The sequence below is a fragment of the Paenarthrobacter ilicis genome, from assembly GCF_016907545.1.
Taxonomy (GTDB): domain Bacteria; phylum Actinomycetota; class Actinomycetes; order Actinomycetales; family Micrococcaceae; genus Arthrobacter; species Arthrobacter ilicis.
In genome coordinates this window covers 3,667,267-3,780,154 of the sequence record NZ_JAFBCD010000001.1, presented here as the reverse complement: position 1 = coordinate 3,780,154, position 112,888 = coordinate 3,667,267, and the positions used below count along the sequence as shown (strand labels likewise).

At 63.0% G+C, this 112,888-nt stretch carries 110 protein-coding genes, 2 pseudogenes and 1 riboswitch (2 of these 113 running past the window's edge); of the genes and pseudogenes, 53 read left to right on the top strand and 59 right to left on the bottom strand.

The window, feature by feature from the left end; genetic code table 11:
• From JOE60_RS17295 to JOE60_RS17285, 3 genes are all read right to left on the bottom strand, one after another.
• Positions 1-149, bottom strand: the 5' end (the start) of a protein-coding gene (locus JOE60_RS17295; RefSeq protein ID WP_167268505.1) for a class II glutamine amidotransferase. Its footprint begins 721 nt before the window's first position; 149 of the gene's 870 nt are visible here — the first part of the coding sequence; the start codon lies at positions 147-149; the stop codon falls past the left edge of the window.
• Positions 150-240: 91 nt separating this feature from the next.
• The gene (gad, locus tag JOE60_RS17290; protein WP_167268507.1) at positions 241-1,641 is read right to left on the bottom strand and encodes a glutamate decarboxylase; all 1,401 of its coding nucleotides are present in this window, start codon (positions 1,639-1,641) and stop codon (positions 241-243) included.
• Positions 1,642-2,200: 559 nt separating this feature from the next.
• A complete protein-coding gene (locus JOE60_RS17285; protein ID WP_167268511.1) occupies positions 2,201-4,060 on the bottom strand; it encodes a glycoside hydrolase family 15 protein in 1,860 nt (619 codons plus the stop codon).
• A 144-nt stretch (positions 4,061-4,204) separates the two neighbouring features.
• On the opposite strand from JOE60_RS17285, the gene JOE60_RS17280 reads away from it, so the two are divergent.
• The 3 genes from JOE60_RS17280 (at position 4,205) to JOE60_RS17270 (ending at position 5,779) form a co-directional block, all read left to right on the top strand.
• Positions 4,205-5,104: an SDR family oxidoreductase gene (locus tag JOE60_RS17280; RefSeq protein WP_167268513.1), complete on the top strand. Its 900-nt coding sequence runs from the start codon at positions 4,205-4,207 to the stop codon at positions 5,102-5,104.
• 105 nt (positions 5,105-5,209) lie between these two features.
• Positions 5,210-5,440 (top strand): DUF6458 family protein, encoded by a 231-nt coding sequence (locus tag JOE60_RS17275; protein ID WP_167268515.1) that lies wholly within the window; start codon positions 5,210-5,212, stop codon positions 5,438-5,440.
• Positions 5,441-5,494: 54 nt separating this feature from the next.
• Positions 5,495-5,779 carry a hypothetical protein gene (locus JOE60_RS17270; RefSeq protein WP_167268517.1) on the top strand — a complete coding sequence of 95 codons (285 nt, stop codon included), beginning with the start codon at positions 5,495-5,497 and terminating at the stop codon, positions 5,777-5,779.
• A 24-nt stretch (positions 5,780-5,803) separates the two neighbouring features.
• On the opposite strand, the gene JOE60_RS17265 is transcribed toward JOE60_RS17270, so the two are convergent.
• A complete protein-coding gene (locus JOE60_RS17265) occupies positions 5,804-6,397 on the bottom strand; it encodes a histidine phosphatase family protein (protein ID WP_167268520.1) in 594 nt (197 codons plus the stop codon).
• Between the two features lie 276 nt (positions 6,398-6,673).
• Between JOE60_RS17265 and JOE60_RS17260 the strand changes: the two genes are divergently transcribed.
• On the top strand, positions 6,674-8,140 hold the full coding sequence (locus JOE60_RS17260) for a serine/threonine-protein kinase (protein ID WP_338112590.1): 1,467 nt from the start codon (positions 6,674-6,676) through the stop codon (positions 8,138-8,140).
• Here JOE60_RS17260 and JOE60_RS17255 read toward each other — a convergent pair whose 3' ends face one another.
• From JOE60_RS17255 to JOE60_RS17210, 10 genes are all read right to left on the bottom strand, one after another.
• Positions 8,141-9,370 (bottom strand): GAF domain-containing sensor histidine kinase, encoded by a 1,230-nt coding sequence (locus JOE60_RS17255; RefSeq protein WP_167268522.1) that lies wholly within the window; start codon positions 9,368-9,370, stop codon positions 8,141-8,143.
• A 101-nt stretch (positions 9,371-9,471) separates the two neighbouring features.
• A complete protein-coding gene (locus JOE60_RS17250) occupies positions 9,472-9,846 on the bottom strand; it encodes a hypothetical protein (RefSeq protein WP_167268524.1) in 375 nt (124 codons plus the stop codon).
• Entirely contained in the window at positions 9,843-10,451 is a 609-nt protein-coding gene (locus JOE60_RS17245; protein ID WP_239528899.1) for an Asp23/Gls24 family envelope stress response protein, read from the bottom strand. Before JOE60_RS17245 ends, JOE60_RS17250 begins: the two co-directional genes overlap by 4 nt.
• Positions 10,442-11,026, bottom strand: coding sequence for an RNA polymerase sigma factor (locus JOE60_RS17240; protein WP_167268526.1), 585 nt, complete (start codon positions 11,024-11,026; stop codon positions 10,442-10,444). The genes JOE60_RS17245 and JOE60_RS17240 overlap by 10 nt, the downstream gene beginning before the upstream one ends.
• A 128-nt stretch (positions 11,027-11,154) precedes the next feature.
• Positions 11,155-11,385: a CsbD family protein gene (locus JOE60_RS17235; protein ID WP_167268528.1), complete on the bottom strand. Its 231-nt coding sequence runs from the start codon at positions 11,383-11,385 to the stop codon at positions 11,155-11,157.
• Between the two features lie 76 nt (positions 11,386-11,461).
• On the bottom strand, positions 11,462-12,067 hold the full coding sequence (locus JOE60_RS17230; protein ID WP_167268530.1) for a hypothetical protein: 606 nt from the start codon (positions 12,065-12,067) through the stop codon (positions 11,462-11,464).
• Positions 12,064-12,645 (bottom strand): Asp23/Gls24 family envelope stress response protein, encoded by a 582-nt coding sequence (locus JOE60_RS17225; protein ID WP_167268532.1) that lies wholly within the window; start codon positions 12,643-12,645, stop codon positions 12,064-12,066. The genes JOE60_RS17230 and JOE60_RS17225 overlap by 4 nt, the downstream gene beginning before the upstream one ends.
• Positions 12,642-12,992, bottom strand: coding sequence for a hypothetical protein (locus JOE60_RS17220; RefSeq protein ID WP_167268534.1), 351 nt, complete (start codon positions 12,990-12,992; stop codon positions 12,642-12,644). Before JOE60_RS17220 ends, JOE60_RS17225 begins: the two co-directional genes overlap by 4 nt.
• Entirely contained in the window at positions 12,989-13,180 is a 192-nt protein-coding gene (locus JOE60_RS17215) for a DUF2273 domain-containing protein (RefSeq protein ID WP_167268537.1), read from the bottom strand. The genes JOE60_RS17220 and JOE60_RS17215 overlap by 4 nt, the downstream gene beginning before the upstream one ends.
• Positions 13,177-13,665, bottom strand: coding sequence for an Asp23/Gls24 family envelope stress response protein (locus tag JOE60_RS17210; protein ID WP_167268539.1), 489 nt, complete (start codon positions 13,663-13,665; stop codon positions 13,177-13,179). The genes JOE60_RS17215 and JOE60_RS17210 overlap by 4 nt, the downstream gene beginning before the upstream one ends.
• Before the next feature lie 201 nt (positions 13,666-13,866).
• Here JOE60_RS17210 and JOE60_RS17205 point away from each other — a divergent pair, with 201 nt between their 5' ends.
• From JOE60_RS17205 to JOE60_RS17185, 5 genes are all read left to right on the top strand, one after another.
• On the top strand, positions 13,867-14,151 hold the full coding sequence (locus JOE60_RS17205) for a hypothetical protein (protein WP_167268541.1): 285 nt from the start codon (positions 13,867-13,869) through the stop codon (positions 14,149-14,151).
• Positions 14,152-14,378: 227 nt separating this feature from the next.
• Positions 14,379-14,582 (top strand): hypothetical protein, encoded by a 204-nt coding sequence (locus tag JOE60_RS17200; protein WP_167268543.1) that lies wholly within the window; start codon positions 14,379-14,381, stop codon positions 14,580-14,582.
• Between the two features lie 110 nt (positions 14,583-14,692).
• On the top strand, positions 14,693-15,499 hold the full coding sequence (locus JOE60_RS17195) for a DUF1206 domain-containing protein (RefSeq protein WP_204814958.1): 807 nt from the start codon (positions 14,693-14,695) through the stop codon (positions 15,497-15,499).
• Between the two features lie 54 nt (positions 15,500-15,553).
• Positions 15,554-16,963, top strand: a complete 1,410-nt coding sequence (gene mtr, locus JOE60_RS17190) for a mycothione reductase (protein ID WP_167268546.1) — start codon at positions 15,554-15,556, stop codon at positions 16,961-16,963.
• Positions 16,964-17,063: 100 nt separating this feature from the next.
• Complete coding sequence (locus JOE60_RS17185; protein WP_167268548.1) at positions 17,064-17,765, top strand: EAL domain-containing protein; 702 nt, start codon at positions 17,064-17,066, stop codon at positions 17,763-17,765.
• A gap of 42 nt (positions 17,766-17,807) precedes the next feature.
• Here the strand turns inward: JOE60_RS17185 and JOE60_RS17180 are convergent, their stop codons facing one another.
• Both JOE60_RS17180 and JOE60_RS17175 read right to left on the bottom strand, forming a co-directional pair.
• Positions 17,808-18,068: a hypothetical protein gene (locus tag JOE60_RS17180; RefSeq protein ID WP_167268550.1), complete on the bottom strand. Its 261-nt coding sequence runs from the start codon at positions 18,066-18,068 to the stop codon at positions 17,808-17,810.
• Positions 18,061-18,330: a GlsB/YeaQ/YmgE family stress response membrane protein gene (locus JOE60_RS17175; RefSeq protein WP_167268552.1), complete on the bottom strand. Its 270-nt coding sequence runs from the start codon at positions 18,328-18,330 to the stop codon at positions 18,061-18,063. Before JOE60_RS17175 ends, JOE60_RS17180 begins: the two co-directional genes overlap by 8 nt.
• 408 nt (positions 18,331-18,738) lie before the next feature.
• Here JOE60_RS17175 and JOE60_RS17170 point away from each other — a divergent pair, with 408 nt between their 5' ends.
• Positions 18,739-19,176 carry a hypothetical protein gene (locus JOE60_RS17170; RefSeq protein WP_167268554.1) on the top strand — a complete coding sequence of 146 codons (438 nt, stop codon included), beginning with the start codon at positions 18,739-18,741 and terminating at the stop codon, positions 19,174-19,176.
• A gap of 28 nt (positions 19,177-19,204) precedes the next feature.
• Here JOE60_RS17170 and JOE60_RS17165 read toward each other — a convergent pair whose 3' ends face one another.
• Positions 19,205-19,900, bottom strand: coding sequence for an alpha/beta fold hydrolase (locus JOE60_RS17165; RefSeq protein ID WP_167268556.1), 696 nt, complete (start codon positions 19,898-19,900; stop codon positions 19,205-19,207).
• Positions 19,901-20,046: 146 nt separating this feature from the next.
• Between JOE60_RS17165 and JOE60_RS17160 the strand changes: the two genes are divergently transcribed.
• From JOE60_RS17160 to JOE60_RS17135, 6 genes are all read left to right on the top strand, one after another.
• Entirely contained in the window at positions 20,047-21,570 is a 1,524-nt protein-coding gene (locus JOE60_RS17160) for a fumarylacetoacetate hydrolase family protein (RefSeq protein ID WP_167268558.1), read from the top strand.
• Entirely contained in the window at positions 21,563-22,243 is a 681-nt protein-coding gene (locus tag JOE60_RS17155; RefSeq protein WP_167268560.1) for a GntR family transcriptional regulator, read from the top strand. The genes JOE60_RS17160 and JOE60_RS17155 overlap by 8 nt, the downstream gene beginning before the upstream one ends.
• An 85-nt stretch (positions 22,244-22,328) precedes the next feature.
• Complete coding sequence (gene hpaE / locus JOE60_RS17150) at positions 22,329-23,840, top strand: 5-carboxymethyl-2-hydroxymuconate semialdehyde dehydrogenase (RefSeq protein WP_167268561.1); 1,512 nt, start codon at positions 22,329-22,331, stop codon at positions 23,838-23,840.
• A 25-nt stretch (positions 23,841-23,865) separates the two neighbouring features.
• Positions 23,866-24,963, top strand: a complete 1,098-nt coding sequence (gene hpaD / locus JOE60_RS17145; protein ID WP_167268563.1) for a 3,4-dihydroxyphenylacetate 2,3-dioxygenase — start codon at positions 23,866-23,868, stop codon at positions 24,961-24,963.
• Between the two features lies 1 nt (position 24,964).
• The gene (gene hpaH, locus JOE60_RS17140; protein WP_167268565.1) at positions 24,965-25,750 is read left to right on the top strand and encodes a 2-oxo-hept-4-ene-1,7-dioate hydratase; all 786 of its coding nucleotides are present in this window, start codon (positions 24,965-24,967) and stop codon (positions 25,748-25,750) included.
• Entirely contained in the window at positions 25,735-26,538 is an 804-nt protein-coding gene (locus JOE60_RS17135) for an aldolase/citrate lyase family protein (RefSeq protein ID WP_167268566.1), read from the top strand. The genes hpaH and JOE60_RS17135 overlap by 16 nt, the downstream gene beginning before the upstream one ends.
• A 6-nt stretch (positions 26,539-26,544) precedes the next feature.
• On the opposite strand, the gene JOE60_RS17130 is transcribed toward JOE60_RS17135, so the two are convergent.
• Positions 26,545-26,904 (bottom strand): nuclear transport factor 2 family protein, encoded by a 360-nt coding sequence (locus JOE60_RS17130; RefSeq protein WP_167268568.1) that lies wholly within the window; start codon positions 26,902-26,904, stop codon positions 26,545-26,547.
• Entirely contained in the window at positions 26,901-27,509 is a 609-nt protein-coding gene (locus JOE60_RS17125) for a hypothetical protein (RefSeq protein ID WP_239528898.1), read from the bottom strand. The genes JOE60_RS17130 and JOE60_RS17125 overlap by 4 nt, the downstream gene beginning before the upstream one ends.
• Positions 27,510-27,779: 270 nt before the next feature.
• Here JOE60_RS17125 and JOE60_RS17120 point away from each other — a divergent pair, with 270 nt between their 5' ends.
• Positions 27,780-28,988, top strand: coding sequence for an aspartate transaminase (locus tag JOE60_RS17120; protein WP_167268570.1), 1,209 nt, complete (start codon positions 27,780-27,782; stop codon positions 28,986-28,988).
• Between the two features lie 25 nt (positions 28,989-29,013).
• Complete coding sequence (locus tag JOE60_RS17115; protein ID WP_167268572.1) at positions 29,014-29,688, top strand: 4-carboxy-4-hydroxy-2-oxoadipate aldolase/oxaloacetate decarboxylase; 675 nt, start codon at positions 29,014-29,016, stop codon at positions 29,686-29,688.
• 155 nt (positions 29,689-29,843) lie between these two features.
• Here JOE60_RS17115 and JOE60_RS17110 read toward each other — a convergent pair whose 3' ends face one another.
• The gene (locus JOE60_RS17110) at positions 29,844-30,065 is read right to left on the bottom strand and encodes a hypothetical protein (protein WP_167268574.1); all 222 of its coding nucleotides are present in this window, start codon (positions 30,063-30,065) and stop codon (positions 29,844-29,846) included.
• Between the two features lie 126 nt (positions 30,066-30,191).
• Entirely contained in the window at positions 30,192-31,136 is a 945-nt protein-coding gene (locus tag JOE60_RS17105; RefSeq protein WP_167268576.1) for a LysR substrate-binding domain-containing protein, read from the bottom strand.
• A 286-nt stretch (positions 31,137-31,422) separates the two neighbouring features.
• Here JOE60_RS17105 and JOE60_RS17100 point away from each other — a divergent pair, with 286 nt between their 5' ends.
• The 5 genes from JOE60_RS17100 to JOE60_RS17080 all read left to right on the top strand — a co-directional run bounded on the left by JOE60_RS17100 (position 31,423) and on the right by JOE60_RS17080 (position 36,200).
• Positions 31,423-32,211 (top strand): 5-oxoprolinase subunit PxpA, encoded by a 789-nt coding sequence (locus tag JOE60_RS17100; protein WP_204814956.1) that lies wholly within the window; start codon positions 31,423-31,425, stop codon positions 32,209-32,211.
• Position 32,212: 1 nt separating this feature from the next.
• Positions 32,213-32,977, top strand: coding sequence for a carboxyltransferase domain-containing protein (locus tag JOE60_RS17095; protein WP_167268578.1), 765 nt, complete (start codon positions 32,213-32,215; stop codon positions 32,975-32,977).
• Complete coding sequence (locus JOE60_RS17090; RefSeq protein ID WP_167268580.1) at positions 32,974-33,987, top strand: 5-oxoprolinase subunit C family protein; 1,014 nt, start codon at positions 32,974-32,976, stop codon at positions 33,985-33,987. Before JOE60_RS17095 ends, JOE60_RS17090 begins: the two co-directional genes overlap by 4 nt.
• A 56-nt stretch (positions 33,988-34,043) precedes the next feature.
• Entirely contained in the window at positions 34,044-35,384 is a 1,341-nt protein-coding gene (locus JOE60_RS17085) for an MFS transporter (protein WP_167268582.1), read from the top strand.
• 66 nt (positions 35,385-35,450) lie between these two features.
• Positions 35,451-36,200 carry an SDR family oxidoreductase gene (locus tag JOE60_RS17080; protein WP_167268584.1) on the top strand — a complete coding sequence of 250 codons (750 nt, stop codon included), beginning with the start codon at positions 35,451-35,453 and terminating at the stop codon, positions 36,198-36,200.
• 115 nt (positions 36,201-36,315) lie between these two features.
• Here JOE60_RS17080 and JOE60_RS17075 read toward each other — a convergent pair whose 3' ends face one another.
• The 4 genes from JOE60_RS17075 to purB form a co-directional block, all read right to left on the bottom strand.
• Positions 36,316-36,750, bottom strand: a complete 435-nt coding sequence (locus JOE60_RS17075; protein ID WP_167268586.1) for an acyl-CoA thioesterase — start codon at positions 36,748-36,750, stop codon at positions 36,316-36,318.
• A 72-nt stretch (positions 36,751-36,822) separates the two neighbouring features.
• Complete coding sequence (locus tag JOE60_RS17070; RefSeq protein ID WP_167268588.1) at positions 36,823-37,326, bottom strand: GNAT family N-acetyltransferase; 504 nt, start codon at positions 37,324-37,326, stop codon at positions 36,823-36,825.
• Between the two features lie 146 nt (positions 37,327-37,472).
• Entirely contained in the window at positions 37,473-38,129 is a 657-nt protein-coding gene (locus tag JOE60_RS17065; RefSeq protein ID WP_167268590.1) for a histidine phosphatase family protein, read from the bottom strand.
• A 106-nt stretch (positions 38,130-38,235) separates the two neighbouring features.
• Positions 38,236-39,657 (bottom strand): adenylosuccinate lyase, encoded by a 1,422-nt coding sequence (gene purB, locus JOE60_RS17060; RefSeq protein WP_167268592.1) that lies wholly within the window; start codon positions 39,655-39,657, stop codon positions 38,236-38,238.
• Positions 39,658-39,839: 182 nt separating this feature from the next.
• On the opposite strand from purB, the gene JOE60_RS17055 reads away from it, so the two are divergent.
• Both JOE60_RS17055 and JOE60_RS17050 read left to right on the top strand, forming a co-directional pair.
• Complete coding sequence (locus JOE60_RS17055; protein WP_239528897.1) at positions 39,840-40,136, top strand: hypothetical protein; 297 nt, start codon at positions 39,840-39,842, stop codon at positions 40,134-40,136.
• Positions 40,136-41,488 (top strand): alpha/beta hydrolase family protein, encoded by a 1,353-nt coding sequence (locus JOE60_RS17050; RefSeq protein ID WP_167268596.1) that lies wholly within the window; start codon positions 40,136-40,138, stop codon positions 41,486-41,488. The genes JOE60_RS17055 and JOE60_RS17050 overlap by 1 nt, the downstream gene beginning before the upstream one ends.
• Positions 41,489-41,521: 33 nt before the next feature.
• Here the strand turns inward: JOE60_RS17050 and JOE60_RS17045 are convergent, their stop codons facing one another.
• Entirely contained in the window at positions 41,522-41,950 is a 429-nt protein-coding gene (locus tag JOE60_RS17045; RefSeq protein ID WP_167268598.1) for a phage holin family protein, read from the bottom strand.
• Between the two features lie 71 nt (positions 41,951-42,021).
• Here JOE60_RS17045 and JOE60_RS17040 point away from each other — a divergent pair, with 71 nt between their 5' ends.
• The 5 genes from JOE60_RS17040 to JOE60_RS17020 all read left to right on the top strand — a co-directional run bounded on the left by JOE60_RS17040 (position 42,022) and on the right by JOE60_RS17020 (position 47,785).
• Positions 42,022-43,140: a histidinol-phosphate transaminase gene (locus JOE60_RS17040; RefSeq protein ID WP_167268600.1), complete on the top strand. Its 1,119-nt coding sequence runs from the start codon at positions 42,022-42,024 to the stop codon at positions 43,138-43,140.
• A 150-nt stretch (positions 43,141-43,290) separates the two neighbouring features.
• Positions 43,291-44,484 carry a pyruvate dehydrogenase (acetyl-transferring) E1 component subunit alpha gene (gene pdhA / locus JOE60_RS17035; protein WP_167268602.1) on the top strand — a complete coding sequence of 398 codons (1,194 nt, stop codon included), beginning with the start codon at positions 43,291-43,293 and terminating at the stop codon, positions 44,482-44,484.
• Positions 44,484-45,464, top strand: a complete 981-nt coding sequence (locus tag JOE60_RS17030; protein ID WP_167268604.1) for an alpha-ketoacid dehydrogenase subunit beta — start codon at positions 44,484-44,486, stop codon at positions 45,462-45,464. Before pdhA ends, JOE60_RS17030 begins: the two co-directional genes overlap by 1 nt.
• 52 nt (positions 45,465-45,516) lie before the next feature.
• The gene (locus tag JOE60_RS17025; RefSeq protein ID WP_167268606.1) at positions 45,517-47,076 is read left to right on the top strand and encodes a 2-oxo acid dehydrogenase subunit E2; all 1,560 of its coding nucleotides are present in this window, start codon (positions 45,517-45,519) and stop codon (positions 47,074-47,076) included.
• Between the two features lie 112 nt (positions 47,077-47,188).
• Positions 47,189-47,785, top strand: a complete 597-nt coding sequence (locus tag JOE60_RS17020) for a phosphatase PAP2 family protein (protein WP_204815021.1) — start codon at positions 47,189-47,191, stop codon at positions 47,783-47,785.
• A gap of 42 nt (positions 47,786-47,827) precedes the next feature.
• Here the strand turns inward: JOE60_RS17020 and JOE60_RS17015 are convergent, their stop codons facing one another.
• The 3 genes from JOE60_RS17015 to JOE60_RS17005 all read right to left on the bottom strand — a co-directional run bounded on the left by JOE60_RS17015 (position 47,828) and on the right by JOE60_RS17005 (position 50,046).
• Positions 47,828-48,139, bottom strand: a complete 312-nt coding sequence (locus JOE60_RS17015) for a hypothetical protein (protein WP_167268859.1) — start codon at positions 48,137-48,139, stop codon at positions 47,828-47,830.
• A gap of 174 nt (positions 48,140-48,313) precedes the next feature.
• Positions 48,314-48,742: a universal stress protein gene (locus JOE60_RS17010; protein ID WP_167268608.1), complete on the bottom strand. Its 429-nt coding sequence runs from the start codon at positions 48,740-48,742 to the stop codon at positions 48,314-48,316.
• Positions 48,739-50,046: an aminotransferase class I/II-fold pyridoxal phosphate-dependent enzyme gene (locus JOE60_RS17005; RefSeq protein ID WP_167268610.1), complete on the bottom strand. Its 1,308-nt coding sequence runs from the start codon at positions 50,044-50,046 to the stop codon at positions 48,739-48,741. The genes JOE60_RS17010 and JOE60_RS17005 overlap by 4 nt, the downstream gene beginning before the upstream one ends.
• Positions 50,047-50,158: 112 nt before the next feature.
• On the opposite strand from JOE60_RS17005, the gene JOE60_RS17000 reads away from it, so the two are divergent.
• From JOE60_RS17000 to JOE60_RS16990, 3 genes are all read left to right on the top strand, one after another.
• Positions 50,159-51,007 (top strand): isocitrate lyase/PEP mutase family protein, encoded by an 849-nt coding sequence (locus tag JOE60_RS17000; RefSeq protein WP_167268612.1) that lies wholly within the window; start codon positions 50,159-50,161, stop codon positions 51,005-51,007.
• Between the two features lie 84 nt (positions 51,008-51,091).
• Positions 51,092-52,123, top strand: a complete 1,032-nt coding sequence (locus JOE60_RS16995; RefSeq protein ID WP_167268615.1) for a hypothetical protein — start codon at positions 51,092-51,094, stop codon at positions 52,121-52,123.
• Positions 52,104-52,643 carry a hypothetical protein gene (locus tag JOE60_RS16990; protein ID WP_167268616.1) on the top strand — a complete coding sequence of 180 codons (540 nt, stop codon included), beginning with the start codon at positions 52,104-52,106 and terminating at the stop codon, positions 52,641-52,643. Before JOE60_RS16995 ends, JOE60_RS16990 begins: the two co-directional genes overlap by 20 nt.
• Before the next feature lie 179 nt (positions 52,644-52,822).
• Here the strand turns inward: JOE60_RS16990 and JOE60_RS16985 are convergent, their stop codons facing one another.
• Positions 52,823-53,296 carry a DUF1990 family protein gene (locus JOE60_RS16985; protein ID WP_167268618.1) on the bottom strand — a complete coding sequence of 158 codons (474 nt, stop codon included), beginning with the start codon at positions 53,294-53,296 and terminating at the stop codon, positions 52,823-52,825.
• Positions 53,297-53,445: 149 nt separating this feature from the next.
• Positions 53,446-54,012, bottom strand: a complete 567-nt coding sequence (locus tag JOE60_RS16980; protein ID WP_167268620.1) for an NAD(P)H-dependent oxidoreductase — start codon at positions 54,010-54,012, stop codon at positions 53,446-53,448.
• A 96-nt stretch (positions 54,013-54,108) separates the two neighbouring features.
• On the opposite strand from JOE60_RS16980, the gene JOE60_RS16975 reads away from it, so the two are divergent.
• The 6 genes and pseudogenes from JOE60_RS16975 (at position 54,109) to JOE60_RS16950 (ending at position 62,245) form a co-directional block, all read left to right on the top strand.
• Positions 54,109-54,714, top strand: a complete 606-nt coding sequence (locus JOE60_RS16975) for a TetR/AcrR family transcriptional regulator (protein ID WP_204814955.1) — start codon at positions 54,109-54,111, stop codon at positions 54,712-54,714.
• 330 nt (positions 54,715-55,044) lie between these two features.
• A complete protein-coding gene (locus JOE60_RS16970; protein ID WP_167268622.1) occupies positions 55,045-56,028 on the top strand; it encodes an ABC transporter permease in 984 nt (327 codons plus the stop codon).
• Entirely contained in the window at positions 56,028-56,990 is a 963-nt protein-coding gene (locus JOE60_RS16965; RefSeq protein ID WP_167268624.1) for an ABC transporter permease, read from the top strand. The genes JOE60_RS16970 and JOE60_RS16965 overlap by 1 nt, the downstream gene beginning before the upstream one ends.
• Positions 56,987-59,161 carry a dipeptide ABC transporter ATP-binding protein gene (locus tag JOE60_RS16960; protein ID WP_167268626.1) on the top strand — a complete coding sequence of 725 codons (2,175 nt, stop codon included), beginning with the start codon at positions 56,987-56,989 and terminating at the stop codon, positions 59,159-59,161. Before JOE60_RS16965 ends, JOE60_RS16960 begins: the two co-directional genes overlap by 4 nt.
• Positions 59,162-59,236: 75 nt before the next feature.
• Complete coding sequence (locus JOE60_RS16955) at positions 59,237-60,964, top strand: ABC transporter family substrate-binding protein (protein ID WP_167268628.1); 1,728 nt, start codon at positions 59,237-59,239, stop codon at positions 60,962-60,964.
• Positions 60,965-61,198: 234 nt separating this feature from the next.
• Positions 61,199-62,245: pseudogene (locus tag JOE60_RS16950) on the top strand (Gfo/Idh/MocA family protein).
• On the opposite strand, the gene JOE60_RS16945 reads toward JOE60_RS16950, so the two are convergent.
• The 3 genes from JOE60_RS16945 to ald form a co-directional block, all read right to left on the bottom strand.
• Positions 62,211-62,708, bottom strand: coding sequence for a hypothetical protein (locus JOE60_RS16945; protein ID WP_167268630.1), 498 nt, complete (start codon positions 62,706-62,708; stop codon positions 62,211-62,213). The pseudogene JOE60_RS16950 and the gene JOE60_RS16945 sit on opposite strands and share 35 nt — an antisense overlap.
• A 33-nt stretch (positions 62,709-62,741) precedes the next feature.
• Positions 62,742-63,854, bottom strand: a complete 1,113-nt coding sequence (locus tag JOE60_RS16940; protein ID WP_167268633.1) for a hypothetical protein — start codon at positions 63,852-63,854, stop codon at positions 62,742-62,744.
• 284 nt (positions 63,855-64,138) lie between these two features.
• A complete protein-coding gene (ald, locus tag JOE60_RS16935; RefSeq protein ID WP_167268635.1) occupies positions 64,139-65,257 on the bottom strand; it encodes an alanine dehydrogenase in 1,119 nt (372 codons plus the stop codon).
• Between the two features lie 210 nt (positions 65,258-65,467).
• Here ald and JOE60_RS16930 point away from each other — a divergent pair, with 210 nt between their 5' ends.
• On the top strand, positions 65,468-66,682 hold the full coding sequence (locus JOE60_RS16930; protein ID WP_167268637.1) for a PucR family transcriptional regulator: 1,215 nt from the start codon (positions 65,468-65,470) through the stop codon (positions 66,680-66,682).
• A 171-nt stretch (positions 66,683-66,853) separates the two neighbouring features.
• Here the strand turns inward: JOE60_RS16930 and JOE60_RS16925 are convergent, their stop codons facing one another.
• Complete coding sequence (locus tag JOE60_RS16925; protein ID WP_167268639.1) at positions 66,854-67,981, bottom strand: hypothetical protein; 1,128 nt, start codon at positions 67,979-67,981, stop codon at positions 66,854-66,856.
• A gap of 14 nt (positions 67,982-67,995) precedes the next feature.
• Positions 67,996-68,142, bottom strand: a riboswitch (cyclic di-AMP (ydaO/yuaA leader).
• A gap of 228 nt (positions 68,143-68,370) precedes the next feature.
• On the opposite strand from JOE60_RS16925, the gene JOE60_RS16920 reads away from it, so the two are divergent.
• Positions 68,371-69,441, top strand: coding sequence for an ATP-dependent DNA ligase (locus tag JOE60_RS16920; RefSeq protein ID WP_167268641.1), 1,071 nt, complete (start codon positions 68,371-68,373; stop codon positions 69,439-69,441).
• Positions 69,442-69,539: 98 nt separating this feature from the next.
• Here the strand turns inward: JOE60_RS16920 and JOE60_RS16915 are convergent, their stop codons facing one another.
• The 4 genes from JOE60_RS16915 to ptsP all read right to left on the bottom strand — a co-directional run bounded on the left by JOE60_RS16915 (position 69,540) and on the right by ptsP (position 72,926).
• Positions 69,540-69,803 (bottom strand): DUF6480 family protein, encoded by a 264-nt coding sequence (locus JOE60_RS16915; RefSeq protein ID WP_167268643.1) that lies wholly within the window; start codon positions 69,801-69,803, stop codon positions 69,540-69,542.
• 106 nt (positions 69,804-69,909) lie between these two features.
• Positions 69,910-70,695, bottom strand: a complete 786-nt coding sequence (locus tag JOE60_RS16910; protein WP_167268645.1) for an alpha/beta fold hydrolase — start codon at positions 70,693-70,695, stop codon at positions 69,910-69,912.
• The gene (locus JOE60_RS16905) at positions 70,692-71,111 is read right to left on the bottom strand and encodes a helix-turn-helix domain-containing protein (RefSeq protein WP_167268648.1); all 420 of its coding nucleotides are present in this window, start codon (positions 71,109-71,111) and stop codon (positions 70,692-70,694) included. The genes JOE60_RS16910 and JOE60_RS16905 overlap by 4 nt, the downstream gene beginning before the upstream one ends.
• A 114-nt stretch (positions 71,112-71,225) precedes the next feature.
• Positions 71,226-72,926, bottom strand: coding sequence for a phosphoenolpyruvate--protein phosphotransferase (ptsP, locus tag JOE60_RS16900; RefSeq protein WP_167268650.1), 1,701 nt, complete (start codon positions 72,924-72,926; stop codon positions 71,226-71,228).
• Positions 72,927-73,042: 116 nt separating this feature from the next.
• Between ptsP and JOE60_RS16895 the strand changes: the two genes are divergently transcribed.
• The 4 genes from JOE60_RS16895 to JOE60_RS16880 all read left to right on the top strand — a co-directional run bounded on the left by JOE60_RS16895 (position 73,043) and on the right by JOE60_RS16880 (position 81,276).
• Positions 73,043-73,765, top strand: a complete 723-nt coding sequence (locus JOE60_RS16895; RefSeq protein WP_167268652.1) for a TetR/AcrR family transcriptional regulator — start codon at positions 73,043-73,045, stop codon at positions 73,763-73,765.
• Between the two features lie 66 nt (positions 73,766-73,831).
• Positions 73,832-75,850, top strand: a complete 2,019-nt coding sequence (locus tag JOE60_RS16890) for a PTS mannitol transporter subunit IICBA (protein ID WP_167268654.1) — start codon at positions 73,832-73,834, stop codon at positions 75,848-75,850.
• Positions 75,850-76,998, top strand: coding sequence for a mannitol-1-phosphate 5-dehydrogenase (locus tag JOE60_RS16885; RefSeq protein WP_167268656.1), 1,149 nt, complete (start codon positions 75,850-75,852; stop codon positions 76,996-76,998). The genes JOE60_RS16890 and JOE60_RS16885 overlap by 1 nt, the downstream gene beginning before the upstream one ends.
• Before the next feature lie 237 nt (positions 76,999-77,235).
• A complete protein-coding gene (locus JOE60_RS16880; protein WP_167268659.1) occupies positions 77,236-81,276 on the top strand; it encodes a DUF7507 domain-containing protein in 4,041 nt (1,346 codons plus the stop codon).
• Between the two features lie 121 nt (positions 81,277-81,397).
• Here the strand turns inward: JOE60_RS16880 and cycA are convergent, their stop codons facing one another.
• The 5 genes and pseudogenes from cycA to JOE60_RS16855 all read right to left on the bottom strand — a co-directional run bounded on the left by cycA (position 81,398) and on the right by JOE60_RS16855 (position 85,250).
• Entirely contained in the window at positions 81,398-82,858 is a 1,461-nt protein-coding gene (gene cycA, locus JOE60_RS16875) for a D-serine/D-alanine/glycine transporter (protein WP_167268662.1), read from the bottom strand.
• A gap of 159 nt (positions 82,859-83,017) precedes the next feature.
• Positions 83,018-83,778 (bottom strand): annotated as a pseudogene (locus JOE60_RS16870) (ABC transporter permease).
• Positions 83,775-84,557: an ABC transporter ATP-binding protein gene (locus JOE60_RS16865; protein WP_204814954.1), complete on the bottom strand. Its 783-nt coding sequence runs from the start codon at positions 84,555-84,557 to the stop codon at positions 83,775-83,777. Before JOE60_RS16865 ends, JOE60_RS16870 begins: the two are co-directional and overlap by 4 nt.
• Positions 84,554-84,919, bottom strand: coding sequence for a DUF1048 domain-containing protein (locus JOE60_RS16860; protein WP_167268664.1), 366 nt, complete (start codon positions 84,917-84,919; stop codon positions 84,554-84,556). Before JOE60_RS16860 ends, JOE60_RS16865 begins: the two co-directional genes overlap by 4 nt.
• Before the next feature lies 1 nt (position 84,920).
• Complete coding sequence (locus JOE60_RS16855; protein ID WP_167268667.1) at positions 84,921-85,250, bottom strand: PadR family transcriptional regulator; 330 nt, start codon at positions 85,248-85,250, stop codon at positions 84,921-84,923.
• A gap of 104 nt (positions 85,251-85,354) precedes the next feature.
• On the opposite strand from JOE60_RS16855, the gene JOE60_RS16850 reads away from it, so the two are divergent.
• The 3 genes from JOE60_RS16850 to JOE60_RS16840 are packed head-to-tail and all read left to right on the top strand — an operon-like array spanning position 85,355 to position 87,644.
• A complete protein-coding gene (locus JOE60_RS16850; protein WP_167268670.1) occupies positions 85,355-85,861 on the top strand; it encodes a GNAT family N-acetyltransferase in 507 nt (168 codons plus the stop codon).
• Between the two features lie 52 nt (positions 85,862-85,913).
• A complete protein-coding gene (locus JOE60_RS16845) occupies positions 85,914-86,357 on the top strand; it encodes a MarR family winged helix-turn-helix transcriptional regulator (RefSeq protein ID WP_167268673.1) in 444 nt (147 codons plus the stop codon).
• A gap of 60 nt (positions 86,358-86,417) precedes the next feature.
• Positions 86,418-87,644, top strand: coding sequence for an MFS transporter (locus tag JOE60_RS16840; RefSeq protein WP_167268675.1), 1,227 nt, complete (start codon positions 86,418-86,420; stop codon positions 87,642-87,644).
• Between the two features lie 91 nt (positions 87,645-87,735).
• On the opposite strand, the gene JOE60_RS16835 is transcribed toward JOE60_RS16840, so the two are convergent.
• The 3 genes from JOE60_RS16835 to rraA form a co-directional block, all read right to left on the bottom strand.
• Complete coding sequence (locus JOE60_RS16835) at positions 87,736-89,208, bottom strand: sugar porter family MFS transporter (protein ID WP_167268677.1); 1,473 nt, start codon at positions 89,206-89,208, stop codon at positions 87,736-87,738.
• A gap of 199 nt (positions 89,209-89,407) precedes the next feature.
• Positions 89,408-91,060 carry an MDR family MFS transporter gene (locus JOE60_RS16830; RefSeq protein ID WP_167268680.1) on the bottom strand — a complete coding sequence of 551 codons (1,653 nt, stop codon included), beginning with the start codon at positions 91,058-91,060 and terminating at the stop codon, positions 89,408-89,410.
• A gap of 131 nt (positions 91,061-91,191) precedes the next feature.
• Positions 91,192-91,668: a ribonuclease E activity regulator RraA gene (gene rraA / locus JOE60_RS16825; RefSeq protein WP_167268683.1), complete on the bottom strand. Its 477-nt coding sequence runs from the start codon at positions 91,666-91,668 to the stop codon at positions 91,192-91,194.
• A gap of 154 nt (positions 91,669-91,822) precedes the next feature.
• Between rraA and JOE60_RS16820 the strand changes: the two genes are divergently transcribed.
• Positions 91,823-93,127 (top strand): MFS transporter, encoded by a 1,305-nt coding sequence (locus JOE60_RS16820; protein WP_167268686.1) that lies wholly within the window; start codon positions 91,823-91,825, stop codon positions 93,125-93,127.
• A gap of 2 nt (positions 93,128-93,129) precedes the next feature.
• Here JOE60_RS16820 and JOE60_RS16815 read toward each other — a convergent pair whose 3' ends face one another.
• The 5 genes from JOE60_RS16815 to JOE60_RS16795 all read right to left on the bottom strand — a co-directional run bounded on the left by JOE60_RS16815 (position 93,130) and on the right by JOE60_RS16795 (position 100,812).
• Entirely contained in the window at positions 93,130-94,977 is a 1,848-nt protein-coding gene (locus tag JOE60_RS16815; RefSeq protein ID WP_167268689.1) for an FG-GAP repeat domain-containing protein, read from the bottom strand.
• A 50-nt stretch (positions 94,978-95,027) separates the two neighbouring features.
• Positions 95,028-96,194: an FG-GAP-like repeat-containing protein gene (locus tag JOE60_RS16810; RefSeq protein ID WP_239528896.1), complete on the bottom strand. Its 1,167-nt coding sequence runs from the start codon at positions 96,192-96,194 to the stop codon at positions 95,028-95,030.
• A 371-nt stretch (positions 96,195-96,565) separates the two neighbouring features.
• Positions 96,566-98,425 carry an FG-GAP-like repeat-containing protein gene (locus tag JOE60_RS16805; protein ID WP_167268691.1) on the bottom strand — a complete coding sequence of 620 codons (1,860 nt, stop codon included), beginning with the start codon at positions 98,423-98,425 and terminating at the stop codon, positions 96,566-96,568.
• A gap of 63 nt (positions 98,426-98,488) precedes the next feature.
• The gene (locus JOE60_RS16800; protein WP_167268694.1) at positions 98,489-99,637 is read right to left on the bottom strand and encodes an FG-GAP repeat domain-containing protein; all 1,149 of its coding nucleotides are present in this window, start codon (positions 99,635-99,637) and stop codon (positions 98,489-98,491) included.
• Between the two features lie 50 nt (positions 99,638-99,687).
• Complete coding sequence (locus JOE60_RS16795) at positions 99,688-100,812, bottom strand: FG-GAP repeat domain-containing protein (protein WP_167268696.1); 1,125 nt, start codon at positions 100,810-100,812, stop codon at positions 99,688-99,690.
• A gap of 200 nt (positions 100,813-101,012) precedes the next feature.
• Between JOE60_RS16795 and JOE60_RS16790 the strand changes: the two genes are divergently transcribed.
• The 3 genes from JOE60_RS16790 (at position 101,013) to JOE60_RS16780 (ending at position 103,701) form a co-directional block, all read left to right on the top strand.
• Complete coding sequence (locus JOE60_RS16790) at positions 101,013-101,621, top strand: TetR/AcrR family transcriptional regulator (RefSeq protein WP_167268699.1); 609 nt, start codon at positions 101,013-101,015, stop codon at positions 101,619-101,621.
• Positions 101,622-101,907: 286 nt separating this feature from the next.
• Positions 101,908-103,098, top strand: a complete 1,191-nt coding sequence (locus JOE60_RS16785) for an NAD(P)-dependent malic enzyme (RefSeq protein WP_167268702.1) — start codon at positions 101,908-101,910, stop codon at positions 103,096-103,098.
• A gap of 93 nt (positions 103,099-103,191) precedes the next feature.
• Positions 103,192-103,701, top strand: coding sequence for a DUF456 domain-containing protein (locus JOE60_RS16780; RefSeq protein WP_167268705.1), 510 nt, complete (start codon positions 103,192-103,194; stop codon positions 103,699-103,701).
• Positions 103,702-103,798: 97 nt separating this feature from the next.
• Here JOE60_RS16780 and purU read toward each other — a convergent pair whose 3' ends face one another.
• Genes purU through glyA form a run of 7 tightly spaced genes read right to left on the bottom strand, consistent with a single transcriptional unit; the run spans position 103,799 to position 112,703 of the window.
• Complete coding sequence (gene purU, locus JOE60_RS16775; protein ID WP_167268708.1) at positions 103,799-104,698, bottom strand: formyltetrahydrofolate deformylase; 900 nt, start codon at positions 104,696-104,698, stop codon at positions 103,799-103,801.
• Positions 104,699-104,700: 2 nt separating this feature from the next.
• Complete coding sequence (locus JOE60_RS16770) at positions 104,701-106,092, bottom strand: L-serine ammonia-lyase (protein ID WP_167268710.1); 1,392 nt, start codon at positions 106,090-106,092, stop codon at positions 104,701-104,703.
• Entirely contained in the window at positions 106,092-106,730 is a 639-nt protein-coding gene (locus JOE60_RS16765; RefSeq protein WP_167268713.1) for a sarcosine oxidase subunit gamma, read from the bottom strand. Before JOE60_RS16765 ends, JOE60_RS16770 begins: the two co-directional genes overlap by 1 nt.
• Entirely contained in the window at positions 106,723-109,668 is a 2,946-nt protein-coding gene (locus JOE60_RS16760; protein ID WP_167268715.1) for a 2Fe-2S iron-sulfur cluster-binding protein, read from the bottom strand. Before JOE60_RS16760 ends, JOE60_RS16765 begins: the two co-directional genes overlap by 8 nt.
• A 2-nt stretch (positions 109,669-109,670) precedes the next feature.
• Positions 109,671-110,087 (bottom strand): sarcosine oxidase subunit delta, encoded by a 417-nt coding sequence (locus JOE60_RS16755; protein ID WP_167268718.1) that lies wholly within the window; start codon positions 110,085-110,087, stop codon positions 109,671-109,673.
• Between the two features lie 16 nt (positions 110,088-110,103).
• Entirely contained in the window at positions 110,104-111,324 is a 1,221-nt protein-coding gene (locus JOE60_RS16750) for a sarcosine oxidase subunit beta family protein (protein ID WP_167268721.1), read from the bottom strand.
• A complete protein-coding gene (glyA, locus tag JOE60_RS16745; RefSeq protein ID WP_204814953.1) occupies positions 111,321-112,703 on the bottom strand; it encodes a serine hydroxymethyltransferase in 1,383 nt (460 codons plus the stop codon). Before glyA ends, JOE60_RS16750 begins: the two co-directional genes overlap by 4 nt.
• Positions 112,704-112,854: 151 nt before the next feature.
• On the opposite strand from glyA, the gene JOE60_RS16740 reads away from it, so the two are divergent.
• Positions 112,855-112,888: the 5' end (the start) of a GntR family transcriptional regulator gene (locus JOE60_RS16740; RefSeq protein ID WP_167268724.1), read on the top strand. The gene runs 638 nt beyond the window's last position; the window shows 34 of its 672 coding nt (coding positions 1-34); its start codon is at positions 112,855-112,857; its stop codon lies beyond the right edge, outside the window.

The following is a 112,888-nucleotide window of genomic DNA, read 5'->3' as shown; positions in this document are numbered from 1 at the left end:
CTGGGTGACCCGTCGGCGTCGAACGTTCCTATGCCGGCTCCGTCCGGCTCCCGCCTGCTTTGCTCGGAAAGGCTGTCCGGGGCGTCCAGGAGCCAGAAGGTGGCGCGGACGGGTACGGAACCGGCGTGCAACCCAAAGAGCCTGCACATGGTCAGCGGATCTTCATGGGGATCAGGGTCCTCCGGCGGGTCACGGGATGACGGCGGGTCAAGGAATTAACGACGAAAGCCAAGGAAAGCATCAGTGGTGGAAGCCCTCTGCCTGCTTGGTTGCGGGCATGGGAGCCGTGAGGCTGTCCAGATAGTCCACTTCCTTTTTGAGGTCCCCCAGGAAACTCGCCGCCAGGTCCTTGGTGAAACCGTTGCGGACCACAATCCGCTGCACCGTGACCTCCTGCAACCCGTCCGGCAGCGGATAGGCGGGTACCAGCCAGCCATTCATCCGCAGGCGTTCGGAAAGATGGTGCAGGTTCCAGTTTTCGGTGTGGCCCGGCGTGAGCTGCCAGGCGAAGACCGGGATATCGGAGCCGTCGCTCCACAGGGTGAAGGCATCCATCTGGCCGATTTCGTGGGACAGGTACAGCGCAACGTCCCGGCATGCGGCCTGGACCGCCCGGTAGCCGGCAAAGCCAAGCCGGAGGAAGAGGTAATACTGCAGCAGGACCTGCGCACCGGGCCGGGAAAAGTTCAGGGCGAACGTGGGCATGTCACCGCCGAGGTAGCTGACGTGGAAGATCAGATCCTCGGGAAGTGCCGCAGCGTCCCGCCACACCACCCATCCCAGTCCGGGGTACACCAGGCCGTATTTGTGGCCCGATGTGTTGATGGAAGCCACCCTGGGAAGGCGGAAGTCCCAGACGGTCTGTGGCTGCAGGAACGGCGCCACCATGGCCCCGGAAGCACCATCAACGTGGATGGGGATGTCCAGGCCGCGCCGGTCCTGAATGACATCGAGGGCGGCCGAGATGCGCTCCACCGGCTCGTAGGCGCCCGTGTAGGTGACCCCCATGATCGCCACCACCCCAATGGTGTTTTCGTCCACGTACTGGTCAAGGTCATGCCCATCCAGCACAGGGTGTTCAGTGGACACCGGGACGTACCGTGGCTCTATGTCCCAGTAATTGCAGAACTTTTCCCAGCACACCTGCACGGCTGAACTCAGTATCAGGTTTGGTTTATCCGCCCTCAATCCGGCCGCCCGACGAGCGTGCTGCCACCGGCGTTTCAGCGCCAGCCCGCCCAGCATGCACGCTTCCGAGGATCCGATGGTGGAGGTTCCGATGCTCTTTTCAGGGTCCGGGGCGTTCCACAGATCGGCCAGCATCCGCCAGCACCGTGTTTCAATCAGCGCAGTTTGCGGGTATTCGTCCTTGTCGATCATGTTCTTGTCGAACGTTTCGGCGTAGAGCTTGGACGCCTCGGGCTCCATCCAGGTACCCACAAACGTGGCGAGATTCAGGCGGGAGTTTCCGTCCAGCATCGCCTCGTCATGGACAACCTGATAGGCGGTGGAGGGAAGCGCCTCGCCCTCCGGGATGGTGAAGCGGGGGAAGATGCTCGATTCTCCGGGCCTGCAGAAAAGCGGATTAAGTTCGACGGCGGTATCCGGCTGATGGTGCGAGGTTCGGTGGGATCTGCTCATGCGGGCTCCTGGGACTCGTCTGCTGGATTGGTCCGTGGGCGCGTGCGCACTGCCACCAGCAATGCGCGCTGCCACCAGCACTAACCGCCAGGACCAAAACCTGTCTGCCGATCACGCTACCCGTGACGGACTCCTGGCCCAAGACTCCTGGGCGGCCACAAGGAGAATCTTTCGCCAAGCCCTTGCCACGCGAGCAATAAGCATGCTTATGATCATGGTGTTCCGTGGCCAGGCAGGTCGACTCCGGGTCCCCGCCGGCGTTCGGAAACCATGCCCGGTGATGAAGCCCGATTGGGACTCGGTGAACGCCCGACGGCGGGAGGGCGCCGTCGGGCGCTTGCCAACCTGCTGCCGCTACCGCAGCAGCAATAGCGATGGGACGATTTGAGCATGGGCGAACAAGAGCACGAGGAGCCCGACGCGCCGTCAAGTGCAGCGTTGGAAGACCGGGGGGACCCCACAACCCAGCAAATGAGGACAGTGGGGCAGCGGCGGCGTGAAGCCGAACGCAAGCTGGACCTGCATCTGGAAGAAGCCAGCCACAAAGGCCATCCGCAAGCTACCGAAGGCGGGGATCGTTCTGGAACATAGAGCCGCCTGCTTGTCCGGGATGCTTCGGCCGTCCCAAGAGGGTATCGCTGCTGTGGGCTTGCCCGTGGTGGAGTTGCATGGCGCTGTGGATCAGCGGGAAGTGGCTGAAGGCCTGCGGCGTGTTTCCCAACTGCCGGCCAACCGTTGGATCCCATTCCTCACTCAGCAGGCCCACATCGTTGCGCAAGGTGAGCAACCGTTCGAAGAGATCGGTGGATTCCTCTGCGCGGCCGATTCCCAACAACGCATCCACCAGCCAGAACGAACAGGCAAGGAAAACGCCTTCATCGCCCGGCAGCCCGTCGTGTCCTGATTCCGTCCGGTACCGGAGCACAAATCCGTCCTCGGTGAGGTCCCTCTGGATGGCTTCGACCATTCCCTCAACCCGGGGATGACGGTGCGGAAGGAAGCCCACCCGCGGTATGAGCAGCAGGCTGGCGTCCAGTTCCTTGCTGCCATAGGCCTGCACAAAGGTGTTGCGTTCCTGGTCGAACCCCTTGGTCATCACGTCGGCGTGGATTTCGCTGCGCAGCGCGGCCCACCTGTCGTGCGGGCCGGGCAATCCGGAGGAGCGGACGCCCTTGACCATGCGGTCCGCTGCCACCCAGGCCATGACCTTGGAGTGGGTGAAATGCTGCCGGGGACCCCGCATTTCCCATAGCCCGTTGTCCGGCTTGTCCCAGGCACCTTCCAAGTACTCCATGAGGGCAATCTGGATGTCCCAGGAGTTGTCCACGGTTCCGGCAGGTGAAGCCGCACGGGTCAGGGAGAGTCCGTCCAGGACCTCGCCCCAGACGTCCAACTGCAATTGCGGAGCGGCGGCGTTGCCTGTGCGGACCGGCGCCGAGCCTTCGTAACCGGAGAGCCAGGGGATGTCCGTTTCCGGAAGCCGCCTCGCTCCATCCACGCTGTAGACGATCTGCAGCTCGGAGGGATCGCCGGCGATGGCACGCAGCAGCCATTCACGCCAGGCGGACGCTTCCTCGGTGTAACCGGCGGCCAGCAAGGACTGCAATGTCAGGGTGGCGTCCCGGAGCCAGCAATAGCGGTAGTCCCAGTTGCGGGGACCCCCGATTTGTTCAGGCAGCGACGTGGTGGCGGCGGCAACGATGCCTCCGGTGGGTGCGTAGGTCAGGGCCTTGAGTGTGATCAGGGAGCGCTCCACGGGCTCCTTGTATTTGCCGGCCATCTCACTGCGGCCGATCCATTCCAGCCAGAAGGACGCGGTGGTGCCCAGGGCGCGGAAGGGGTCGATCCTCCGCGGCTCGCGCTCGTGGCTGGGTGCCCACCGGAGCACGAACGGCACCCGTTCTCCAGCGCGGACCGTGAAGTTGCTGTATGTCCGTTTGTCGCGGCCCTCCAGCGTCACCGGCGTGGTGAGGTAGGCCGAGTCCGGACCCGCTACCGCGCTGATTCCGTGCGGTCCGTGCCGCACCCACGGCACCACGCGTCCGTAGTCGAACCGCAACACCAGTTCCATCTGCATGGCAACCTCGCCGCTGACGCCTTCCACGATCCTCACCAGGTCAACGGCGTCATCCCGGACCGGCATAAAGTCGATCACCCGGACGGATCCACCGTCCACCTCCCACTCGGTCTCAAGGATGAGCGTGTCTTCCTTGTACCGGCGGCGGGTGGACATCCCGCCGTCGGGAGTTCCTGCCGGCGAGATGAGCCAGCGTCCTGCGTCGGGCGAATCGAGCAGCGCTGCAAAGCAGGCAGGTGAATCAAAGCGCGGAAGGCACATCCAGTCAATGGACCCATCGCGGCCCACCAAAGCAGCAGTATTCAGGTCCCCGATGAGCGCGTAGTCCTCGATTTTGGCCATGCGTCCGATCCTAACCCTGCTCCAGTGGAAGCAGCCGGGAGCGCGCGGGCTGTTCACGCGGGCAGGTGTTTCTGCACCTGGACCCTGGTCCCGGCGGTGGGCCCGTGCTACCACTGAGGGTAGGAACAATCCCCGGGAGTAGCCATGGCTTCAGATCTGCCCGTCCTTGTTGTTGGTGCCACTGGTTTTCTGGGCGGCCAAGTGGTTGATGAGCTTCTCAAACGCGGGAAAAAGGTCCGGGCTTTGGTGCGCGCCGGGTCCGCCGCGGACAAGCTCCGGGCCAAGGGCGTGGAAATCTCGCGGGGTGACCTGCTGGACGCCGGATCGCTGATTGCTGCCATGGCCGGGGTCTCAGCCGTGGTGTCCTCGGCGGCCGGCTACACGCGGAATGACAAGAACGCGAAAGCCATAGACACCTTTGGGTACAGCAACCTGGCCGTCGCCGCCCGGTATGCGGAGGTTCCCCGTGTTGTCCTGGTCAGCATCGTCACCAGCGACCAGACGCCGCAGATCCCGCACTTTTGGAACAAGTTCCTTGCCGAGGACGCCCTGGCACAACAGGGCGTCCCGTTCGTGGCGCTGCGGCCCGGAGCTTTCTTTGACCAGATGGCCACCATGGGAGGAAGCAACCCGTTCGCCAAAGGACGTTTAACGTGGCTGGGGTCCAAGGAGGTGCCGCTCACGTTCGTCTTGGCCAGCGATCTGGCCGGGTACCTTGCGGCTGCCGTGGATGCGGACGTGGCTGATGGGGAAAGGATCGACGTCGGCTGGTCCCGTCCCGTCAGCATTGCCGAAGTGGCCACGTTGATGGAATCCCATGCCGGTAAGCCCATCAAAGTCGTGGCCGTGCCGGAAAACCTCCTCATAGGACTGGGCAAAGTCACGTCCAAGGTGGTTCCCCTGGTCAGCGACATGGCCAGCATGGTGGCGTGGTGGGACACCGGCAAGTACGTCGGCGACACCACAAGGCAGGGTGAGGTCTTCGGACCCGTTCCGACGCCGGAGGAAGCTGTTGCGCGCTTGGCGGCCCGTTTCAACCGGTGAACCCGCCTGGCGGATGTCTGGCGAAGAATGCAGTAGATAAGTATCCTTACGTTACATATGCGGCCGGCACCCCTCCGCCGGCCGGACAACGCTGAGGAGCACGTCATGAGAATTGGTTCTTCCATTGCCCTGATCGCCATTGGCGCCATTCTGGCTTTCGCACTCGCCCCCGGACTCATTCCCTTCCTTGACCAGGTTTTGGTTGGCTACATTCTGATGGTGGTGGGCGTCATCGGCCTGATCATCTCCATAGCCATGTCCAGCCGCACCCGGCGCACCGTGGTGGAGCGGCGCACCGCGCCCGCCACCATCGTTGAGCACCGCCCGGAGGTCTAAAGCGCGTCGTCCAGCACGGCGAAACGCTGCGGCGCGACGGCGTAGGCTGATCCCATGGAGACAACTTTCGACATTGAGCCGGTCAACCAGAACGAGTATTTGGTGCGCTGGGCCTCCGAGGGTCAAACGGGTGAATCCTTGGTCCACACCAACCCCGACTTCCTTGCGGAGGCCGGCCTGGATGGATCTGATGAGCAGAAGATCGTTGAGGAAACCACGGCCTACATGGCGGAGCACCAGCCGGTGATTGATTTCCCCCAGACGGTTGATCTGGAAGAAATTGCTGCGGCGTATGGCGACTATGCCGAGAAGCTCAAGTCGCGCCTGGAAGCCCGCTAAGACTCAGCTGCGGAGCGGCGTTCCTTAGCTGCGGACGTCGGCAGTCAAACGCTCTCCGTTGAAGTACTCCAGTTCCCAGCCCTCGGAGACGTGATGGTGGGCCAGATTCAAGGCTGCGTTGTGGACGTGATCCAGGGTGCGTCCAATGGCCCTGTTCAGGGTGAGGCGGATCAGCGTTCCGTGCGCCACCACCAGAACCCGCTTGCCGGCGAATTCCTTGGCCAGATCCTCCAATGCGCCGATCCCACGGCCGGCTGCGGCGTCGTCACTTTCGCCGCCCTGGAAGCCGCCCGGAATCCGCAGTGCTTCAAGCTCGGGGCCGGCCTGCAATCCCTCTGCCGGGCCAAAGCTTCTTTCCGTGAGGTCCGGGACCAGCCGCGTTACCGTCATCCCCAGGCCTTCGGCGATGATTTCTGCTGTTTCAGCGGCGCGGCCCAGGGGCGAGGACACGATTGCGTCCCACGGCTGTCCGGAAAGGACGGCCACGGCATCACGTGCCTGGCCGCGGCCGACGTCGTTCAGGGGGATGTCCGTTGACCCTTGCAGCCGGCGCTCCGCATTCCAGTCGGTCTGGCCGTGACGGATGAGGGCAAACGTTGTGAGGGTCATGCCTTCCATTGTGCCCTGCAAGGAGGCCGGCCGCAGTTGGTCAGGTCACGTAGCAGTGCTGTTTATGAATCCACGCATTGCCTTTACCGCTAGTTAATAAGTATCCTGATTACTGATCTGGTGAACCGGATGATGCTGTTTGGGCTGGGTGCTGCCCTGGCCTGACGTTTGCTGAAGCAGCCGGCAACGTGGCCGCCGTGAAAGTTTGAACAACGGTATTACGTGGTGTCGGCAGACCGTCGTTGGTGTGCGCGGCCAGGTAGGGCCTGAAGGGCGTGACAATTCGTGGGCAACAAAGAACAGGCAGTGGACTCTCCTGTCCCCGATTCCATTGACGACACCTTGGACGGCCGGTACCAGTTGGGGCCGCTCCTTGGCAGGGGCGCCATGTCCACTGTGTACCGGGCAACCGATCTCTTGTTGGGCCGCGACGTCGCCATCAAGATTTTCCTTCCCGGCTCCGGCGACGACTCTTTCCGGGAGCGGCAAAAGACAGAGATGCGGCTGCTTGCCGCCTTTGACCACCCGGGACTGGTGGCCGCCTTCGACGCCGGAGTTGATACCCGCAACAACGAAGAGCGCGCCTACCTGGTGATGGAACTTGCCGAAGGCCGGGATCTGCGTGCGGTGCTGGGCGAAGGGCCCCTGACGATTCCGGAGGCGGTCCGGGTAGGCCTACAGATCGCCGGCGCCCTGTCCCAGGTTCACGGCCACGGCGTTATTCACCGGGATATCAAGCCGGCCAACATCCTGGTATCCGACGACGACGGCCTGGCCCGGATGGTGAAGCTGGCGGACTTTGGCGTGGCGTTGGTGATGAACGACAACCGGCTGACTGCCACGGGCTTTACCGTGGGCACAGCCCAATACCTGAGCCCGGAACAAGCACAGGGCCTTGCCCTGACTCCTGCCAGCGATATCTATTCACTGGGCTTGGTCCTGTTGGAAAGCCTCACAGGTGTGGCCGAGTACCCCGGAACCCCGGTGGAAACAGCTTCGGCCCGTCTGCACCGTGCGCCCACCATCCCCGCCGAATTGCCGGCGCCGCTGCGTGCATTGCTCGAAGCGATGACGGTCATGGACCCCTCGAAGCGTCCATCCGCAGCAGATGTGGAAGTCGCCTTGGCCCAGGACGACATCCAGGCCGGGCGCCGGACGGCGATCCTGCCCCCAGTGCCGACCCGCCAACCTGGCCGGTCGGCTGCGGAACGCAAGGTTTCGGCGGGAACCCGGAAGCAGGCCATGGTGGCCAGCGCCGAAAAGGGGCGCACCCGGCGTCGTGCTGTGTGGAGTGTTGCCGCAGCAGCGGTGACTGTGCCCCTTGCGTTGCTGATCGTCACCCAAGGTTTGAAGCCCGCCGGGACCACCGCTGATGACTCTGTCCCGGTGGAATCCGGAATTTCGCAGGCGGATCCGCAGCCCTCCTCTCCGCTGCCGTCCGTACCGACAGACAGTGAACCAGCCAACGGTGCAGCGGGAGACGGTGCAGCGGGAGACAGCGTGACGGGGAACGGCGTGCAGGACCCGGACGCTGGCCCCGTGGACGCCGTTAATCTCCAACAACCCGCCCAACAACCCGCACAGCAAGTGCCAGCCCAGCAGGATCCGGCAGTTCAGCAGCCAGTCCCGGGAGCCGGCCAGGGAAATGCCGGCCAGGGGAACAGCGGGAATATGGGAAATCCCGGGGCCAAAGGTAACGGCAAGAACCAAAAACCGGAGAACCCCAAGGAAAAGGGCTCCGGAAAGCCCTAGTCAGTGTCCGGACGGAAAACTGACGGACACTGTGGTTCCGCCTCCGGGAGTTTCTGTCAGGCTGAGCTCGCCTCCGTGCGCCTTGGCAATGTTGCTGCAGGTTGCCAAACCGAGCCCCGATCCGGGGCCGTCGCCGTCACGCCGCAAACGCACCAGCGGCTCCAGGACTTTGGCCCGGTCCTCCGGGGCAATGCCCTTGCCGTTGTCCGCCACGTAGACGGTGGCGCCGTGATAGTTGGACACACCACTGATCCGGATCCGCGGGTGGCGATCAGGGCTGCTGTAGTTCAGGGCGTTGGACAGAAGGTTCTGGAGCAGCGTCCGGAGTTGTCCACGGTCTGCCCGGAGGGCAAGGTCCTCCACGTCCACAATGTGCCGGTCTTCCAAGCCCAAGTCCCGGACTACTTCCTCGGTGACATCCCTGAGGGAGACTGTGGCCGGCTGGATACCGCCACCAATGCGTGAGTAGCTCAGGACGTCTTCCAGCATGCCCAGCATGCGCCGCCCGCTGGCGGCAATCCTTTCCAGGTAGTTGGCTGCGATGCTGTCCGTGGGAACATCCGGATCATCTTCCACCAGTTCCACGTAACCGAGGATGGTGGTCAGGGGGATCCGCAGGTCGTGGCTGACCCGTCCCGCGAAGCCGGCCAGTTTGGCGTTGCTGTTCTGCAGTTCCGCATACGCGCGGTCCAACTGCGCCGTGCGGTGCTGGAGTTCCAGCAGTTCAACCACTTGTTTGGCCAAGACCTCCAGTATGCCCACTTGTTCCGGGCTCAGCTCATTGGTTTTGTCCGAAAAAACGCAGAGGGTTCCCGGGACGAATCCTGATTCCGTCTGAAGGGGAACGGAGGCGTAGAAGCGGACTTTCCCTATTTCCCCGGTAACAAAAGGGTTGTCGGCAAAGCGGGGGTCCTTTGATGCGTCGGCAACCACCGTGCGCTCACGGGAGAGGAAAACTTTGGCGCACATGGAATCCTCGCGGGAGCACACGCCGGGCTCAACTCCCCACGCGCCAATTTGATGCTGGTATTCGGCGCTGATGATGTTCACCACGCCATAGGGAGCGCCGCACAGTTCGGTGGCCAGCCGCACCAGGTTCTGCAGGGCGCTCATCACGGCGGCGTTGGGAAGCAAGGTGGACTCCACCCGGGGATCCAGGCCGTACTCCAGCAATTCAAGATCGCGGCTCACGTCGTCGGTGAAGGACAACGCCCCCCGAACTTCAGTCATTAGATTCAAACCCCCAGGTCATTTCCGCGTTCCTGCCGATACTACCGGCCACGCGCCCCTTTCCAGCTGCTTCGCCCTGGCACTTTCCTGGCGGACGTCAATTACTGGCCCATCTGGACCACGGAAACGTCGACGGCGGCGCGGCGGGGCAAGAGGTGCCTGCGGACAGCGGCGGCTACTTCGCGGGCAACGGCGGGCGCCGGATGCGGAGCCGACACGCCGATCCGTGCCTTCACGGAGAGGGCGCCCTTGGACTCGGTGACACCGATCAGGGGGACGGCGTCACCGGTCACAGCGGACATGGCGGCGCCGGCTATCGACTGCCAGAGCGGCTGGGACGGATAAACGGCGCTGACTCCCGCCACAGCGTTCACCACTGCCAGCAGTTCCTCGGCCAGGCCTGGTGCAGGAATCGAGGCTACTGCCGGAGGGCGGGTGGCAGCGTTGGTATCTGCCGCTTCCAAGGGCTCGGTCATGGCTGCTCCTCCAGGTCGGATTGTGGTGGGTCGACGCGTTCCAGGATGTCGGTGACGCTGATATTGATGGCGTCGATGGTCAGTTCTGTGTGAATGGACAGTGCTTCCTCCAGCTGATCCCGCAACTCCGCGGCCCGTGTCACCAAAGGATTGCCGTAGACCACCGCAATTTCCACCTCAACGGTGATGGGTGCTCCGGGCACAGTGACGTCACCGTGGAGCCGGCATTTACCGGCGGCGGTTCCGGGCAGGGAATCAGCCACGGAGCGGATCAGGGCCGAAACGGAGCCTTCGGTCTCCCACAAAGTGTCTTCCGGGTGTTCTGCCTCAAGGGGGATGCTGCGCCCGGCCCTTAGCTCCAGCTTCAGGTTGTCCAGTATGGACTGCATCCAATCGTCGGTGCCGGATCCCGCCTCAGCTACGTCGGCTGAGACGAGGTCGCTGCCCAACGCGGACAGTTTGCGCAAGGATGCCAGGCCGGCCTGGCATTCAGGGCAACTGTCCAGGTGGCGGGGATCATCAATCTCTCCCGTGTCCAGGTAGGCACTCAACTCTGCCAGGCTGTGGCCGCATTCAAGGGTGTCGCCGGGGGTGTTCATCGCCATTCCTCCATCCTGCGTGCAAGGGTGATCCGTGCGCGGGCAAGCCGTCCACGGACACTGTCCGGGCTGATGTTCAACATCTGCGCGATCTCGTCGTAGCTCTGGTCATTGAATTCCTTCAGTACCCAACAACGCCGTTGTTCCTCAGGGAGCTCAGCAAGGGCTGCTTTGAGGGCCTCGACCCGGGAACTGTTCACAGCGCTGCACTCCGGGTCCTGGGGGCGGGGCCCCCTATCGTGGTCCATCTGGTTCTCAGCATCGTCAAGGTCAACGTGGTTGCGGCGCTTGCGCAGGTGGTCAATGCTTCGGCTGCCCACAATCCGCATCAACCAGCCCTTCACCGCCGCCGGATCCCGGAGGGTATCCAGTTGCTTCCATGCCTGTACCAAGGACTCCTGCACAACGTCGTCAGCATCAGCCAGGGAACCGGTCAACCGCCGGGCGGTGGCCCGCATCAGCGGACCGTGGCGCCTGGCCAACGCTTCAAAGGCGGCGGTATCGCCATCCACGGCGCGGCCGGCCAGCAGGGCGTCGGGCACCAGTTCAAGCTGGTACCGGGCTGCTGGTGATCCAGTCACGTTAGTCCTGCCTTCCTGTGTGCGGGGTTAGGGGTGATCCTCCGTGGGCGTCAACCGGGGAGGGGAACAAGGCCGGGACGGCCCCGCCGGCCATGTGCATGGTCAGCGAAACCGTCCCGGGGGAGAAGCTACTTCTTGCTGAAGCCCTCTTTGATCTTCTGGGCAGCTTCCTTGATGTTCTCGGTGATGTCCGCAGCAGCGTCCTTCACCTTCTCGCCGGCCTGCTGGACCTTGGCCTGCGCCTGGTCCTGCTGACCTTCACGCTCAAGGGTGGAATCGCCGGTGAGCTTGCCGGCGCCTTCCTTGGCGGCGCCCAGGTGCTCTGTAGCTGCGTTGTTGATCTTGTCGTTGATTCCCATGGTGTTCCCTTTCTGGTGTGATGCGCAGTCACCGGGGGTGATGCGTTCTTTCAGGTGAAAAGCTGTTGTTGCCGGGTCAGTTGGCACGGCGGGAACCGGACACCTTGGCACGGGCGCCACTGGTGATTCGCACCAGCACTGGCATTGGATGGCCCAACCATGCATCGATTTCCTTGACCAGCTGCTCAGCGGTGTCCGCCAATTCCCGGGGGGAGGTTCCTTGGCGGGCTTCCATGCGGAGCTTCAGTGCTGTTCCGCGCCGGGTTTCCCAGGCCGAAACGGAGGATGCCAAGACATCGCGGTTACCGCTCAGGGCCTCCTGGACGGCGGAGGAGATCAGTCCCACATCCACTACCGTCCGCCCGTCGGAGCCCTCGGACTTCTCTGCTGCCCGCGGGGTGCGGCCTCCGCCTTGTGCTGCGAGCCAGGCGGCGCCCAGCACGGCTCCGATGAGGAGGATCACGACGCCGGCTACCAGCCACCAGCTCCGTACCGGCTCCGGCAAGGGAGCGGTGGTGGCCAGGGTGCGGACCTGCTCTGTGACGTTCTTTCCGATGTCCGCCCACGTGGTGGCCACTCCCGGGATGGTTCCGGCCGCGATCAGTGCGGCTCCGGCTCCCAGCAGTACTATTCCCAGAAGGGCCAACAGGAGGCGGTTCAAAGCCCGGTTGGTCTGCCTCATTGTCCTACCACCCCTTCGTTCAATACCCGGACGTTCGGGGTGACCTGACGGTCCAGCGCGTAGGTGGCCAGTTCGTCGTCGAGCACCTTTTTGACCGAGTCAAGGTCCATGGTGACGCCCGACGTCGGACGCACCTGGACGCGTACGGATCGGTTGCCAACGGTGGTTGTCACCTGGCCGGGGGCCAGGCCCGCAGCCAGCCGCGACTTGCTCGAAACTGCTGCGGCGATCACTTCGTCGTCCACTACCGTGGCCGTGCGCTCGCTGGCGAGCGCACGCCGTGACCTGCGTCCCCTGCCCACGGCCAATCCGATGACCAGGAGTCCCACAATGCCAAGCCCCGCTCCTGTGGCAACCATGCCCGCGGGAAGGGTGGTGGCCGGAAGGTCCACCAGCCACTTCAGCATCTGGGCGGGGCTGGCCAACAGGGGCTGGTCCTTGAGCAACCAGAGGATGTACTCCAGTGCCAGCCAAAGGAAGGTGACGATCAGGATGCTTGCCGCTATTACCGAGGCCAGCGCCCGCGAGGAGTGGGTTTCCCTGCGGACCATGCGCCGGAGGATCCGGTCCTGGCTCATTGCACTCTCCCTTCCTTTGGCTGTTGTGTCTTGGCTCCCAGGAGCCTGATGTCCACGCGTCCCAGTTCCATGCCCGTCAGTTCCCGACCGCGGGCCACGAGTTCCGTCCGCACTGCCTGTGCTTTCTCGAAGACCGTGGCCCGCGGGGAGTTCCCTGCGGAACTGCCCGTTGCCTGCAGCAGTGGCATGGCCAGCTTCACGGAGATGCTGACGCCGAGTTTTCCGGAGTCGTCATCCAGGTCGGCTTTGACGCTGTTCACGTCCACGCGGTAAGCGCGGGCCGCGATCGCTTCCACTGTCTTCTGCAGGGCTGTCCGGGCGATCCGGGTGTGGCCTGCCCTGGTCATGTGGAGGAGCGCTTGCCCCGGAGGGCGTCCAGCACCCCGCGAAGGTCAAGCTTTCCCTCGGCGGACCGGCCCAGGACCGCTCCGATGCCCATGAAGAGTGCTGTCAGCAGCATTCCCCAGAATCCGAATGCCAGCCCAACGATGGCCAGGACCGCGCCTATTGCCAGGCCGGATACTGTGGGGCTCATGCGACCCTCGGCTCACGGTCGGCGTCATCGTCGTCATTGTCCTCGGACGGAACGTGGATGTCGGTGATGGTGATGTTCACTTCGGTGACTTCCATGCCCACCAGGTCTTCGATGGCGTTGTAGACGGCGTCACGTGCGGCGTCGGCGACTTCCTGGAGGGGGTGCGGGTACTCGACCACCAAGGTCACGTCCACGGCAACCTGGGTCTGGCCTACTTCAACGCTCACGCCCTGTGTGAGGTCCTTCTGGCCTACCTTCTCGCGGAGGTTTCCGATGGCCCGGGCTGCGCCGCCGCCCAGGGCGTGTACGCCGGGGATCTCCTGGATGGCGATGCCTGCGATCTTGGCTACAACGCCGTCAGCAACCGTGGTTGCGCCCCGGCCGTCCTTGCCCTTGCTGAGCTCGGAACCCGTGTGCTGCTCCGGTGCGGTGGCTGCGGTGTTCTTGGCGGGTACGTCTGCGGGGGTGTGCGTCTGGTTGGTCATTGCATTCACTCCTATGCGTTGTATGGGGCGCTGTTTGCGCCTTCATGAATAAGACGGGTCCGGCACGCGAATCCTCACGCTCTTTTTTGTGTGACCTGCATCATGTTCAAAAAAGTACTTCCGAGCGACATGGAGTAGCGCATTTACCTAGACTGACATATAACTAGTCTTTCAAGGTAAAACGCAACGGAAGGGCTTCACATGACTGCGGTAATCAGCGGAGAAGTGCAGAACGGAACGATTTCCGACGTCCTGCAGGGGCACGCGGAACTGACCGTGCACACGGCGCCAGCCGTCAGGACCGGCTTCCTGGGCGAAGTGTGGACCGCCTCGGCGCGGGTGGAAAGCCTGCAGTGGGAAATGGATTCGGCCCAGGACGATCTGCTTCAGGCCCTGCGCGACGCCGCGGCGGCGGGGGCTGGGCTCCCGGATCTTTCCATCGCCTCCGGTTTGCCGTTCGCGGAACTGGAAAAACTGATCGGCTGACGACGCCGAACCCGGGATAAACCGGGAGGCGGCGGTCCAGCAGCGTGGCTACCGGCTCCTTTCCCTTCCGTTCCAACGGTGGGCTGTACCCCCAGGCTCCAGCCGCCGTCGTGATCCATAAACCTTGAGCCAATCTTGAGATGACCCGGCGTTGTTCTTGAGTACCCCGCACCATGGTTGAAGCATCAGCCATCACGGTTGAGGGAACTCCCGGAAGGACAGCTGCCATGCCTGACCAAATCACCGATTCGTCCATCAACTCCGGCGCCGCCTACACCAGGTCCGAGTCCCGTTCGGGTGCATCGGACGGCATGCTGGCTGTTGGCGACGTGGCCGGCCAAGCACGGGCCGTGGTCACAGTGCGTGAACAATACAATCCCTTGGGTGCTGGACTCCGGAGTATCTGGCCGCAGTCAGTAGTAGGTTTCTAGGCCCTTCCTCCAGAACCAGGGCGGTGGGCGCCGCCTCGTGGTTTTGAAGTGCTTCCGGTGGCACCATGGTGTGCAGTCCGTTACCAAGGAGGCGTGTCATCAAAGAGGAGATGAAAAAGGCTGCTGACGTGGCCGAGGAGGCTTCGAACTCGCATGCCTTTGCAATGGTGGCCCGGGCCGGCTTTGCCGTCAGCGGGTTGCTGCATCTGTTGATCGGTGTGATCGCACTTCAACTCGCGGTGGGTGGGGGCAGCGGTGAAGCCGACGTTTCCGGGGCTGTTGCCTCACTTGCCAGCCAACCTGTGGGTCCGGTTCTTCTCTGGGCCTGCTTCGCCGCTTGCGCCGTCCTGGCGCTGTGGCAACTGGGCAACGCGGTCCTTGGCTACCGGAACCAGTCCGACAACAAACTCACTAAACGGCTTTCCGCCGCCGGCCAAGCCGTTGTGTTCGCGGGATTGGCCGCCACGATCGTTTCCTTCGTGATGGGCAACGGCCAGAGCAGCCGTGAGTCCAGCACCGATGGGACAGCCGCCCTCATGAAGGCGCCATTCGGGGTGTTCCTGCTGGTGGCGGTGGGCGCCGCCATAGCCATCACCGGAGTGGTGTTTGCGGTGCGTGGATTCAGGAAAACCTTCACAAAGGATCTGCAGCTGTCCAGCGGGCAGACAGTGCGCAAGGTCCAAAGGGGAGTGGGCGTGGTGGGCTACATCGCCAAGGGCATAGCCCTGTTCCTGGTGGGCCTGCTGGTGGTGATCGCCGCGGTCCGCGCCCAACCCGAGCAGTCCACGGGACTGGACGGCAGCCTGAAGGCCCTCAAGGAACAGCCGTACGGGCCCTACTTGCTGGCAGCGGTGGCCGTGGGACTCATCGCTTACGGTGTCTTCCTGATGGTCAAGGCCAGGACACTGAAGACTTAGCAGGGTCTTCGTTTAGTAGTGTTGGAGGACCCTCCATTGGAGTTAGGACCTTCCATGCACTCTGCTTCCGGCGCCACCACCGTGGACCATCATTACGACCTCGTCATCATTGGCACAGGATCCGGCAATTCCATTCCCGGGCCCGAATTCGGGGACCAGAAGATCGCCATCATCGAGGAGGGCACCTTCGGCGGCACCTGCCTCAACGTCGGATGCATTCCCTCCAAGATGTTCGTGCTCACGGCTGATACTGCCCTTGAGACTGCGGAGTCCGGACGGTTGGGCCTTGATGCCCAGGTCAATTCCGTGGACTGGCAAGGAATGGTGGCTCGCATTTTTGACGATCGGATCGATCCGATCGCTGCTGCCGGAGAGGAATACCGGCGGGGTCCGGAAACTCCCACCATTGACGTCTATGACCAGCACGCTGTGTTTGTTGGCGAACGAACCCTGCGAACAGGCCAGGGTGACCAGCAAAAAACCATCTCGGGGGAGCGGATTGTCATCGCTGCAGGCTCGCGCCCCATGATCCCGGACGTCATCTCCGATTCGGGGGTCCGCTACTACACCAACCAGGACATCATGCGGCTGCCGGAGCTGCCCAAGTCCATGGTGATCATCGGCGGCGGTTACATCGCCATGGAAATGGCCCATGTTTTTGACGCCCTCGGCTGCGCGGTGACCATCATTGCCCGGTCCACCCTCCTGGGCTACCTGGACGAGGATCTCCACCGCAGGTTCAATGACCTGGCCGTGGAGCGGTTTGATGTCAGGGCCGGGCGGACCACCACGGGAGTTGAACAGGGCGCCGATGGCGTCACTGTCAGGCTCGACGACGGTTCCTCCGCCACGGGGGAGGTGCTGTTGGTCGCCGCCGGCCGTATTCCCAACGGGGACCGCCTGGACTTGGCGTCCGGGGGAGTAGCAATGACCGACGACGGCCGGGTTGATGTTGACCAGTACGGACGGTCCACGTCCGCCGAGGGTGTGTGGGCCTTGGGGGATGTCTCATCCCCCTACATGCTCAAGCACGTGGCCAACGCCGAGATGCGCGCGGTAAAGCACAACCTCCTCAACCCCGGCAGCCTGAAGACGATGCCCCACAGCAACGTTCCGGCCGCCACCTTCACCCATCCCCAGGTGGCCACCGTGGGAATGACGGAATCGCAAGCCCGCCAAGCGGGCCACAACGTAACTACCAAAGTGCAGAACTACGGTGACGTTGCCTATGGCTGGGCCCTTGAAGACACCACCGGGATCTGCAAACTCGTGGCTGATCGCGATACCGGCAAGCTCTTGGGAGCCCACTACCTGGGCCCGCAGGCATCAACGCTGATCCAGCAGATGATTACCGTCCTGGCCTATGACCTGGATCTCCGTGATTTCGCGGAGAAGCAGTACTGGATTCATCCGGCACTTCCCGAGGTAACCGAGAATGCGGTGCTCGGACTGGAGTTCAGCTGATCTCCAGTCGCCGCGCTGCCCTGGCCGCGCTCCATCAGGTGGCCCGGTCATGACATGTGCGGGTTGCTCGGGCCCTGAAACTCTTGACGTTGACTTCAGCATGGCGTTCCAACCGATTTATGACTCCGTTGCGGACCGCGTGTGGGGCTATGAGGCGTTGGTCCGCGGAGTGGGCGGGGAGGGAGCGCCGGAAGTTCTGGCTAAGGTAACCCCCGCGCAAAAGTACCGTTTTGATCAGCAGTGCCGCGTCAAAGCGATTGAGCTGGCATCCGCACTGTTCCCTCCGGGGGAAGACTTGATGCTCTCCATCAACTTCATGCCCAACGCGGTGTATGAACCTGCCGCTTGCCTCAAAGCCACGCTGCGGGCTGCCCAGCGATGTGGATTCCCTGCGTCTTCCATCATGTTTGAGTTCACTGAGAACGAGAAGGTGTCCGACCCCGCCCATCTCCGGGCAATAGTCACGGAGTATCGCAAGCAGGGGTTTGTCACGGCAGTGGACGATTTTGGAGCCGGCCATGCCGGGTTGGGGTTGCTGGTCGATTTCCAACCGGACCTGATCAAGCTGGACATGGAGCTCATCCGGGGCATCGACGCCAGCCGCGCTCGTCGGGCAGTAGTGGCGGGCATGATCCAGATAGGCAGGGAACTCAATATCAGGATTCTGGCGGAAGGCGTCGAAACCGAAGCCGAGTTCCTGACTCTCAAGGAGGCCGGCGTGGAACTTTTCCAAGGCTATTGGTTTGCCCGTCCGGCCTTTGAGCAACTCCCGTCAACGCAAAGAACCCGGAGACTGCCTTAGCGGTCTCCGGGTTCCTGGCTGTTACTGGTTCTGACGTGGAAATCAGGTGCGGCTTGAGCCTGAGGCTTCCTCGTCCGGTTCGGACGAGAACGGCCGGTCCGCCGGCGTATCTTCCGTGTTGTCCTCGTCCAGTTCAGCCTCTGAGGACGGGACCAGCTTCTCGGCGTAATCTCCGGCGGTGTAGTCGCCTCCGGCGTCCTCTTTCAGCGTCTCGGGAGAGGTGCCGGAATCGCCATAGTCACCCTCAACATACTGGCCTTCCAGGTCTTCGCTGTCAGCAGCGGGGGTGTGGTTATCAGCCATGGTGGGTCCTGCGGCCGGTAACCAGGCCGTAGATCAGAAGCACGATGATGGAGCCGCCGATTGCCAGCAGCCATGTGGTCAGGGAGAAGAAGTCCTGCAGGCCCGTGTTGAAGATGAGGCCGCCGATCCACCCGCCCAAAAGTGCGCCAACAACGCCCAGAAGGAGGGTTACGAGCCAGCCGCCACCCTGGCGGCCGGGAAGAATAAGTTTGGCGATTGCGCCGGCAAGAAGGCCAAGAAGAAGAAATCCCAAGAAACCCATTTTGTTCCTACTTTCTCATTGATGGAAATTCCATGAACGTCATGAGGGTGTTCAGTTCACCGGTACCTGTTCCAACGTGAAGGCACCGAAATGGGGCCCGTGAAGGCCCTATGGAATATGGGGATTGAAACGGTGGCTCAATCCCCTATGAAGTTATTGCAAACGTTCAGCGGCCATTACTGCCGTATGTCCGAGTGCGGCGGTACAGCAGCAACGCTAGCGGCTCTCCGGCCAAGTAGCAAGCAACCTGTCTAATCCGTGATCTGTCCTCTACTCTTGTAACGGCGCGGTATCGGAGGGTATGGCGCTGAGTCGACCCTGAACTTCTGCGTAGCAGGAAGTCCGCGTGACAGCGCGGGGGCTGAAGACTACTGTCAAACAATAAAACTCTGGAGAGGGGTGATTCCTGTGAAAGGGAAAGTCATGTTCGCCGCCGGCGTCGCAGTCGGTTATGTCTGGGGATCAAAGTCCTGGCCTGAGGTATACCGCAAGATTCGCGGTGGTACCCACAAGGTTCTGACGGACCCCGAGATTAAGGACAATGTCCACCAGGCCACCGAAACGGTTCAGGAAACAGTTCCTGAAATACTGGACAATCTTTTTGACGCCGGCAAGAAGCTCTTTGAAAAGGCGGAGAACCTTCTTCCGGGTCTCGGCCAATCCAAGGGTGAAACGGCCGCGGGCTCCGGGAGTCATAAGCCCGTAGTCGCCACAGTTCCCACCGGCACTCCGGACGTCGTCTCGGACCCGGGATTGGGTGACTCGACCGGTGCGGACTGGACCAGCGAGGGTGGCGCAGCGCCTGAAGGCCCGGCAACCACTACGCGTCCACCCAAGGATCGATGACTCCGGCCTACCCCATGGTCCATGCGACCTACCCCGCGGCCGCCACAATCGCCTGCCCCAATTCCCGGGGCTTGGTGAACTGCGGCCAGTGACCAGTGGGCAGGTCCACCAGGTCAACGGTGCGGATCCGGGCGAGCTCGGCAGTGAACGGGTGCCCCGCGTTCATCCACTCCTGGAGAAGCGATGACGGAAATTCGCAGGCAATAATCGTCGCGGGAACTTCGTAACGGCGCTCATTGTGCAGGTGCTGCTGGTCGAACGCCACCCCCTTGGGCTGGGGAATGGCCCGTGCGCGGAAGGCGTCGCGCAGTTCCTGTGTCAGGTCTGTCAGGTCTTCGTCCTCAAAGGCTTCCCATGGGGGCAGGGGAATGCTGTCGCCTTCCTCCGGCAGCTCATCGTTGATGACACCGCCCTCTCCAAGGGGCCCGCTGTCCACGTAGATTGCCCGCGCCACTCGGTCCGGACGGGCATCGGCGACGCCATGAATGATGGCACCCCCACCCGAGTGGCCCACCAGGATGACTGAACCCCCCAAGCTGTCCACCTTCTCAACCACGGCGTCGATGTGGGTTTGCAAACCGATGCCTGCCTTGGGGGACTCGCGTGACTCCAGGCCCGGGAGCGTCAGCGGGTGCACCGAATGGCCTGCTTCCACCAACGCGGGAGTCACCCCTTCCCAAGAGGAGGCGTCCAACCAGAATCCGGGTACGAGGATGATGTCCATGCGGGTACCCTACGGGACCCCACCGACAGGGAACAGGACGTTCCGGCAAGAAACAGGCAAACCGGGGGTTGACGGGAGCTGCCACAGTGGTGATAGTTATCGTATATGATTTCATACTTGATGCAGCTCGACGAAGAGGAGGCGCCGTGACACTGGAGTTCCGGACCCAGGAACTAAGCCAGGACATGCTGGCCCGGACGCGCAAGGTCATTGCCGTCCACATCAATTACCCCAGCCGTGCCGCGCAGCGTGGGCGTACTCCTGAGCAGCCGTCGTACTTCCTGAAGCCGGCCTCGTCTTTGGCGCTCGGCTCCGCGGATGTTACTGGAACGGTTGAGCGCCCCGCCGGTTGCGAACTGCTCGGCTATGAGGGCGAGATCGCCCTGGTGATCGGCAAGTCTGCCCGCCGGGTTGGTCTCGAGGATGCCTGGAGCCACGTCGAATGGGTTACTGCGTCCAACGACCTCGGCGTCTACGATCTCCGCTACGCAGACAAGGGCTCCAACGTCCGGTCCAAGGGCGGAGACGGTTTCACTCCGGTGGGTCCCGCGCTGATCCCGGCCGATGCCGTGGACCCCACCCGGCTGCGGATCCGCACTTGGCACAACGGGGATCTCGTACAGGACGACACCACCGAGGATCTGCTCTTCCCGTTCGCGCAGCTCGTGGCGGACCTTTCCCAGCTCCTGACGCTCGAAGAGGGCGACATCATCCTCACCGGCACCCCGGCCGGCGCCTCGGTGGCCAAGCCGGGTGACGTCGTCGAGATTGAGGTCACCGGCGGTGACTTCAGCAGTGGCCGCTTGGCCACCAAAGTAACCGAAGGTACGACGCCGTTCGCGGACTTTGGTGCCCGGCCCAAGACCGATGACACCCAGCGGGAAGAGGCGTACGGTTCGCGCGAAGCCGCCGGCCTGGAGGCTTCGGAACCGGCACCTGCCGCGAGTGTGTTGGCACCGGAGCTGAAGGCGAAGCTGGAAAGTGTTGCTACCGCCACCCTGTCCTCCCAGCTGCGTAAGCGCGGGCTGAACAACGTGAGCATCGATGGCCTGCAGGCCACCCGACCGGACCGCAAAGTGGTTGGCCTGGCCCGGACCCTGCGCTATGTGCCCAACCGCGAGGATCTCTTCAAGACCCATGGCGGCGGATTCAATGCCCAGAAGCGCGCCATCGACTCCGTGAGGGAAGGCGAAATCCTGGTCATGGAAGCCCGCGGCGAGAAGGGAACCGGCACAGTCGGCGACATCCTCGCGCTGCGTGCCCAGGTCCGGGGAGCTGCCGCGATCATTACCGACGGCGGTGTCCGCGACTACTCGGCTGTGGCTGACCTGGAGATGCCCACCTACTTCGCGAACCCGCACCCGGCAGTGCTGGGCCGCCGCCACATTCCGTGGGACACGGACATCACCATCGCGTGCGGTGGAGCCACTGTGCAGCCCGGGGACATCATTGTGGCCGACTCGGACGGCATCCTGGTGATCCCGCCGGCCATCGCCGAAGAACTCGCGGACGACTCAATCCAGCAGGAAAAGGAAGAGTCTTTCATCTTCCAGATGGTCCAAGAGGGCAACAGTGTTGATGGGCTGTATCCGATGAACAAGGAATGGCAGGCGCGCTTCCAGGAGTGGTCCGCTCGCCAGCACACCGCGGAAGGAGCCCATAGTGACTGAAACCGCCGTCGGAAGTTCGCCTTTGCAAGCCAATCCTGAAAGCAAGTCCCAGCAGGCCTACGCGGCCGTCAAGGAGCGGATCATCCAGGGCACCTACACCCCGGGATACCGGCTGGTGCTTGCCAAGATCGCGGAGGACCTGGGGTTCAGCGTGGTCCCGGTTCGGGAAGCAATCCGCCGCCTGGAGGCCGAAGGGCTGGTGAAGTTCGAGCGGAACGTCGGCGCGACGGTCTCCGGAATCGACCCCACCGAGTACCTGTACACCATGCAGACCCTCAGCATCGTGGAGGGTGCTGCCACAGCGTTGTCCGCACCCTTGATCGATCCGGCCACCATTGAACGGGCACGCGCGGTGAACATGGAAATGCGTGAATGCCTGGACCACTTTGATCCCGTCCGCTTCACAACGCTGAACCAGGATTTCCACAGCATCCTGTTTGAACATTGCCCCAACCCGCACATCCTGGACCTGGTCCACCGGGGCTGGAACCGGCTGGCGTCCCTGCGATCGTCCACGTTCCGGTTCGTCCCCGGACGCGCCCAGGAATCAGTACGGGAACATGAGGCCCTGCTGCAACTTATTGAGAGTGCGGCGGACGCCGACACCATCGAAAAAGCAGCCCGACACCACCGCGCCGCCACCCTGGACGCGTACCTCGCCACCACCACGTAAAAGCAACGCGGGGTCACTTACGGCCCATAAACCCGCCTCGAATGGGCCATAAGTGACCCCGCGTTGGAAGAAAAGGAAGACAACGATGACGACCTCAGTAGAAACCTCCAAGCACTACGTCCCCCAGGACCTGCCCACCCACATCCAGCACTTCATCAACGGTGCGTTCGTTGATTCCGTGTCAGGAAAGACCTTTGACGTGCTGGATCCTGTGTCCAATGGCAACTACGCCACCGCGGCGGCCGGCCAAAAGGAAGACATCGACCTCGCCGTCGCCGCCGCCCGTGAAGCCTTCGTCAATGGGCCGTGGCCGAAGATGAAGCCGCGCGAACGCGCCCGCGTGCTGAACAAGATCGCCGACGCCGTGGAAGCCCAGGAAGCGCGCCTCGCGGAGCTTGAGACCTTCGATACCGGCCTGCCGATCACCCAAGCCAAGGGCCAGGCGCTGCGCGCTGCCGAGAACTTCCGCTTCTTCGCGGACCTGATCGTGGCCCAGTTCGACGACGCCATGAAGGTCCCGGGCTCGCAGATCAACTACGTGAACCGCAAGCCGATCGGGGTCGCCGGCCTGATCACCCCGTGGAACACCCCGTTCATGCTGGAGTCCTGGAAGCTGGCCCCGGCGCTGGCCACCGGCAACACCGTGGTCCTGAAACCCGCCGAGTTCACGCCGCTCTCCGCCTCCCTCTGGGCTCAGATCTTCAAAGACGCCGGCCTCCCGGACGGCGTGTTCAACCTGGTCAACGGCCTGGGCGAAGAAGCCGGTGACGCGCTGGTGAAGCACCCGGACGTTCCGCTGATCTCCTTCACCGGTGAAACCACCACCGGACAGACGATCTTCCGCAACGCCGCCGAAAACCTCAAGGGCCTGTCCATGGAGCTCGGTGGCAAGTCCCCGTGCGTCGTGTTCGCCGACGCCGACCTGGACGCCGCCATCGACTCGGCGCTGTTCGGGGTGTTCTCCCTCAACGGCGAACGCTGCACCGCCGGCTCCCGCATCCTGGTTGAACGAGCCATCTACGACGAATTCTGCGAAAAGTACGCCGCCCGTGCCAAGAACATCGTGGTGGGCGATCCCCACGATCCCAAGACCCAGGTCGGTGCACTGGTCCACCCGGAGCACTACGAGAAGGTGGCGTCGTACGTGGAGATCGGCAAGTCCGAAGGCCGGCTCCTGGCCGGCGGCGGCAGGCCCGACCACCTGTCCGAAGGCAACTACATCGCACCCACGGTGTTTGCCGACGTCGCGCCTGACGCGCGGATCTTCCAGGAGGAAATCTTCGGTCCCGTTGTGGCCATCACGCCGTTCGAGAACGACGACGAAGCCCTCGCCTTGGCGAACAACACCAAGTACGGCCTGGCGGCCTACATCTGGACCCAGAACCTGACCCGGGCGCACAACTTCTCCCAGAACGTGGAGGCCGGGATGGTGTGGCTCAATAGCCACAACGTCCGCGACCTCCGCACCCCGTTCGGTGGCGTTAAAGCTTCCGGCCTGGGCCACGAGGGAGGCTACCGCTCCATCGATTTCTACACCGACCAGCAGGCCGTTCACATCACGCTCGGCTCTGTTCACACCCCTAAATTCGGCGCTTAAGTCCTTTCAACGAAGAGAGAGCATCATGAGCAACAACTTCACCGGCCCCATCCCCACCCCCACGGTTCCTGCCCCGGATATTGTCCGCTGCGCCTACCTCGAGCTGGTGGTCACCGACCTGGCCAAGTCCCGCGCGTTCTACGTGGACCTCCTGGGCCTGCACGTCACCGAGGAAGACGAGAACACCATCTACCTGCGCTCCTTTGAGGAGTTCATCCACCACAACCTGGTCCTGCGCAAGGGACCGGTTGCCGCGGCTGCCGCCTTCGCCTACCGGGTGAAGTCCCCGGCCGAAGTGGACGCCGCCGAGGCCTACTACCGTGAACTGGGCTGCCGGGTGGAGCGCCGCAAGGAAGGCTTCACCAAGGGCGTGGGCGATTCCGTCCGCGTGGAAGATCCGCTGGGTTTCCCGTACGAGTTCTTCTACGACGTAGAGCACGTGGAACGCCTCACCCAGCGCTACGATCTCTACTCCGCAGGGGAGCTGGTCCGGCTGGACCACTTCAACCAGGTCACCCCGGACGTCCCGCGCGGCCGGGCCTATCTCGAGGATCTGGGCTTCCGCGTCTCCGAAGACATCAAGGACTCCGACGGCGTCACGTACGCCGCGTGGATGCACCGCAAGCAGACCGTGCATGACACCGCCCTGACCGGCGGCAACGGGCCGCGCCTGCACCACATTGCGTTCTCCACGCACGAGAAGCACAACATCATCCAGATCTGCGACAAGATGGGCGCCCTGCGCATCTCCGACCGCATCGAACGCGGCCCCGGACGCCACGGTGTATCCAACGCGTTCTACCTCTACATCCTTGACCCGGACGGCCACCGCGTAGAGATCTACACCCAGGACTACTACACCGGTGATCCGGACAACCCCACCGTCACGTGGGACGTCCACGACAACCAGCGCCGCGACTGGTGGGGAAACCCTGTGGTCCCGTCCTGGTACACGGAAGCCTCCCTGGTCCTGGACCTCGACGGCAACCCGCAGCCCATCATCGAACGCGAAGACAAGTCCGAAATGGCCGTCACCGTGGGCGCCGATGGCTTCTCCTACACCCGCCCCGATGCCGCTTCCGGTGAAGCTGCCGAGGGCTTCAAATTGGGAGCGCAGGTCTAAAATGCTGGACGCAAAGACGATCGAAGCCATAGCCGATGAACTGGTGGAAGCGGGGCGGAACCGCAAGCCGGTGCCGCGGCTGACTGCCCGTTATCCGGAGATGACGGTGGAGGATTCCTATGCCGTGCAGCAGTTGTGGATGCGGCGGAATGAGGAAGCAGGCCGCACGTTGGTGGGGCGGAAGATCGGCTTGACGTCCAAGGCCATGCAGGCCGCCACGGGCATCACGGAACCGGATTACGGTGCCATTTTTGATGACATGGTCCTGGACACAGGGTGCTCCGTGGAGTGGGACCAGTACACGCACCCACGGGTGGAGGTGGAACTGGCGTTCGTGCTGAAAAGCGCGTTGAAAGGCCCAGGCTGCACCATTTTCGATGTCCTCAATGCCACCGACTACGTGGTTCCGGCTCTTGAGATCCTGGACTCCAGGATCGAGATGGAGGGCCGGACCATCGTGGACACCATCTCCGACAACGCTGCGATGGGCGCCATGGTGGTGGGTGGCCGCCCGGTGCGGCCGGACGCCGTCGACCTTCGCTGGGTCTCCGCGATCCTGTACAAGAACCAGACCGTCGAGGAAACCGGAGTGGCAGCCGGAGTGCTGGACCACCCGGCCAACGGGGTCCACTGGCTGGCCAACAAGATCGCCGCGCACGGTGATTCCATGAAAGCCGGGGACATCATCCTGGCGGGTTCCTTCACCCGCCCGCTGTGGGTGTACAAAGGCGATACCGTGCACGCTGACTATGGACCACTGGGAGTTGTCACATGCCACTTCAACTAAGCCCCACTTTCTACTCCGCGTTGGGTGATGCCGGAAGGCCGCTGGCAGGCATGTGGGTGTGCTCCGGCAGTCCCCTGGTAGCAGAGATCTGCGCCGGATCCGGGCTTGATTGGTTGCTGATCGACGCTGAACACAGCCCCAACGGGCTCGAATCGATCCTCTCCCAGTTGCACGCCGTCAGTGGGTACCCGGTGCAGGTCATGGTCCGCCCGCCGGTGAACGATCCTGTGGTCATCAAGCAATACCTGGACCTCGGGGTGCAGAACCTCATGGTGCCCATGGTGAACTCGGCCTCTGACGCCGCAACTGCGGTTGCCGCGGTCCAGTACCCGCCGCACGGCATCCGCGGCGTCGGTTCGGCGCTGGCCCGCTCCGCACGCTGGAACAGGGTTCCGGACTATCTCGGCTCTGCGTCAGGTACCATCAGCCTCACCGTCCAGATCGAGTCCGAAGCTGCTGTTTCGGCAGTCCAGGAGATCTTGGCCGTCGATGGCGTGGACGGCATCTTCCTGGGCCCATCCGATTTGGCCGCCTCCATGGGTTTGCTGGGACAGCAGGAACATCCGGAGGTGAGGGCCGCCGTCGAGCGTTGCCTGCAAGCCGCAGCAGCGGCCGGCAAACCGGCTGGCGTGAACGCCTTCAACGAATCGACCGCCCGCGCCTACCTCGACGCCGGTGCCTCCTTTGTCCTGGTGGGCGCCGATGTTGCGGTGCTGGCCCGGGCCTCGGAAGGGTTCGCCGCGAAGTTCATCCCCGTGTCAGAGACGGCGGAGCGTGAGAGTTACTGACAGCGGTTACTTGCGGGCCATGTACCACTCGGTGAATTCGCGTGCCCGTCCGTCTTCGGCGAAGCGGATGACCCACAAGTTGTCGTAGGTGGGTTGGCCGTTGAGGTAGGTGGTGAGCCCTTGGACAAAGGCGGTATCGCCGTCCATGCCCATGAGAGTCCACTCAAAGGTCCAGTCTCCCGGCTGGTCCACGGAATCGCCGGTCCAGTGCTCAACAATCTCCTGGTGTCCGTTCCAGGGTTTGCCGGTGTGCGGCCGATCGTTGTAGACGGCGTCCTCCGTGAAGAGTGCCTTGATGTCGCCGGGCTCATTGGACGTCCAGGCGTGCTGGTACTTGTCCATCCAGGAGTTCACGTCAGAGGTCATCTACCCGTTCTACCCTTCACGGCTTCAGGGTTCAACGGCGACTGATGGTTTGGCCGGGTGATTCCCCGTGTTGATCTGCGGATATGGTCCGGGGTCAGCCCTGTCAGCGAAGCAAGCTCAAGGTCGTCGCACACGTGGTTCCGGAGCGCAAGGACAATCAGCGCTTCCCGTTGTTCGGTGATCTGTCCCCGATGCTGTTCCGCAGCCCGGAGCTCACTGCTCTTTTTCTTCAATGCCTCAACATGTGCGCCGCGGGGGAGTCCGCTCGGGTGCAGATCGTCATAAGCCAAGGCGATGGTCCTCACGGCCCTGATGTTCAGGCCGGTGACTGTTGAAAGGGTAGTCAGGGACACTCCGTCTTCCACTGCCTGCGCGATCATGTCGTTCCGCGCCGCCGTCAACGTCCTGATGGAACTGGCCGCGTGTGAGAGGAGTTGCCGGTGGACGCCCAGCGCATGGGCGAGGTGGGCGTGTTCGGCAGTGCTCGGTGCCGCCGGACGGGCGGACGTGTTGGCGCGGTAGGTGTACCTTCCGGTCGACGAACGCCCCTGTACGGGCCGGGTCCGGGCTGGCATGTGCTCCCTTTCGACGAGGACCAAGGACACTTTTGACTCCTCGAATCTAGGCAGCGTTTACCCGCGCATGGAAATACCAAAACCGCGTGAACCCATAAGTAAAGTGCATGGATGTGGTTGGTTTACGTGACTCACTGGGCGCCAAAGTTGCGGAAATGCGCCGGAGGGAACCCGCGTCATAAGGCGCCCTTATAGATCCACGCACATTAGGTCTTATCCACGGCGCGCCCGGATCCCTAGTCTCGAAAAAAGGGGATTCGCGAATCCGCGCGTCCCGGGTTCCATCTTTCTGGAGGAGACATGTCCGACTTCCTGCCGGCGTCGAGGGTCACGCGTATCAAGTCCTCTGCGAGCGTTGCCGCTGCCGCCCGCGTCCGCGAACTCAAAGCGGACGGCATCCCGATCATCGACCTGACGGTTGGTGAGCCGGACTTCGACACTCCGGACCACATCAAAGAAGCCGCAGTCGCTGCCATCAGAGATGGAGAGACCAAGTACACCTCGGTCACGGGTACACCGGAACTTCAGGCAGCCATCCTGAACAAGATCGAGCGGGACACGGGCCTGGGCTACGGCGCAAACCAGCTCACCATCGGCGGTGGCGCTAAGCAGGTCCTTTACGTGGCGCTGATGGCGTCGCTGAATGAGGGTGACCAAGTGGTCATCCCGGCGCCTTACTGGGTGTCCTACCCGGACATGGTGCTGGCCAACGATGGCACTCCGGTGATCGTCCCCTGTGGCGAGGATGTCGGATTCAAGCTCACCCCGGAAGCTCTGCGCGCGGCCATCACGCCACAGACCAAATGGGTCATCCTCAACGCACCGTCCAACCCGACAGGCGCCGTCTACTCCCGCGGGGAACTGCAGGCACTCGGCGCTGTCCTGGCGGAAAACCCGCACGTCTTTGTCCTGACCGACGAGATTTACGATGAGGTCTACTTCGGCGAAGGTCGCGTCACCAGCCTGGTCTCGGCGGTGCCTGCGCTGAAGGACCGGATCCTCCTGGTCAACGGCGTGTCCAAGGCTTATGCCATGACCGGCTGGCGTCTGGGCTACGGAGTGGGTCCCGCTCCGCTGATCGCGGCCATGAACAAACTGCAATCGCAGACGTCGTCGTGCCCGTCGTCCATCAGCCAGGCGGCCGCCGCAGCTGCCCTCAATGGTGACCAGTCCTTCGTCCGTGACTCGGTGGAGGTGTACCGGAAACGCCGGGACGCCGCCGTCGACGGTTTGAATTCCATCAACGGGCTGTCCGTGGCCCCGGCGGACGGCGCGTTTTACGCCTACGTCAATTGCTCGGGTGTGATCGGCAAAACCGCGCCGGATGGCCGCGTTATCGCCAATGACCAGGACTTCACGCTTTACCTCCTGGACGCTGCCCGCGTGGCTGTCATCCAGGGTTCTGCCTACGGCCTGGGCCCGTACTTCCGTATTTCCTTCGCCACTTCGCTGGAAACCATCACCGCCGGAGTGGATTCCATCCGCGACGCCGTGAACAACCTCAACTAGCCCCACCCAACCCAAGGAACCAACCATGATCCACGTCAAAACCAAGTTCGAGCGCCCGGAAGCCGATGTGGTGGCGCGCCTCGCCAAGTTCTCCTCCGCCACCATCCATGAAGCCCAGGGCCGCCGCGGCGCCTTGAGTTCCAGGATCAAGCCGATCGATCGCTCCATGTCCTTCTGTGGTCCGGTTGTCACCGTTGCATGCGCGCCGCAGGACAACCTCATGCTGCAGGTGGCCATCCACTACGCGCAAGCCGGCGATGTTGTGCTGGTGGGTGCGCAGGAAATGGCTGAGGCCGGCACGTTCGGCGACGTCCTGGGCAACGCCATGAAAGCCAAGGGGATCGCGGCCATGGTGACCGATTCCGGCGTCCGTGACACCCAGGACCTGATCGAGCTGGGCCTGCCCGTTTTCTCCGGCAGCGTCAGCATCAAGGGCACCGTCAAGGAAACCCTGGGTCCCATCAACCACCCGATCGTCTTCGGTGACGAGATCATCTACCCTGGCGACATCCTCCGGGGCGATGCCGACGGCGTCGTGGTGGTCCGGCGCGAAGAGGCCGAGGAAGTGATCGACCTGTCCCAGGCGCGCGATGACCACGAGCGCGAACTCATCAAGCTCTACCACGATGGCGGCAACACCATCGAGCTCTGCGGGCTGACCGAGAAGCTGAAGGAAAAGGGGCTGCTGGTGGAGGACTGATCCACCAGGACCCCAATAGCCAGCGGACGCACGGAAGGCGCTTGACGCCGGGAAGGCGCCTTGCCAGTGGGCAAGGCGCCTTCCGTGTGTGGTCGATTTGTTGATGCACGACGGCGGGTGGCCGGCACCGGGCGTACGTCCGGCAGGTGCCGGGTTCAGTCGAGCGCGGAGTGCCCGGGGCGGGTATCCACCATGTGCCATTCGATGCTCTTGCCGGCATGGGTGGGCATCAGGCTGCCTTCGAAGATGAACAGCGGTTCGCCAATACCGCCCACAGGCCGCCAGAATCCATTGCGCGGGCAGTGGAATCCGGTCCGTGCGCTGATTGCTTCACGGGTTGGCTGCGACACCCAACCGGCTGTGCTGATCTTTTTCACCGTTATTTCCTTAGAACGCGTCCACATGAAAGCGGACTGCTTTTATCGAATTGCTGGCTGATTCGATTTTAGGAAATTACAGCGGTCTTGAATAAGACCAAAGCTGTCTGTACGGATAAGGGTTTGTTATGGATGTGCAGGAAGTTGCACGGGGTCTGTTCCGTATTTGGTGATGAGCTGTTGGTGGAGCATTTCCTTGACCACCAGGAGCACGGCCGAAGCCGCTTCGGACAGCGGTTCATGATCCGGCGTGCACAGTGCGATCTTGCTCTGGAGGCCTGGTTCCACAATCCGGAGCACCTTGAAGTCCTGGTCCGGGAAGAGGGCGTCCGCTGCCGACTTCGGCAATACGGTCCCGCCAAGGTTGGCCCGGATGAGCCGGGTCAACGACGGCACCGATTCCACCTCGCCCACCAGCCGGAGCGGCAAGTCCTGGTCTGCCAGGCCCTTTTCGATGAGCTGGCGCAGCGTGTGGTTTTTCTCGGGAAGGAACAATCCGATGGCGCTGGCTTCGGCAAGGGTGATGGTGTCCTTGCCGTGGGTGACGTCCGCGTCAGGGTGCACCACCAGGTGGAGGTCCTCCACGATCATGGTGGTGAACTGCACGCCACGGATGGCTCCAGGCTCGTAGATCAGGGCCATGTCCAAGCGGCCGTTCTTGATGGCTTCACTGAGAACCCCGCCGAATATTTCCGTCAGATGGACCACGATATCCGGGTACCTGCGGCCCACTTCGCTGATGATCTGGGGGGTCAGGCTGGAGGCCATGCTGTAAGGGGCGATCGCGATGGACACCCTGCCGGACGGCGCCGCTCCCGAGGAGGCGACATCCTGCCTGGCCTGCTCAACCAAACGCAGGATCGACTGCGCGTGCCGGTAAAGGGTATGTCCGGCCGCGGTGGGTTCCACGCCTTGCTTGCTGCGGATCAGCAGGCGCTGTTTAAGATCGTTCTCCAAAGCGGACACGGTCTGGCTGAGTGCCGGCTGGGCAATGTGGAGTGCCGCTGCTGCCTTGGTGATGCTGCCCGAATCAACGATTTGAACGAAGTAGGAGAGCTTGCGCGTATCCATGTTTGCCTTCCTGGAGGGCCACGTCCCCGGTGGCATGCCGTGGGGAAAATTCTATCCGGAGCCGCTGTGGGACCCATGCCACAGTACAGCGTGGTGCAGGTCATAACGGAGACCTATCACGGGATAGTGAATAGGTCTTTGTGCAGCATGCCCGGCCGATGCGAGACTTTTGGAAAGAACTTCAGGCAACACTTTGGTTTCCCGGAGCATCTTCCCTTAAGGGGAAATTCAATTGACTTCCTGAATTTCTTCTTCCCCAACAGTAAAGCCATGGAAAGAGAATCACGTGAATCCGATGATTGATCTTGTAGCGGATCTGGGAGAGGGATTTGGCGCCTACACCATCGGCGACGATTCCGAGCTCCTGGACATCGTGACAAGCGCCAATATCGCTTGCGGGTTCCACGCCGGCGATCCCGATATTATGGCCGCCACCGTCGCCGAATGCGTTCGCCGCGGCGTCGGCATCGGCGCCCATCCCAGCTTCCCGGACCTGCGTGGTTTCGGCCGCCGGGATATGGGCCTCACGGCAGCAGAAGTTCAGAACGATGTTCTGTACCAGCTGGGTGCGCTCAACGCTTTTGCCGCTTTCCACGGCACCAAGGTGGAACATCTTGCACCCCACGGCAGGCTTGGCAACCTGGTGGCCGTCCGGCCCGACTATGCCAAGGCTGTTGCCGAGGCGGCCGCCCGCGTGGATTCCGGCCTCACAGTGGTAGCCCAAGAGGGCGAACTGGCCACAGCGGCCCGCGAAGCAGGCCTCAACGTCGCCATCGTGGGGATTGTGGACCGCGCTTACCAGGAAGACGGCACACTGGTTCCCCGCAGCCAGCCCGGTGCCGTCCTTCACGATCCCACCGAGATCGTGGACCGGACCCTCCGTATGGTCGCCGAAGGCAAACTCCGCTGTGCGAACGGGGTGGACATCGATATCACCGTGGACACCGTCCTTCTGCACGGCGACAACCCCGGGGCGGTGGAACTCGCGCGGTTGATCCGGACGGAACTGCTCGCCGCCGGCGTCCGGATCGCACCCTTGACCCAGGTCATGGCAGCACGGGAGAAGGTGGCCTGACGTGTCGCCATCCACAGCCTCACCCACCGAGATCCACGAATCCGGCGATTCCGCGCTCCGCGTGGTGGCGATCTCCCCTGACTCCGAAGAGAACTGGGCAACCGTCCACCGCCTGGCCAGTTGGCTGGAGGACTGCGGTGCCGAAGGGCTTTACGGCGCGGTCCCCACCTACGACTCCGTCCTGGTGGAATTCGACTCCGTCCTGGTCTCTGCCCGGCAGATGCGCGCTTTCGTGAAGCTCGGCCTCACAGAGCTGGGGCGCGCAGGTGGAGCAGCCGTTGCTCCCCGATACTTCGATGTCCCCGTTGTTTACGGCGGAGAGTACGGCCCGGACCTGGAAAAGGTAGCAGCGCACCAAGGCCTCACCACGGATGAAGTGATCCGGCTCCACACCGGAAAGACCTACACCATCCGTTGCTTGGGAGCGCCGGCAGGATCACCCATGATGGACGGCCCCGCTTTCCCCAGGCCTGTACCGCGCTTGAAGGACCCCCGGTTGAGTGTCCCCGCCGGCGCAGTCTCGGTAGCGGGCCGCCAAGCTGTCATCGCGCCGGCCGCAGCCCCCGGCGGCTGGTGCGTCATCGGTCAGACCCCCTACTCGGTGTTGAACATTCGGCGCGAACCACTGGTGCCATACCGGCCCGGCGACATCCTCACGTTCAGGCAGATCCAAGCAGAAGATTTCGGCGGCTTTGCAGGCATGGAGCTTCAGCCCAGCGACCTGCCAGCCGGCCGCCGATCCAGCGATCCGGGCGCGACGCCATGAGCGGCGGGATCCTGATCCAGCAACCCGGAAATTCCGTGGTTACCGATTTGGGTAGGACACGCGGACCCCGTTACGGCCTCCCCGTCAACGGCGCCGTGGACCAATACTCGGCCCGTGCCGCCAACATCCTGGCCGGCAACCCGGATAACGATCCCTTGGTGGAAATCACGGCCCTGGACTTCCGGATGCAAGCCACCACGGACCTTCTCATCTCCGTCACGGGTGCCCCGCTCACGCTCACAGTGGGTGGCCGTGCCTGCAGCCAGTGGGAACCGGTATCCGTCCGGGCCGGAGAAACCGTCTCCCTTCGTGGCATCCACCGCGGCCTCCGCGCATACCTGGCAGTTCACGGCTCGGTGGAAGCCGAAACCCTGCTGGGCAGTGCTGCGCCGGATACGGTCGTGGGCTTCGGGTTGCAGTTGCGTGAGGGAACCATCCTGGCCACCCGCCGCAGTGTGGGCCCCATACGCCAGCCCTACTTCGATCTTCCCCTTTTCCGGCTTGGCCTTGAACGGCCCAGCATGGGGCCCGATCTGTTGGTCGATGTGACCGACGGGCCGGACGTCGCCGAGTTCGGCGAATCCGGCCAACTCCTCTTCTCCTCGGAGTACACCGTCAGCGGACGCAGCAACCACATCGGGTTGCGGCTCGGGGGTGAACTGCCGGAAAGAACCTCACACGGCGAGGTACTTTCCCGCGGGGTGCCGGTTGGCGCCGTCGAGGTTCCCTCCAGGGAAGAATTGCTGGTCCTGCACCGCGGGCGCGGCGTCACCGCCGGATATCCCGTCCTTGCAGTGGTGACCAGCACCGGACTGGATGTCCTGGCCCAAGCGCGGCCGGGGGACAACGTCCGTTTTCGGAAAACCACCGTGGCAGAAGCAACTGCCGCCTACCGGCGCTCGCGGGCCCAACTCGAAACACTCCGCGAATCCGTCACCACCGTCTTCGGACTCCTCGGCATCGGATGCCATCCCCAGTGGCAGGACCTGCCAGTTGCGGCATGCAGCTAGAAACCTGTCGTCATCCCCAGTTGGCGTTGCTACGCTCATCCCAGTAAGGAAAAGTCATGACCGCAAGCACCAACGCTGCGCCCGCGCAGCATGAGCGGCTCACGGGCCGCCAAACCCGCAAGGTTGTCACCGCAGGGTGCGTTGGCATCTTTGTGGAACTCTACGACAACGGCATTTTCGCTTTCATGGCCGGAACGCTGGCGCTGGTCTTCCTCGCCCCGGGCAACCCTGACAACGCACTGCTCTTTGTGTTCGCCGGCTACGCCGTCTCCTTCTTCGTCCGCCCGCTTGGCGCGATTGTTTGCGGTTACCTGGGAGACCGGATCGGCAGGCAAAAGCTACTGGTCTTCGTGATCATGCTGATCAGCGTGGCCACTGCCGGCATCGGCCTGCTGCCGCCCTACGCGGCAATCGGCATCGCGGCTCCCATCCTGCTGGTACTTCTCCGCTTGGTCCAAGGCTTCTCCGTGGGTGGCGAGGCTGCCGGCGCCATGACCTTCCTTGCCGAACACGCACCCGAAGGCAAGCGCGGCATCATCACCTCCTACGCCCAGATCGCCTCCTTCGCAGCACTCCTGACCGGTACTTTGGTTGCCTACTCCATGTCACCGTGGCTCACCCAGGCAGCGATCGACGGCGGTGGATTCGGCTCGTTCGCCTGGCGCATTCCGTTCCTGGTCGCCATCCCCATGGGCATCATCGGCTGGTACATCCGCAAGGCCATCAGCGATACCCCCAACTTCGAAAAGCTGAAGGAAGAGGGCGGCCTTTCCAAGAACCCGCTCAAGGAAGCCCTGGCCAGCCCGGTCCACCGCCGCGCCATGCTCCTGGCCCTGTTCATCCCGCTGATGAACGGCTCCGGCTACTACGTCCTCTTCTCCTATATGCCCACTTTCCTCAAGGGCAAGCAACTGAACTTCACCATTGGCGAGGCCCTGCTGGTGACCGCCTGCAGCCTGGTGGTCATCTGCATCGCGATCCCGTTCATGGGCTCACTGTCTGACCGCGTGGGCCGCAAGAAAGTCATCGCCGGCTCCGCGATCGGCATGGCGGTCCTGGGCATCCCGTCCTACGCGCTGATCGCTACCGGCCAGATGGGCCTCGCTATCCTGGGCGCCTGCATCATGGCGGTCATCTTCGCCGGCCACACCGCCGTCATCCACATCCTGCTCGTTGAACTGTTCCCCACCCGGGTCCGGTACTCCGCTTACGGCGTGGGCTACAACATCTCCTCGGCACTCTTCGGCGGTACGGCTCCGCTGCTCATGACCTGGTTGATCAGCAGCACCAACAACATCTACATGCCGGCGTTCTATGCGGTCATCACCGCACTGGGCACGCTCATTGCGGTCAGCACGGTCAAGGACCGTGCACACGAGCCGCTGCGGGACGCCTAGAACCTACCAACCGGGCGGGCGCCATCCATGATGGCGTCCGCTCCTTCCCCACCTTTGGAGGACCCCATGACTTTTTCCGACTACACCACAGCCCTCGTTACCGGAGCTTCCACCGGTATGGGCGCAGCGATCACCGAGCGCTTGGCCAAGCGCGGACTCACCGTCCATGCCGTTGCGCGCAACGAGGAACGCCTCGCGGAACTCGCCGACCGCACCGGAGCCATCCCGCACGTCGTTGACCTGACCGACACAGCCGCGCTGGCCGCCGTCGTCAATGATCTCACCGTGGACGTCCTGGTGAACTGCGCCGGAGTGTCCCGGCCCGGCAACATCCTGGACTCCTCAGAGGAGGACATCGATGAACTGGTGGACGTGAACCTGCGCGGCCTGCTGCAGCTCACCCGCTTGGTGCTCCCGGGCATGGTGGAACGCGATCTGGGCCATGTCATCAACATCAGCTCCATTGCCGGTGTGTACAACTTCTACGGCCACACGGTCTATCACGCCACCAAGGCGGCCGTGCACCAGATTTCCCGCCAGCTCCGCAACGACACCGTTGGCAAGCGCATCCGCGTCACGGAGATCTGCCCGGGCCGCGTGGAGACGGAGATCTTCGGCCGCAACATGGGCGGCACGCCGGAAGCCATGGAAGAAGCATGGAAGACCTACTACGAAGGCTACGAGTCACTCACCACCGATGACATCGTCAATGCCCTGGACTACGCGATTGAAACGCCACGTCACGTCAACGTTGGCATGCTGGAACTCATGCCCACGTTCCAGGTGCCCGGCGGCCTGACGTTCGATCGTCGCTGAGTCCCCCCGAATTCCGGCGGCATCACTCCCGCTGCCGGAAATACAAGCTGGCGGCCGCATCACCGCGGCCGCCAGCACCCGTTTAAGGACTTTTTAGCTCACGACGCCGGACGGGTCAGTCCTCGTCCAGCGTTTCAGTGAGGTGGTGGCTGGGAATACGGTCACGGTCGTACGTGATTTCCGTGTAGCCGTGCGGTTGGGGCCGACCATCCGTCCCCAGGTTGACGAAGACGATTTCCTCGATGGTGAGGATGGGCTGCCGCGTGATCATGTTGCGGACTTCGGCGCGCATGGTCAAGGATGTCCGGCCGAAACGCTTGGCCGTGAGCCCCATCTCGATCAGGTCACCTTGCACTGCAGAGCTCACAAAGTTGATTTCGGAAATGTACTTGGTGACGGCACGGCCGTTGCCGAGCTGGAGGATGGCGTAGATCGCTGCTTCTTCATCGATCCACTTCAGCAGGCTCCCGCCGAAGAGTGTGCCATTGGCGTTAAGGTCCTCGGGCCGCACCCATTTGCGGGTCCGGAAGGTGATGTCTGCTTTTTCCATGATTCGAGATTATCGAACTGCTGGCGTCGCCGCTTGAAGTTGCCTCCAGATGTCGCGGTGCCGGTCGCGGACCTAAGCCATGGCCGTGTGGGAGGCACTGTGGGAGTCGATCCGCTTCGAGTAGCAATACGACTCGTCAACCCCAATGTACGGGCCAAAGTTGGGCACTGCAGCGAAACCGGCGCTCTCGTAGAAACTGCGCCCGTCTGATTGCGCGGAGCCTGCCTCTGCGGCGATGACACTGAAACCGTGCGAGTGGGCCTGGGCTTCCAGGGCGGCCAGGATGGAGCTGGCAACTCCTGATCCCCGTGCGTAGGGAACCACATACAGCCGCTTGATCTCGGCCGTCTTCTCATCCAGCATCCTCAAGCCACCGCACCCCAGGGGCTGGCCGGAACATTTCTCGTAAGCAACCACAAAAACGGCAGTATCCGCCTCCGATGGCGCCGGCCCGGGTTCGTGATCCGTGGTGCCAAACTTGCCGTCAAGCTCTGCCTGCTGGGCTGCGCGGAGATCGGCGCCCACAGGGTTGGCCCATGTGACCTGCCGGATGTTCAGCCGCGGGTTGGTCTGCATCTGTGCCTCAATTCGCCGGGGTTCGCTGGAGGTTCCTATGCTTCACAAGCCTAGGGAGCTGCGGTTACCGCGTTGTTTCCTGCGCGTAAGCGTCGGGAGAAATGAGTGGCCTGCGTGGTGTCAGCCGCAGGTGGTTGGGGACGGGACTAGTAGGCCTCGCCGGTGGGATCCTCGGCGGTCGGGTCCTTGAGGGCCGGGCCACCTGCGGGCGTCTGTTCCCATTCCACAACCCGCCAGCCCGCCAGTGGATCGCCCTCGAGCGCCACAAATCCCGTGTTGGGAAGCAGATGCGATTCGGCAAAGACTTCATCGATGCCCTCTGCCCGCAGGGCCGCCCAGCAACGGATGGCAGCGCCGTGGCTGACAACAGCCGCTGTGGAGTGACCCGCTGCGGCCACCCTTTCCACCGAGGCATCAAACCTGGCGAGGAACGCGTGGCCGTCAAAGGCACCTGGCATGCTGACGCCCAAATCACCGGAAGTCCACGAGAAGACCGTTCGCATGTAGTGCATGTGCGATTCGTGGTCGGTCAGCGTTTCCAACGCCCCGGCTTCGATTTCGTGAATACCGTCAAGGACCTCAGGGGTCAAACCCTTGGCCTTGGCCAGCGGCGCGGCAGTCTGGTGGGTCCGCACCAGGGTGGAAATGTACAGGGCCCCGATATCCTCGTTGGCCAACGCCTGTGGCAGTGCCTCGGCCTGGCGCTGGCCGAGTTCAGTGAGTCCAGGTCCGGGGTAGGCAGTATCGAGCTGGCCCGCCACATTGCCGGGTGTTTGGCCGTGCCTGATCAACAAGAGCTTCATGGGTAATACTCCTCACGCCGTCGTCAGCCGAAAACGGGCCGGGGCAGGTGGCCCCGGGCCCGCTTCGCTGGCTGCATCGCGCAGTTTCTTGCGCGGTACGTTGTTCCTACTTGAGGTGGTCCTGCTTGAGGTGGTCCACGAGCTGGTCGGCGATGCCCGTGTACTTGCCCGGGGTCAACGCCAGGAGGCGCGCCTCGGCATCCTTCGAAAGCCCCAGGCCCTGCACGAATTCCTGCATCCTCGCGCCATTTACGCGCTGGCCTCGGGTCAGGTCCTTCAAACGTTCGTAGGGGTTCTCCATGCCCTCAACGCCGGCGATGGCTTCGGCCCGCATCACCATCTGGATGGCTTCGCCCAGGACTTCCCAGTTGGTCTCGAGATCGCCCGCAAGGACTTCTTCTGCTACGTCCAGGGCCTTCAAACCCTTGGCGACGTTGGAGATGGCCAACAACGAGTGCCCGAAGGCCACACCAATGTTGCGCTGCGAGGAAGAGTCGGTGAGGTCGCGCTGCCAACGGGACGTGACCAGCGTGGCGGCCAGCGTGTCCAGGAGGCCGTTGGAGATTTCCAGGTTGGCTTCGGCATTTTCGAAGCGGATCGGGTTCACCTTGTGGGGCATGGTGGATGAACCCGTGGCGCCGGCGACGGGAATCTGGCGGAAGTAACCGATGGAGATGTAGCTCCAGATATCGGTGCACACGTTGTGCAGGATGCGGTTGAAGCGGGCGATGTCCGCGTACAACTCAGCCTGCCAATCGTGGCTTTCGATCTGCGTTGTCAGCGGGTTCCAGGTCAGTCCCAGTCCCTCGACGAACGACTTGGCAACGCCTTCCCAGTCGGCGCTGGGTACTGATGCCACGTGGGCGGCGTATGTTCCTGTTGCACCGTTGATTTTGCCGAGGTACTCGGTCTTGGCGATGCGGTTGAGCTGGCGGTTCAGACGGTGGGCAATCACCGCGAGTTCCTTGCCGAGAGTGGTAGGGGTCGCGGGCTGCCCGTGGGTCCGCGACAGCATGGGAACCGAGCGGTTGGCTTCGGCCATCTCTTCGATCTGCTGTACCAAAGCCCTGGCGTTCGGAAGCCAGACAGCCTCCACTGCGCCCTTGATGCCTACGGCGTAGGAGAGGTTGTTGATGTCCTCCGAGGTGCAGCCGAAGTGCACCATGGCGGTCAGGTTCTCAATACCGATTGCCTCGAGCCGGCGGCCGATGTAGTACTCAACAGCCTTGACGTCGTGGACAGTGACAGCTTCAATCTCGGCGAGCTCATTGACTGATGCGGCGTTGAAGTCAGTGACGATCGCACGGAGCTTGGCGTTCTGTTCCGCAGAGAGCGGTCCGGCGCCGGGCAGTACGGACTGGCTCGTCAGGTGAATCAACCACTCCACTTCCACGTGAACGCGATCGCGGTTCAGGGCAGCCTCGGACAAGTAGTCAACGAGGGGCGCGACGGCGGCACGGTAACGGCCGTCAAGGGCGCCAAGGGCGAGCGGTTCGGACGCAAGGGAAACACGAGGGGATTCAGCCATGGTTCCTATTCTTTCATGCTCCACGGAGCTCACCGGGTTGGTTACGCAGCTATGTGGATGGACCCCGCCGTTATCCACATAGTCCGCCCCAGCACTTCCGGCACCTCGAGTGGTTCCGTAGCGTCGGGCCCATTGATCCGCAGAACCAATCACTGGAGTACCCGCACATGAGCGTTGGCTTGATGACTGCAGCCACCCCGCCCCTTTTCGATCCTCTTGAGTGTGCCTCCCGCAGCCATGAGGTGCAGAGACTTGCCTGGCGCATCAACGCTTGCGTTGACCAGGTTGACGGCGTCCTTGCCTCGCTGCGGCGGGCACAGCTGGAAAACTGGCTATCCCCGGCCGGACGCGCCTACCGGACGACCGTTGCCCTGCACGCCGCAGCCCTGATGCGCGCAAGGGAAACCCTGGAAGATGCTGCAGCCACCGTTCTGCGCCATTCACAGTCAGTTTCAGCCGCCGGCAAGGGGGGCCACTGATGACGGACGTGGCCGCGGTGGGAGCAGGCTCTGCTCCCACCCCAACAGAGCCGCCGCCTGACGGGTTCCTGACTATCCGGGGCGGGGTGGGAGGTATGTCCTTCCAACTCGAGGAGCTGCTCAGAGGCGCCGGCTATCTGGAGGGAATGGTTCAGCAGCTTCTTGAGGTGGAGGCAGAAACCCTTCGGATCCAGCACAGCTTGGAACCCTTCCTCCGCGACTCATTCCATACCGGTTGCCTGGCATTGGACGCTATCGCCGGCAGTAGGAACAGGCTGGCAACGGTGCGGCAAGACCTGGCGGAGGTGGGCTCTGCCGTGCGATCCAGCCACCATGACTACCTTGAGACCGAAGCCAGGAATGCCCGGCCACACGCGCCGGGGTTTGACCAATTCCGGGCTTCGGGCGCGCCTTGGCCGTTCAACCTGGGTCGTGACTTGGCCGAGGAAGCCTTCAACAGGCTGATTCCCGACTCTTTCACGTCTGCGGATGTGCTGCGTCCCATCATGGACAACGCGTTGTTGGCTGACCTGCAGCCACGCCATGTCAATGTCCTGAAAATGGAGGAGTCCAGCGTGGAGATCAACCCATCCATGGCGGAAAGCCTTCGCCGCACGGAGCAGCTTCATGCCCGCAACGACGGTGAAATCGAGGTCATTCAATTCGGGAGCGGCGGGTCATCCTCATGGATGGTGTTGATTCCCGGGACCCAGCCTGATTCCCCCTCCACCAACCCTTTCGACATCGCCGGGATCGGTGAGGCCATGGCTTACCACTCCGCGCAGGTCGCCCCGGCCATCCGCCAGGCACTGCGCGACGCCGGTGCCCGTCCAGGTCAGGAGGTGGTGGCCGTTGGGCACAGCCAAGGCGGTATCCATGCCATGAATCTTGCGCAGGACAAGGCATTCCTTGGCGAATTCAACCTCAAGTATGTTCTGACGGCAGGATCGCCGGTGGGAGACATAACGCCTGAACCCGGCATCAGCTCCCTTCATTTGGAGCACGTGCAGGATTGGGTGCCTGGAACTGATGGCCGCGTCAATCAGGACACCAAGGACCGGGTCACGGTCACCTTGACCAATGATGTTGCAACCCCCGGCGGGGCCGACCCCGGTTTGGGACCTGGACATGACCAGGAGAACTACGCCTCGGGAGCAGAGCTGGTTGCCCGCAGCAAGGACGAGTCCCTGGCGGCCTCCGCAGCGGCCTTCGCGGCTGTGGTTGGCGCTGGTGGCGCGGCGAAGGTTACCCGGTACAAATTGGAAAGGGCCCCAGTGACCGTCCACTCCGGCACCCCGGCGGACACGAGGCGCTCTGTCCGGGAAACCAAGCGTGAAGCGGCGACCCGATGATGGCAGGCGGGGTGACCCCAGTTCGTCCTGGGCTCAGCGCTTGCCGGTTCCCGGGATCAGCCCTGCTACTACAGAGACGAGGCTGATGATGATCGACGCAAGGATGGCCGTCCAGAAAAACGAGTCCAAAGTCAGGTGCACCGGCGTGAAAGTACTGAGCCATGCGGTGAGATACAGCATGGCAGCGTTGATGACAATGGAGAACAGCCCGAGGGTGAGGATGGTGACCGGGAGGGACAGCACCCTGACAAGAGGACGGACCAAGGCATTGACCACGCCAAAGATGAGGCCAATGAACAAGTACGCCAGCACCAGGCCCACGGTGTCGGCTCCCTGGGTCAAGCCGGCGCTGACTGCCGCGGATTCGGTCGCGCTGGTTGAAATCTCCATGCCTTGCAGCAGCCAGGTGGCAACCCACAAAGCGAGCCCGTTAATCAGGACACGAATGACGAATGAACGCATGAACCAATGCTTGCACACAGAAGCAGGAATAGGCCGGGCACGGGCGACCCCGGGCAAGTAGGCTTGAAACCATGACTATTACTGACAACGCACCGGAAGGCGTAACCCCCCGGCCGGTCGTGGACAGGCTCCCCAAATATGCAGCCGGTAAACCCCCGGCTGCCATTGAGGGCCTTACCAGCTATAAATTGTCGTCCAACGAGAATCCTCTGCCGCCCATTCCTGCAGTGTTGCAGGCCATTGCGGATCAGACCGACCTCAACCGTTACCCGGACCCGTTGGCCACCAAGCTCCGGGATGCACTGGCAGGATTTCTGGAGGTCCCGGCTGACGATGTTGTCACCGGTGCCGGCAGTCTTGGGGCGCTGAACCAGATTCTAGCTACCTTCGCCGGGCAGAACGACGACGGAAAGCCGGACGAGGTCATCTATGCATGGCGTTCGTTCGAGGCCTACCCCATTTCGGTGGGCCTGGCCGGGGCTGAAAGTGTCCGGATTCCCTTGTTGGAGGACGGCCGGCATGACCTCGACACCATGGCTGCCGCCGTCACTGTGCGGACCAAGGTGATCCTCCTTTGCACGCCGAACAATCCCACCGGCCCCATTTTGACCACCGAGGAAACTGAACGCTTCATCCGCTCGGTCCCATCGAATGTAGTGGTGGTCATCGACGAGGCGTATCAGGAGTTCGTGCGTCACACCGATGCCGTGGACGGCGTGAAGCTTTACAGGAAGTATCCCAACGTGGTGGTGCTGAGGACTTTCTCCAAGGCCCATGGGTTGGCCGGACTGCGGGTTGGCTACAGCGTCTCCGGACCGCTGTTGACCCAGTACCTCCGTGTCACCGCCACACCGTTCTCCGTTTCCCAAATCGCGGAGCGCGCTGCCGTCACTTCCATCGAGAATTTCGACCAGGTTGTGGAAAGGGTACAAAGCATCGTTGAGGAACGGGACCGCGTTTCTGCCGGCCTTAGGGAGTTGGGCTGGTTCATTCCTGAGGCCCAAGGTAACTTCGTATGGCTGAATCTTGGAGCCAACAGTGCCGAGTTCGCGGCGCTGGCGGCTTCGCAGGCCTTGTCAGTCCGGGCCTTCGGAAATGAGGGTGTCAGGGTGACCATCGGTGAGGTGGAAGCCAACACCCGGTTCTTGGAATTATGTGCAGGGTATACAAAGGCTCCGCAAGGTTCCTAGTGGTTAACAAATGCGCCGGCGTTACTTACTGCGGATAAAGTAAGGGACGAAAGCCAAAAGTATGCCCATTCCGGAATGTATTCCGGAATGGGCATATATCCCAGCTAATGACATTGCACGGCGCCCGGCCGTGGCAAGCAAGGAGACGGAATGGGCTCGACACAACTGCCCCCCGGAACGGAAGAAACTCTCGCGGCAACCACCGCGGAAGCAGCCGCGCCTGGCGAACCTGTGGAAATGGTTCAGTTGCTCGGCCCCGATGGAAAGCTGGGCAGCGACCCCGTCTTCTCGGATTACGCCAAACGGATAGATGCAGAGAAGCTCCGGGTTTTCTATGCGGACATGGCTCGCATTCGTCGCTTTGACCAGGAAGCCACAGCCCTTCAGCGTCAGGGAGAACTGGCACTGTGGGTTCCGTTGACTGGACAGGAAGCGGCACAGATTGGTTCGGGGCACGCCAGCGAACCCCAGGACTACATCTTCCCCACCTACCGTGAGCACGGCGTCGCACTGGTGCGCAACGTGGATCTGGCGGAACTGTTGAAGCAATTCCGTGGCGTATCCAACGGCGGTTGGGACCCCCGCGAGAACAACTTCCATCTCTATACGCTGGTGCTGGCGGCACAAACTCTTCACGCCGTTGGTTATGCCATGGGCATCCAGCGGGACCAGCAGATGCCGGCCGCCAAGGATTCGGCAGACCCGAACGCAGCTGTGATCGCCTACTTCGGCGATGGTGCCAGTTCGGAAGGCGACGTCCACGAGTCCATGGTCTTCGCTGCGTCCTATAACGCGCCCGTGGTCTTCTTCTGCCAGAACAATCACTGGGCCATCTCCGTTCCCACCGAAGTCCAGACCAAGGTGCCTCTGGCCAACCGGGCCAAGGGCTACGGCTTCCCGGGAATCCGTGTGGACGGCAATGACGTGATCGCAGTCCACGCAGTCACGGAGTGGGCACTGGAACACGCCCGCGAAGGCCGTGGCCCTGTGTTGATTGAGGCCTACACCTACCGGGTCGGGGCCCACACCACCGCTGACGACCCCACCAAGTACCGCGAATCGGCCGAAGAAGCCGCTTGGCGTGAAAAGGACCCGCTGGATCGCTTGGAGAAATATCTGCGATCCGAAGGCCTTGCGGACGACGCTTTCTTTGACCAAGTGGATGCCGACGGCGACGAATTGGCCAAGTACGTCCGCAGCACTACCCACGGGCTTGAAGTTCCGGACATCCGTGAAGCGTTTGCCAACGTGTATGCAGAGCAGCACCCGCTGATTGCGGAAGAGCTTGCCTGGTTTGAGGAATACTCGGCCGGCTTTGAAAGCGAAGAGGAGACAGCCAACTGATGGCAACAATGACCATTGCGAAGGCCATCAACGAAGGTCTCCGGGCATCACTGACCAACAACCCCAAGTCCCTGCTGATGGGCGAGGACATCGGACACTTGGGTGGTGTCTACCGCGTGACGGATGGACTCATCAAGGAGTTCGGCGACGACCGCGTCCTGGATACCCCCTTGGCTGAGTCAGGCATCGTGGGAACAGCCATTGGCCTGGCCCTGCGCGGGTACTCTCCGGTGTGTGAAATCCAGTTTGACGGGTTCGTCTTCCCCGCTTTCAACCAGATCACCACCCAGCTTGCCAAGATCCATTCGCGCAGCCTGGGCAAGCTCACTGTGCCTGTGGTTATCCGCATCCCATACGGCGGTGGTATCGGCTCGATCGAGCACCACTCCGAGTCGCCCGAAGCATTGTTCGCCCACACCGCGGGACTTCGCATCATCTCCCCGTCCAATGCCCATGATGCCTACTGGATGATCCAGAAGGCCATCGAGTGCAAGGACCCCGTGATCTTCTTTGAGCCCAAGCGCCGCTACTGGCTCAAGGGCGAGGTGGACGTGGAGAACGCCGGACTGGCAGAGGACCCCTTCAAAGCACACGTGGTCCGGGAGGGTACGGATGCCACGATTGTTGCCTACGGCCCCTTGGTGCCGGTAGCACTCGCAGCAGCCAATGCGGCCACTGAAGACGGCCGCAGCGTGGAGGTTATCGATCTGCGCTCCATCTCCCCGCTTGATTTCGACACGATTGAGGCGTCGGTTAAAAAGACCGGCCGGCTGATCGTGGCGCACGAGGCCCCGACGTTCGGAGGCATCGGAGGCGAAATCGCGGCACGCATCAGTGAGCGGGCTTTCCTGCACCTTGAAGCCCCGGTAATCCGTGTTGGCGGCTTCCACATGCCCTACCCGGTAGCCAAGGTGGAGGAGGACTACTTGCCGGATATCGACAAGATCCTCGACGCCCTGGACCGCTCCCTGGCCTACTAACCGCCCTGATCCAGCCCGGCTTGCGCCAGGTACCCGGAAACCGAGGACCACTGTGACAGTTAAAAAATTCAACCTGCCGGACGTTGGCGAAGGCCTGACCGAGGCTGAGGTAGTGGCCTGGAAGGTCAAGCCCGGAGACATCGTTGCCGTCAACGATGTCATTTGCGAGATCGAGACCGCCAAGTCACTCGTGGAGCTTCCCTCACCGTTCGCCGGGGTGGTCACCGAACTGCTCGTGGAAGAAGGCATCACGGTGGAGGTCGGTACGGCAATCATCGCGGTCTCGGAGGGCGCGGATGACGCTCCCCCTGTGACCCCCGAAGCCCCGCCTGCTTCTGCGGCCAGTGAGACATTCACGCCGGTTTACGGTCGGCTCGATACCCACGACGCCGCTGAGAACGGGCCCGCTGGCGGTCCGCTGGTGGGTTCGGGACCCAAGGCAGATGCCGTCAAGCGGCGGGCACGCAAGCGCCCCGCTGGATCAGCCGCGCCCGTGGCCGAGAACGCTGAGGGCACGGTCCAGGACACCCAAGCCCTTCTGGCCGCCAAGGCTGCTGAAACGCCGGTGGTGGAACGCTCGACGCCGGCCCCCGCCGCCGTCACCCCGGCACCCGCAGCGCCTGCACCCGCAGCGCCTGCACCCGCCGCCCCGGCACCCCAGACCGCACCATCCCGTGGCGCTGCCATCACGGGGACCATCAGTGGACTGGTCAACAAGGTGCTGGCCAAGCCGCCGGTGCGTAAGTTTGCCCGCGACATGGGCATCGACCTGGCCGACGTTGTTGCCACAGGGCAGCGCGGCGAGGTCACGCGGGAGGATCTGGTGAGCTACCAGGCCCAGCGCGACGCCGAGCTGGACCAGGCCGATTCGTTCTGGGGTGCGTCCAAGAAGCCGCAGGACCAAAGGATTGAGCGCGTTCCGGTCAAGGGTGTCCGCAAGGCCACCGCCAAAGCCATGGTGGACTCCGCTTTCTCTGCGCCCCACGTCAGCATCTTCGTGGACGTGGACGCCAGCCGCACCATGGAGTTCGTCAAGCGCCTCAAAGCATCCAGGGACTTTGAGGGCATCAAGGTTTCCCCGCTGCTCATCCTTGCCAAAGCCGTGATCTGGGCGGCCGCCAGGAACCCCAGCGTCAACGCGACGTGGGTGGATAACGCCGACGGGAACGGCAACGCCGAGATCCAGATCAAGCACTACATGAATCTGGGGATTGCCGCCGCCACACCGCGTGGGCTCATGGTCCCCAACATCAAGGACGCCCAGGATCTCTCCTTGAAGGAACTGGCATTGGCGTTGAACGAGCTTGCAACCAAGGCCAGGGCGGGCAAAACCCAGCCGGCCGAGATGCAGGGCGGGAGCCTCACGGTCACCAATATCGGTGCCTTGGGTATCGACACCGGAACACCCATCATCAACCCGGGCGAAGTAGCCATCATCGCCTTCGGCACCATCAAACAGAAGCCGTGGGTTCTGGACGGCGAAGTGATTCCCCGCTGGATCACCACTCTGGGCGGTTCTTTCGACCACCGTGTGGTTGACGGTGACCTCTCTGCGCGCTTCATGGCAGATGTTGCCGCCATCCTTGAAGAACCGGCGCTGCTGCTTGACTGATCCGGATGCAGCTGTTTCGGCTGAAGGCCCCCGGACTGGGCTTGGAAGCGCAGCCGGCAGCGGAAGCGCAGCCGGCAGCGGAAGCCAAGCCGCCCACGTGCCGCCGCAATTGGTGACGGGACGCTGGCGCAAGCTGGCGCGGGTTCTGACGGAGGTCTTCCAGCCACCGGTGGTGGTGTTTGCGTTGCTGCTGATCAGCCCGGCGAGGGAATCAGGGTTTCCGGAGTCCATCGGCTACGGGCTGCTGGGCGCGTTCTTTGTTTGCGTGCTGCCTCTTGCGTATCTGCTGCTCCAGATAAAGCTGGGCAGGATCACTGACCACCACGTCAGCGATCGCCGGCAGAGGCCCGCATTGCTGTTCATGGCCTTGGTGTCGGTGGTGGCCGGGCTGGTGGTTCTCCAGCTGGTGAACGGTCCTGTCAGCGTGTCCGTGATGATCATCGCGCTGATTGCCGGGATCGGCATTCTTGCCGTGGTGAGCGCCTTCTGGAAGATGAGCGGTCACGCTTCGGCGTTGTCCGCGGCCGTGGTCATCTCTGTGTTGATGTTTGGGCCGGCCTGGGCGCCCCTGCTGCTGCTGATACCGGCCGTAGGGTGGTCGCGCCTGGTTCTGCGTGCCCACACACTTGCCCAGGTCATTGCGGGCTCACTGTTCGGGTCTTTGGTGATCGCCGGGCTGTGGTGGCTGCTCGGGGAGTGGATGCTGTAGCGGCGCCAGTCCCTCGGCGCAGCGCGGGCAGCCAGCCTCAGGTCAGTACGAAGGGTAGTTGACCAGCAAGGCCTGAAGTTCGGTGCTGGACATGTGGTTTGCCATCTCCACGCTGATACCCATGGCAACGGCGGCCACTGTGATCATGGCGATGCAGGCCACGGACAGGAAACGCCAGTCTTTGCGGAACACGCTGCCAATCGTCTCGGGCATGTCCAGGCTGGGGGAGATCATGTTCGGCGCGCTGTCCCAGGATCCGTCGTCGAGCATGGCAATGATGCGATCGTTGGCGCGATCGAATCGCATGGTGCTGATGTTGTTGCCGTGACGGGCAAGAAGGATGTCGTGTCCCACGCGTTGGCGCGGCTGCAAAGTAAGCAAGAAAGATCCCCTGAAAAATCGAGAGTTTTGATGTGGCGCACGCCATTGGGGGCATCTCAATTTTATAACGGTGGCTGTGGCGGGGAGGCCCAAAAGACGCCAAACGCCGGGTGAGTCTCCCCACCCGGCGCCGTGACTCAGCTCGCTTTATGCCTGGTCGGTCTTAGCGATATAGACGTCGCAGGGAGCGGTGTGGGCAACAGTGTTGGCCACACTACCCAGCACACGGCCCAGTCCCTGCATGCGGCGGTTCCCCACCACAATCAAGGTGGCGTCCTGCATCTCGGCTTCCTTGACCAACGCCTCGCCCGGCTTGCCGCGCGCTGCCGAGTACGTGACTTCCAGCCGCTCGTCCTTGAGCCGTGCCGCTACGTCGCGAGCAACTTTCTCGGCCTCGGCGGCGTCGGAGACGATCCACTTGTCGGTACCGATTTCAACTACTTCAGTCCGGTTGCTGTCGAAAGCGCTGACCACCCGAAGGCTGGCACCCAAACCTATCGCCAGCTGCTGCGCGGCTTGGGCTGCCCTCATCGCTGTCTCGCTGCCGTCGACTCCTACAATCACAACTCCGGTCATTGCGCTGCTCCTTCATTGGTGGCTTTGATGGCTTCTGCCAGGACAGGGGCCAAACGGCGTACGCCTTCGGTAATCGTATCCGGGGGTACCGCGCTGAAAGCCAACCTGAGTTTGTTGGATGGGCCGTCGGTTGGAGTGAACGCGGCTCCGGGAATGAAAACCACGCCCGCATCGATGGCTTTACCCAGCAGCGGGTACGTGTCCACGCCCTCGGGGAGGGTGACCCACACAAAGAACCCACCGTCCGGGCGCGTCCAAGTGAGGCCCTGGGGCATGTACTCCGCCAAGGCCGCCAACAGGGCCGCGCAGCGTTCGGCATACAGCCCCCTATAGGTGTCGATCTGCCCCTTCCAGTCGTAGTCGCGGAGGTAGGCAGAGACGAGCATCTGGTTCAGGGGCGGCGGGCAGAGTGTTACGGCCTCGGAGGCAAGGTAGAAGCGCCGCTGCAGGTGGGCTGGAACCAAGGCCCAACCAATGCGAAGTCCCGGAGCAAAAATCTTGGAGAACGAGCCCAGGTAGATCACATCGTCCGGATTGGCAGCGCGCATGGGGTCGATGGGCTGACCGTCAAACCTCAGCAGTCCGTAGGGGTTGTCTTCAAGAACCAGAATATTCGCGTTCCGGCATATATCGACGATCCGCTGCCGGCGCTCCTGTGCCAGCGTGATGCCGGAGGGGTTGTTGAAGTTGGGGATCGTGTAGAGGAACTTGATGTTCTTGCCGTCTGCCTGGAGTGCCGCGATCCGGGCCTCCAGAAGCTCGGGCACCAGGCCGTCGTCGTCCATCTCGATTGGTTCCACCTGCACCTGGTACGCCTCGAACGTGTTCAGCGCACCCACATAGGTGGGGTTTTCCACCAGGACAACGTCGCCGGGATTGCAGAACACCTTGGTGGCGACATCCTGAGCCGACTGGGATCCGGCGGTGATGATGACGTTGTCAGGCTGGGCGTCCATGATTCCCTCGGCGGCCATGATCGCGCAGATCTGGGTGCGGAGTTCTTCCGTGCCCTGCCCGCCGCCGTACTGCAATGCCGTCATGCCGTGGTTGGCGATGATCTGCGCAGCCGTTTCTCCGAGCTTTTCCAGGGGCAGGGACTGCAGGTACGGGTTGCCTCCGGCGAGGGAGACCAGGCCGGGCTGCATGGAGATATCAAACACGTCCCGGACGGCAGACTGCTTGATGTTGGCAGCCCGCGCGGAGAACAGTTCCTCGTGCGGGTGGGCAGCCGTGGCGGCCCGCTCAATGGCGTCGATGGCTTCTGCGGGCAACGTTGCGCCGGCATCCAATGTTTCGTGGGTCACAGGGAACAGGATACTCCCGCCTGTTGCTTTGAAGGCAACATTTGTTTTCAAGGAGCCTCGAAGCTCCGTCCCGTGGGTTTACGTCGGGGGCAGGAGCGGCTGAAATGTAGCTATGACAGCGCACTCGGGGTCCTTGGCCAAAGCCGAACAGTTCCGTCAACTCCATGCCCCGGGTCCCAAGCCCCTGGTTTTGGTCAACGTGTGGGACGCCGCGTCTGCGCGCGTTGTGCAGGAAGCGGGAGCATCGGCAATAGCCACCTCCAGTTCCGCTGTCTCGTGGAGCCTCGGGTATCGCGACGGCGACCATGTGCCGTGGGGTCTTGCGATGGCTGCCCTGGGCCGCGTGGTGGCCGCAACCCCGCTTCCGGTGACGGCCGACATCGAGACAGGGTACGGACGCACTGACGATGAGCTCCAAGCCACCGTTCATGCGGTGTTGGACACTGGTGCGGTGGGGATCAATATCGAGGATTCCGGTGCAGATCCCCTCACGGATATCAAGGAGCAATCGCGCCGCATCGCCCTCATCCGCGCCGCGGCGGACGACCGCGGCATTCCGTTGTTCATCAATGCCCGCACCGACACCTATCTCTCGGGCCGTTTTCCGGACTCTGCGTATCAGGAAACGCTCACCAGGGCCGAGTCCTACCTCCTGGCGGGTGCGGACGGAGTCTTTGTCCCAGGCGTCGTGGACCTTCACGTCCTGCACCAGCTCTCCACCGGAATCAACGCACCCCTGAATGCTTTGGCGGGCCTGGGGGCGCCGTCGCCCATGGAACTGCACGACGCCGGGGTGCGGCGTGTCAGCGTGGGAGGCAATACCGCCAAGGCCGCCTACGCGAAAGTGGCCCGGGTAGCCACAGAGATTCTGGGCGATGGAAACTGGTCCGGTTTGGCAGGGACGCGCAGTCACCAGGAAATGGATGAGTTGTTCACGGAAGGACCCAAATACATCCGCTGAGGCGACGGGACGCCCGACGGCGGTCAGCGGCTTTTTTGTCTGACCCCACCGGTAGTTTTGGGTTCAGGGAGTCAGGGGAGACGGATGGCAAGGCGCAGCGTGCAGTTCTGGAGGATTGACCAGCTCAACGGCGAGGGATTGGAGCGTCCTTTCCCTGCCCGGCGGGTAGCTGAAGTACTGGACAATGCTCTGGAGGCCGGGACGGACAGGCATTTCGCCAGTGGCGATGGCACGGTGCTGCTCGCCCAGGCTGCCGCAGTGACGCCCTATCCAGTGCTGCTTCTGGACCGGGTCCGGGACACCAACCTCCCCAGTGTTGGTGATGCCTTGGGCCGGCGGAAAGCCCTGCCCTTGGCTCCGGGGGACCATCTCCTGGAGACAACCTATTTTGCCTTCCTCAAGCGCAACGTCATCGCTGTGCTGACCAGTGGCAACGGCCCCCGGGCATCGCGGCTGGGGGAGTACCTCGGAGGGATGCTGGGTCTCGAGGTGGGCCTGGTTCCCGTGGTCAGGGAGGACATTGAAGAGATCCTGAACAGGCTGGAAGTGAGCCGGTTCGAGTTCGCACTGCCTGCTGAGCGTCTGTCCGGCAAGTTACTGGAGGGCGAATGGGCCGATGTCCTGGACAGTGCTTCGCGGCTGATGACAGAGGGGACGTTCCGCATTTCCTTGGGCGTGGGCAGATCCGGCAGGGCCGAGGACAAGCAGCGGATCCGCGAACGGATACAGCGGCTGATCGAACTTTTCCGGGGCTCGGCATCCGTGGAGCACTTCGATCACGTGGTGGCGGAGGGAAAGGATTCCTTGACGGGGGACCGCGAGGTGGTGGACCTCCTGAAGGAACGCTTCGTCTCGCACATTGACGTGGACCCGGATACTTTCAACGATCCCCGGAAATCCTCTGCGGCAGCCATTGCCATCCTCAACAAACAGGCCAAGGACAACGAAGCGTTCTTTGCCAGGACTCTCCCGGACGTTGCGGGCACTGCCGATTCCGCACTGGTCCCGGACCTGGCGGACGGGGGCTTGGGGACCGTTCGCGCGGCTCTCGCGGCGGCTGATGATGGCTCCGGTGGTCCGACCGGCGGAGGGGACCATGGGCTTGTACGGCGTTGAGCTCCAGGCCACCGGTAAGCGGCGGGGGCTGTGGAGGTGGTTCCTGCTGCATCAGAGCGCCGACTACCTTCTGGCAACCGGCGTGGTGCTGCTCTGGCTGGGATGGGCCTGGCTCGCTCATCAGCCGTTGTTGCTGGAAGCGGTGGACCCGGGTGCCCGTCGGGCCCTCTTTCAAACACTGGCCACCCTGGCGGGAGCCACGGCCGGGCTCACGCTCACCAGTGTCTCCATGCTCATCAACGTGCTGGGCAAAAAGGCTGCCCCTGGCCAGCGCGAACTTCCGTTGGAGAGGCTGTCGCCGTTGCATCGACGGCAAATCGGCGAGGTCTTCCTCTTCGCGATCCCCGGGCTCGGGTTGCTGCTGGTGGCTTCCCTGGTCACTGTGGTGGCGGAAGGAAATGCGCCCACCGGGCTTTGGGTTCCCCAAGCCGTGGTCATGGTGTGCACCTTCGCCTCGGTGCTTGCCCTGCTTCGCATCGCGTGGGCACTCCGCCGGGTGCTAGCCATCGCCACGTCCTAGCGGGCAGGGCGAGACGGGCACCCCCGTGTCCGTTGCACGCCCGCAAATCCGTCGCTGGCCCGCGAATCCGTTGCGGCGCAACAACGTGCCTGCGGCGCAACAACGTGCCTGCGGCGCAACAACGTGCCTGCGGCCCAACGACGTGTCTGCTGCCCAGCAACAATGGCGTCCCGCTGCCGCTAAGCCAAGGCCTTCAAGTACCTCCGCCGCACAACCCTTTGGAACACTAACAGCACCGGGTAAAGGATGCGCCACGGCTGTTGACTGGCGGGACCGGTGAGGGAACGGATAGTGAGTCGAACATCGTTTCCGTCCCGGTGGACAATGAATGCCTCTTCCCCTGAGACCGGATGCCCTGGAAGTGTTCTGTAGGCAAAACCCACGCGAAGGGGCTCCTGGACCACTGCCACTACCTCCACGGGCTCATGCACGCGGAGTCCAAAAAACCTGGCGGTAACAAGTACTCGATCGCCGGTGCGGACGGGGCCTGGAATGTCGATGGAGAAACCGCTGGCTGTCTTGACCCCCCAGCGGAGGACTTCCGTACTGGCGCGGTCCCATGCGGCGTCTCCCCGCCCAATGCCAGCCGAAACCTCCGATCGGCGGTAGCTGCGGTCACTGATGGGCCAAGCTTCAGAGTGTGGACTGGTCATGGCTGCTTCCCCCGTTGTCGCTGGTGCCGCGCCGCCGTGATGAAAGCAGGCGTCCTGGGAAATTATGGACGTTCCTGCCCGGAAATGCCGAAAGCCCCCGCTCCGCACAAGCGGAACAGGGGCTGGCTAAAGCTCGTGCTGCAGCTGTATCAGGCTGCGGCTTCTTCGTCCTGAGCAGAGGTCAGCGGCTCGAAGATGCCCTTGATCTGCTCCACGACCTCAGCGTCATCCTTGGGGTGCAGCTCGGCGAAGCGGATCATGGAGCCGGGAACTGCCAGCTTGACGTCTTCCAGCACCTTGGCGCCGGCGATGCCTGCGGCCTTGCGGGCTTCGTCCTGGGCCCAGACTCCGCCGAACTGGCCAAAAGCGGTACCGACGACGGCGGTCGGCTTGCCGGAGAGGGCGCCGGCGCCGAACGGGCGGGACAGCCAGTCGATGGCGTTCTTCAGTGCAGCGGGCATGGTGCCGTTGTGCTCGGGGGTGACCAGGAGGATGGTGTCGGCCTCGTTGGCGGCGGCGCGGAGGGCTGCGGCTTCGGCGGGGACCTGGCCTTCAACGTCGATGTCTTCGTTGTAGAAGGGGATGCTGCCCAGGGAGTCGTGGATCTGGACGTCAACGTTTTCCGGAGCGTTCAGTTGGATGGCCTCGGCGAGCTTCTTGTTATGGGAATCAGCGCGGAGGCTGCCGACGAGGGTGAGGACGGTGCTCTTGGACATGGTGTCTCCTTTGGGGAAGTTTTCAGCGTTTGGCGCCTTCATCGATACTAAACGGACTGCGGTCCGTTTTCTATTCCCGGGGCTAGAATGTTTCTTGTGAGCTTCATCCCCCTGCGACCGGACCTGCCGCTTGGTTCGCCGCACGAGCGCAGCGACGCAGCGAGGAATCGTGAGCGGCTCCTGAGTGCTGCGCGTGAACTGGTGGATGAGTTCGGCGCCGAGGCGTTGACCATGGATGCCCTGGCCTGTAAGGCAAAGGTGGGCAAGGGCACCGTCTTCCGCAGATTCGGCAGCCGCGCCGGACTCATGATGACCCTGCTCAGCGATGCCGAATCTGACTTTCAGCGGGCCTTCATGTTTGGTCCAGCACCGCTGGGCCCGGGCGCCCCGCCCCGTGAGCGGCTCACGGCGTTCGGCGAAGGCCGGATCTACTTTGTCCTGGAAAACGGTGAGCTTCTGAAGGCCGCGGGCGCCGCCACCAGCAATAAGTTCGACGTTCCTGCCACCAAGCTCTCCCACCGCCACCTTGAACTCCTGCTGCGCGAAGCCGGCATAGCCGATCCCTGGGTCATGGCGATGTCCCTGACCTTCGCGTTGGATCCCGAGCGGATAGTTGACGACGTCCGCGTCCGGGGAATTTCGCCCACCAGGCTGACTGATTCCTGGCGTGACCTGGTCAATCGCCTGACGGCCACTTCCTAGGGGCTGCCTGCGTACCATCACGCAGATGCCCGCGCGCCATCCCGCCGCCGCCCCCGCACAAGTGCCGCAACACCGCTGATCGTGACGCAGTCTGCACATAACAATCTGGCCGCAGGCGCGAAACCGACCGTCTTGAAGCAAAACGTGAAGCAGTTATTGTGGTAGTCTCCTCTTGAATGTGACGCATGCCATACACGGTTGGTGATCACACTGAAGGGGTGCGGGGGACCCAACAACCGCTGCGCCAATTCGTAGCTGACGCCGGCCACAGCCGGGAACCGCGGAAGGACGAGCTTTGAGTTTTGCCACGATTCGGGGCAGCCACCCGACATGCTGAAATATCTGATGAAGCGGTCGGGAATCTACCTGATCATGATCTTCCTGACCACAAGTGCCGGTTACTTCCTGGCGGTCACGTCGCTCAAGCCGGCGGTCCTCGAGCAGGAGAAAATTCCGCGGCCCACCCCCGAACAAGTAGCTGCGTCGTTCCGCGGCCTGGGCCTCGACCCGGAGCTGAACCCCTGGGAACGGTACGTTCAGTGGCTCGGCGGGATCATTACCCGGTGGGACTGGGGACGCAGCCCCAACGGCGCATTCGTCAACGCCGAGTTCGCGGACCGCGTCCTGGTGTCCACCAGGCTGTTCATCGCCTCGATCATCCTTACCCTGATCATCGGCGTTGCCTTGGGTGTCTACTCCGCGGCCCGGCAATACAAGTTCCAGGACCGTGCCATCACGTCCTACAGCTACCTCGTCCACATCCTCCCGGCGCCCATCGCCTACTTCCTTGTGCAGCTCGGAGCGATCAGCATCAACGAAACCGTTGGGCAGCGCATCTTCTTCGTCACAGGAATTTCGACGCCGGGAATCGACCCCGGTTGGCCGGCGTTCGTTGACCTGGTGGCCCACTACGCCGTGCCCACCTTCGCGATGACCATCTTTGGTTGGGCCGGCTACCAGATCGCACAGCGCCAGTACCTGCTGGACAACGTCAACGCCGACTTTGTCCGCACAGCCCGCGCCAAAGGCCTCACCCGCAACCAGGCCATCCGTAAGCACGCGCTCCGCGTCTCCTTCATCCCGGTGGCCCAAAGCATTGCCTTCACCATCCCTGCGATCTTCACCGGCGGGTTCTTCGCCGAGGCCATCTTTGCCTGGCCGGGCATCGGCCTGTGGAGCATCCAGGCAATCGGACTCCAGGACGTCAACGTCGCTACGGCCACGTTGGCCTACGGTTCGGTGATCTTCGCGATCGGCGCCATCCTTGCCGACTTCGCCACCACGCTGGTCGATCCACGAGTGAGGGTCCAGTAATGACAAACATCATTGATCCCATCGCCGAAATCGACGAGTCCAGGGTGGCGGACCAGGACGTTGTCATTGGGAAGTCCCGGATCATCTTCCGCCGCTTCATGCGGAACCGGACCGCCGTCGCCGGTTTGTTCATCTTCCTGGCGCTTTTCCTGTTCTCCATCTTCGGCGGATTCCTGACCCCTTGGGACAAGGACACCCTGGATCCCTACAACATCGGCATGCCCCCGTCCCCGGATCACCTCCTGGGCACAACCCAGGCCGGCATAGACCTGATGGCGCTGATCGTTGACGGCACCCGAACCTCCATCCTCATCGGCCTGATTGTGGGCGGCGTGTCCGTTCTGATCTCAGCCGTCTATGGCTGCACCATGGCTTTCTTCGGCGGCAAAGTGGATGCCACCATGTTGTTCATCCTGGAAGCCCTGATCATGATGCCCGCCATCCTGGTGGTGGCCGTGGCAACCAGCGGCAGCGGCGGTCTCAAGGACCTTCCCAGCTGGCTTTTGCTGATCGTCGTCCTGCTGTTCTTCAGCTGGATGGGAACCGCCCGGTTGGTGCGTTCCCTGTCCATGTCGCTGATGCAACGCGATTACGTCAAGGCGGCAAAGTACATGGGTGTCCCGTCCCGCCGGATCGTGTGGCGCCACCTGGTCCCCAACATCGGCTCCCTGCTGGTGCTGGACTTCACCCGCGGCATCACCGGTGCGATCCTGGCCGAAGTGGCTTTCTCCTTCATCGGCATTGGCATCAAACTTCCGGACGTCAGCCTGGGTGTCCTGATCGGGCAGGCAACGGGGCAGGTTTCCTCGTTCCCTTGGATGTTCTGGGTGCCGCTCACCGTCATGTTCCTGCTGACCGGTTCACTGGCCATGATGAACGATGGCCTCCGTGACGCTTTCGATCCCAGCTCAAGTTCCGTGGGCCGGGCGAAGACCAAGACTGCGAAGAAGATCACCAAATGAGCACCAACACCTCCCAGAACCCCGCCGAGCGCCTCCGCGACGCAGGACTGTATGCACCAGGCGACGCCGTCCTGAGCGTGCGCGACCTCAACGTCCGCTTCAACTCGGAAAACGGTGTGGTCCATGCGGTCCGTGGCGTGGACTTCGACCTCATGCCAGGCAAGACCCTGGGCATTGTGGGCGAGTCCGGCTCGGGTAAATCGGTCACCTCCATGGCCATCATGGGGCTGCTCCCGGAGACCGCGGACATCACCGGATCCGTCCGCTACAAGGGCAAGGAACTGCTGGGGCTCAGCGATAAAGCCATGTGCAAGCACCGCGGCAGCGACATCGCCATGGTGTTCCAGGACCCGCTGTCCTCGCTGACCCCCGTGTACACGGTGGGCCACCAGATCATCGAGGCACTGACCGTTCACAACGCCTCCATGAGCAAGCAGGCCAAAGAAGCCCGCGCCGTCGACCTCCTCCGGATGGTCGGCATCCCCAGCCCGAAGGACCGGCTGAAGGCCTTCCCGCACGAATTTTCCGGCGGCATGCGCCAGCGCGTCATGATCGCCATCGCCATCGCCAACGACCCCCGGGTCCTGATTGCCGACGAACCCACCACCGCCCTGGACGTCACCATCCAGGCGCAGGTGCTGGAGGTCCTGCACAAGGCGCAGGAGGAAACCGGCGCTGCCGTCGTGATGATCACGCACGACCTCGGCGTGGTGGCCGGCATGGCGGACGACATCATGGTGATGTACGCCGGAAAGCCGGTGGAAACCGGCTCCGTTGAGGACATCTACTACAACCCGCGGATGCCCTACACACTGGGCTTGCTGGGCGCCGTGCCGCGTGTGGATTCCTCGGACAAGCAGTCCTTGGTTCCCATCGAGGGCACCCCGCCAAACCTTGCGCTGCCCGTCACCGGATGCTCCTTCGCGCCGCGCTGCCCCATGGTCAGCGACGCCTGCTTGGACGGCGAACCGGAGCTCTTCCCCGTTCCCGGCACGGCAACCGCCGGCGCAGCGGAACAGGCGCTGAAGCACAAAGCAGCCTGCATCAAAGCTGAACAGCTGTCCGGCGACGCTGATGCGCACAAGATCTTCCGCGCGCCGGAAAAGCCGGTATCAAAGTTCGACGGCGTTCCCCGCCTTGAGCGCGAAAAGGTCCTGGAGCTCAAGGACGTCAAAAAGCACTTCCCGCTGCTCAAAGGCGCGCTGATCAAGCGGCGGATCGGCACGGTCAAGGCCGTGGATGGTTTGAGCTTCGACATCCGCGAAGGCGAATGCGTCTCGATCGTTGGCGAATCAGGGTGCGGCAAGACAACCACCCTGTTGGAAATCATGGAATTCCATCCGGACCAGGTGGGCGAAGTGGTGATTGGCGGCGTCAGCAACAAGGCAGCCACCGACCACAAGACCACCATGGCCATGCGTAAAGAAATGCAGATGGTGTTCCAGGACCCCACCGGCGCATTGGATCCGCGCTTCACGGTGTACGAAGTCCTGGCCGAGCCGCTGGAAAACCTGGGCATGCCCAAGGCCGCCATCAAGAAACGCATCATGGAGCTCATGAAGCTGGTGGGCCTGCAGCCGGACCACGTGAACCGCTTCCCCAACCAGTTCTCCGGCGGCCAGCGGCAACGCATCGGCATTGCCCGTGCACTGGCGGTCAACCCCAAGCTGGTGGTCCTGGATGAGCCGGTGTCCGCGTTGGACGTCTCCGTCCAGGCCGGCGTGATCAACCTGCTGGACAAGCTCCGTGCGGAGCTGGGCCTGAGCTACCTGATGGTGGCCCACGACCTCTCAGTGGTCCGCCACATTTCGGACCGTGTGGCCGTGATGTACCTGGGCAAGATCGTGGAAACCGGGCACGTGGACGATGTCTTCGACAATCCGCGCCACCCCTACACCCGGGCCCTGCTGTCAGCCATTCCTGTTCCGGATCCCAACCTGGAGCGCACCCGCGAACGCATCATCCTGCAAGGCGACCTCCCCAGCCCGCTGGATGCGCCCAAGGGATGCAACTTCGCCACGCGTTGCCCGGTATTCGCCGCGCTTCCCGCGGCAAAGCAGGAGAAGTGCCTTAGTCTGGAGCCGCCACTGGCTTCCGAGGGGTCGCAGGACTTCGCATGCTTCTACCCGGATGGAGAGATAGATGCCGACATGCTGGTGGTGCATGCCTGACGACATATGACGCAACGAATAAATTCCGGTCTCAACTCGCAAAGATTTTTTAGTCGTAAACATGAAGGGCAAACCATGAAGAAGTACACGACGATCGGTGGCGTAGCGCTCGCAGCAACGCTCATGCTCACCGCTTGCGGCGGGGGAACGCCGTCGGGTCCGGCCTCCCAGAAGGCCGAAGAGAGCGGCGGCGACATCAGCAAGCTGATCAGCGTCAACGCCAAGGAAGCCAAGGACCTGGAGCAGGGTGGCACGGTCACTTTGGCTGTGGGCAGCATTGGTCCCGACTTCAACGGGTTCTCCAATGTGGGCAACAGCGCCGACAACTCCGCACTGATGACGCCCATCAACACCGCGTCCATCAACAGCGGCGGCATCGGCGGTTGCTGGAAGTTGGACTTCGACGGCAAGGCAGAGCCCAACAAGGACTTCTGCGAAGACGTCAAGAGCGAAGTCAAGGACGGCAAGCAGACCGTCACCATCAAGATCAACGACAAAGCGACGTGGAACGATGGGACCCCCATCGACGTCAAGACCTTCGAGAACACCTGGAAGATGCTCCGCGGTGAGGACAAGTCCATCGACATCGTAAGCGCCGGTGCTTACGCTTTTGTGGACTCCGTCAAAGCAGGGGCCAACGACAAAGAAGTCATTGTCACCACCACCCAGCCCGTCTTCCCGCTGGAGGGCCTGTTCTTCGGCCTGATCCACCCGGCCATCAACACCCCGGAAATCTTCAACACCGGATTTGCGGGCAACATGCACCCCGAATGGATGGCAGGTCCGTTCAAGGTGGAGAACTACGACACCACGGCCAAGACCGTCACCATGGTTCCCAACGACAAGTGGTGGGGCCAGAAGCCGGTTCTGGACAAGGTCATCTGGCGTCAGATGGAACCCAGCGCAACCATCGCTGCGTTCAAGAACGGTGAAATCGACGCAGCAAACGGCCGCACGCTGGGCCGCTACAAGCAGCTCGAAGGAACCACCAACTCCGAGGTCCGCCGCGGTCAGCGCCTGTTCGCTGGTGGCCTGAACCTGAACGCCAAGCGTCCGGCACTGACCGACGTGGCCGTCCGTAAGGCAATCTTCACGGCCGTGGACCGTAAAGCCATCCGCGATGTGCGCTTCAACGGCCTGAACTGGTCGGAAGAAAGCTCGGGCTCCATGATGCTCATGCCGTTCTCCGAGTACTACCAGGACAACTACCCCGTGAAGGACACTGGCGCCGAAGCTGCCAAGAAGGTCCTGACCGACGCCGGCTACACGGCCAACGACAAGGGCATCATGGCCAAGGACGGAACTCCTGTGTCCTTCAAGATCACGAACTTCGGTGATGACCCCACCTCCGCTGCCACCTCGCAGACCCTGCAGAAGCAGCTCCAAGCAGCCGGCATGGATGTTTCCATCGACCAGCGTGGTGACGCCGACTTCGGCAAGGTCATTGGTGGACGCGAGTTCGATGTGACCATCTCCGGTTACACCGTAGGCCCGGACGCCACCGACGCCGTGAAGCAGTACTACGATTCCGAAACCAACGAGAACGGCCTCGGCGATGCTGAGCTGGACGCTGAAATCAAGCGCCTCGCAACCATCTCCGATGACAAAGAGCGCAATAAGGCCGCCATGGAGGTAGAGAAGAAGCACATGGAGAAGTACTACTCCATGGGTACCGTGCTGAACGGCCCGGAGATCCAGTTTGTGCGCACCGGACTTGCCAACTACGGCCCGTCCCTGTTCAAGAGCCTGTCCAACGTTCCGGACTGGACCACCCTCGGCTGGGAAAAGGGCGCCAAGAAATAGCCCTCCCGCTGTAGTTTCCTGAAGGCCGGGAACCACCCCAACTTTTCACAAGGTTTGGGGAAGGTTCCCGGCCTTCGCCATGGTCGCTCTCTCACATCCCGCCGGGTTTAACCGGTCGCTCTCTCACATCCCGCCGGGTTTAACCGGTCGCTCTCTCACATCCCGCCGGGTTTAACCGGTCGCTCTCTCACATCCCGCCCACCGCCGCGCGGCCTGCTGATCTAACCTGAGGGCATGACTTCAACGCCGATCCGTACCGCAGTAGCAGGCTTTGGATAGTCGGGCAGCGTCTTCCACGCGCCTTTCATCCACGCCAACCCGGCCTATCAGCTCGCCATGATCGCCACCTCGGACGGGGCCCGGCAAGGTAACGCCAAGGAGCGGTACCCGGAGGCACGAATCGTCGAAACGCCACAGGACATCCTGACCCATGCCGATCAACTGGACCTGGTGGTGCTCGGGACCCCGCCAGCCACCCACTACCCGCTGGCCAAGGCCGCGCTGGAGGCGGGGCTGGACGTCGTCGTCGATAAGCCTTTCGTGACCCAGAGCGCCCAAGGGGAGGAACTGATCCAGCTGGCGGCACACCTGGGCCGGGTCCTCACCGTGTATCAGAACCGCCGCTGGGATGCGGACGCCCTCACGGTGCAGAAACTACTCGACGCCGGGACGCTGGGCACCGTGACCCGGTTCGACGTGGGCATGGAGCGCTGGGCGCCGGAGATCGCCAAAGCATGGAAGGCCGGTGCCACCGCGGAAGACGGTGGCGGCGTTCTGTTTGACCTCGGAACCCACGTCCTGGACCTGGCGTTGCACTTCTTTGGTCCCGCGGACGTGACGCACGCGGAAATCCAAGCCCGCCGTCCGCAGGAAAGAGCAGACGACGACGTCTTCCTGGTACTCAACCACCATTCCGGCGTGGTCACCCACGTCACCGTGAACCTGACCAGCCACATACACGGGCCCCGCTTCCGCGTCCTCGGGACCAAGGGCGGCTACGTGAAGTTCGGCGCTGACCCGCAGGAGCCATACCTTGCCAAGGGAGGGCTGCCCACGGACCCGGAGTACGGCGTGGAACCGTCCCACCAGCACGGCACGCTGGTGGCGGACGGACAACGCATCACGGTTCCCACCGAGCGCGGCAGCTATCAGGAGTTCTACCGGCTGCTGGCCGATAAAATCAACGACGGCGGTGCGGACTCAGCGTTGCCGTCGCCTGTGGATCCGGCTGGCCCGGTGGACGTGCTCAGGCTGATTGAGCAGGCACGGGCCCTGGCGTGATGTCAGTGCTGGCCACCACGGAGTAGATGGCTTTGAGGTCATCGTTACCCTCAAGTGGCTGGCAGCTTCCCGTCAGTTGGACAACATCCGAGGCTGTAGCCTGATTGACCACTGTGACAGCAGTGAACTGGGCCAGGCTCCCGGCTTCCGGATGTGTGTAGCGCGCTTCACGGACATGCCAGTCACGGCCGTTGATCACCACGGGCTCGGTGCCCAGCAGTACGGCGTCGGGCAGCTTGTCCAGGAATGAGTCCACGGACGCCGCGATGTCCTGGAGCTGATATCCGGGGGAGCGGCGGGACACGGAGATGACCACGTTCGCCGTGTACCGGCCCTCCACGGACGGCGCAGTCAGGGCCCCCACGGCGTCAGGGACCACCCGGCGTGTCCAGCCGTCAGGGGTGTTCAGGCTGATGGCGGGGTAGGCGGGAAATGCTGTGGACGGGAAAATCTGCTGAGACATGGGTGCCCTTCCGGTGCAGGTTGGTGGCGAAGCCTAGTTGTTCAGGAAATCGACGAAGCCAGTGACCGAATCCACGAAACCCTTGGGGCTGATGGTGATCTGGCCGCCAGCGCCAAGGCCGAGTTCCGCCGTGATCTTGGCGCCGGCTCCGAGCGTCAGTCCGTCCTCATCCATGGAAGCGGTGAAGTAGTGGCCCTCGCCAGCGCCCGCGGCCACGGTCCCGTTGAGAGTCAGGGTCTGTCCCAGGACCTCCACATACCGGCTCCCGGTCAGCTCCGCACCTGCTCCGGCACTGAACGCCGTTCCGGTCACGTCCTTGTTCTTCACGCTGACCTCGCCTTCGCCGGCGCTGGCCCAGGCTCCGCCGCGGATCTCTCCGCCTTGGCCCACACTGAACAGGCCACCGGCAAACTCGGTTTCATTGGTGGTGGTGATCTTCTGCCCGGCAAAAGCCTCGCCGCCGGCCGAAAAGAGGAAGGGGCTGCTCGCTTCGGCATGGGCGCTTGCCTCCACTCCGGTCATCGCGCGGGTAGTGGAGGTGTTGGTGACCCAGCCGTCAAAGAAATCCGACCGAACCGTGGTGGTGTTCTCAATCCCGGCAAACGCTTCGCCACTGGCGCTGGCGCTCGGGAGGCCGAAGCCGAGCGGCAAGGATCCTTCAAACTTGCCGTCAGCCCGGGCACCAATAAACGTTTCGTTGGTGATGGTGGTGTCCACCGGTCCGTTGCTGGTGGTGGCGGTCCACGTCATCTCGCCGCCGGTGGAGGCTTCACCGGATCCACCAATCGACCATCCGCCGGGGCCTTTGGTGCCATGGACTTCGCCGGTGGCCTGGCTGCCGATGGAGCCATTGCCCTCAACGGTGACAGGTCCGTAGGTGGTGGGGCCAAAGGTGAAACCGGGGGATCCTGGGGAGCCCTGCCCTTGCCCAGGCGTGGATGCTTGTTCCTGCTGGTCTGCGTTGAGCTTCAGTGCCCTGGCATTGTCCTTCAGGCACAGTGCAGCGGCGCCAAGCTTCCCGTAGAGCTGGCTGTGCCAGGTGCTGCGGAATTGATCGGCATCGTTGCCGCGCCAATAGTTGCCGTTGACCACCAAAGCGTTGAGTTGCTTCTGAAGCGCAGTGATCTTCTCTGCTTCGGAGTTCATTACTGCGGATAGCCGCCGGAGGTCCCCGACATCTGCGCCTACCAATCCCTGCCCCATTATGTACCCAGCCCCATAACGCATCCCCTGAACGTAGCGACATCAACCCCGGCCGACCGTTGTGGCCCCGGGCATTCCCTGAGCATAGTTGGCGTGGCAAGCAGCTGCCATGGGGAGATCTAGCCTGTGGATTACGCGTCAGGGCTGCCTGAACAACCGCGGCTTAAACCACGACGGCGGGGTGCGGCTTCTTGTGGAAGCCGCACCCCGCCGTCGTACGTGGTTCCTTAGGCGGAAACCAGGCTGTGCCAGTCCGTCACCAGCGGCAGGTTGTGTGCCTCGGAAACGGAGTGGTGTGCCACGTGGCCTGCGGCGATGTTGAGGCCGGCAGCCAAAGCGGGGTCGCGGTCGAAAGCGGCCTTGACGCCCAGGTTGGCAAGAGCCACGGCGTAGCGCAGGGTGACGTTGGTCAGTGCGTACGTGGACGTGTTCGGAACGGCGCCAGGCATGTTGGCAACGCAGTAGAAGATCGAGTTGTGGACCTTGTACGTGGGTTCCTGGTGTGTGGTTGCGTGGGTGTCCTCAAAGCAGCCGCCCTGATCAACAGCAATATCCACCAATACCGAGCCGGGCTTCATGCGGGCCACCAGATCATTGGTCACCAGCTTGGGAGCCTTGGCGCCCGGGATCAGGACGGACCCGATCACAAGATCTGCGTCGATAACTGACTTCTCGATCTCGTAGGCGTTGGAGGCAACGGTCTTCAGGCGGCCCTGGTAGAGGGCGTCCAGTTCGCGCAGACGGTTGATGTTGATGTCCATGATGGTGACATCGGCACCGAGGCCCAGCGCCATGGCAGCAGCGTTGGTTCCAGCGACGCCGGCACCCAGGACAACAACCTTGGCCGGACGCACGCCCGGTACTCCGCCCAGGAGGACACCCTTACCGCCGGCCGGAGCCATCAGGGAAGAAGCACCGACTACTACGGACAAGCGGCCTGCGACCTCGGACATCGGCGCCAGCAGCGGGAGTGCCCGGCCTTCCTGCACGGTTTCGTAGGCGATTGCCGTGACGCCGGAGTTGATGAGCTCGGCGGTGAGCTCTGGTTCTGCGGCGAGGTGCAGGTAGGTGAAGAGGATCAGGCCCTTGCGGAAGCGGTGGTATTCCGCAGCGATGGGCTCCTTGACCTTCATGACCATGTCCGCGCGGCCCCAGACGTCATCGGCCTCGTTGACGATTTCGGCGCCGGCGATCGAGTATTCCTCGTCGGTGATGCCCGAGCCCAGGCCTGCGCCCCGTTCCACCAGGACGGTGTGTCCGTGCGTGCGGAACTCGTGGACGCCGGCAGCCGTGATGGCTACGCGGAACTCGTTGTTCTTGATTTCTTTGGGGACGCCGATGATCATCTGCTGGCTCCATCGTTAGCGGCCTCTTTGGCCGAAAAATTTGCTGCGGGCTGTGATTCCAGAATAAAACCGGTTGTGAGGCAGGCGACATGGTTGAGCCCCCGCATTCCACGCCAAACCGCGTGGATACAGGGAACATTGAAACCGTTGCTCGACATTTGTCGAGTACTGCAGCGTCAGGTGTCGCCTGCTGTTGGTACGCTGTGGAGCATGCAGCAGGACGTGGAACAGATCGTGGAACGGGTGGCGTCCAGACTGGGCCGCGGCCTTTCCCTGGAAGACCTGGACGGCGTCCTCCTGGCCTACAGTTCCAACCAATCCCATGCAGACCGGGTCCGCGTGAATTTCCTCCTCAGCAAGCGCGTCCCCACTGATGTCAGTGCCTGGCAGCTCTCCCACGGCATCTCTACAGCCGTGCGGCCCGTGGTTGTTCCGGCCAACGAGGACCTGGGCATGCTGGGCCGGGTGTGCGTTCCGCTTCTGGTCCGCGGCTTCCGCGTGGGCTACTTATGGGTCCAGCAGGACCTTGAGGAGCAGAGCGCGACGGCGATCCTGGCCCAGTTGCCCGGTGTGCGGGATGAACTGGATCTGTTGGCAGGACTGCTCTTGGACTCCAACACCGCCGAGTCCGAGTTCCGGCGGCGCAGGGAACAGGAGTTCCTGTCGGCCTGCAGCGGGGAATCCAATGCGGTGGCCGCCGTAGCTGGGTGGAAGGAAGTCCAGGGCCGCGGCCCGTGGCAGCTGGTAACCATCCTGGACGCAGACGGTGCCGGGTCCGACGTCGACCCCATCGCGGCAACGCTCACGCACCGTTCCGCGGCACTGCAGTCAACCATCGGCGTCAATGCCGCCCTGTTCAGCGCCGGGACCGAGACGCATTCGGTGGTGCTGTTCCGGGAGTCGGGAGGCCGCGCGGACCACGCCCAAGTACTGGTGCACTACCAGCTGGAACTGGCCAAACGCGCAGGAAGATCCGTGGACCGGGTGATCCTGGGCATCAGCGAGCCCTTCCAGGTGATCCGCCAGCTCGCCGGCGCGTACCGGCAGTCCAAGGTGGCCGCCCAGGCCGCCGCCGTGGACGCGGTTCTTGGCGAGCTCGTGGACAGCAGGACGGTGGGGGTCTACCAACTGTTCGACCGGCTGGTGGCACCCGGAGGCTGGGACGACACCGGGTCGGTCCATTTCCGGACCCTGGAGGACCAGGACAAAAACGGCGAGCTGCTCCCCGTCCTGGAGCTGCTGTACGACAATGACGGCTCAGTGCAGGACGTCGCCGCCAAACTGCACCTCCACCGGAGCAGTATCTACAACCGCCTGGGACGGATCCGCCAAATCATCGGGGCAGAGCCGTTGAGCGGCGCCATCCGGCTTGAGCTGCACGCCGCGTTGAAGGCGCGCCGATGGGCTGGAAGACCCAGGATCTAGGATCCCAGGATTCCAGGATCCGGGGATTCTAGGACCGCCGGAGTCGCTGGCAGCTCCACCGGCCCCTCCGGAGCCGGAATGTTGCCGTCCGGCTGCTCCTGCAGTACCTGCCATGCCAGCCCACAGGCGCTGTGCGGGGGTCCTGGCGCCCAAAAGCGGGCAACGGCGTGCTCATCCGGTCGTCTTCTTGGCCGCCTCGAGGAGCGACTGAAGGCTGCCCTGGGGCGCAACGGGCGCGCTTTCAGTGCTCGGCTTCCCGCTGGGGCGGGGTTTGGGTGTCTGGGTGACGGTAGGGGTGGGAGTCGGTGTTGGTGTTGGTGCAACCGTGGGTGTCGGCGGCGTGGTGGGCGTTGGAGCAACCGTAGGCGCCGGCGGCGTGGTGATGGTGTCCGACGGGACGTCACCCGGAGCGGGGGCAGGCTGTGGTGGTGCCGGTGATGGCTGGGCCGGCGCCGCGGCGGCAGGGGCGGGGTTGGCGGCCGCTGCCTGCGCGGACGGTATCCAGACCGGTGCGGCCAAGGATACGTGCGGCGTGGGGACCGACGACGGCGACACCGCGGCGGGTGCCTCGGGAACCGTTGCGGGCTGGCCGGCATGGGATGACGCCGACGGGCTGGCCGCCGTGACGTACGAAGCGCGTGGGGCGGGGGCCGCGGATGACGATTGGCGGGCGTCGTCCTGGCCCGCTCCTGCTGCCTCGTGCGACGGGGTTTCCTGTCCGAAGAACGGCATGCCCAAGGCTTGACCCAAGCCACCGGCTGTCAGTGCCAGGCCCAAGGCGCCGGCCACCACTGCCATCCGCTGGCTCATGTGCTTGACCGAGGCGGCCTTCTGCAGCACTGCCTGCGGTTCTCGGCCCAGGGCCATGGCAGGTGCCGAAGCAGCCGTGGAGCCCCGACGGACGGCCCTGCGTGTTTCGTTGCGGCGCACTTCAGTCCCGGGCGTCTCGACGCGTGTGGTTTCGCGCGCCGGTGCGGCTGCACGCGCCGCGATGACGGGGATCACTGCTGTGGCGGGCTCTTCGGACGCGGGTGTTGTTGCCACTGGTGCCATGGACGTTGGTTCTGTTGCCGTGGCGTGGGCGCGCTCCCGCTCTGCAGCCCGTTCGGCGGCCCGCGCTGCTGCACGGGTGGTGGGGGCAGGGGCGGTGGGCGCAGGGGTGGTGGGGGCAGGGGCGGTGGGCGCAGCGGTGGTGGGGGTGCCCGCAGTGTCAGCGTCCGGCGTCGTGGTTGCTGCCCGACGGCGGCCGGTGGGCCTGGGGCGCTCGGCTTCAGTCCGGATACGGCGTGGCTGATCCATGGTTGGGGACATGGTGGTTGCCTCTCAACGCCTTCGAGGTTAGCTGTCGGGTTCGGACGAGGCCGTCCGGCCGCCGTAGCGGCTTCACCCCGAGGGCTTGGAATCCAAGCCCGGGAACTGTGGGTCCCCCGCCTCTGCCGCGGGTCTGGCGGATCCCGGACAGCGGCAGAGCTCGGCGTCGGTCCGGAAGCGGCCCTATGGAGATACGGGTCGCCCTACGACGGTACCTGAGCCGGAAAGTAATGTCACATTAATGTAACGGGCGGTAGGTCTCACAGTCCGTCGCAGCCGCATGACATAAGCTGCGGGGCCGGCGCTGAGTGGCAACACGGGGAAGATATCGCCGGCCAAGGCTGGCTTCGGGGGGCACCGGCAGGTAGACATTGTTTATGGACCTGCCAGTGATGCCACCAGTACCGCCCATGCTCGCCAAGTCGGTCCCGGACATCCCGGATGTAGGGCATCACGAGCCCAAATGGGACGGCTTCCGCACCATCATCTTCAAAGACGGTGATGAGATTGTCCTGGGCAGCCGCAATGAGAAGCCCATGACCCGCTACTTCCCGGAACTCGTGGAGGCCTTCACAGCGAACCTTCCGGACAGATGCGTGATCGACGGCGAGATTGTCCTGATCCAGGGCAACAGGTTGGAATTTGAGGTCTTGCAGCAGCGGATCCATCCGGCAGACAGCAGGGTGCGGATGCTGGCGGAGAAAACCCCGGCGTCCATGGTGGCTTTCGACATCCTGGCGCTGGGGGATGAAGACCTGACCGGCAGGCCATTCTCCGAGCGTCGGGCCATCCTCGAATCGGCACTGGTAAACGCCAAACCTCCCGTCTACGTGACCCCGGCGGTCTCGGAACTGGAGCAGGCCAAGGAATGGTTCATCCAACTTGAGGGCGCAGGGTTGGATGGTGTGCTGTCCAAGCCTTTGGACGGGATCTACCAGCCCAACAAGCGCGTGATGTTCAAAACCAAGCATGTGCGGACCGCGGACTGCGTGGTGGCTGGCTTCCGGTGGCACAAAACCGCCAAGGTGGTGGGCTCCATGCTGCTGGGCTTGCATGACGACTCGGGAAAGCTGCATCACGTGGGCGTGGTGGCGTCGTTCCCGATGGCCAAGCGCGAAGCCCTGGTGGCCGAGTTGGAGCCGTACCAAGTGGAGTTGGAAGACCATCCCTGGGGTGAATGGGCCAAGCAGGATGAATCCCCCGGTGGATCGAGGATGCCCGGAGGCCAAAGCCGGTGGAGCGCGGGAAAGGACTTCACGTTTGTTCCGCTGCGTCCTGAATTGGTGATCGAGGTTGGCTACGACTACATGGAAGGGGACAGGTTCCGGCACACCACCCAGTTCAAGCGGTGGCGGCCGGACCGGACCCCGAAGAGCTGCACGTACTCGCAGCTGGAGGAGCCTGCTGATTACGATCTTGCCGAGATCCTGAACCTGCCCAAAGACTGAGGCGGTGCCGGCCCGCTAAAACGTTGCCGGCCCGCTGCCACGTTGCTGCCCGGCGACGTGGCAGCGGCTCAGCAACGGAATTGCTGCCCAGCGCCCTGCTACTCTTCGTGCCCCTGGTCGCTGCTCATGCTGCCTTCGGCCGGAGGGGTCTCGCCCGGGGGTACTCCGCCTCCGGGTTCCAGGCCGGTGATGTTCCCATCCATGGGGTCCGGGTTTGCCGAGGCAGCGGGATCCTCATCCTCGTCCTGTCGCATGTCGGGGTCTTCGTGGATGCTGTCAGCGTCGGACGTAGTGTCGAATGGTCCGGTGGCTCCGCTCACTCCGAAGGCCTGGGGATCGTTTTCCGGGTCATTGCTGGTCATGGTCAAACCCTTTCGTAAGCAGACTTACTATTTAGCTTGCCCGGCCAGCCTAGCCTGCCCGAACCAAAGGCAACAAGTGGGCCAGTGGCGGGTACCGGCGTCGTGATCAGTTGTGATGCGGAGCGGCAGCGACGAAACTCCGGATGGCGTCCGCCACTGCCTTGGGCCGCATGTGCTGCGCAACGTGACCAACCCCCGAAATCTCCACCAAGCGCCCGTACGCGACGCACCTGGACAGCCGCAATGACCATTCCGGACCCGCAACCTGGTCCCTGCTGCCGCGGAGGACCAGCACGGGTGCCGTGACTCCGGCAAGCCGCTTCTCGGTGGGGTACTGCATCATCACCGGCACTTCGGTGAGGTACCAGCGGGGCCCACAGCGGAAGTAATCGGACACCACGATCCAGTTGGAGGACGCACTCTCCCTCAGCAACCCGTCCAGCGTCAGGGCCAGGGATTGCTGGAAGACGTTCTTGTGCCGCGAGTCCACCACCGGGCCCATCAGCACCAACCGCTGAACCCGTTCCGGTGCATGCAACGCGGCCTCTATGGCGAACTGGGCACCCATGGAATGGCCCACCAGAATGTAGGAGTCGATTCCCCGAGCGGCCAATGCCTCGGCGATAAACGCGCCGTAATCCTCAACCTGGAGTTGGTGGCCGGGCTTGGGCGTGCCCCCAAAACCGGGAAGATCCAGGGAAAAGGTGGGCGCACTGGCCGCCAGGCCAGCATGGAGCCGCGCCATGTACCGGTGCGAAACTCCGATGCCATGGATCAGTACATACGCGGGCCCCTCCGTGGACTCCGGATCCGCGGCAGGTGTCCCGTCCAGCCACAGGATCCGCCCGGTCAGGCCGCGGACCTCAACGTCGGCCGAGCGGAAGGAGGTCACTCGTTGCCCTGCTGGTCGGTAGCTTCCGGGGCGGCGTCCTCCTGGGCCCGCTTCTTCTTCTGCGCCGCCAGCCACTCCATGATGGCCGCCTGGCGGATCCGCCGATGCGTGCCCCGGTATTCCACCGGAATCTCGCCCCGGTCAGTCATGTTGCGCAGGAACGTGTGCGAAATTCCGGCGAGCTCGGCCGCCTGGGAGGTGGTGAGCATTTCCTCCACGCTGCTGACCGTCACCGTTTCGCCCCGGCCCAGCCGCGCCAGGAGATCGACGACGGCGTCCCTCGCCTCGTCGGGGAGGCGGTGGACAGTCCCGTCCACAAACACGGTGATGTCGTTGCTGTCCTGCAGGGAACGCGCCAGGTTCCGGGCATCATCGGCGGGTAGGCCTGCCGTGACGCGGGGAGCTATCAATGCCATGGCAGAAGCCTAGCCTGACGGCAGCGTGGCACCCATTTCGACGCTTCGCTGCGGATCAGACGACTCCTACCGTCTTATCCGCAGCAAGCCGTCGAAAGGGGCTGGCGTTGGACGTCAGAGGCCCATCTCTTCCAGCACGGGGAGCTTGGCGCGGACCCAGTCGCGTGCTTCGGTGGCGCTGGGGGCGGACAGGGCCAGCTGCGCCAGTTCCTGTGCCTGCTCCAGGCTGACGGTTTTCAGTACCGTGCCAACCGCGGCCAACGATCGCGCGGTCATGGACAGTGTGGTCACGCCCAGCCCGGTAAGGACGACGGCGAGCGCCGGATCAGCGGCCGCTTCACCACACACGCCGACGGGTTTGGCCGAGCCGCCACGGCCCGAGCCTTCCTGGACGGAACCTTCCACGGTGAGCTGGACCAGCCGGAGAACAGCAGGCTGCCACGGGGTGTTGAGCTCGGCGAGGGGGCCCAGCTGGCGGTCGGCTGCCATGGCGTACTGGGTGAGGTCATTGGTGCCCAGGGAGGCAAACCCGACTTCCTTCAGCACGGTGGCGGACGTCAGTGCTGCGGAGGGAACCTCCACCATGACGCCCGGCGTCTGGATCCCGGCGGCGGCGCAGAGCGAGGCGAAATGTGCGGCCTCGGCGGCTGTGGAGATCATGGGTGCCATGACCCACACATCGGCCTCGGAGCCGGACGCTGCGCGTGCGATTGCCTCCAACTGGCGCTCAAGGACGCCGGGAGTGGTGAAGTCGGTGCGGTAGCCGCGCACACCCAACGCGGGGTTGGGTTCGGTGGCATCGGTCAGGAAGGGGAGGGGCTTGTCCGCGCCGGCATCGAGGGTGCGAAGCACCACTTTTTTGCCCGGGAAGGCATCAAATACGGCCTTGTAGGCTGCGGCTTGCTCCTCCACGGATGGCTCGGTGTCGCGCTCCAGGAAGCAGAACTCGGTGCGGAACAGGCCAACACCCTGGGCGCCCAGGGCGGCAGCCGCCACGGCATCCTTGGCTCCACCAACGTTGGCGAGGAGCGGCACCAGGTGACCATCCGCCGTCGTGCCGTTTCCGTCGAATTCGGCCAGGGTTGCGGAGGTTTCGGCCCAGGCGCTCGCGGAGGAACGCTGTTCCTCTGAAGGTTCCAGGGTGACGGTTCCGGCGGCGCCGTCCACGTAAACCTCGGTGCCGTCGCCCACGGTGTCCACACCGTGGGCGGCAACTACGGCGGGCAGGCCAAGGGACCGGGCGATGATGGCGGTGTGGGACTGGGGGCCGCCTCCGGAGGTGACCAGGGCCAGTACCTTGGCGGGGTCAAGGGTGGCAGTGTCAGCGGGCGCCAGGTCTTCGGCCACCAGGATGAAGGGCGCATCCGCGGACGGGATGCCCGGGGCAGGCACGCCGCGCAGTGCCGCGACGATCCGCGCGCGCACGTCCAGCACGTCCGTGGCACGCTCTGCCATGTAGCCGCCGAGGTTGTGCAGCATTTCCGAAACAGAGGCGCCGGCTTCCCAGATGGCGCGTTCCGCCGAGGTGCCCGCGTTGACCAGCTTTGCGGCCGACTTGAGGAGCATGGTGTCCTTGGCCATCAGTGCTGTGGCTTCCAGAACGGCCTTGCCGTCACCGCTGGCGGATTCGGCGCGGGCCTTGAGCTCGTCGTGGACGGACTGGGCGGCGGTCTTCAGGCCCGCCACTGCGTCCTCTGCGGAGGTATCTGCAGCCAGGCGCTCGCCCGACGGCGGTTCGCTCACCGGCTTGGGCATCTGGCGGACGGAACCAATGATGCGGCCAGGGCTTACCCCTACGCCTTGGAAATTCTGCACTGAATCCTCTGTTCCTGCTGGTTGGTTCAGGCCCTCCGGCAACGGCACCGGGAGCCCCAAAATAACTCTTGTGAGCTACTTCATATAGCAACGCTATAGGTGCTAGGGTAGCGGTTATGAGTTTCGATGACCAGCTTCCGCCCAAAATTCGGTTGCTTCGCGCAGCTGCCGAATTGCTGGCGAATTCGGAAGGGTCAGCGGTCTCAACGCGTCAGATCACCAAGCTTGCCGGTGTTACGGCGCCCACGCTCTACCACCACTTTGGAGACAAAGAAGGGCTCTTTGACGCCGTCGTTTCCGCCGGCTTTGAGGAGTATGTGGCGGGTGAGCGCGATTTTGCACCGTCCGGGGAGCCCTTGGAAGATGTCCGGCGGATGTGGGACAACCACGTCCAGTTCGGGCTGACCCAACCCCATCTTTATCTGGTGATGTTCGGCAATATCCGGCCGGAAAGCCGCCCCGCAATCGTGGCCGATGCCGAGGCGCTTCTGGAGGAAATGCTGAACAAAGCCGCCATTGCCGGTCAGATCAACGTGCCGCCCCGCGAAGCGGCACGCAGCATCCTGGCAGCCAACGTGGGCGTCACGCTCATGTTGATTGCAGAACCGGTGGAAGAAAGGAATCTCGAGCTCTCAACGATGACCCGGGATTCCATGGTTTTTGCCGTCTCCACGGAAACCGCCCGTGGCGCCGCAGCAGAGGACTCCGGAAAGTCCTCGGTAGTTGTTGCGGCAATCGCCCTGAATGCGGCACTGCAGGCCTCGCATTCGGACCAACTGTCCAGCTCTGAATTGAAGCTGTTCCTTGAGTGGCTTCACCGCATTTCCAGCAGCTCCTAAAGCTGTTCTCTCTCGATCTATATCGACTGACCCCGCGCCGCAGCGGGACACACGTTAGGAATTCACATGGCAACAGAGACCGTTGCGAAGCCCCGCACCAGCGTGCGCGTTGGTGTCCAGAAGTTCGGAACATTCCTGTCCGGCATGATCATGCCCAACATCGGCGCCTTCATCGCCTGGGGCCTGATCACCGCACTGTTCATTGAAAAGGGCTGGCTCCCAGTCGCCGAATTGGGCGGCTTCGGAACTGACTCCGAAGGGGCAAAGAACATAGGCTTGGTTGACCCTATGGTGAAGTACTTGCTTCCTCTTTTGATCGCCTACACAGGCGGCAAGATGGTCCACGGTGTTCGTGGTGGCGTAGTGGGTGCCATCGGGACCATGGGCGTCATTGTGGGAGCAGGCATTCCGATGTTCATCGGCGCCATGATTATGGGTCCGCTGGGCGGATGGACGATGAAACAGCTCGACCGGCTCTGGGACGGAAAGATTCGCCCGGGTTTCGAGATGCTGGTGAACAACTTTTCTGCGGGCATTTGGGGTGCCCTGCTGGCCCTGTTCGGGTTCTTTGCCATCTCTCCCGTTGTTAAGGCCTTTACTGCTGGAGCGACCGCTGTTATTCAATTCTTGATTGACAACGGACTTCTGCCGCTCACCTCAATCTTCATTGAGCCCGCCAAGGTACTTTTCTTGAACAACGCCATTAATCACGGTGTTATGACGCCGCTGGGGGTCCAGCAATCCTTGGAGCAGGGCAAGTCCATCCTGTTCCTGCTTGAAGCCAACCCCGGCCCGGGCCTGGGCATCCTGCTGGCGTACATGTTCTTTGGCCGCGGCGCCGCCAAGGCTTCGGCTCCCGGCGCTGCGATCATCCACTTCTTCGGCGGCATCCACGAGATCTACTTCCCGTACGTCTTGATGAAGCCCATCCTCATTCTCGCTGCTATCGGCGGTGGCATGGCGGGCATCGCAACGCTCAGCATCACCAATGCCGGTCTGGTAGCTCCGGCTGCTCCGGGCTCAATCCTTGCGGTGATTGCCCAGACGGCCCGCGACAGCTATCTCGGCGTCGTCTTGGCGGTCATCATTGCAACCGCAGTGTCATTCCTCATCGCGGCCCTCATCCTGCGGACCTCCAAAGACAAGGGCGAGGACGATCTCTCTGCCGCAACGTCCCGGATGGAAGCCATGAAGGGCAAGAAGAGCTCCGTTTCCTCGGCCTTGACGGGTGACCGCGCCGCCGCCCACACCGGAACGGTGCTGACCCGCCCCATCCAGACGGTGGTTTTCGCTTGCGACGCCGGAATGGGCTCCAGCGCCATGGGTGCCTCGGTGCTGCGCAACAAGATCAAGGCTGCCGGGTTCCCCGAGGTCAAGGTCACCAACTCGGCCATCGCCAACCTGAGCGACACCTACGACGTTGTGGTTACCCACGAGGACCTGACCGAGCGCGCCCAGCCCCGGACGGCCAGCGCCATGCATTTCTCGGTGGACAACTTCATGAACAGCCCGCGGTACGACGAGATCGTGGAATTGGTCCGCACCAGCAACAGCGACGGAACAGCGGACAGCACGACGGCGGCATCCGCCGAAAGTGCCCAGCCAGCCGCGTCTGCGGGTGCTGCCGCCCCGGCAAGTGCCGGCGTCGACGGTAAATCCGTGCTGATGCGCGAGTCCGTGATCCTGAACGGCAAGGCGACCGACCGTGATGCGGCGATCGACGAAGCCGGGAAGCTCCTGCTGGACCGCGGCGCTGTGGATGTCAGCTATGTCCACGCCATGCACGAACGCGAAGAGTCAGTGTCCACCTACATGGGCAGCTTCCTGGCCATCCCGCACGGTACCAACGATGCCAAAGAGCACATTCTGCACTCGGCAGTGTCCATCATCCGCTACCCCGAAGGCATCGATTGGGGCGGCAAGCAGGTGAAGTTCGTGGTGGGCGTCGCCGGCATCAACAATGAGCACCTCCACATCCTGTCTTCCATTGCGAAGATCTTCACCAATAAGGCGCAGGTAGCCCGCTTGGAGGAAGCAACCACGGTTGAGGAAGTCCTGGAACTGTTCGGAAAGGTCAACGCATAGTGAAGGCAGTCCATTTTGGGGCAGGCAACATCGGGCGTGGCTTCGTGGGGCTGTTGCTCCACGAAGCCGGCTATGAGGTGGTGTTCGCGGATGTTGCGGACGCGCTGATCAACCAGCTCGCCTCGGCAAGCAGCTACGACGTGCACGAGGTTGGCGAGAACCCGGCGGTCAAGACCGTCACTGGTTTCCGCGCTTTCAACTCGGCGTCGCAGGAAGCCGCTGTTGTTGAGGAAATTTCGACGGCGGATGTGGTCACCACCGCTGTGGGTCCGCACATCCTGAAGTTCGTGGCTCCCGTGATCGCCCGCGGGTTGGCAGCCCGTCCCACGGACTTGCCGCCCCTCCAGGTGATGGCCTGCGAGAACGCCATCAACGCCACGGACCTCCTGCGGCAGGAGGTCAGTGCGGCCTGGGACGACTCCGCCGGTGACCTGGACGCCGTCGCTGTCTTTGCCAACACCGCGGTGGACCGCATCGTTCCCAACCAGGCGCCGGGCCAAGGCCTGGACGTCACGGTGGAGACGTTCTTCGAGTGGGTCATTGACCGCACGCCGTTTGGCGACAACGCCCCGAAGATCCCCGGCGCTACCTTCGTGGACGAGCTTGGCCCGTACATCGAGCGCAAGCTGTTTACGGTCAACACCGGCCACGCTTCGGCGGCGTACTTCGGCTATGCGGCAGGTCTTGGGAAGATCTCCGACGCCATGGCCGATCCGTCCGTGGCGGCGAAAGTCCGGGCTGTGCTGGAGGAAACCAAGGAATTGCTGGTGGCCAAGCACGGATTCGTGGAAGCCGAGCAGGAAGCGTACGTGCAGAAGATCCTGCAGCGCTTCACCAATCCGCACCTGCCGGACACAGTGAACCGCGTAGGCCGCGCACCCTTGCGGAAGCTTGGCCGGCACGAGCGCTTCGTTGGTCCCGCGGCTGAGCTTGCTGAGCGTGGTGTCACTCCCGTGGCCCTCCTGGAAGCCATGTCGGCGGCCCTTCGTTTCGACGACGGTGCCGACGACGAAGCCGTAGAGCTCGCAAGGATGCTGTCCGGGATGGACGCGCCTGCCGCCGTCGAACGCATCACCGGGCTTGCCCCTGAACATCCGTTATTCGCGGCTGTTCAGAAGCTTGTGGAGGAGCGCAAAGCCCACGCATAAGCGCGTCAACAAGGCTCTCCAGCGGGAAAGCGGCTTCGGCCGCTGTGGACCGTTGGAGGGCCTTTTTGGTGCTTATCCACAATTGGTGGTGCCCGGAACACGGGTCCGTCACGTTCTCGACATCCTGCTCACTACATAGGGGAAGGAGAGCAAAAGCTCTTCCCAACCCTCCTGGATCGCCAAAAAACCTGCCTGTTGGCAAGTGGGCCGTTCAGGACCGAGCAAAGGAGCTTTTGGATGTCAGCAGCACAATCCTGGGGCCGGCCCGGCCGGCTCGAGAAGTGGCGGGACCTGAGGCGGGGAGCGCGGGGGAGGCCGCGGATACCTCCCTCACCGTGGAGCCCGGTATCGCGGATGGTGGCGACGGCGGCGGCCTTGGCTGTCGCTGCCGGCACGCTGACGCTCGGGGTCACCCCGGCCATGGCGGCTGCAGGGGATTTCACAGTGACGCTCTCGGCGCCGCAAACGGTTCCCTTGGGTCAGAACTACAATTACACCGCCACCTTGGACTTTGAAGGTGTGGATTCATCAAATCCCGCCACCGGCGTGGCAATGACCACCACCCTTCCGGAGGGAACGATCTTCGCCGGACTTCCGCAGGGCGATTCGTCCCCGGTGCTCAGCCACACTTACGATCCCGCAACACGGGTGCTGACCATCACCCTGAAGGACACCACCAAAGAGTTGGTGAGTGTGGTCTATACGGTTGCCCAGGTGGACAACGAGCGTAAGTACGAGTCCATGCCGTTGAGCACAGTGATCACCGGTGACGGCGGACCCTCCGGCAAGGCATCGTCCCAGCCGGTCACCACCACCGTCACCGGAACCAACAATTACAGCGCGAAGAAATCAGCCACCACCGTGACGGGTTCAAGCAATCGTGATGTCACGTACTGGTTCAATGTTTGTTCGCAGGACCGCTTTACTGACTTCTCTTCCTACAAACAGAAGCTCTCCGATGTCCTTCCGGCTGAAGCCCGGTTTGTGGCCGCGTCCTCCGGGGTGGGCACATGGGACACCAGTGCTTGGCCCGCGGCCACGTGGACCAATGAAGAACGTTACGATCCCGATGGCTACTGCCTGGACCGGGCCGGAACCGGCATCTGGCTCACAGTGCGCTATCCGGACTCCGTTGCTGGCTGGGAGGATGGCCAACAGCCGCCGCTCAACACTGTGACATTGGAAACCACCGATGCCCATGGCGTTGTGCGGGCGGGTGCTCCCGCCACGGCCCAGGGTCCTGTCTTCAACCCCGGTGGCGGCGTCACTGCAGCCCTTGAGAAATGGTCGGCAGGGCAGAGTTCCGCAGGCATGATTGCCAGAAGCACGTACGTCAATGGCTCGTACCTGGGGCCGCTGAACAGCCCCAGCGCCGACGATTTGGTGATCACTGATTCCGGGGCCGCAGGTGCAGGGGGTGAAGAGTGGTACCACCACAACGACGTGACGGGTTTGACCGCAAATTTCAGCCCGGTCCTCTCGGTTGCCAACCTGCAGTACACCTTGGAGTACCAGAGCGATTACTCGAGTGACTGGAAATCCTTTGTTCCGCAGAATCCCACCACCAACACCAACCTGTCTCTGACAGTTCAGAACGCCGGGTCAACAGGGTGGGAGGCTTTCAATGGAAACAACACCCTCACCCTGCCGGTGGGATCTGTCCTGACCGGGTGGCGGATCAAGGTGGCACCCGGTGACGAGACCGTTCCTGTTGGTTCCGAGGTCCGGATGACCATGGGAAGCGTGCCGGTGTTCCGGGACGTCACTGACGGTGTGGTTCCGGCAGGCGAGCCGGCGGGTACGTCTCCAGGGCCAGTCAACAACACCGCAACCCTTCAAGCAGGTTCCCTCGAGCGTGAAGCGTCCAACATCTTCTCGCCGCAGGATTCTGTCTACCTGACCACCAAGGTGGCTGCTCCGGATGTCCTGAGCGTTGGCGACAACGGCGTTGCCAGGGCCGGGATCGTGAACCAGAACCCCTCGGAAACGTACACGAACGCCAAGATGTCGGTAGTGCTGCCCTGCGGGATCCAGTACGACCCCTCAAAACCCATTGCTCCGGTGACGGACCTCAATGTTGGAGTGGAGCCGATCCCCACGCTTGGCAAAGGCCTGAAGATCGATTCCACGCAGCGCGTCCTGGATCCGATTGGCTGTGAACTGCAGGTCATTACTTTCGCCTTCGACCAGATCAGCCCCATGCGTGATCCCGGGGAAGCTTCCGATCGCTGGGTGGAAAACAACGGGTGGCAATACGACATCCCCGTCACTGCACTGGCGAAGTCCTACGATCCCGCGCAAACGGCTGTCCAGGTTGAGTCCTACGCCTACACAGGGGACCCGCGCTTCCTCAGCGTTGCCGATGGCGGCACCCACCAGGAAACGGTGCAGATGACCGGCTACGGTCCCTTTTTCAGCGACGACGTCTATGACTTCGACGCCGCCCGCGCCAGCATCGCCAAGGACACCGCCCGGGTGACCATCAATACAGCCGGTGGGCTGTTGCTGGACAAGCTGTCCGGCGCAACAGCCGAAGGTCCGTGGTCCCTGGACACCACGGTGGACAAGGCTGCCTTTTGGCAGGTCTACGTCAGCAACGTCCTTCCCAACCCGGTGACCGGAACCACGTTCTTTGACCGGTTGCCGGCGGTAGGCACCGGGGACGACTTTGATGTTGTCCTCGCTGGTCCGGTAACCGGAGTGCCTGCCGGTGCCACGGTGGAATACTCCAAAGACGCGCAGGACGCAGCCTCGGGTACTTGGACGTCGGTCCCGGATAACGCCACTGCCTTCCGCGTGGTGGTGGATACCCTGACCTCCGGTGAGGAGTTCACCCTCACGGTTCCCACCGAGGTGCTTGGGGAACCTGGCTTTGCCGCCAAGGCCTCCAACATTGTGACTGCGGAGGGAAGCTACAACGGTGCGTCGGTGCAGTTCGCCACCAACCAAGCAACCGTCAACGTGGTTGGCCACCCGTCCCTGGGAATCGTCAAGAAGACCAACGGCTCGGCGTACACAGCTGCTCCGGGAGCCATTGTTGCCGAGGACTCGGAGGTCACCTGGACCTACGAGGTAACCAACACCGGCGATATCCCGCTGGCAGAAGTGAACGTTGCCGATGCGTTCACAGCCGGTGATGGCAGCAAAGGGACGTTGGCACCCACGTCTGCCGACACCGGAGTCCTGGATCCCGGCGCCACGCGGGTCTTCACCGCGCACGGCAAAGCGGTCCCGGGGCAGTACCACAACACCGCCACGGCCACTGCGGCTGCCTTGGACGGAGAAGGGGAGCGTTTGGAACAACAACCCAAGCCCGTCTCTGCCGAGTCTTGGTACTTTGCCGGCACCAGCGGATTGTCCGTGGTGAAGACCACCAATGGACACGAGGTTCCGGCAGCGCCGGGTCCTCAACTGGTACCCGGGAGCCAAGTCACCTGGGGATACACGGTGACCAACACGGGAACGTTGGCCCTGAAGGACGTCCTTGTGGTGGATAAAGACATGGATGGCAACACCGTCTTTTCCGACGTCGTGGCATCCTTGGCCCCCGGTGCCTCGGTGGAGCTAACGGCCCACGGAAAGGCGGTGGAAGGCCAGTATCGGAACACGGTCACAGCATCGTCCAAAAACCCGCTCGGTGGTTCGGAACTGACGTCTTCGGATGATTCGTTCTACTTCGGCGCTGTTCCGGGAATGTCAGTGTCCAAGCTCGTGTCGTTGTCGCCGGACGGGCCCTGGAGCGAAAGTGTCACAGTGGATTCGGGAGGGACGGTCCATTGGCAGCTCAGCGTGACCAACACCGGCAACACCGTGCTCACGGACGTTCGCTTTGATGATCCAGCCCTCGGGAACATCGATCCGGTAGCCAGCTTGGCGCCCGGCGAGACCGCCAACCGGGTTGTCACCCAGGACAACACCACCGAGTCATACGTCAACGTGGTGAAGGTCCAAGCGCACGCTCCAGGCGGGGAGACCCCTTCGGGCAGCGATTCTGCCGAGGTAAAGGTGCGGCCGGTGGTTGTTCCCCCGGCAGAAACGGAACAGCCGCCGGTCTCTGGAGGCGAGGTTCCGCCAACTGCCGGTGCCTCCGCTCCGCCCGCTGCTGGAGGTGAGGTTCCGCCAAGTGAGGCTCCGTCGGCAGGAGTTCCCGCGGCTGGGTCAGATGACCTTCCCGACACCGGAGCCGCTGGCCTGGTTGCCTCCCTGCTCGGAGCCTTGGCGCTCATGGCTGTGGGTGGGGTTGCGCTGGTGGCCAGCAGGCGACGCAAAGTAGCCTGACGATTCGTCCGGTGAATCGCTGGTAGATACCGGGTGCAGAGAAAGCCTGGCCCGCACCTCAATGGTGCGGGCCAGGCTTTTTGTCTGTCTCTTTGCCGTTGCCTCTGCCTCGGTCTTTGCTTTAGCGCGTTGCCGCGGTTTCGGCCTCTGCCATGGCTTTCCATTCCGCCACGCGGGCCTGGTGAAGCGGTGATCTACGCACCACAGCGTAGGCGATGCCCAGGACGGCGAACCAGATGGGTGTCACCAGCAGGGCTGTCAACGTGTCCGCTTGGGTGGTGAGTGCCCACACCAGGAAGGCGAAGAAGGCGAACACCACCCACACCATGGGAACGCCGCCGGGCATCTTGTAGGACGAGGATGCGTGCTGTTCCGGGCGGCGCTTCCGGTACACCAGGTAGCTGGCCAGGATGATCGACCAGACGAACATGAAGCAGACTGCGGACACGGTGGTCACCATGTCGAAAGCCACCCCTACGTCCTTGCCGGCGTAGAGCAGGGCGACGCCGGCAAGGAGGAGAACGCAGGAGAGGAACAGGGCGTTCTGGGGTACTTTGCGGCTGGAGAGCCGGCCAAAGAGCTTGGGGGCGTCGCCGTCGTTGGCCAGGCCATAGACCATGCGGGACGTTGAGTAGATTCCGGAGTTGGCCGAAGACATGGCGGACGTCAGTACCACCAGGTTCACCACGGTGGCGGCGATGCCCAGGCCAGCCAGGGAGAACATGGCGATGAAGGGGCTCTGGCCGGCTTTGAACTCTGTCCACGGGGTGACGGACATGAGGATGATCAGGGCGCCTACGTAGAAGAGCATGACGCGCAGCGGGATGGCGTTAATGGCGCGGGGGAGGTTGTGTTCAGGGTTCTTGGTTTCAGCAGCGGCCGTTCCCACCAGTTCAATACCGACGAAGGCAAAGACGGCGATCTGGAAACCGGCAACGAAGCCCATGAATTCCTTGGGGAAGAATCCACCATGGCTCCACAGGTTGGTGAAGCTTGCAGTGCCGGCGTTGGACTGGAATCCGGTGAAGATCATCACCAGGCCAACCACGATCAACGCCACGATGGCAACGATCTTGATAAGTGCGAACCAGAACTCGGTCTCACCGAAAGCCTTGACCGTGGGGAGGTTCAGCAGCAGGAGGATGATGATGGTGGCCAAACCGGGAATCCACAGCTGGATTCCGGGCCACAGCTCATTGGCGTAGCCCGCAATCGCGATCACGTCGGCTACGCCCGTCACCACCCAGCAGAACCAGTACGTCCATCCGGTGAAGAACCCGGCCCACGGGCCCAGGAGATCGCCCGCGAAGTCGCTGAAGGATTTGTAGTTCAGGTTGGACAACAGGAGTTGGCCCATGGCACGCATCACGAAGAACAGCATGAAGCCGATGATCATGTACACGAAGATCACGGACGGGCCGGCCACGGAGATCGTCTTTCCGGAGCCCATGAACAGGCCGGTACCGATTGCGCCGCCAATGGCGAGAAGCTGGATGTGGCGGTTGCTGAGCGAGCGTGACAGGTGGGGCTCGCTGTCCCTGCTGGAGGCGCGGAGCTGCCCCTGTGTTGTCTGGTCGGACATTAGTTTCAAGAACCCTTCGAAGGACCCGTCGCATTAGTGACGGCCGTTACAAATCTGTTCGATAAAGCTATAGCCAACCCCGGGAAAATGACCAATCGGTCTGAATGGCGAAAGCTCCCGCCCTCAGGAGGGGGGAGCTTTGGCCTGGTGTGCAGCGTGTCAGGAAATCTTGCGGCGGTAGGTGATGTTGGCGGCGATGAACGCTGCCACCAGGATGCCGGTGCACCATGCCAGCGCCACCCAGATGCCGGTTCCCACGGGCCGCTGGGCGAAAAGGTTCTGAATGGAGTCCACGATCGATGTGACCGGCTGGTTTTCGGCAAACCAGCGCACCGGGCCCGGCATGGTATCCGTGGGGACGAAGGCTGAGCTGATGAAAGGAAGGAAGATCAGCGGGTAGGAGAACGCGCTGGCCCCTTCAATGGTGCTGGCGCTGAGGCCTGCGATCACCGCAACCCAGGTCAGGGCCACTGTGAAAAGTGCCAGTATCCCGGCTACGGACAGCCACTCCAGGGGTCCGGCGGCTGTGCGGAACCCCATCAACAGGCCCACCAGCACAATGATTACCACTAAAGCAGGTTCGCGGCGACGGAGGTCAGGACGTGGGCCCACAGCACGGATGACCGGGCGATCGGCATGGAGTGGAACCGTTCAAAAATGCCGCTCTTCATATCCATGAACAATCTGAAGGCGGTGTAGGCGATCCCGGATGCGATGGCGATCAGCATGATGCCCGGCATCAGGTAATTGACGTAGTTGTCGGTGCCGGTTTTGATGGCTCCGCCAAGGACGAACACGAACAACATCATGATGGCGATCGGGGTGATTGCCGTGGTGATGATGGTGTCCACGCTGCGGAAGACGTGCCGCATGGAGCGGCCGGTCAACACCGCCGTATCAGCGAAGAAGTGGGTGCTCATTGCCTTTCCTTAATTGGTGTGTGGTCCGGAACCCGCGTGCCCACCAAGGCCAGGAAGATATCTTCCAGGCTTGGTTGCTTCTCGACGTACTCAACCGTTGCCGGTGGGAGGAGGTTCTTCAGCTCCGCCAGGGTTCCGTTGGCGATGATGCGGCCTTCGTGGAGGATGGCAATCTGCTGGGCCAAGTGTTCGGCCTCGTCCAGGTATTGGGTGGTGAGCAGGACGGTGGTCCCTTGGGTGGCCAGCTTCTTGATGATCGCCCACACTTCCAGCCGCGCTTCCGGGTCAAGTCCGGTGGTGGGCTCGTCCAGGAAGATGACGTGGGGCTCGCCGATCAGGCTCATGGCAATGTCCAGTCGCCTGCGCATGCCGCCGGAGTATGCCGCGACTTTCCGCGATCCTGCGTCAGTGAGGTTGAACTGCTCCAGAAGCCTGTCGGCGATTGCTCCCGGATCCTTCAAATGACGCAACCTGGCCACCAGCACCAGGTTCTCGCGACCCGTAAGAATCTCGTCCACGGCGGCAAACTGTCCGGTGAGGCTGATGACTTCCCGGACCCGTTGCGGATGGTTGGCCACGTCAAAGCCCTCGACGGCGGCAGACCCACCGTCCGCTGCCAGCAGGGTGGAAAGGATCCTGACCAGCGTGGTTTTGCCCGCGCCATTGGACCCCAGCAAGGCGAAGATGCTTCCCGCTGATACGTCGAAATCCACGCCTTGAAGGACGTTGAGGTTCTTGAAGGATTTCTCGATGCCACGGACATGGATGGCGGCAGTCATGATTCCGCTTCCGTCGCTTTGTTGACGGCATCCACCAGCCGGGCTTTCTCTTTGTCGATCCAGCGCTTGCCGCCATATGCCAGAGCGAAAGCTTCAGCGAATTCCACCGGGTCCTCGCCAACAATGGCGTGCACGGGGGTGCCGTCAACGGCTGCCCGCTCCCAGAGATCGGCAAAGTCGGTGAACATCTGCACCATGGTGTCGCCCTCGGTGACTCCGCCGAAGTACATGAGATAGCGGTTGAACGCTGCTGCAACAGACAGGTAGGGCTCCGGCAGGGAGTCCAAGCGTGCTTTGGCTTGTTTGTACTGCTTCTTTTGCTCAAGCGATCCGGTGACCAGCTCGATCCATTTTGCTGCCATGCTATTTCCCTTCCTCGCGGAGGTGTTCCAGCCTTTCGGACAGGAAGCTCCAGGTGTTCCAAAATTCGGTCAGTTCCTTTTTCCCCTGCGCATTGAGTGTGTAGACCTTGCGCGGCGGCCCCTTCTCGGACGGTCGTTTTTCAACATCAACCAGCCCTTTTTGCTCTATCCGGACCAGCAGCGCGTAGACAGTGCCCTCGGCGATCTCCGTGAATCCCTGATCCCTCAACAGCGTGGTGATCTGATATCCGTAGGCTGCCTTTCCGGTGAGGAGGGCCAAGACGATTCCCTCCAGGGTGCCTTTGAGCATCTCCGTCATTTGCTTTCCCATGTGCACCTCCGTTCACTACTCTGTATTACTAGCTACCACTACATAGTAGGACTAAGTACCACTACTTAGCAATACTGAGTTCCAGCGTTTGGTGGCATGCTGGAATGGTGACCATGGACTCCGGCACTACGCCTTCCTTGATGACCGCCGCCGTTGCCGGAGGGACTTTTGCGCTGAGGCGCGCCCACTCCGGGGACTTGCCCAGGATTCTCGAGCTCCTCGCGGACGACCAGTTGGGCGCGGCTCGCGAGAACATGGACGACCCTGCGCCATACCAGGCGGCCTTCGCGGCGATCGACGCCGACCCCGCCCACCTTCTGGTGGTGGGGGAGCTCGACGGCGAGGTGGTGGCTACCTTCCAGCTCAGCTACCTCCAGGGCTTGTCGCGCAGGGGATCCTGGCGCGCCCAGATCGAGGCGGTCCGCGTGGCCGGGAGTCTCCGCGGGCACGGAGTGGGGGCGCTGATGATCGAGTGGGCCATTGATGCTGCCCGGCAGCGGGGATGTTCCCTGATGCAGCTGACGACGGATAAATCCCGCACGTCCGCCCACCGCTTCTACGAGAGGCTGGGTTTCGTCGCCAGCCATGAAGGCATGAAGCTCACCCTCTAGGGGTGCCTTGAATCTTGACTTTTAGGTACCCTAACTATTAGGCTACCTAAATATGACGAACACGCCGGATCAGTCCTACATCCACCTCGCGCAGGATTTCCGTGAGGCCCTGCGTTTGGGCGTGTATATGTTCCGGAGGCTGGATCCGGAAGGTGAGCTCACCGCAGCCCAGCTCAGCCTGCTGTCCATGATTTACGACGGCGGCCAGCGGGTGGGGGACATCGCCAAGAACCTCGGCATCAAGGTCCCCAGTGCCACGGAGCAGATCATTAAGCTCGAGCGTGCCGGTTTCGTGACCCGCCAGCCGGATCCTGATGACTCCCGTGCCGTCCAAGTGGCCATCACCCCGGCCGGTACCAGCGCCGTCGAGTCTGCCGACCAGCGGCGCAACGCCATGGTGGCCGCCCTGCTTCAAGACCTCAGCAGCGACGAAATCGAGCACCTGACGGCCGCCCTGCCCGTGATCGCGAAGCTCAACAGCTCGTTCCAGAACTAAAACCCGCGCGGACCAATACCGCGCACCGCTACCCATACCGCACCGACAAGGAGCATTTGAATGTCACGCCAATTGGCTGACGCTTCAGCAAGCGCCGAGAACACCCTGGAAGCCGAGAAGGTTTCACTCCTCAAGCAGCCCAAAGCTGTCTGGGCCACGGCCCTGGCGGCCGTGTTCGCCTTCATGGGCATTGGGTTGGTGGATCCCATCCTTCCCGCGATCGCCAAGAACCTGGAAGCGTCCACCAGCGAAGTCTCCCTGCTGTTCACCAGCTACTTCCTGGTGACGGCTGTGGCCATGCTGATCAGTGGATTCGTTTCCTCGCGCATCGGCGGCAAGAAGACCCTGCTTATTGGCCTGGCAATCATCGTGGCGTTCGCTTCCCTGTCCGGGTTGTCCGGCAGCGTGGAGCAGCTGGTGGGTTTCCGCGCCGGTTGGGGACTGGGCAACGCACTGTTCGTCGCAACCGCACTCGCAGTCATTGTGGGCGTCGCCAGCGGTGGCACCGGAACCGCGATCATTCTCTATGAAGCCGCGCTGGGGCTGGGTATTTCCCTCGGGCCGCTGCTCGGTGCGCTATTGGGCGGCTGGCAGTGGCGGGCTCCGTTCTTCGGCACGGCAGTCCTCATGGCCGCCGCATTCATTGCCCTCCTGACGCTGCTGCCCAAGACGCCCGCTCCGGCCAAAAAGTCACGCCTGCGCGATCCCCTCATGGCCCTCGGCCACAAGGGACTCCGGACCACGGCTGCCAGCGCCTTGTTCTACAACTACGGCTTCTTCACCATCCTTGCTTTCACCCCGTTCATCCTTGGCATGGACGCCTACGGAATCGGCGGCGTCTTCTTCGGTTGGGGCGTTGCGGTTGCCGTCTTCTCTGTCTTTGTGGCTCCCGTGCTGCAGAGGCGCTTCGGTGCCGTCAACGTCCTGACCGGTACACTCGCTGTACTCATGCTGGACCTGGTGGGACTGGGACTGGCCGCCGGGCACTCGGTGACTGCCGTCGTCGTGCTGGTTATTGTGGCCGGCGCCCTGCTGGGCATCAACAACACCATTTACACGGAACTGGCCATGGGCGTCTCCGATTCGCCGCGTCCCATTGCCTCCGCCGGATACAACTTTGTGCGCTGGATGGGCGGTGCGCTGGCCCCGTTCGCCGCAGCCCAGCTGGGCGAGCACTTTGGCCCGCAGGTTCCCTTCTTCGCCGGTGCAGTTGCCATGGTGATTGCCATTCTTGTGGCCTTCAGCGGCCGCCGGTTCCTGTCCTCACACGAGCCGCACCTGGTCTAGGGAGCTCTCCTCCCGCACGGACCCGGGCACAAAAGAACCCCGTGGAACCTTGGTTCCACGGGGTTCTTTTTGCGATGCATGACCCGCGGGACTACTCGGACCCGTCCGCCTTGACCGGGAGGGCTGAGACCTGCGCGCCCTTCGGGACAAAGAGGGTTTCGGCCTGCTCAAGGGACATGCCGTTGGTTTCCGGAACCTTGAACATCACAAAGAAGAACGACGCCGCCGCGAAAGCCGCGTACATGGCGTACGTCAGTGGGAGCGAACCTGCGGCCATGACCGGGAAGCTCAGGGTGATGGCAAAGTTGGCGATCCACTGGGCAGCGGCGGCCACGCCCAAGGCGCGGGCGCGGATCCGGGACGGGAAGATTTCGCCCAGCAGAACCCACACCAGCGGTCCCCAGGAAGCACCAAAGCTGACAACAAAAACGTTGGCGGCCACCAGGGCCACGGGACCCCAGGCGCCGGGGAGGGTGATGTCGGATCCACTGCCTATGGCTGAGGAGAAGGCCAACGCCATGACTCCCAGGGAGGCGGCCATTCCGATTGAGCCCGTGAGCAGGATGGGGCGGCGGCCGATCCTGTCCACCAGCGCAATGGCCACCAGGGTCACCAGGATGTTGGTGACGGAGGTGACAACGGAGATGGTCAGTGAGTCCTTCTCCTGGAATCCGACTGCCTTCCACAGCGTGGTGGAGTAGTAGAAGATCACGTTGATTCCCACGAACTGCTGGAGCACGGAGAGAATGATGCCGATCCACACCACCGGCAGCAGGCCAAAGCGGTTGCCACGGAGAGCGCCCTTTTTGGAGGACAGCTTCTCTTCTTGGATGGAGTCGCGGATCTCGCGGATGTGACGCTCAATATCGTCGCCCGGAATCAGCCTGTTGAAGATGGTGCGGGCCTGGTCTTCCTTGCCGTTGAGGACCAGGAAGTGGGGAGACTCCGGAAGGCGGAAGGCGATCAACCCATACACTGCGGCCGGAACCGCGCAGGCAATGAACATCCAGCGCCAGGCTTCAACGCCCCACCACAACGCGCCGTCTGCACCGCCCGCAGAGTTGGCCAGCACAGCGTCGGACAGCAATGCCGCGAAGATACCCGTGGTGATGGCCAGTTGTTGCAGGGAGGCCAGCCGGCCACGGACGTGGCGTGGGGAGATCTCGGAAATATACGCCGGCGCGATCACCGAGGCGAGGCCGATGCCCAGGCCGCCCACCAAACGCCAGAAGATGAGGTCCCAAACGCTGAAAGCAAAACCTGTGCCGATTGCGCTGACCAGGAACAGCAGCGCACCAAGCTTCATGGCAGGAATGCGGCCGTAGCGGTCCGCTACCTTGCCGGCCAGGTAGGCACCCGCGGCGCATCCCAACAGAGCCACCGCAACAGCGAAGCCTGTGAGGGCCTCACCCATGGTGAACTCCTTGGCCATGGCATCCACGGCACCGTTGACCACGGAGGAATCGAAGCCGAACAGGAAGCCGCCCACGGCGCCGGCAACGGCCAGGCCTATGACCTTCCGGGAAACGTGAGGAGCGCCTTCTTCGGTGCTGGGACTGGACATGAGTCTCCCTTGGGTGGTGGTGGGGGGTTGCGGTGCAGGACTTCGTCGGCTGTTCCGGCTCAGACACCGGTGCACACGCGCTTCACAGTGTTGCACGCCATATGGCCAAGTTCCAGTCAGGTGATGGAGGCTACAGTGGCTGGAACAAGGAAAGGCAGGCAGTCCGGGGACTGCCTGCCTTTGCCTGTGTATCTGGAACCTAGTGTGCCGGGACGGAGTCCTTGGCGGCAGCCTTGGGATCGGTGAGCTTCTTGTTGGGCAGCGCAAAGCTGATCAGGAAAGCAATGATCATCAGACCCGCAGCCGTGAGCATGACGACGTCGATTGCCTGCGCAAATCCCTCCGTGATGGGACGGGTAAGCGTGCTGTTTGCCGAGTGCAACCAGCTGGTGTCATTCAGCGAATCGTTGGTGGCGCCATTCTTGAAGAAATCAAAAAGCTTGGCATTGGCAGGATCCGATGCGACTGCCGGGTCCCGCATAACTGCCTGGTAGTCGGGCGTAGCAGCAGCGGTTTTCATGCCGTCGGCAATTTTGTCCGCAGCTGTGCTGAAGAGCATGGAGATGAACACTGCGGTGCCCACAGCGCCGCCCATGGAACGGAAGAACGCTGCGGTGGATGTTCCAACGCCCATGTCCTTGGGTGGGACGGAGACCTGCATGGCCAGTGTGAGTGGCTGCATGCAGAAGCCAAGGCCAACACCAAAGAAGACAGCAATCAGGCCGGGGACCCAGAGTCCGGTGTCCACGCCCAGGACCAGGCCCATGACCGTTGCAGCGCCGGCCAGCACGGCCGTGCCCAGGATGGGGAAGATCCGGTATACGCCCGAAGAGGAGATGGTGCGTCCGGCAGAGATGGACCCGAACAGGATGCCCACCGTGAAAGTGATCATCATCAGGCCGGCCTCAGTGGGGGTGAGTCCCTTGACCAGTTGCAAGTACATGGGCAGCATGGCGATCGCACCGAACATGCCAATGCCAATGATGAAGTTCAACAGGGAAGACAATCCGAACGTGGTGTTCTTGAACAGGCGCAACGGAATCAGGGCGTAGTCCCCGGCCCGCTTCTCAGCCAGCAGGAACGCCACGATGCCGATCACTCCCAAGGCGTAGCAAAGCCAGGCAGCCCCGGAGGTCCATCCCCACGTGCGGCCCTGCTCGGCCACCAGCAACAGCGGAACAATGGCCAGCGTGATGGCGGCAGCACCCCAGTAGTCGATCTTCTGCTTCACGTGGCGCACCGGCAAATGCAGGTAAAGGAACACCACCACCAAGGCGGCGATTCCAATGGGCAGGTTGATAAAGAAGACCCAACGCCAGCCATCGAAGCCCAGGATGTTGGATGCACCGGCAAAAGCTCCTCCGATTACCGGACCCAGGACAGAGGAGATGCCGAACACCGACATGAAGTAGCCCTGGTACTTGGCCCTGTCCTTCAACGCAACGATGTCGCCGATGATGGTGAGTGCCAGCGCCAGCAAGCCGCCGGCGCCCAGACCCTGGATGCCACGGGCAATGGCCAGCTCGGTCATGGAGTGAACCGAGCCGGCATACAGCGAGCCTGCCAGGAAGATGACGATCGCGGTGAGGTACAGCGGACGCCGGCCGAAGATGTCACTGAGCTTGCCGTACAACGGGGTGCTGACGGTGGACGTGATCAGATACGCCGTGGTAGCCCATGCCTGGAGTGACAAGCCGTCCAGGTCATTGGCGATGGTGTAGATGGACGTGGACACGATGGTCTGGTCCAGGGAGGACAGGAACATGCCGAGCATGAGTCCCACCATGACGGTGAGTGTCTGACGATGAGTCAAGACCTCGCCGGCGGCCCTGACGGGCTTGGTTTCGGACATATCTTCTCCAGAGGTAACAGAAAAGTGGAATTAAGCAGGATAGTTGCTTTCAGTAACTATCATACGGTCCGTTTGATTCCCGGCGGAAGAATATTTCTTCAGCTCCAGCCTTCGCTACGCTGCCCGAAAGCTCAGTGCTCCACCAGAATTCCGTCCAGGTCGCAGTAGATCATCACGCCCGGCCGGATGCGGACGGAATCGAGGATGACATCAACGTCAACCTCACCCGTCCCCGCCTTGGAACTCTTCCGCGGGTTGCTCCCCAGGGCCTTGACGCCCAACGGCAGGCGGGCGATCGCTTCACGGTCCCGGATGGCTCCGTTGATGACCACTCCGGCCCAGCCATTGGCCACGGCGCTTTCCGCGATCATGTCCCCCATCAACGCGGTGTGCAGGGAGGCATGCCCATCGACCACTAGGACAGCACCCTCGCCGGGAGAGTTGAGGATGGACTTCACCAAGGCGTTGTCCTGAAAACACCGGACAGTGCGGGCAGGTCCGCTGAAGTGGGTGTTTCCACCCAGGTCCTGGAACTGGATGGAAATGGATGCGAGTTCGTCCCCGCGCTCATCATAAAGATCGGCGGTGTTCTGCTGCTCAGTGGCCATGATTCTCCTTGCTGGGTTGAGCCCAGACTAGCGGTTGGATCATCGGCGAGGGGGCGGGAATTCCCGTATGTGCATAAACGTTGATGCGGCGGCCCGGTGCCTCTGCACCGCGCTAGGCTGGGTCCATCATTTGATTCAAGGGGGAAACCTAGCCATGAGCCTGTCCGACCTTCCGGGCCCGGTACCGGATCCCGCTGCCATCCGTGGCGGAAACACTACCGCGCTCGCCGAACCCGTTGACAGGGTCCGGCCCCTGTGGGTTACGGGCGTTGTGCTGGTCAACCTGGGCATCAATGCAGCGTTCTTCGCCCCTCTTCAGGTACTTCTGGGGCAGCAGGCCGCCCACTTCGACGAAGGGCAAAAAGAGGCCATACTCGCGTTGGTCACAGGCTGTGGTGCTGCGGTGTCAATGGTGGCAAACCCCCTGTTCGGTGCGTTCAGCGACCGCACCACCTCGCGGTTCGGCCGCCGGATCCCCTGGGTCCTCATGGGAGCGGTTCTGGGCGCAGTTGCCTTGGTGGCCCTCGCGGGCGCTCCCAACGTGGCTGTCATGGCGTTGCTGTGGTGCTTGGTGCAGGCAGGGGCCAATGCCATGTACGCAGCCATCACTGCGGCTGTCCCGGACCGGGTTCCTGTTCCCCAGCGCGGTACTGTCGGCGGCTTGGCGGCCATGGGACAAACAGTCGGCATCCTGGCTGGAGCCGTGATCGCTGCCGTTGTTGCCGGCGACTATGCCGCCGGTTACTGGGTGTGCGCCGCTGCGTTGCTGGCCGGCGTCGTGCTTTATCTTTTCAAAGGCGATGACCAACCGCTTCCGGCAGGGCGCCGTCCGGCCTTCGCCTTGGCTGCATTCCTCAAGGGTTTTTGGATTTCCCCCAAGCGCTACCCTGATTTCGCCTGGGCATGGCTCACCAGGTTCCTGGTCAGCACCGGAAATCACATGATTACCCTGTACCTGCTCTTCTTCCTGACCGACGCGGTGCGGCTGAAGGAAACCGAGGGCATCGACCCCGAATTCGGAGTGCTTGTCCTGACCGGCCTGTACGCCGTCACGGTGGTTATCACCAGCGTTGTGGGCGGCCGGCTGAGTGACCGGATGGGCAAAAGGAAGCCCCTGGTCATTGCGTCCTCGGTGGTCATTGCGTTGGCTTCACTGATCCTGGCCTTTTCACCCACCTGGGTGGGTGGGTTGCTGGGAGCCGTGGTGCTGGGGATCGGCTTCGGAGCGTACCTCGCGGTGGACTTCGCCCTGATCACGCAGGTGCTGCCCACCGCGATCGACCGCGGCAGGGACCTCGGTGTCATCAACATTGCAAATTCGCTGCCCCAAGTGGTGGCGCCCCTGATCGCCCTTCCCTTCGTCAGCCTCTGGGGCGGCTACGTCTCCCTGTACATAGCCGCCGCAGTGATTGGGCTTCTGGGAGCAGTCTTTGTGGTGAAGATCAAGAGCGTTGCCTAGTCCTAGAAGACGGCCGTGAAGCCACCCCAGCCCCAGCCGACTATCGCGGACCCTTTCCACCCTCCAGCCCCATTGCCGTAGTACATATGCATCCGGCCCGAGTAGTCGATGCCATAAATATCCTGATGTCCGTCGGCGTTGAAATCGCCAGCGGCTCCGATTCTGGCCATCACCTGCCACCCATTTCCGATGACTTGGGTTTGATCGATGCTGGAGCCGTTCAGCCGGTAGCTGTAGAGCAGCCCGGAGGGAGTCCGCCCCATCAGATCTTCCACGCCGTCGCCGTTGAAGTCACCGGCAGGGAAGACCGTGTTGAACATGTTCCACCCGGTTCCCACCGGGTATCCAGCGTAGGCCAGGCCGCCTCCGCTGTAGCTGGCGAAGTACCAAAGAGTACCGTTGGCGTCGCGGCCATAGATGCCGCTGTGACCACCGTCGCCGTTGGTGCTGGTTGCGGCAAAAATAGTGTTGAAGACGTTCCATCCAGTACCGATTTGCCGCTGCTGGAGCCAGCCACCCAGGCCGTTACCCGGATAGAGGAACAAACGTCCCGCCGCATCCCTGGCCACCACATCGTTCCTGCCGTCGCGATCAAGATCGCCCGTCTTGATGATGGATGTCATCCCGGACCATCCCTGTCCGATCACGCGTGGTGCCAGCCATCCGCCCTGAGTCGATGTGGGATACATGCTGAGAAGGCCGGACTGGTCGCGGGCCAAAACATCCGTTGTTCCATCGCCATCGAAACCACTGGACCAGTGGGAGTCCTTGATGTTTTCCTTCCATTGGCTGGTTACAAGCCGCAGGGTGTCCCACCCCGAGGAAACGGTGACCTCGGCGGCCACATAGTGGTTTGGGTAGTTGTGCGCTTGGTCCTGCGGGGTTGGGCGGTAAGTTGCTCCCCCCGGGCGCTCCGCGTAAGGAGGTCCCACCCAGCGGTAAGTGACCACTGGTTTCGCCCCGGACGGGACAGGAACTTCGGCGAGGCTGAAGTCAGTGCGGAGGATGGAACCAACTGCTCCTTCGCCCAATACTTTCGGGCGTCGTGGCTCAATGATGGGTCCTGCCGCTTTTGAAACAGTTTCCGTGGGCAGGTACCCGGGAGCATAGATTACAGCCCTGAAGGAAACCACTGAACCAACATCAAACGAAGAAAAGTCGTAATCGTATGTCTTTCTTTCGTGATCCACTCCGTTGCGCATCCACTGATAGTCAGCATGGGACACGCTGCCTTGCCATTTGCCAAGATTGGCTCGCGCCCAGATACCGGTTTCAGGTACCCCCTCAACGAAGGCGGGGGCCAGATTGACATTCTGCTGGAGTCGCACAGCCGGGTTGTTGACCTCGAAAGCCGCCTTTGGGAAGTCATCGGTCGCCGATTTATCCCCTCCGTATTTTCTGGGCTTTATGGTGGTGTTTGAGCCGTCTGCGAAGTCAACGGCGGCTTGCCGGAGTGTGTATTTCCCTGCTGCGTCATTCTCGTTGACAGTCCGCACTACGGATCCGGACTCCTGTGGTTCGCCGTCGGCGGGCATTCTCCAATGCAGGAATATCTCGGTAGCTTGTGATGGGTCGACCATCACGATGGTAAGACGAGTGGCCGGACGGGCTACCGTGAAGTTCACGCGCATCTCGCCGGACACAGGTAGTGGGGCCGTGGTTGCTGCCGCGAGCTTCAAAAAGGCAGGGTCAGGCGGCCAAACGTAAGCCTTAACGGCGGCCGATTGCGTTTCCGACGTTGATGCCTCAGCCGCCGTGCTGTGCTGCAGGAGACCGGCAAGCATGACAGTCAGGATCAATGCCAGGATGCGCAGGTGGCGTGTCCGGAAGCGCGCTGAATAGTTGGCCATAATTGGGTCTCCTGGTGAGAAGCTAGGATCAAACTCTGGAAGATTGCGGTCTAGAACACTGCTGTCAGGCCACCCCAGCCCCAACCGACAGTGGGAGTGCCTTTCCAACGGAAACCGGCGATTCCCCGGTCCCGGAAACCTGACGTGTCACCCAAATACATGGTGAGTCGTCCGCTGCGGTCAATACCGTAAACGTCGGAATCTCCGTCTCCGTTAAAGTCGCCGGCCATGCCGAAGCGCGTTATGGAGTCCCATCCCCAGCCAATGGTTCCGGCGTAGCTTCCGGGGAGGCCGTATTCTTCAAAGTAGCCATTGCGACTCGAGGTGCGCGCTTGGAGATCGCCCCAGAATGTCTTGGACAGCGTAACTACGCTGGAATATCCCAGGAAATGGCCCGCTCCCACCGAGTCCATCCCCTGCCAACCATGGCCAATCCAACGTGGCGTGAGCCATCCGCCGCGACCGTTTCCGGGATATAGAAAAAGGTTCCCTGCATTGTCTACGGCAAGAATGTCGTTGCTGCCGTCACCGTTGAAGTCTCCGGCTGCACTCAGCTCCCTGAAGCTCTGCCACCCCTGTCCTACTTGGAGTGCCTTCTTCCAACCACCGGAACCGTTGCCTTGATACAGGAAGAGCCCTCCCTGCGCGTCCCGCGCCAGGACGTCGACTGTGCCGTCTCCGTCAAAGTCGCCAGGGGAAACCATCAGGTTGAACTTGTTCCAACCCCACCCGATTACCTGGGTTGGCTGCCAATTGCCGTGCCCATCGGTGGGGTAGAGCAACAAGCGGCCGGAGGCATCCCGGGCGAAGATATCCAGGGTGCCGTCTCCGTTGAATCCACGTGCACGGGCCGCTGCGGCCACCCTAAGGGGATGGGCAGCCTGGACTGTACCCACTGATTCGGGATCGTAGACGGCGGTGACTGATGCACCCACAACGCGTCCCAAGTCCGCTGATGTCGCACGGTAGGTAGGGCCTGTTGCACCGGGGATCACCACCCCGTCGCGTGTCCAGGTGTACGAAACGGATGCGGACCCACCCTCCGGTGAGACGTGGGCGAACGTATTGGAGACATCCACTTTCAGAAGGCCACCCACGGTTGGGTCGCCACCGAGCTGCGGGGTTCCGCTGAGATACACGTAGCGGCTCGGAACAGCTGCGGTTGGCGCCGCAGCGCCGGCCGGGATGGCCGGAGCCAACAGGAGACTTGAAAGCAAGGACGCGGTGATAACTGAATACAAACGCCGGTGCTTACGCGCAGCGGCAGGCATAGGAGTACTGGTCTCCAAGGGATTCCTCCAAGGAAGGGGCTGCCTGAACGGCAACTAGAAAATGAAACAGGGAACTACTCAGCGGACGCCGTACGATGCTGCAGGATGATACCTGCGGCATTCGGTCGAGCTGTCTTTGACAGTGGCGCGCTGGACGCGGAGAAGTGCACCAAAATGTTCCCCCAATTCGGGGCGGTCAGAGATGTCCGCCCGGTGTAATTGAAATGAGAGTACATTGCCGAAACCCAAGTCTGGGAATTTCCTGGCAATATTTTCCGAACAAGACACGTCAAGCCCGAAATGCAACCGAAATCGGCTTAGAAAATGGCCGTGAACCCGCCCCAGCCCCAGCCAACAACTCCGGCGCCTTTCCAGCCTCCGGCGCCGTTGCCGTAGTACATGGTCAGTTGGCCGGCAGCGTCGATGGCGAAGACGTCGTTGAAACCGTCCCCGTTGAAATCACCGGAACCGCCGATCCTGGACATCACGTTCCACCCGGTCCCGATGCCCGCGGCAGTGGTCCAACCGCCCTGGCCGTTGCCTCCGTAGAGCCGTAGGTTCCCGGCCGCGTCCCGGCCCATGACGTCCGGGTTGCCGTCGCCGTCAAAGTCGCCCGGGGAGAAAATGTTGTTCAGCGCTTCCCAGCCCTGGCCTACTGCGCCGGGGGCTTTGAAACCGCCAACGCCGTTGCCCGGGTAGAGCACCAGGGCGCCCGCGGGGGTCCGTGCCAGGAGATCGTTGTTGCCGTCGCCGGAAAAGTCGCCAGCGGCAACGATGGAGTCGAAAACATCCCAACCCCAGCCGATTTCCTTGCGGGGCAGCCACCCGCCGGTCCCGTTGCCGGGGTACAGGTAGAGCGTCCCGGCGTCGTCCCGGGCCACCACGTCATTGAAGCCGTCGCCGTTGAAGTCACCGGCGGAGATAACCAGATCGAAAACGTCCCAGCCATAGCCGATCGTCCTGGCTGCCTGCCACCGGCCGGCGCCGTCCGTCGGGTACAGAAGAAGGTTCGCCGACGCATTCCGCGCGAACAGATCCAGGGAGGTACCGGCGTCGAACCCTGCTGTGTGGGCCTTGTTCCTCACCACCGACTGGCTGAAAGCGGTGTACGGCCGCGTTGCGGTGACCGGCTCTCCGGCCTGGATCACTGCGCGGAAGCCGACGACGGCGCCACGGTCCGCCGCGGTCAGCGTGTAGTTTTTGCCGGTGGCACCGCTGATCACGGTTCCGTTCCGCACCCATTCGTACCTGACGCTGGTGGGACCGCCGGCTGTGCCCGAGGAAATGCTGCCCTCGCTGAAGACGCCGGTGAGCTTCTCGCCAACCGTCAGTTTCCCCGAAAGCGTGGGCGCTGTTGCGGTGATGGGGGAGGTGGGCGTCAGGGGCAGGGAAGATGCCGAAACTGCCCTGTACCCAGCGCGGGTGGCAGTGACTTTGACGGACAGTGTCTGATCGAGGTCCGCCTCGGCAACCCGGTAGTTGTTGGTGGTGGCGTTCGCGATCGGTTGGCCGTTGCGCAGCCACTGGTAGGCGTACCCGGTGGGAGTGTAAGTCCACCCGCCGTTATCGGCGGTGAGCACTTGGTCGTAACGAGCCACTCCGGAGACCACGGGTGCCTTGGTATTGGGGTTGTCCACCAGCGGGAAGTTCGGATTGTTGACGGCGAAATCCACGCCGTCCAAAGCACCGGGCCGCTGGGTGGGAGCGCTGAGCCCGGAGCTGAGGAACGTGACGTTGCCATCCCTCCCGTAGCGCACAGTCCCTTGGCCGGAGTCCAGCACAATGCCGACGGACAGCAGCTTGTACCTGCCAGTGCGCTTGAACGAGCTTCCATTCACGGGCACCGTTGCCTGGGCTGAGTATGGACCTGAGGCTTGGCTGGTGGGGCCGTAAAGCGTCGCCTGCTCCAGGGTGTCCTCATTGACGAAGGTGAAACCCACCTCCTGGGCCGGGCCGCTGAGGGTGAAGGACAAAGCGATGGTGTTGCCCGGGCCTACTGTGGCAGCGGAGGTCCTGGCCACCACGGTGGGGAGGGGCGCGTCCGGACCGGCGGCAAATGACGGCGGCGGAGGAACAGCCAGGAACAGGGCAGAGGAAAGTATTGCCGCCAGGAGGAACCTCAACGGATTCCTTGCTTGAAGCTTTCCTGTCCTGCGTTGTGCTGAAAGTGTTGCCACGCTAGCCCCCAAACCTTGGATCCTGCACCGCCGAACGGTTCCGCGGAACCTCCTGCCCCCGCGTTAGAAGAGGGCGTTGAACCCGCCCCAGCCCCAGCCGATGGCGCCGGACCCGTTCCAGCCGCCGTCGCCGTCGCCGTAATACGCCACCAACTGCCCCGAGCCGTCCACAGCGTAGACGTCTACATTGCCATTACCGTCAATGTCTCCGGCAGAACCGATGGCGCCCATTCCGCCCCAGCCTTGGCCAACAACGGTCATGGTGGAAAAGCCGCCGGTGCCGTTGCCACGGTAGAGGCGGAGTGCTCCGGCGGTATCGCGCGCCAGGACGTCCACGGAGTTGTCGCCGTTGAAATCTCCGGGGGTGATGATCTTGTTCACCACGTTCCAGCCGCTGCCCACCAATGAACGTGCCAGCCAGCCGCCCTTGCCGTTGCCGGGGTACAGATACAGGAGGCCATTGGCGTCCCGCGCCAGGAGGTCGTTGGTGCCGTCACCGTTGAAGTCGCCGGGGACCACCATCATGGTGAACGCGTTCCAGCCGCTGCCGATCTGCTTGCCGGCAGAGAACCCGCCGTTACCCGTTCCTGCGTAGAGGAAGAGGTTGCCCGCGGCGTCCTTGGCCAGGATGTCGTTGATTCCGTCGCCGGTGAAGTCCCCGGGGGAAACGACCGTGGTGAAGCCATTCCATCCGGGGCCTACGGTTTTGGGTGATTCCCAGGCGTTGTTGACGCGGGAGTACATCATGAGGGTGCCGTCTGTCCGGCGGGCCAGGAGCTCGTGGGCGCCCCGGCCGGTGAACCCGTTGGCACGGTTGGACGCGGCGATGGGCGCGGTTTCCTCGCTGCTGACCTCTTGGGGATCACAGCCGTTCTGGCTGGCCACCACGTGGGCCGCAATGGTCTTTCCGCGGTCTTTTTCGTCGAGGACGTACTTGTAGAAGTTTGGATGGTCCGCGGCCAGGACGCCGTTACGGGTCCAGTAGACACGGAAGTCCGGGCCCGCAGCAGCGCCGCAGCCGGAGTAGGATCCCGGCTCAATTTCCAGCGTGAGCGTGGAACCCACAAACGGAGCGCCATGGATCACGGGATTGTCCGGATCCATCGCTGCCATGGCGGGTGCGGGTGATACGGCCAGCGCGGCAACCATAGCCGCGGCGATTCCCGCCACGATCCGGCGCACGCCGGACGTCGGGCGCATTGGAGCCTTCATGATGTCCTCCCCAGACTTATGGGGACAATTCTACCGTGGCTGGGCTTTGCCTAGAAGATCGCTGTGAAGTTGCCCCAGCCGTTCCCGGCAACCACGGAGTCCTTCCAGCCTGCCCGGCCGTTGCCGAGGTAAACCACCAGGCGTCCCTGTTGGTCCACTCCGTAAACGTCGTTGAACCCGTCGTTGTTGTAGTCACCGGCGGCCCCCACGGACTTCAGGGCGTTCCAGCCGACGCCGATCAGCCAGGACCGCGTCCAGCCGCCTGCCCCGTTGCCACCGTAGAAGTAGAGGTAGCCGTTGCGGTCCCTGGCGAGCACGTCCACGGCGCCGTCGCCGTTGAAGTCACCCGGCGTCAACAGGGCGTCCATCACCTGCCAGCCCTGTCCGACGGCGGTTCGCGCCAACCAGCCTCCGGAACCGTTCCCGGGGTAAAGGTACAGGGCGCCGCCCGGCTCGCGGGCCAGGATGTCGTTGGTGCCATCACCGTTGAAGTCGCCAGGGCTGACGATCTGGTCAAACACGTTCCAGCCCTTGCCGATCACCTGTCCGGGTTTCCAGCCGCCGGTTCCGTCGCCGGAGTACAGGTACAGGGTTCCAGCAGCGTCCCTGGCCAGGACATCCGACTTGCCGTCGCCGTCAAAGTCGCCGGGCGAAAGGACCAGGTTGAAGCCACCCCAGCCCCAGCCCACCGTGCGTGGAGCGTCCCAGGCGTTGCCTTGGCGGCCGAACAGCTGCAGGGAACCGTCGGTGGCCCGGGTAAGGAGTTCAAAACTGCGGCCGGAGAAGCCGGCTGCCCTGTTGACCGCGCCTACCGGTTTGGTCTCATTGCTGTGCAGCGATTCGCCGCCGCACGCGGTCTTGCTGGCGGTGACGTGCGCTGCCATGCGGGCGCCGCTGTCTTCCGGCTCCAGGGTGTAGCTTTGGGCTGTTTCGCCTGCCACCAGGAAGCCGTCCCGCGTCCAGTAGACGGTGAAGTCCGGGCCTTTTCCGCCTCCGCACCCGTAAAAGGTGTAAGGGCCGATTTCCGTTGACAGCTTCTGCCCCACGAACGCGTCCCCGGTGAGGATGGGGTCGGGACCGCTGGGAGCCGCCGACGCCGGCAGTGCGCCAAGTGCCATGGCCGCCGTTGCTGCTGTCAGCAGCGCCGCCACCATCCGCCGTCGAAATCCCTGCATGTGTTTCCTCCCGTGTACCAGACCTGCTGAGAAGTGTATGTGGGGGCGGCCACAATACGGGGGAGCGGCGTGCTTGCCGCGCCCCGGGCTGTGCTCTCAGGAAACGGTCATTTAGCTCCCGTATCATTGATGCGATTGGCCAGCCGGGCGCTTTTCCCGGCGGGCCGTTTCCTTGCCAGCCTGCCAAGAGATCGCCGGAAATGCCCGTATCAAACTCACTGGAACCGTATTCCCTTGACCTGACCACGGGGCTGCCCCGTATGGCTGCCGCGCCCACCACGCCGCGGCAGCAGCTGCGCTATGCCCGCATCCTCAGAACTGCCGCCGGGTTCGCCCAACGGCAGTTCGACACCCTGAGCCTCTCCGATATCGCGGCGCGGGCAGATGTCCCGCTGGGCACTCTGTACCGCTATTTCCCTTCCACAGCGCATCTCATGCTGGCCGTTTACCGGCAGCAACTGCGTGAGCTCAGGGACGGGGTGCGCCGGCGTGAAGGCAAGGGGCACGCGTTGGCCGGGTTGATGATGGAGATCTTCCACCTGAGGGTCATGCAGCCCGGAGTGGAGCACTGCCTGATCCGTCCCGCCGGGAAGGATGAGGACGCGGCGCAACTGCTGCGCGAGATCGATGCGATGTCCCAGGAGGTCGTGGGATCCCTGAGCAAGGACACCGGAAACGACGCTGTGCGGGCCCGCATCCTCCTGCATTTGGTAAGCGGCCTGGTACAAGCCGTCCGGTGCCGCAGGCTGTCCTTGTTTGAGGCCGAAAAGGACCTTAAGAGGGCGTGCAGCCTGCTGGTTGGCGACTGACCGCGCGCCATTCAGGCCAGGTGGTCTAGACCGAAGGGCGCAAATCCCGACTCTTTTTGGGTGTCACGGGTCACACTTTTGGTAGGTTAATCGATTTACTCTCGAATCGTCTCTCTTGGTATTGAATCTTGTCTCCTCGTGGCCTTCGTAGGCTTGAATCACCGAAGCGGCTAGCAGCCCCCTCTCTGCAGAAGCAACGCCGGGCCAGCCATCCTTGGCCCGCAAAAAGTTCTGTTCCTGCCCCATCCGTGCCGTGGGTCCACGGCTAGCCTGAGGAGACAACGACGTGTCCATCGAGACAATTGCAACTGACAACGATGACCTGGTCCTGAGCGAAGAAGAGATCTTTGCGGCCCACCAAGGCGGCAAGCTCACCATTTCCAGCACCGTCCCGTTGAACAACAAACGCGATCTTTCCATCGCCTACACCCCCGGCGTTGCGCAGGTCAGCCGCGCCATTCATGCCAACCCGGAGCTTGCCCGCACCCACACCTGGGCCGAGCGCCTGGTGGTTGTGGTCAGCGATGGCACCGCCGTCCTGGGCCTCGGCAACATCGGGCCCAGCGCCTCCTTGCCGGTCATGGAAGGCAAGTCCGCACTGTTCAAGTCCTTTGGTGACCTGGACTCCATTCCCTTGGTGCTCAACACCACCGATGTTGACCAGATCATCGAGACCCTGGTCCGCTTGCGCCCCAGCTTCGGCGCCGTGAACCTCGAGGACATCTCGGCCCCGCGCTGCTTCGAACTCGAAGAGCGCCTCATCGAAGCCCTCGATTGCCCCGTCATGCACGATGACCAGCACGGCACCGCCGTCGTGGTTCTTGCTGCGCTGACCAACGCCGCCAAGGTGACCAACCGTGAACTGGCCGGCCTCAAGGTGGTTGTGTCCGGTGCCGGTGCCGCAGGCATCGCCATCGCAGAGATCCTGCTGGCCGTCGGCATCCAAGACGTGATCCTGCTCGACTCCAAGGGCGTGGTGAACGCAGAGCGCGCAGACCTCGTGGCCGACCCCACCAGCGTCAAGGCGCGGATGGCCGCACGCACCAACCCCCGCGGCGTCACCGGCGGCCCGGGCGAAGGGCTCACCGGCGCGGACGTCTTTGTGGGCGTCTCCTCCTCCAAGCTGGCGGAAGAACACCTGAAGCTGATGAATGACCAGTCGATCGTGTTCGCACTGTCCAACCCGGATCCGGAAGTCCTCCCCGAGGTGGCCCAGCAGTACGCCGCCGTTGTTGCCACGGGCCGCAGCGACTTCCCCAACCAGATCAACAACGTCCTGGCCTTCCCCGGCATTTTCCGCGGAGCCCTGGACGCCGGCGCCCGCCGGATCACCCCGGCCATGAAGATCGCCGCTGCCAACGCCATTGCCGAGCTGGCCGCAGAGGATCTGTCCGCGGACTACATTGTGCCCAGCCCGCTGGATGCACGGGTGGCGCCGGCCGTCACCGCGGCAGTTGCCGCGGCCGTCGCGGAATAACGCGCACTAACAACCCGGGGTCACTTACGGCCCATAATTTGCCCCACAATGGGCCGCAAATGACCCCGGGTTGCATGGCCATAGACTGGCCCCATGAACGCCGAACTCATCGTGACCATCCTGTGCGGCCTGGCCATAGCAGTGGGTGTTGCCGGAACCATCATCCCCGTATTGCCGGGCAGCATCCTGATCGGTGCCAGCCTGTTGGCGTGGGCCATCTGGGGCGGCGCCGGCGGCATGGGATGGGTGATCTTTGCCGTGGGCATGCTGTTTGTGGTGTCCGGAATGGCGGCCAGTGCCGTATTGACCGGCCGCAAAATGAAGCAGCACGGGATCCCCAACAGATCGGTGCTGATTGGCGTGGTCCTGGGCGTTGTGGGCATGTTCATCATCCCCGTAGTGGGGCTTTTTGTCGGCTTTGCCTTGGGGCTTCTCTTGAGCGAAGTTCAGCGGACCCGAAACTTCAGGGCTGCGCTGCGGTCCAGTGGTGCTGCGCTGAAAGCAACAGGCATAGGGATGTTGGTGGAATTTGCTTTGGCCTGCGCCGCCGCGAGCACGTGGATCATCGGCGTCTGGGCAGAAGCGGTATACGGCGGCCCTTAAGCGACCCCGCTTAACGCGAAATCGCGGGTCCGCTGCGAATTGGCATGTTCAGGAACAGCGAACTCGCACCTGACCCGCGATCTCGGCGGGGCAAGCGCTACTTCAACACGATCGTCCTGTTCCCATTCAGGATGATCCGGCCTTCGCAGTGCCAACGAACGGCGTTGCTGAGGGCCTTGCATTCGGTATCACGGCCGGCAGCCACCAGATCCTCCGGCCCGAACGTGTGGTCCACTTCCACTACTTGCTGGGCGATGATGGGTCCCTCATCCAGTTCACCATTTACGTAGTGGGCCGTGGCGCCCACAGTTTTCACTCCACGCGCGTAGGCCTGGTGGTAGGGCTTGGCGCCCTTGAAACTCGGCAGGAACGAGTGATGGATATTGATGGCGCGGCCGTCGAGCTTCCGGGCGAGGTCGTCGCTGAGGACCTGCATGTAGCGGGCCAGCACGATGAGTTCCACGTCCAGTTCATCGATGATCTCCAGCAACCGCCCCTCGGCGGCCGGCTTGGTGGCAGCAGTGACCGGGACGTGGAAGAACGGAATCCCGTGCCATTCGGCCAAGCCTTGATGATCGGTGTGGTTGGAGACCACGCCCACCACGTCGATGGGCAGCTCGCCGATCCGTGCCCGGAACAAGAGGTCGTTCAGGCAGTGCCCGAACTTGGAGACCATGATCAGCACCTTGCGCTTGTAGCCCTGGCGTTCCAGCTGCCAGTTCATGGCGTATTTCTCGCCCACGGGACAGAAAGCGGAACGCAGCGCATCCACCGTGGAAGCATCGCCGTCGGACGCGAAGTGCACGCGCATGAAGAAGTGACCTTCAGCGCGATCGCCGAATTGCTTGTTGTCGATGATGTCGCACCCGTGGTCCAGCAGGAATCCGGACACAGCGTGCACAATTCCCGGTCCCTCGGGACAGTCCAAGGTGAGGACGTGCTCCACGGTGGTTCCGGAAGGGGACGCGGCGGAAGTTTCGGTTTGGATGGCAGTCATGGTTAGCACTCCACTACGTTGACGGCGAGGCCCCCACGGGAGGTCTCTTTGTACTTGGATTTCATGTCAGCGCCTGTCTCGCGCATGGTTTTGATGGCCTTGTCCAGCGATACCTTGTGGCTGCCATCCCCATGCAGGGCAAGGCGGGCTGCGTTGATCGCCTTGACGCTGGCAATGGCGTTGCGCTCGATGCAGGGGATCTGCACCAGCCCACCCACGGGATCGCAGGTGAGGCCCAGATTGTGCTCAATGCCCACCTCGGCCGCATTCTCCACTTGCTCCGGCGTTCCGCCAAGGACTTCGCAGAGCCCGGCGGCGGCCATGGAGCAGGCCGAGCCCACCTCACCTTGGCAGCCAACCTCGGCGCCGGAGATGGAGGCGTTGATCTTGAACAGGATTCCGACGGCGGCCGCCGCCAGCAGGAACCGCACGACGCCGTCGTCGTCGGCTCCCGGAACAAACCTCGTGTAATAGTGCAGCACTGCCGGGACGATCCCGGCGGCACCGTTGGTGGGTGCAGTAACAATCCTGCCGCCCGCGGCGTTTTCCTCGTTCACAGCCAAGGCGAAGAGGTTCACCCATTCCATGGCGAGGAGCGGGTCCGCTGAAGCACTACCGTTCAGGTCCGCGTCGGTTTCGGAAAGCTTCTTGAACAACGACGGCGCCCGTCGCCTGACGTTCAGGCCTCCCGGCAGGATTCCCTCGGCAGAGCAGCCGTTGTCCACGCATTCCCGCATGACGGCCCAAATGCCCAGCAGCCGCTCACGAAGTTCTTCCTCGGAACGCCACACCAGTTCGTTGGCCAACATGACGTCCGAGATGGACATGCCCTCGCGCTCGCAGATCGCCAGGAGTTGGTCCGCCGTGGTGAAGGGATAGGGGAGAACGGTGTCATCGGCTACCACTTTGTCGGCTCCGGAGACGTCGCCGTCCACCACGAAGCCGCCCCCTATGGAGTAGTAGCTGCGCTCCCGCAGGACAGTGCCGGTGTGGTCCAGTGCCCTGAACGTCATGCCGTTGGGGTGGGCCGGGAGTGATTTGCGGCGGTGCAGGACCACGTCCTCCTCCCAGTTGAAGTCCACCCGGTGGTTGCCGCCCAGTCGCAGCTCGGCGTCGAGTGCCGCAGCGGCTACCTGGTCATCGGCCGTATGGGTGTTCACGGTTTCGGGGGAGTGGCCCTGCAGCCCCAGCACCACGGCCTTGTCTGAGCCGTGGCCGCGGCCGGTGGCGCCCAAGGAGCCGAAAAGCTCAGCCTGGACGCGCACCGTGGCCGGGAGCTGGCCGGACGACTCAAGACCGTCCGTGAACTGCTTTGCCGCCCGCATCGGGCCGACCGTGTGTGAGGACGACGGCCCGATGCCAACAGAAAACAGGTCAAGCACACTCAGTGCCATCAGGGGACCTCGGGGGAGGCGTATTCCCTCATGGCGTCCAAGAGCCAGCGGCCCAGGAAGTCGGCAAACGAGGCCCGGGGAAAGATCCGGTAGGAGTCCTCGGAAGTCTTCCACAGCATCACCGGGATGTGTGCAAGTTCCGTGGAAACCGCGGTGCCGGTCTTGAAGACCCGGGGGTGGAGATCCAAGGAACAGGTCTTTTCCAACACTGCCCGGGCGTGGCTGCCGGAAAGCTCGAACGTGGTGCGGTTGGCGGACAAATCCACCACCTGGCCTGCGTCGTTGCCCAGTGCAGCGGTGAGATCGCTGACCAAGGAGCCGCCCAGGGAGTCGTGGGCTTCCTCCGGTGCAACCACCAGGAACTCGGTGGGGCCAAGCCACAGGGTATTCACGGAATCCGTCCCCGTCACCTCGCCGCAAGCGGCAGGCAAGCCGCCGGTCACGGACGCAACGCGGGCACCGGCGTCGGACGTCCGGTCAACCCGAAGCCCAACCATGGCCTGGTACGGGATCTCGGTGAGTGTCACTGTGCCCGGAACCGAGCCGGACGTGAACGCCTCAGCCAGGTGCTCGGCCGGACTGCGCCGTGCCCCACGAACACTGTTCACGGTTTCTGCGGGGGTTGCTGTTTCAGCCATCTTTGCGGGTCCCTTCAGCATCGAAAAGTACGGTTTCGCCAACAACCACGTCAACCAGTTGGTCTCCCAGCGAGGCCACCAGGGTCTCGCCAATGCGGTTGCGGCCGTTCTGGATAAGAGCCAAGCCGAAGGAACGGCCCAGCGCGGCGCTGTGGTAGCTGGAGGTCACGAAGCCCTCCATGGGGACGGGGCCGTTGGCCGGGTTGACCGGGATGCCCTTTTCCACCAGCTGCGTGCCTTCCGGCAACCTCAGCGAGTGGTCCACGGGAAGGACACTCACCAGGTGCTTGCGGTCTTCGCGGCTTGCGTCCTGCCGGAGGTAGGAGCGCTTGCCGATGAAGTCCTTGGCCTTGGAGACGATCCAGTCCATGCCCGCGTCCTGTGGGGTGACGGTGCCGTCGGTATCTTGCCCCACGATCGGGTAGCCCTTCTCGGCGCGGAGCACGTGCATGGTTTCGGTGCCGTACGGGGTGATGTTGAACTCCGCACCCGCAGCAGCAACAGCTTCCCAGGTGTTGAGTCCGTACCAGGACGGGATGTTGATTTCGTAGGCAAGTTCACCGGAGAAGGAGATGCGGCAAACACGTGCCTGGACTCCTGACGCCAACGTGGTTTCGCGGAAGGTCATGAACGGGAAGTTCCCTGCCTCCAGGCCACCGTTTTCGGCCAGCTGCGGAGCAACCTTGGCGATCACTGCGCGGGACTTCGGGCCAACCACGGCAATGGTGCTCCACTGCTCGGTCACCGAGGTGCAGACCACATCGAGTTCCGGCCACTCCGTCTGGTGCCACTCTTCCAGCCAGTCCAGCACCTTGGCTGCGCCGCCGGTGGTGGTGGTCATGAAGTAGCGGTCATCATCCAGGCGCAGGGTCACGCCGTCGTCGAAGATCATGCCGTCCAGGGTGCACATCACGCCGTAGCGTGCGGATCCCGGTGCGAGCTTCTTGAACGCGTTGGTGTACACGCGGTTCAGGAATTCGCCCGCGTCCTTGCCGCGGATCTCGATCTTGCCCAGCGTGGTGGCGTCCATGAAGCCCACGGAATCGCGGACGGCGGCACATTCACGCAGGACCGCCGTGTCCATGTCTTCACTGCCCTGCGGGTAGTACCAAGGACGCTTCCACTGTCCAACATCTTCAAACAGTGCGCCTTGGGCAACGTGCCACGGGTGGATGGAGGTGACTCGGGCGGGGTCGAACAGCTCACCGCGCTGGCGGCCTGCCAACGCTGCGAAAGCCACCGGCGTGAACGGTGCACGGTACGCCGTGGTGCCGATCTCGCCCACTCCCGGGATGCTCTCCGCGCCGCCGAACTTCAGCGCTGCAGCGATGACGCCGATCGCGTTGACGCCGGACGTCTTGCCCTGATCGTTGGCCGTGCTGATGGAGGTGTACCGCTTGACGTGTTCCACGGACCGCATGCCTGCCCCGGTGGAGCGGAGGACGTCCGCCACGGACTGGTCGCGCTGGAAGTCGACGAAGTGGTGGTGCCATTCGCCTGGCTCACCGCTCTGGCCGGGAACCAGCCAGAGCTGGCGGCTCGGTGCGCCGGCCACAGGGTCCTGGAGTTCTACCGGGGTGGTTGCGGACTCGAAGCCGGCAGCGATGGATGCTCCCGCGCCAGCCGAGATGCCCTCGGCCAGGCAGTCCTGGAGTTCGTAGCTGCCACGGCCTGCGCCCACAACCTGCTGGTCGCGGACCGGCTTGGTGGGAATGAACGCAGCGAGCGCATCATCCCAACGCAGCTTCCCTTGACGCTGGCTGTGGAGGTGGACCACCGGGCTCCAGCCACCGGAAACTGCAAGCAAATCGGCAGCCAGCTGTTCGACGCCTGAGGTGAGTTCGCCGTCGTCGTTAATGCTGCGGACGGTGACGCCGTTCAGGCGGCCATTCTCGTCCGCGGACGTGTCAGCGACTGCACTGCCGATGAGGACCCGGATACCGGACTCGACGGCGGCAGCGGCCTTCGCGCTGATCTGCGGACGGGCATCGACGACGGCGGCAACCGCCACGCCTGCTGCCTTCAGGTCCGCAGCAAGTGCGTAGGCGGAGTCGTTGGTGGTGCTGATGACCACGCGCGAACCGGCTGCGACGGCGTAGCGGTTGAGGTACGTGCGGGCCGCCGAGGCGAGCATGATGCCCGGGCGGTCGTTGTTTTCGAAGACCAGCGGACGCTCGTGGGCGCCCGGAGCCAGGACAACCTGCTTGGCACGGATGTGCCAAATACGCTGGCGCGAGACACCCGAGGCTGCCGGAACGCTCAGGTGGTCCGTGCGGTTCTGGGCTGCAATGAAGTAGTTGGAGTCGTAGGAACCGAAAGCCGTGGTGCGGTTCAGCACCGTGCATTCTGCAGCGGAAACCAGCTCGGCCTCCACGTCTGCCACCCATTCAAGGGCCGGCTTGCCTTCGATCTCTTCTGCCAGTTCCGGGGCCGTGGAACCGGAGAGCAGCGAGCCACCAAGTTCGGGCTGGTCATCAATGAGGATGACGCGGGCGCCGGTGCGGACAGCTTCACGGGCCGCGGCAAGGCCGGCAATACCGCCGCCGACCACCAGGACATCCGTGTGGACGTACTTCTTGTCGTACTCAGCCTTGTCCTCGTTGGGATCAAGCTTGCCAAGGCCGGACAGGAGTTCAATGTTCATGCCGTCCACCAACGAAACTGCCGTGGCGGGAAGCATGGACTCGGCAACGTGTCCGCGGAAACGGGGCGCGATCTTGACCAGGGCGTTGGACTCTTCCACACCGGCTGCCATGATGCCGCGGGGGCGGTCCTCGTAGAGGGAGTTGCCGGCGTTGATGTGGCCGTTCGCCAGCAGCGCCGAAGCGATGGTGTCACCCGGGTGGCCGGTGAATTCCTGGCCGTCCACGGTGAAGCGCCAAGAGATGCTGCGATCGATGCGTCCGCCGGTGGCGAGGCGTGCGTTCTTACTGGTCACTTCTAGACTCCTTCCGAGGAGATGGGGGTGGTGGCCGTAGGTGAGGCGGCACCGGGGGCGAGGCCTGGTTCGCCGGCTTGGCCGAACTCGCCGGCCTGAGTGAACTCGCCTGGCTGGTCCGGTTCGCTGCTTTGGCCGGGGGATTTGATGTCCGGCCGGGGCTGGCCCATCCCGTAGATCGAGTGGATGTCGTAGCTCACGGTGTCGCGGAGCATGTTGAACCACTGCCGGCAGCCGGTGCTGTGGACCCAGCGCTCAGCAAAGGTGCCCTTGGTGTTCTCGCGGTAGAAGAGGTACTCGGCCCACTCCCGGTCGCTGAGCTCGTTGGGGTTCTCCGGGTAGGCGATGTGCGCCTGGCCGCCGTAGTGGAATTCGGTTTCGTCGCGTGGCCCGCAGTTGGGGCATGAGATGAGGAGCATGTCTTTCCTGTCCTGGCTAGTGGGCCACGGCTGCGGCGCCGTGTTCGTCGATCAGGGCGCCGGTTTCGAAGCGTTCCAGCGCGAAGGGCTTGTTCAGCTGGTGCGGCGCACCGGTTGCGATGGTGTGCGCGAAGGTCAGGCCCGCCGCCGGGGTCCCCTTGAAGCCGCCGGTTCCCCAACCACAGTTGACGAACATGTTCTCCACCGGGGAGAGGCCAACAATCGGAGAAGCGTCCAGCGTGGTGTCCACAATGCCGCCCCAGGTCCGGAGCACGTGGGCCCGGGCAAAGATCGGGAAAAGCTCAACGGCTGCTGCCATCTGCTCCTCGATCACGTGGAACGAGCCGCGCTGGCCGTAGCCGTTGTAGGAGTCGACGCCGGCACCCATCACCAGTTCGCCCTTGTGGGCTTGGGATACGTACACGTGGACGTGGTTGGACATGACCACGGTGGGGTGGACCGGCTCGTGGAGTTCAGACACCAGCGCCTGGAGCGGGTGGCTCTGGATCGGCAGGCGGAAGCCCGCCATTTCCGCCAGGACCGAGCTGTGGCCGGCGGCGCAGAGGCCCACCTTTTCGGTGTTGATGGTGCCGCGGGTGGTCTTGACGCCCGTGACGCGGTTGCCGTCCTTGATGAAGCCGGTGACCTCGCAGTTCTGGATGATGTCCACGCCCAGCTCGTCGCACTTGCGGGCGAACGCCCATGCCACGTGGTCGTGCTTGGCGATGCCTGCGCGCGGCTGGTACGTGGCGCCCATGACGGGGTAGCGGATGTTGTCGCTGATGTTCAGGATGGGGCAGAGTTCCTTGACCTGCTGCGGGTCCAGCCATTCAGCGTCCACGCCGTTGAGCCGGTTGGCTCCCACCCGGCGGACGCTTTCGCGGACATCGCCCAAGGTGTGGGCCAGGTTCATGACGCCGCGCTGGCTGAAGAGGAAGTCGTACTCAAGTTCCTCGGGCAGGATTTCCCAGAGCTTGAGGGCGTGCTCGTAGATGGCTGCGCTCTCGTCCCAGAGGTAGTTGGAACGGATGATGGTGGTGTTGCGGGCCATGTTGCCACCGGCCAGCCAACCCTTTTCCAGGATGGCGATGTTGGTCATGCCATGGTTCTTGGCCAGAAAGTACGCCGTGGCCAAGCCGTGGCCGCCGCCGCCCACAATCACGGCGTCGTAGCTCTTCTTCGGGTCCGGGTTGCGCCAGAGGAAGTCAGGGTGTTCGGGGAGGTGGTCTGCACTCACTGGGCTGCTCCAATCAGTTCTGCTTCGGTTGCGGCGCCATTGCCGTTGGTGTTCAGGTGCGGGTAGAGGGGGAATTTGTCAGCCAATGCGGTGACGCGGTTGCGGAGTTCGACGGCGGTGCTCTCGTCCAGGGCGACGTCGCCTTCGGTGCCTGCTTCAGTTCCTGCGGAGGTGCCGCTGTTCGCCGCGGCGATCAACGCCGTCGCAATGATGTCCGAGACTTCAGTGAAGTCTTCGGCGCCGAACCCGCGCGCGGCGAGGGCCGGAGTACCGATGCGCAGGCCGGAGGAAACCATCGGTGGGCGGGGATCGAACGGGACGGCATTGCGGTTGACCGTGATGCCGATCCGGTGGAGTGTGTCCTCGGCTTGCTGACCGTTAAGTACTGAATGGCGTAGGTCGGCGAGGACCAGGTGGACGTCGGTTCCACCGCTGACCACGGAAATGCCGGCCGCGGCAACGTCGTCTTGCAGGAGGCGCTGGGCCAGGATCTTGGAGCCTTCAAGCACGCGGACCTGGCGTTCCTGGAACTCCGGTTCGGACGCCATCTTGAAGGCGACGGCCTTGGCTGCGATGACGTGTTCCAGCGGACCACCCTGCTGACCGGGGAAGACGGCGGAGTTAACCTTCTTGGCAATCTCGGCGTCGTTGGTCAGAATCACGCCACCGCGGGGTCCGCCAAGGGTCTTGTGGGTGGTGCTGGTGACGATGTGGGCGTGCGGGACGGGGCTGGGATGAAGTCCGGCAGCCACCAAGCCGGCAAAGTGGGCCATGTCCACCATGAGGTAAGCACCCACAAGGTCGGCAATGCGGCGGAATTCAGCGAAGTCCAGCTGCCGCGCATAGGCGGACCAGCCGGCGACGATCAGCTGCGGCTTGCTCTCAAGGGCCAGGCGCTCCACTTCGGCCATGTCCACGGTGTGGGTATCCTCGCGGACGCCGTAGGGGACAACCTTGTACAGCTTGCCGGAGAAGTTGATGCGCATGCCGTGGGTCAGGTGGCCGCCGTGGGCCAGGTTCAGGCCCATGATGGTGTCGCCCGGGGTGATGAGCGCGTGCATGGCCGAGGCGTTTGCCTGGGCGCCGGAGTGTGGCTGGACGTTGGCGAATTCTGCGCCGAACAAGGATTTCAAGCGGTCAATGGCCAGCTGTTCGATCACATCAACGTGCTCGCAGCCGCCATAGTAGCGCTTGCCCGGGTAGCCCTCGGCGTACTTGTTGGTCAGCACCGATCCCTGTGCCTGCATGACGGCTGTGGGTGCGAAGTTCTCCGAAGCGATCATCTCCAGCGTGGACTGCTGGCGGATGAGTTCCTGGGCGATCGCCTGATCAACCTCCGGGTCCGCCTGTGCCAGCGGGCGGATCAAGGGTTCAACCATGGTGTTCTCCTTCAAAGCGTGACTGGCTGCCGACTGTTAGGCAACTGATATATTAGAACTATTGCCATAGTATGTTGGAGATCACATAGTCGTCAACAGGTCCGCGGTAACCCATCCGGCACACTGGAAATGCGACTAACGGGAGAGAGCAATGAGCGCAGCACTGGAAGCACTGGAATCCGCTC

Bases quoted from the DNA above. Each gene is read 5' to 3' on its own strand.
- JOE60_RS16940 (WP_167268633.1), bottom strand. From the start codon at position 63,854: ATGAACTCCGAAGCAGAGAAGATCACTGCGCTTCAGAAGCAACTCAAC.
- JOE60_RS17235 (WP_167268528.1), bottom strand. From the start codon at position 11,385: ATGGGAATCAACGACAAGATCAACAACGCAGCTACAGAGCACCTGGGC.
- hpaD (WP_167268563.1), top strand. From the start codon at position 23,866: ATGAGCAACAACTTCACCGGCCCCATCCCCACCCCCACGGTTCCTGCC.
- JOE60_RS16830 (WP_167268680.1), bottom strand. From the start codon at position 91,060: ATGTCCGAAACCAAGCCCGTCAGGGCCGCCGGCGAGGTCTTGACTCAT.
- JOE60_RS16990 (WP_167268616.1), top strand. From the start codon at position 52,104: ATGGGCTTGTACGGCGTTGAGCTCCAGGCCACCGGTAAGCGGCGGGGG.
- JOE60_RS17080 (WP_167268584.1), top strand. From the start codon at position 35,451: ATGACTTTTTCCGACTACACCACAGCCCTCGTTACCGGAGCTTCCACC.
- JOE60_RS16945 (WP_167268630.1), bottom strand. From the start codon at position 62,708: ATGTCTCAGCAGATTTTCCCGTCCACAGCATTTCCCGCCTACCCCGCC.
- JOE60_RS17055 (WP_239528897.1), top strand. From the start codon at position 39,840: ATGACTGCAGCCACCCCGCCCCTTTTCGATCCTCTTGAGTGTGCCTCC.
- JOE60_RS16845 (WP_167268673.1), top strand. From the start codon at position 85,914: ATGACGAACACGCCGGATCAGTCCTACATCCACCTCGCGCAGGATTTC.
- JOE60_RS17045 (WP_167268598.1), bottom strand. From the start codon at position 41,950: ATGCGTTCATTCGTCATTCGTGTCCTGATTAACGGGCTCGCTTTGTGG.
- JOE60_RS16960 (WP_167268626.1), top strand. From the start codon at position 56,987: ATGAGCACCAACACCTCCCAGAACCCCGCCGAGCGCCTCCGCGACGCA.
- JOE60_RS17265 (WP_167268520.1), bottom strand. From the start codon at position 6,397: ATGGAAGGCATGACCCTCACAACGTTTGCCCTCATCCGTCACGGCCAG.
- glyA (WP_204814953.1), bottom strand. From the start codon at position 112,703: ATGGTTGAACCCTTGATCCGCCCGCTGGCACAGGCGGACCCGGAGGTT.
- mtr (WP_167268546.1), top strand. From the start codon at position 15,554: ATGCACTCTGCTTCCGGCGCCACCACCGTGGACCATCATTACGACCTC.
- JOE60_RS16790 (WP_167268699.1), top strand. From the start codon at position 101,013: ATGCCCGTATCAAACTCACTGGAACCGTATTCCCTTGACCTGACCACG.
- JOE60_RS16835 (WP_167268677.1), bottom strand. From the start codon at position 89,208: ATGTCCAGTCCCAGCACCGAAGAAGGCGCTCCTCACGTTTCCCGGAAG.
- JOE60_RS16970 (WP_167268622.1), top strand. From the start codon at position 55,045: ATGCTGAAATATCTGATGAAGCGGTCGGGAATCTACCTGATCATGATC.
- JOE60_RS16995 (WP_167268615.1), top strand. From the start codon at position 51,092: ATGGCAAGGCGCAGCGTGCAGTTCTGGAGGATTGACCAGCTCAACGGC.
- JOE60_RS17225 (WP_167268532.1), bottom strand. From the start codon at position 12,645: ATGAGCCAGGACCGGATCCTCCGGCGCATGGTCCGCAGGGAAACCCAC.
- JOE60_RS17210 (WP_167268539.1), bottom strand. From the start codon at position 13,665: ATGACCAACCAGACGCACACCCCCGCAGACGTACCCGCCAAGAACACC.
- JOE60_RS16915 (WP_167268643.1), bottom strand. From the start codon at position 69,803: ATGACCAGCAATGACCCGGAAAACGATCCCCAGGCCTTCGGAGTGAGC.
- JOE60_RS17085 (WP_167268582.1), top strand. From the start codon at position 34,044: ATGACCGCAAGCACCAACGCTGCGCCCGCGCAGCATGAGCGGCTCACG.
- JOE60_RS17105 (WP_167268576.1), bottom strand. From the start codon at position 31,136: ATGGATACGCGCAAGCTCTCCTACTTCGTTCAAATCGTTGATTCGGGC.
- JOE60_RS17010 (WP_167268608.1), bottom strand. From the start codon at position 48,742: ATGACCGGAGTTGTGATTGTAGGAGTCGACGGCAGCGAGACAGCGATG.
- JOE60_RS17200 (WP_167268543.1), top strand. From the start codon at position 14,379: ATGCCTGACCAAATCACCGATTCGTCCATCAACTCCGGCGCCGCCTAC.
- JOE60_RS16930 (WP_167268637.1), top strand. From the start codon at position 65,468: ATGCAGCAGGACGTGGAACAGATCGTGGAACGGGTGGCGTCCAGACTG.
- JOE60_RS17030 (WP_167268604.1), top strand. From the start codon at position 44,484: ATGGCAACAATGACCATTGCGAAGGCCATCAACGAAGGTCTCCGGGCA.
- JOE60_RS16985 (WP_167268618.1), bottom strand. From the start codon at position 53,296: ATGACCAGTCCACACTCTGAAGCTTGGCCCATCAGTGACCGCAGCTAC.
- JOE60_RS16920 (WP_167268641.1), top strand. From the start codon at position 68,371: ATGGACCTGCCAGTGATGCCACCAGTACCGCCCATGCTCGCCAAGTCG.
- JOE60_RS17220 (WP_167268534.1), bottom strand. From the start codon at position 12,992: ATGACCAGGGCAGGCCACACCCGGATCGCCCGGACAGCCCTGCAGAAG.
- JOE60_RS16895 (WP_167268652.1), top strand. From the start codon at position 73,043: ATGAGTTTCGATGACCAGCTTCCGCCCAAAATTCGGTTGCTTCGCGCA.
- JOE60_RS17245 (WP_239528899.1), bottom strand. From the start codon at position 10,451: ATGGCGATGAACACCCCCGGCGACACCCTTGAATGCGGCCACAGCCTG.
- JOE60_RS17120 (WP_167268570.1), top strand. From the start codon at position 27,780: ATGTCCGACTTCCTGCCGGCGTCGAGGGTCACGCGTATCAAGTCCTCT.
- JOE60_RS17000 (WP_167268612.1), top strand. From the start codon at position 50,159: ATGACAGCGCACTCGGGGTCCTTGGCCAAAGCCGAACAGTTCCGTCAA.
- JOE60_RS17255 (WP_167268522.1), bottom strand. From the start codon at position 9,370: ATGACTGAAGTTCGGGGGGCGTTGTCCTTCACCGACGACGTGAGCCGC.
- JOE60_RS16800 (WP_167268694.1), bottom strand. From the start codon at position 99,637: ATGAAGGCTCCAATGCGCCCGACGTCCGGCGTGCGCCGGATCGTGGCG.
- JOE60_RS16905 (WP_167268648.1), bottom strand. From the start codon at position 71,111: ATGGCATTGATAGCTCCCCGCGTCACGGCAGGCCTACCCGCCGATGAT.
- JOE60_RS17070 (WP_167268588.1), bottom strand. From the start codon at position 37,326: ATGCAGACCAACCCGCGGCTGAACATCCGGCAGGTCACATGGGCCAAC.
- JOE60_RS17275 (WP_167268515.1), top strand. From the start codon at position 5,210: ATGAGAATTGGTTCTTCCATTGCCCTGATCGCCATTGGCGCCATTCTG.
- JOE60_RS16980 (WP_167268620.1), bottom strand. From the start codon at position 54,012: ATGTCCAAGAGCACCGTCCTCACCCTCGTCGGCAGCCTCCGCGCTGAT.
- JOE60_RS17215 (WP_167268537.1), bottom strand. From the start codon at position 13,180: ATGAGCCCCACAGTATCCGGCCTGGCAATAGGCGCGGTCCTGGCCATC.
- JOE60_RS17185 (WP_167268548.1), top strand. From the start codon at position 17,064: ATGGCGTTCCAACCGATTTATGACTCCGTTGCGGACCGCGTGTGGGGC.
- JOE60_RS17130 (WP_167268568.1), bottom strand. From the start codon at position 26,904: ATGACCTCTGACGTGAACTCCTGGATGGACAAGTACCAGCACGCCTGG.
- JOE60_RS17135 (WP_167268566.1), top strand. From the start codon at position 25,735: ATGCCACTTCAACTAAGCCCCACTTTCTACTCCGCGTTGGGTGATGCC.
- JOE60_RS16815 (WP_167268689.1), bottom strand. From the start codon at position 94,977: ATGGCCAACTATTCAGCGCGCTTCCGGACACGCCACCTGCGCATCCTG.
- JOE60_RS16890 (WP_167268654.1), top strand. From the start codon at position 73,832: ATGGCAACAGAGACCGTTGCGAAGCCCCGCACCAGCGTGCGCGTTGGT.
- JOE60_RS17075 (WP_167268586.1), bottom strand. From the start codon at position 36,750: ATGGAAAAAGCAGACATCACCTTCCGGACCCGCAAATGGGTGCGGCCC.
- JOE60_RS17230 (WP_167268530.1), bottom strand. From the start codon at position 12,067: ATGAGGCAGACCAACCGGGCTTTGAACCGCCTCCTGTTGGCCCTTCTG.
- JOE60_RS17065 (WP_167268590.1), bottom strand. From the start codon at position 38,129: ATGAAGCTCTTGTTGATCAGGCACGGCCAAACACCCGGCAATGTGGCG.
- cycA (WP_167268662.1), bottom strand. From the start codon at position 82,858: ATGTCCGACCAGACAACACAGGGGCAGCTCCGCGCCTCCAGCAGGGAC.
- JOE60_RS17250 (WP_167268524.1), bottom strand. From the start codon at position 9,846: ATGACCGAGCCCTTGGAAGCGGCAGATACCAACGCTGCCACCCGCCCT.
- JOE60_RS16955 (WP_167268628.1), top strand. From the start codon at position 59,237: ATGAAGAAGTACACGACGATCGGTGGCGTAGCGCTCGCAGCAACGCTC.
- JOE60_RS17285 (WP_167268511.1), bottom strand. From the start codon at position 4,060: ATGGCCAAAATCGAGGACTACGCGCTCATCGGGGACCTGAATACTGCT.
- JOE60_RS16755 (WP_167268718.1), bottom strand. From the start codon at position 110,087: ATGCTCCTCATCTCATGCCCCAACTGCGGGCCACGCGACGAAACCGAA.
- JOE60_RS16795 (WP_167268696.1), bottom strand. From the start codon at position 100,812: ATGCAGGGATTTCGACGGCGGATGGTGGCGGCGCTGCTGACAGCAGCA.
- purU (WP_167268708.1), bottom strand. From the start codon at position 104,698: ATGACTGCCATCCAAACCGAAACTTCCGCCGCGTCCCCTTCCGGAACC.
- ald (WP_167268635.1), bottom strand. From the start codon at position 65,257: ATGATCATCGGCGTCCCCAAAGAAATCAAGAACAACGAGTTCCGCGTA.
- JOE60_RS17180 (WP_167268550.1), bottom strand. From the start codon at position 18,068: ATGGCTGATAACCACACCCCCGCTGCTGACAGCGAAGACCTGGAAGGC.
- pdhA (WP_167268602.1), top strand. From the start codon at position 43,291: ATGGGCTCGACACAACTGCCCCCCGGAACGGAAGAAACTCTCGCGGCA.
- JOE60_RS16780 (WP_167268705.1), top strand. From the start codon at position 103,192: ATGAACGCCGAACTCATCGTGACCATCCTGTGCGGCCTGGCCATAGCA.
- JOE60_RS17050 (WP_167268596.1), top strand. From the start codon at position 40,136: ATGACGGACGTGGCCGCGGTGGGAGCAGGCTCTGCTCCCACCCCAACA.
- JOE60_RS16850 (WP_167268670.1), top strand. From the start codon at position 85,355: ATGGTGACCATGGACTCCGGCACTACGCCTTCCTTGATGACCGCCGCC.
- JOE60_RS17040 (WP_167268600.1), top strand. From the start codon at position 42,022: ATGACTATTACTGACAACGCACCGGAAGGCGTAACCCCCCGGCCGGTC.
- JOE60_RS16865 (WP_204814954.1), bottom strand. From the start codon at position 84,557: ATGACTGCCGCCATCCATGTCCGTGGCATCGAGAAATCCTTCAAGAAC.
- JOE60_RS17090 (WP_167268580.1), top strand. From the start codon at position 32,974: ATGAGCGGCGGGATCCTGATCCAGCAACCCGGAAATTCCGTGGTTACC.
- JOE60_RS16965 (WP_167268624.1), top strand. From the start codon at position 56,028: ATGACAAACATCATTGATCCCATCGCCGAAATCGACGAGTCCAGGGTG.
- JOE60_RS17280 (WP_167268513.1), top strand. From the start codon at position 4,205: ATGGCTTCAGATCTGCCCGTCCTTGTTGTTGGTGCCACTGGTTTTCTG.
- JOE60_RS17175 (WP_167268552.1), bottom strand. From the start codon at position 18,330: ATGGGTTTCTTGGGATTTCTTCTTCTTGGCCTTCTTGCCGGCGCAATC.
- JOE60_RS16840 (WP_167268675.1), top strand. From the start codon at position 86,418: ATGTCACGCCAATTGGCTGACGCTTCAGCAAGCGCCGAGAACACCCTG.
- JOE60_RS16860 (WP_167268664.1), bottom strand. From the start codon at position 84,919: ATGGCAGCAAAATGGATCGAGCTGGTCACCGGATCGCTTGAGCAAAAG.
- JOE60_RS16880 (WP_167268659.1), top strand. From the start codon at position 77,236: ATGTCAGCAGCACAATCCTGGGGCCGGCCCGGCCGGCTCGAGAAGTGG.
- JOE60_RS16855 (WP_167268667.1), bottom strand. From the start codon at position 85,250: ATGGGAAAGCAAATGACGGAGATGCTCAAAGGCACCCTGGAGGGAATC.
- hpaE (WP_167268561.1), top strand. From the start codon at position 22,329: ATGACGACCTCAGTAGAAACCTCCAAGCACTACGTCCCCCAGGACCTG.
- JOE60_RS16820 (WP_167268686.1), top strand. From the start codon at position 91,823: ATGAGCCTGTCCGACCTTCCGGGCCCGGTACCGGATCCCGCTGCCATC.
- hpaH (WP_167268565.1), top strand. From the start codon at position 24,965: ATGCTGGACGCAAAGACGATCGAAGCCATAGCCGATGAACTGGTGGAA.
- rraA (WP_167268683.1), bottom strand. From the start codon at position 91,668: ATGGCCACTGAGCAGCAGAACACCGCCGATCTTTATGATGAGCGCGGG.
- purB (WP_167268592.1), bottom strand. From the start codon at position 39,657: ATGGCTGAATCCCCTCGTGTTTCCCTTGCGTCCGAACCGCTCGCCCTT.
- JOE60_RS17205 (WP_167268541.1), top strand. From the start codon at position 13,867: ATGACTGCGGTAATCAGCGGAGAAGTGCAGAACGGAACGATTTCCGAC.
- JOE60_RS16765 (WP_167268713.1), bottom strand. From the start codon at position 106,730: ATGGCTGAAACAGCAACCCCCGCAGAAACCGTGAACAGTGTTCGTGGG.
- JOE60_RS17115 (WP_167268572.1), top strand. From the start codon at position 29,014: ATGATCCACGTCAAAACCAAGTTCGAGCGCCCGGAAGCCGATGTGGTG.
- gad (WP_167268507.1), bottom strand. From the start codon at position 1,641: ATGAGCAGATCCCACCGAACCTCGCACCATCAGCCGGATACCGCCGTC.
- JOE60_RS17270 (WP_167268517.1), top strand. From the start codon at position 5,495: ATGGAGACAACTTTCGACATTGAGCCGGTCAACCAGAACGAGTATTTG.
- JOE60_RS17165 (WP_167268556.1), bottom strand. From the start codon at position 19,900: ATGGACATCATCCTCGTACCCGGATTCTGGTTGGACGCCTCCTCTTGG.
- JOE60_RS17195 (WP_204814958.1), top strand. From the start codon at position 14,693: ATGAAAAAGGCTGCTGACGTGGCCGAGGAGGCTTCGAACTCGCATGCC.
- JOE60_RS16770 (WP_167268710.1), bottom strand. From the start codon at position 106,092: ATGGCACTGAGTGTGCTTGACCTGTTTTCTGTTGGCATCGGGCCGTCG.
- JOE60_RS16925 (WP_167268639.1), bottom strand. From the start codon at position 67,981: ATGGATCAGCCACGCCGTATCCGGACTGAAGCCGAGCGCCCCAGGCCC.